This is a genomic window from Desulfobulbus alkaliphilus (genome assembly GCF_016918545.1).
GTDB classification, from domain to species: Bacteria; Desulfobacterota; Desulfobulbia; order Desulfobulbales; family Desulfobulbaceae; genus Desulfobulbus; species Desulfobulbus alkaliphilus.
Map to the genome: position 1 here is coordinate 115,087 of NZ_JAFFQC010000003.1, position 113,834 is coordinate 228,920.

Sequence of the window (113,834 nt, forward strand, 5' to 3'; positions counted from 1 at the left end):
TATCCTCGGCCAGTCGGACCGGAATATGCGCGGGAACTCCGGACATTTTGCGGACTCTTTCAAGCAGGACGGAAGCATCCTGGTTAAGGATTCTGGTCAGATTTTTCAGCCAGGCATCGTCGATCCGGTTGCTCTCACGAACCCAGGTCACATTGAAGGAAGGCCGGTTGGTAACGATTTCCCTGCCGCGGCGATCATAGATATTACCCCTGGGGGCAACAATCTCCAACGCACGAACCCGGTTAGAATCCGCCAGTTGGCTATACCTCTCTCCCTCTTGAATCTGCAGGAACCAGAGACGGGTGATCGCAATGGCGAAAAAGATAGTGAGCAGGGCCAGTGAATAAAGCGCCTTTTTTTTAAACCCGTTGAGATTGCTCTCATCCCTTTGATGCAGGGGGGTTACCCCACCGTCATGCCTTCGCCCACTGTCGAGCAAAGGTTCGGCCCGCTTTCGGTTCTGTTTATTATTTCGCTGCATTTTTTTAAAAAAAACGGGCAGCGCATCCATGATTTTTGCAGAAACTCTCTTCAACATTCTGAATCCGTGACGGCTAGACTCTTATTTTCAATATATATTTTCTGTAATCAAATAAAAAGGACGGCGGCCTATTGAAACAATCCACCTTCACCCGCTACGCGAACAGAAGCTCTCATCCAGAAGCATGTCAGGCCCGGCGCCGACGGCGGTTATCCGGCCGCAGGCGTAATCTGTTCCAGGGGACAATACTGCGTTGAGCGTTTTTTTTCACCATTTCGAAGCCAAGAAACAAGGGGTAGGTAAAGGCAACCACCAGCGCAGCCCGGACAAGCATCTGCCACCACGACCAGACAACCTGTTCTCCGGTCTCAAAAAAGCGGAGGAGAAAAAAAACGCACCAGGAGACCGCGAGGAAACTCATGCCCACCAGGGGAATCTGGTACAGCGATTCATTGACTGGCAGACGATCTACCACAGCCCGGATACTGAAGTACCCACAGAGGCAGAGAAAGGAGTACATGCCCACTACTGTTCCAGAAAGGACATCAAGAACACACCCGAGAGGCAAAAGGACAAAGAGGCTGCGTAACAGATCAAGGCGGTAGGCGAGATAGGCCACGAGAATATAATACAAATCCGGGGCAAACAGCCACACGGGCGTCGGCATGAATACGGTAGTCTGGAACAGTACCAGAAACACTCCGATGAGAATATAGTAGACAACCAGCATGACGTGTCCTTTGGCGTACCCGCTCACCGGGCACATTTGAACAAGATTGGTACCCGGGAGCGCCTGCAAGGTAATCAGTCACAGGGATTGTCCCTGTGTGGATTGTCACACGCCTGTGCTGTTCCTGTGCACAGACGTCCCCGGATTTGTCCAGACGTCGCTGCCCGTCATGGCCCTGGTCATGGGGCCAGCAGCGGTTGTGCAGAGATGGGGCACTTGGAGTAGTTTCCCTGGCAAGCTTGTATCAGCGGTTTCTCTGTGGACAAACAAGTATGGTGTGGAGAATCAGAACCTCGGGACGTTGACCATCTTGCGACTGCTCTGCATGAATCAGAACGCGTCCATCTGCTGCAGTTCGGATATATCCCGTTGTTCAATGACCAGAAGGTGTTCAAGGGTCTGGTAATCGACCGTCGGCGTTACCTCAATCTCGTGAAACATTCCTCGCGGCTTTTTTATCACTCTGGATACCACCCCCACAGGAAGGCCGGTGGGAAAGACACCACCGTAGCCGGCGGTGACTACATAATCGCCCTCTTCGACCTCCACGGTTTTCAAAATGTACTCAAGCCGATACGTCAAGGTCCCCGTCCCTTTGAGAATCCCCCGGACCCTGGATTTCTGCAGCAGGACATCAATGGCACTGGATGGAGCAATGGCCAGGAGGACCTTGGAGTAATTGGGAGAAGTGGTAAAAACCTGTCCGACGACGCCTTCGCTGTTCACCACGGGATTGCCTTTGACTATACCACTGTTGGAGCCTTGATCGATAATAATGGACCGGAACCAGACAGACGGATCCTTGCCGATGACCGAGGCCGCGATGGCAGGGCGGGAAAGTCCGTCCCGGAACCCCAGGAGCCTGCGAAAGCTGGCGTTGGTGGCCATGGCTTCACGACTTTTGTTCAACAGCTCTTCTTTTTCCTGCAGTTGGATGAGCAGCCTGTTATTTTCTTCACGCAGCCGAAGAGAGTCCTGAAAGACAACGAGATGATCGTCGACGAAGTTCTTCACCGACGAAGTGGTGAATGTTACCATTTTCTGAAGAGGACCAACCGCCTCCAGCACCAGCTTATGCATGGCACCGAATTTCTGGGTTCCCAGGGTAGAGACAAGAAAAATCAGCGTCACGGTCAACAGAAAACCGGCCAGGAAAACAATACGAAAGAGTCGAAAACGGCTGCTGCGTTTTCTGATGGTTTTTTTTCTCATTGAAAAAACATGTCAATCGCTTGTGACTCCAGGATCGGCAACACAGAAAACTGGAGGCATCAAGCCGCTCTGATCATCAATCGATGGCGATTTCCCTGAGTATTTCCAGGTTGTCCAAAGCCTGACCAGAGCCAAGCACCACGGAAGAGAGCGGATCATCGGCAACGAAAATAGGCATCCCGGTCTCGTTTTTCAGCAGCTGATCGAGATTTTTTAACAGAGCACCGCCACCGGTCAACACAATCCCCTGATCGACAATATCAGCGGACAACTCAGGGGGCGTGAGTTCCAGCGCCACTCGCACCGCATCGACAATGACGCTGACCTGTTCGGAAATCGCCGACTGAACCTCCTTGGAGGTGATGGTCACGGTTTTGGGAATACCGGACACCAGATCACGCCCCTTGACTTCCATGGTTTCGTACGGTTCCTCGGGAAGCACATCCCCCAGGGTGGTCTTGATCGACTCGGCCGTCCGCTCGCCAATGGCGAGATTATGCTTTCTTTTAATATATTGCAGGATGGATTCATCCATTTTGTCACCCGCCACCCGCACCGACTTGGCATAGACAATACCGGCCAGGGAGATGACCGCGACCTCCGTGGTCCCGCCCCCGATATCAACGACCATGTTGGCGGTGGGCTCGGTAATGGGCAGATTGGCGCCGATCGCCGCCGCCATGGGCTCTTCGATCAGATACACTTCCCGGGCGCCCGCTGATTCGGCGGTATCCCGGACCGCCCGTTTTTCCACCTGGGTGATCCCCGAAGGAACCGAGATGATGATCCGGGGGTGGACCAGGGTACGGCGATTATGGACCTTGTTGATAAAGTAGCGCAACATGGCCTCGGTGACCTCGAAATCGGCGATGACCCCATCCTTCATGGGACGGATGGCGACGATATTCCCCGGAGTCCGGCCCAGCATTTCCTTCGCCTCCCTGCCCACCGCCAACACCCGGCTGCCCCGGCTGTCTTTGCGTACCGCGACCACGGAAGGTTCACGCAGGACAATCCCCTTACCCTTTACATACAAAACCGTATTGGCGGTGCCAAGGTCAATGGCCAGATCATTGGAGAGCCAGCCGAAAAGAAAATTAAACGGAGAAAACATCCGGTATCACCTGAAGGAGTCTAAAAAGGTATCGGCTCATTGCCGGGCAAACCTGTTCATCGGGACGATGCTCTGCATAGCCCGACAAAATGAGTACATTACCAACAGAACCAGAGCTTGGCAATCTATATGGCGGAGGCTTGAAAAAGAATAGAGAAAAACTTGACAGGATCTGTGCAGGCATGGTAATTGGCTCTGCAGAAAAATAAGGGGCTATAGCTCAGCTGGGAGAGCGCTTGAATGGCATTCAAGAGGTCAGCGGTTCGATCCCGCTTAGCTCCACCATTAGACAGTCCAACGGTGTCCGACACCGTTCCTTAAACCCGCATCCTGCCAAGGATTGCGGGTTTTTTGTTGTCCGCTAACATCCGAGGTGACATGTTATTATCCATGTTTTTTGGGGGTACATTTGGGGGTGTTTCGGGGTACCTCCAAACAAAATACCCCCAAACCAGTCTTGCAAAGGCGAACTCAATGCGGGGGAGTGTTTTCGTCAATCCAAGGGCAAGCCTGGAGAGAATATAGTTATCAGTCAAGCGCATCATACAATCTCTTCAATATATCCAGAATTTTCCTTGGCAAGCAGGCTGGCAATGATGTCCATCAACATCCTTGGGACATCGACCCCGTTTGATGATAGAACCTTGCCGTTGTTCATGGCATAGACCGTCAATCCCTGGCCGAACCTGACCGGGTCGCCGTATAAATGCCAGTCCCTGTAACCCGGAGATTTGTATGAATAAACTATTTTCATAAAAATCTGAAAAAATTGAGGATGAATTCTTGAAATAGTGCTTCGCGATGACTGCCGGGCATTCAAAACCTGGCTGCGGGAGTAGGCAACGGCCAAGGCCTCTTCAATGAGGGGGTTAAACTGGCTTTGAAAAAGCTGACGAAAAACGTCGCAACAAAAATGAAACTGCTCATGCCACCAGACTTTAAGAACAATTACGTCAACAGTATTCTTCAAGTCATTTCTTGTAATCCAGATTGAAGGATAGTTGTTCAGAATTGTTGAACATGTTCGCCAAAAATATCTGCGGATATTGTCTTTCACCAATACTATCCTGCCGGGGCTGTGCATGTGCGAATAGGTGCCAAGCACATTGATAAGTTCCGCGCGGGGTTCTTCTGGAAAAGTGTCGATGGGTTGGTCCAGGAATGATTCAAGCGGACCATCCAGGCCATGGTGAGAGACGTAATACTCAACCTCCCTGAGTTCCACCTTGCCTGATGATGATTCGCAGAAGAGATCGTCCACTTCCGATTTCATCCGCTTGGACAAATCTTTCTCAATTCCCATGCCACACTCCCTGTTTTGTTGACGTAATGCCTTGGCTTCACGAGCGATTAAACCGCCCACCATTCTCCGTCCTGATGAGCCTCCACATTTGGAAAGAGGCTCGCATACTGATCCGGTAAAAAACTGTGGATGGGCACGACCTTGCCAGGGGACATTGCCTTGACGAAATCCTGGAGGTCAGCCGGGCTGGCGTGGCCTGACGTGTGGATGCTTTGTTTGGTAATGCCATTCTCCCCCAGCCACTCTTTCACCTTGTCGTAATCGCCCCGCTCCCAATACCCTTCCCATTGGGAATAAATGTAGGCGGCATCCTGGAGGCAATTCGCCCTGTTCAGGTCGTGGATATAGAGCGGCCTGAACAGCAGGGTAAATTTTTCCGGGTTCTGGCTGATCATTTCAATGAACACCCGATTTGACGAGTGCTTCTTCAAGGTGTCAAACCATTTTTTTTTCTGAATCTTGACTCGCTGTGAATGGGGAACGAACAGAGCCACTTCCTGCCAATGGGACTGAGGTATATTCACATTATCCGTGGCCGCCAGGACCACGGCGGTGTACAGATCAATGAGCAGCACACGCCCGCTTCTCTTGGCAGCGCGCATGATGCTCACGATCCGGTCGATGTTCTGGCTGGACGCATGGACCATGGCCAGTCCCTTGGTGCCGGCAAAAGCCCTGACTAGCTGCTCCTCGATCTCCTGTTCCGTGGGGAAGCGTTGATCCGGGGCAAGCCGGCCCAGGCTGGACCCTTCCATGAGCAGAGCGTCGATATTTTTGAGAGGTTTATTCAGCATTCTCTGGAAAATCGATGCCTTTCGCCCATGTGCGCGAAAGTCGCCGGTATAGAAAACACGCTTTCCATCGGCCTCCAACAAAAAGGCGTAGGCATCATAGGCGGAATGATCAACCAGGTGCGGAGTGATGGTGAACGGACCGACCTGGATGGGTTGCCAGGGCTGAAAATCCCAACCAGTCGGCGCTGAAGGAAACTTGTCGGGCAAAAAAGGCAGAGCTGCATCCATGATCCGTCGGGATGCCACACCCATTCCCACCTTGACCCTTGGGGAAATGTGTTTGAGTAGCCCCATGTGATCAAGGTGCATATGGGAAATGAAAATGCCCAGCAGGGAGGGATCGCTGCCATCCAGCCCCTTGATGGCGGGCAAGAGGTTCTTGTCGTTGGACTCGGCGTCCAGGGGCAGACCAAAATCCAGAATAATGCGCTGCCCTCCGTGTTCAACTTCAACGCAGCTCCCGCCGATCTGGTTGCTGCCTCGATGGATGCAGATTTTCACGCCTCTCACACTTGCGCCGGTTTCATGTCTTCTTGCTGTTTTGTCCCAGTCTTTTCCATGGTCCATTCATGACCGGGGTCAGGTATATATGCCAGGCTCAAACCGGTTGTTCCTTCGCCCGTGCTGACCTGTCGCGTGGTCAGGAACTCCTTCACAACCCAGCCTTGCGGTGTCTTCAGCCTGTGCAGATGACATTTGCGGTTGGGATTGCTCTCGGTTCTGATGTGCTCCCATTCAATTTCGATACCCCCTTCCTTCCAGACCGTTGCCGGATCAGGACAGAAAATGATTCCTGAACGGGTATGTCTCCGGCCCTTGATAAACAAAATCCGTACAAGCCAGCCCCCGGGGACCTTCTTCAAAAAGGTCTTTTCTTTGTAACCGAAAATCAAACCAGCGCTCTGGTGTGATATGTGATCCCAGAAGTCGTTTTTGCAGGTTACTGGTTCTTGCATTCGATTCTATTGAAACAGTGAAACGATTTTTTGAAATTCAGGTAATGTGAACATACAGTCAGAATGAAGTGCATAGCCAGAATAGCCGGAAACAAAAAACTTTAAATCAAAGTGTTGATTGCTTGCAAACGCTTGCATTTTTGGATCGGTGATGATGTCTAACAAATTTTTACTACGTGGATTGCAATTAGCAAGAATAAAAATAAATTCTGGCTTAAGATCTCTATTCAAAGAAAAATCTTCAATATCTTTATTTTGTGGTTTTTTGTAATTTATCAATCCAAGTTCGTACATATCTTTAAATTGTATCTCTATATTTTCAACGATTGAATCGTATATTTCTTTGTTAGAAACCAGAGAATCCATATCTTGAATATGCTTAAGCATACCAGATTTTCCTTTCAATGCATCAATACTATATTTCATTTCAAAAAAAACAGGTTTACAATTTTTTAATATTTTACGGTCTTTTGAAGATATTTTAACTGCAGACATATCAAATCGAGCGTTATGTGAAGACAATTCTATGTCTGTAACGAAATATTCTGTTTGATTAGAAATATTTGATCTTGTATTCTCTCTAACAACAAGTTGTTGAAATTCACGCTCTGATTTTTTATTTTTTTCAAAATATGAATCCATAACTTCTTTGATAGTTGAAAATGATTTAGACCATAATTCAGCGTCATTACTACTATCAATATCAGATGAAGGAAGATTTATACTAAATCCATTCTTGTTGTAATTAGTATCAAAAAATGCCTTATATTTTTGTGAATGTTTATTTCCTGTTATTCTAAGTAAATTTCCACCTCTATAGTAAATATTTATATAATTATCTCTGATGCAAAGAAGAAGAGTGTTGTCCCTTTGAATTCTTTCCAGTATAGGATGAAGTGCCCCATCATGATCAATCAGGCTTTTCATAAAACCAGGAGATAACTTCCTCATTTTGTACTTGCTCATTTTATACCCCTTTGTGTTTGATACTACTTGATACCAAGGGTACCGCTGGTTCGGTACATATGGGAGGGGTGAACGGTTAATCAAAATCAGCAGTTCCCGCTTTGCAGGAATAAGATTGAGATTATGATTTTCTTCAATTTCATTTAAGTCCGGCCTGTCCATGAGCTTTTTCAACAGGCAACTGGTCTGTGTCAATGTGCCTGCTACCCGTCAGTCGTACTCATATGTTGGACAGTATTGTTTTTCAGTTTTTCAAACGGGTGTTGAAGGTCTCATTCTCTATCCGCCAGCGGGCGCGATCGCAGCGCATGATCTCCATGACGTTGTCCGGGGTGATTTCACGAGCTGTGACCCAACTGAAGCGGTTGCGGGCCTTCAAATCCCCTGACACTCTCCTTCGCAGCGGGTTGACACGCATTACAGAAACCCAATTGCCTTCTTTTGCCCAGGATCCTTCATCCCGCATTCCTCTGTCAACGCCCGGATGAATGCTCCCGCGCCTTCAATGGGACGAAACCGGTGTTGACGGGCCACCACAGCAAAATCTCCGGGCGTCAACCCATGCAAACTCGCCAGGCCCCGCAACTGGTTTGCATCCGCTTTTGCAATGCCAAGATGCAGGCAATGCCTCTCAAGCAAAACACAAGATTGATCAATGGTGAGTGCATCGAATCTGATTTTCAAATCAAATCGCCGCATCGCCGCCTGGTCGAGGCTGTCGATCAGGTTGGTGGAGGCAACAAAAACTCCGGGGAACCGCTCGATCTGCACCAGCATCTCGTTAACTTCCGTAATCTCCCAGACCCGTTGAGAACGCCGGCGGTCCTGAAGAAAATTGTCCACCTCATCGATTAGCAGCAAGGCCCCTTCTTCCTGGGCCTCGGCAAATGCACTGGCAATATTCCGTTCCGTACCTCCCACGTACATATCAAGCAGGTCGGAGGCTCGCTTGACAACAAGTGGCAGACCAAGTTGTTCCGCAAGCCAGTAGCCAAAAGCGGTCTTGCCCGTTCCTGGAAGACCATGAAGGCAGAGACGCCCCGACTTCGCTCTTTTGAGTCCTTCTGCGACTGCGAGCAAGTCTGTGTCGGCATTGACCAGAGCAGGATCGTAGACAGCCGGGAGTGTTTCTTCTTTATTCGTCCCGTTCAGCTTGTGTCCCTGTGCTCGAAGGGTGCTGTGAATCAGTTGTTCAACCGCCATCGGGATATAATTCAGCGGCAGTTGCTCTCGGATGCAGTGTACTACCGACAACGCTCGACTGACCACGGCAGGCGCTAGATGTTCGTTTGTGGCCAGGTGGAGAAACTGGTCGCCGGGCAAAGATAAATTCTGACATGCCTGCAGAATGATCTGCTCACGCTGGCGTTTAGGCGGCACCGTCAATTCTATAATCATATTGAAGCGGCGGATGAAAGCGTTGTCAAGGCAATGCACTGAATTGGAGATCCAGATGGCAGGAACCGTGTTTTCTTCGAGCATCCGATTGATCCAGGCTTTGTTATGCATACCCGAATTATGATACGATACACCGTTGCCCGTGAAGACATCCTCAACTTCATCAAAACAAATCATGGTGCGCTGCCCGACAAAAAAACACTGAGCCGCCCGAAAGGCTCGCAATCTCCTGTTGCCGTTAATCGGATCACCGTCTTCATCCTCACTGCTCACCTCGAACAGGTTGGATTGCATCTCTTTTGCCAATAGCCTCGACAGCTCACTCTTTCCGGTTCCGGGAGGACCATAGAGCAAAATGTTCGTGCCTCGACGGTGGTTGGCCAAGGCATGTTGCATGAAAGGCAGCAATACCTTCAGCTCCGGTTCAATGTGGGCGAAATCCTCAAGCCTCAAGGTGGTAGGTTTCCCCGGCAAAATGATGTCGCGTAGCATGAACAAGGGGTCGACATCTGAATAGCGGAGATTGTTGACAAAATTGTCGGAAAGTACATTGAATTTATCTTTGAGGGAGCTATAGGACTCAGGGTTTATGGTCAGTAAACCTGAAGAGGCTAATGGTCCACGCGCGGACAAAGCATCGCGAACATTTTTTACTGGTATTTTCAGCAGGGAACTTAAGACCCAAGACACTCTGTCGGATGAAAACATTACGCCCAACAGGTCGCCGGCAACGTCAAGCAGATGATCGGTATGAAATAGAATGGCCAACTCCAGAATACGACTATCGGTTTCGGAAAGGCCGAGCATGGATGAAAGCCTGGTAATATTGGTGGATAATTGCTCGGGTGGCTTGGCTCCGGCGAGGGTGTTTTCATATTTCTGGTAGACTTCTCGTAAGTGAATACGGACGGCTTTGGTAGTAACATCTGCAAAATCGTCGTTGATCCATTCGGGAGCCCCGAAGAAATTAGCCCATAGATCCTCCCGAAATCCCTCGTCTTTAATGAATTTTTGCTGCCCACCCAGCGGCACGAACAATCGCACGACCCATAATTTGACAAGATCAGGAATGTCCAACGCTATACTTGCTTTGGAAGAATGACGTAATTGACGTAGGCGCATAGATAACCTCCCTGGTGGCTGTTTACTATCATACTACCACCAAGGTGCGTCATATTATGTCGCGAACAGGTGCCATCTTATAATAAAATCCGTCAGGGACATCTACTGTACTAACCAGCATGGCTGGATCAGGTTGGCCAGCCACAACGGACAATGAAAGGTCGGTACTCCGGTATGGTGCCGCCACCGGAACCAATACTTTCATATAAAAAATTAAAAGGTTGAAGCTTTTTTGTCGAACATTCAGGGAATAGAGGAGGGCGGTTCTGAGGGGAAGAAGGGAGACCAATAACCAATCGAAAGTCTCCAAATAGATTGTAAAATCATCGTAATTGTGCCTTACACCTATCAATTTCTCTGCCTAAACGCTCAAGGACTTCACCGACATTAATGTCTCCACGTCGCCGCCGGAAAGAATCTGCCAGCCGGCATGCGGCATCGATCGCGGAGTTTGCCAGTAGAGCAGGGACCCGAATATTTGTGGTACGTCCTACTGCTGGCAACGCTATATCAAACACCAGCTCATCCTGTATCTCCTGCAGGCTCGTTACGGAAAGGTTATAGACCGGTACCATGTCGCCGCTGTCAAACTGCGTCGTGAGCCCTGCAATTTTCGAGTAAAAAGGATCATCCCCGTTGATGTCACCAGAGGAAAGCAGGCGGTGGGCAATATATAGGGAAAAACGCTGTTGTGCCAGGGCTGCCCGTCTGTTGTATCGGGCCACCTGCTCAGTAGCTCTGATCGGTCCGCGTTCTTCCGCCAGTATTCGCTGGAGTGCAGGTAGTAGGTTACCGGACGCCTCATCAAGCAGAGCCGCATCATCCTCGGCCAGGACCAACGACTCCGTTTCGGCCAGGGAGCGTATCAAACGGCAGCCATGAGCATTTTTTGTTGTATCCTCCAGTACAGCATAGCCCACCATTTCACCACCGATGCCTTCGCTCTGAACTTTTAGCCGGCGAACACTGTCCGGCAGCTTAAATTGTTCCACCATCTCAAGGATAGCGTCAAAGATTGGGTCACCATAGGAAGCAAAATGGATCGACCGTGATTCCCCGGGTAACCCTTTATCGTACAGGTCCCGATCTACGGTCAGCAGCGAGTCGTCGGCAACACCAGTTATCCCTTTGATCGTCATCAACCGACCATCCGCAGAAACTTGACAACCAAGGCCACGCAAAAAGGATGATTCAGTCAACACCTGCCACATCTCCCCTAGACTGACTGGCGAGGGAACCGCTCGATGCTGCTGTCCTAAACGAAGATAGATGTCGTACAGGTCCTGGGCTGGTATCTCCATGCTCGCGGTTCGCTGTTGTTGGATGATAATGCGGTCTCTGGCCTGGGCCTCCAACTCTTGCTCGGTCAGAGTTCCGTTGGCCAGTAAACGAAAATCCTCCTCGGTAATCGGCAGCATGGAGATTTGCTGACTTCCGACCACCCCGGCAGCTTTTTGCAAGCGCTTCATCAATCGGCCATACACGGTTTCTTCGACCGAACCGGCATAGCAGAGATTAAGTACGAAAATCTGCTCAAACTTCTGCCCGATACGGTCAATACGTCCAATCCGTTGCTCCACCTTCATCGGGTTCCAGGGGAGGTCGAAATTGATCAGCATGTCAGCGGTCTGCAGATTGAGGCCTTCTGCCGCGGCATCAGTGCACACCAGCACGTCGATCTCTTCACGCATGAACCGTTGCTTGATAGCATCCCGTTCAACCGAAATCATCTTCCCTGTAGCGGGCGCGACATACGAACCGCCACGACCACTATAGGTGCCGATCAGCATGGTCGGATCAATCCGGCGCAACCGTGTAACAATATCGGTGAGGGTATCGAAGAACCTGGTGAAAACGACGGTCTGCTTTATCCGCCCACCAGGCTGCCTGCGACTGTCCATGACATCAAGAAAGGTCTGCATCTTGGAGGGCATCTCATGCAGGTCACCCAGGGTTTCCAACAATTGCTTAAGCTGACGCTGCTCCCATCTCAGGTCCTGTTCCGTTCTATTTTTCAGGAGGGTCTCAATAACTGCCCCCTCACCATCTTCATCGTCGGCATCCACATCATAATCTTCGAGCTGTATTTCGCTCGTCGGCTGTTGAAACGATGCCAGAGTGGCGGCGACCCGTTCCAGCCTTCGCCGTATGGTTTCGCGGATGGCGTACAGACTGGAGGCAAAGCGTAACCGCAAAAGACTCAACAGGAACTTCAGGTTAAACACCGACGATTGGTCTTTAGTGGCAGCCTGCATCTGCCGGGCAAGGCCCTCGCAATATTCTTCTAATTTATCGTAGGCCTGCTGCTCCAAGGTCGTGAAGACAATGCGAGGGATGGGTAGAATCTCCCGTTTGGCCAGATTGGCGTTCAGACGTCCCTGGCTTTTATAGATTTCAAGCAGGGCTCGGGTATGGCGCAACATAACCCGGGACAGGGGAGCAGCAGCGAAGATGAGTCGGCGGATATTGACCAGGTCTCGGCCTCGGGGGAGTCGCCCCTGTTCGAGCCACTGCCTGGAGCAGGCACGGATACGACCATCAATGACAGCATTCTCCATATATTTTTGGAGCAATGGATCCTGCAAGCCAACGGCATTGATCACCCGACGCAGAAACTGCCATTCTTCATCGCGCACCGGTTGATTATGCACCAGGCGGCCGAGGATATCATAATACCCCCAGGTCAAGGTCGGATCATCCTGAAAAGAACCAACCCTATCACTCAGATGGATCAAATCAAACACCTCGATCCAATCAAGCTGCATCGGGGTGGCCGTGGCCAACCACAAGGCTTCACTGCGCTTGCGAACTTCATCCCGGATAGTGGCATACAATCGACCATAACGGGGTTCCTGGCGACGGTTGTCTGCGGCGGCAGGATTCTGGCGACGAGCGTAATGGGCCTCATCAACCAGGGCGATGTCAAAGCGACGGGAGGCAGCGATGTCGTTGCGCCTGTCCTTTCTAGCCAAGAGCCCGGTGGAGACGATACAGAAGTTGGGTTGATACAGGCCGGTGGCAGCCGCCACACGCTCCGCCGGGAAAAGGTATTCATGCCGTATCGACGCCCCAGTCAAGGCACGGCCAAACGGAAGGAGAAATTTTGTAGCCATTTCCCGTTGCCACTGGATGGTCAGGCTGGCCGGCGCAGTAATGAGGACCCGCCGGGCCAAGCCGGAGAGCACCAGGGAACGGATGGCCAGACCCGCCTCAATGGTTTTGCCCAGGCCGACTTCGTCGCAGAGAAGGAAACTGTAGGGCCAACTCTCGATCAATCGCCGGGCCACCACCTCCTGGTGAGGCCAGGGGCTGACCGGAGCGGTTTCCATGCCGACATAGCGACCACCCGGTAAACGTGGGCCATCCTTGATCAGGGCGAAACGGAACCGTTCCAATGGAGGCGGTGGCAGCAACTGCGGCCGAGCCGCGCTGTTGCCGTTGATTTCCACCGGCATGTCGATGCCCTCGGCCAGTCGGATCAGTCGCCTGCGGACCGCCTCGGGCAGGGGTACTACCCGCAAATAGGGGCAACGGTCTATCCACAGCTCTGCAAAATCCTCCTCCAGCCGGTCAGTGCGTTCCCGTTCCAGATCGTTCCACCAGTCTGCATGGACCTCGATATTTTCTGCATTGAGGACCAGTGCGGTTTTCGATTCGTTCAACGAACCGGAGATAGACAGACGATTGCCGTGACCATCACGGAAGACCGCCCACTTCTCATGGACATAACCATCACTGACATCATCAAAGGACAGCGGTTTGCTGGTTTCGCAGTGGACGCGAAAAGCCACCTGCACATCCAGATATCCCTCAGCCACCATCCAGGCCAGGAGTTGCACGCCGCGGGTTTCATTTTCCGGCCACAGGTCGCTGCCCTCCAGCCGTTGACTCAACCGCTCCTCCAATCGCCGGTTGTTGCCTTCCAGGATGGCGACAACATCTTCCAGCGCAAGATCAGCGCCCACCACCAGCCGCATGCGTCCCTCCCGGCCGGTCAAGGCGGAAAACCCCTGGGAGGCAATGGCCAGCGATGAGGAACGGAAATATCCGGCAACCCGGTCGTACTCCACAGCCCGCTGAAGAACCGGGATGTAAAAATCGTTGAGGATATCGGTGGGTCGACCGTCCTGGTTGCGAGTCGAGGTGCGATAGGAGGGCTGCCAAGGGACATCCTTGAACGAGAGCCCATCTTCTCTATATTGATCCACGGCAGCTTCCTCTGTCCTCGCCACTTGTTCTGTCCTCTCAGCTCAGGCCGAAATGCAGTTCTCTGGCCTGCCGGCGCATGGTTTCGTCGCGTACTTCCTCGGCCCAAACATGGAGCAGGTCAATGAGCAGGTCCTTTTTCGTGCTGGCCTGCCGTTCCAGATAGGCCCGGGCAACCGGCAAATCCCCCCGATCGTAGGCCATCAGCAGACCATGGAGCAGGTCCCATTCAGTCTGTGGCGCCTCTCCAATGCGGCGTTCATCCCGTTCATGGGGTGCGGCCAAACGAAGCTTGGAACCCTGGCGGACAAGTGGTGCGGCAAAGCCCTGTTCCTCGGCGCGGGCTGCCAGCCGTCGGCCGGTGGCGGCACTGGTGTTGATGCCGATGAAGCGGCCGTTGGTCTGGTAGTTGCCGGGCCTGGTCTCCAAGGAGATATTGAGGGATTTGGACAGGTTGAGGGCCTCGTCATACGGGAAGGCCCCCAGACCGTAGATGCCGAACAGGGTTAAGGCCATGGCCGCCTCCGGGGCCAGGTCATCCACTTGCAGACGGCCGCCGGTGATGCGGGCGATCTGGTGGGCTGCTACCACCCGCGAAGCCTCGTTCATGGCCATGACTGGGCCGACCACCTCGTCACCATCCATAACCGGCCATTGCTCGGACAGAACTCGCAAGGCGCGACCGTAGGAAGCGACCATCTCATCCACGGGATTGAGATTGAGAGGGGCAAATTCTGTCAAGCCCTCGACAACGGCCTGGCGGATACGCTGGGCCACGCCGGTGCCGCCGAAGCCGGTCCAGAAGGCGGGTTCGGTGGAGTGGCTCAGGCGCTTGCGGCAGGTGATGAAGATCGAGCTTACAGCTGCGGCCATTTCTTTGTGATGAATGTCAACAGTAGATTCCGACTCAACCGGCATAGCGGCGGTGATATTCCAGCCGTGTTCAATAAGGGCATGGGTCAGGGTCTCCCAGGCTTCCTGGCTCTTGTGGGTGAACATCATGGTCAGTAGACCGTCCTCCTTCACCACCCGGCGGCATTCGCCGAAAATTTCACCCATGAATTGTTCATAGGCGACCTTTGCCTTGGCCGCACTGCCATCCCGGTCCGGGTTGGCCACCGCCTCTTCCTTCTTGTTGGTCAAGCGGCGGCGGAAATATTCCGGGTAAAGGTCGGCAAGGGTTCGTCGCTGCCAGACATAGAAATAGTCAGATAATTCGGCGTACTGCACGTTGTTGTAGTAAGGAGGATCCATGCAAACCAGATCCACACTGGCATCACCTACCTTATCTAAGTGTGCAGCGGTGCCGTTGTGGATGGAGACATCTGGTTTAGCTCCTTCTCTATAGATCAGCTCAGAGATTCCTTTATAAGCATCAACTATTTGTGCGATTCCCCACGCTATACCAGAATTCTGGCCGACCATAATCAACTCGCCAAAAGTCCACTTAAATGAATAATCGTGGCGTGTGAAAGTATGGGCAACAACGCCTCTACTGGCATGCCATAAAGTCTGCCGACTATTGTAGTCCAACCCCTTATCGATGGCGAACTGGAGATAGGTCACTACCGCCCGGCCTCGATCCTCGCCCAACTCCCTGAGGATTTTCGGTTTGAGCCGATTGAGTTCCTCTACCAGGGTGAGGTGCCCCAACAATTGACGCGGGGTGAACATGTCGCACCAGCGAGTCATGCCAACTCGAATGGGCTCCCTTGTTTTATGCGCAAGGGGAATACTTTCATTTGGAATCAACCCGACCGCATCCCATCGTTCCCAATTCTCCTGCAACCGCTGTTCAGCCAATTGCAGGGCCTGGAGATCGACCTCGTTGGCTGGCCGGAAATAACGCACCTTCTCAGTTTTTATCTCCCCCTTTTTGGCACCGCTCTTGTAACGCTGGGGTTGACCATCCTTATCCAGCTTGGGCTGAAAGCGGACCGCCACCACGCAGTAGAGGCGATCCTGCCATTTTCCATATTCGGATTCTCCCCGGGCCTGTCGCTTGATTTCATCGGCCTCGATGGCTTGGCGACAATGAATGCAGGAGCCAACGGCCCGGTTAACCGTGGCAAAATTAGGATCCTCACCGTTGGGACCGCGCCCCTTGTGTACCCGATACGTGGTAAACTGAACGGTGCCACCTCGTTCCTGGCCATCAGTGGTGAGACGAACACCCCAGCCTTTGCCCTCCTCCTTGGATAACCAGCAGGTGTTCAATAGCGGTGCCTGGCCGCCACAATGGGGGCATGTCACTTGGCGACAGTAGAGAAAACCATCCAGTGTTTCCTCAAGATAATTTTCCAAAACACCTGAACAAGCCGATAGGTAATCATTCAGAAAAAGTCGTTCCTGATCAGGAATTATTGATGCGGGGAAAAGGTCGATCAACTGATCAACCATTTGGTCACGGAGCCTGTTACCCCAATGTTCAATATCGTCGGCAAGCGAAGGGCCAAATCGCATTGGATATTCTAGGGTGGCATGAAGAATAACCGTGGCCACAGGATTTAACTCATTGGCAATGACTTTATGCCCCAAACGAAGTGCCTCAAAAGGTATAGATCCCCCCCCGGAAGTTGGGTCTAAAACAGTGAAGCTACTCAGAGTGGATATTGGCTGGGCATTGGCATATGCTCTCGAATATCCATACTTGTCGTCCGATGTTCGCAAGTTATGAGAGTTTTCCCACGTAATACGTTCTTTTCCCCATGCCGGATCAGCCGCCACCATCCGTATCGATAAAGTCTCTCCCTCCTCAGGCCAAGGTTGGGGAATCGGTTGCGATTCCTCCCGCCAACGCACCAGGACCGGATCGTTGAGTAGACTGATATCAGCCGTAACCAACTGCTCAATGGTGGCCCGATTTTCGGCCCGCCGGGCCTCCTCGTCGGCCAACAGCTTGAGAACCCGCTCGTCCACAGGCAAAACCTGACTACCATCTGCAGCAACCTGGATCCTGTCAAGCACCCGACCGGTCAACACCCACTGCGTACCATGAACGTCAACCAACGGTTTTTCTATCCCCAACTGGCGAAGAAACCATTGCGGATCCGTATCGGCCGGCAACAAGGAGGCGAGGATAGCAGCCCGGCTGGGGGTCAATGGTCGCCGCGCCCACCAGACATGGAGAAAATAGAGTGGTGGCAGGGCAGAGCTTGCGCCCCGCTCCCGCTGAGTTTCCGCTCCCACCTGATGGCAGGGGAAACCGGCCTCGATCAGTCGTGTATCATGCTCCATGCTCTCTGTTCTCTCGCTCTGTTATCTATTGGGTTTTCCATTGACAACGACGGTAATTGTATCGTAAAAAAAGGGAAATCATCCTGTCGGCCCTGGTCGGCAGTCCCCGGTTGCCTGCGCGCCGGGTTTTTTTCGTGAGGCATCCCGTGACCATGAAACTCGTCTCCAATCCTGGTGCCTCATTGATTGCCGAACGCCCCAAGAAGTATACCCCGGCCACTTAATATTTGTTGCGCAACTCCTCCAGCATGGCCTGCAGGGCCGGGTCGCCCCCGGTACCGCTCAGCATCACCTTCATCCCAGCCAAGGCCCAGCGATTGGCAGCCGGGGCAAAGCTGGTCATGCGTGAATACCAATAGGCCGCTTCCTCCCGGGTAAATCGGTCAATACGTCGAGCAATCAATTCCACCCGGTCCACCTCCTTGATCCGTTCCTGAAGTTTGAACAGCAGTGCCAGTTTCACCCCGGCCTCTTCATCCAAAGGGAGATTGCCACGAAATATAAGTTTGGAACCTTCCAGATAGCGGTGCAACTCCAGGGGAATGCCCTGCCGATCCTGAACCCGTGCCACCATCCTGCGCACCACCGGCAGACAGCGGCGCTGCGACTCACCGTAGAGGGTGCCTCGCTCCTTGGTGATACTGCGTGGCGCGGTCAATTGGCCGGCATCAATCCGGTCCTCAGCGGCAATCCGCTCTTTGATTACCATTACCGGCCCGGTCTTATCGCTGTGTTCCGTTATCCGTAAGACCCATGGTGCCTGCCTGAGTTCCGGCTGCACCCGGGTATGGTATTCCTGGGCGCGCTTGCCGGACCCGAATGTTGCAGTGGGTTGCTTGGTCATTGTAGTCTCTTCTTCTACGTGTATTTTCTGTACGGTCAGGTACCTTTACGGAGTTCCTGCAGAAAGGGGCAGGTGTCGTCCACGTCGTCAATTTCCAGGTAGACCGTTGTTTCAGCTGTTGCTGTAGCCACACCATCAAGCACTTCAAACAGTTCCGCCAAGGTCTTCATATCAGCAGGGGTGAGCTTCTCCAGGGAGAGACGGAGGCGGCCACCGCCGGGGAGTACAAGGTCGGCCATGTCGAGCAGGTCTATATTCGATTTTCCGCCCCGGTTGTAGAGGGAACCAAGACGCCTTAATAGAGGCAGGACCACCTGGGCACCGTGCTGGCCACTGAGGCTGAATCGTTCTTTCTCACCAGTGACCCACCCCCTGGTTGCCGCCTCAGCCGGAGTGACCAGGACGTCCTGCTCTGTTGGCGTATAAAAAACCGCTGCGGTGCCACTGTACATCTGTGCTGGCTTGGTATCCTGACCCACTTCGCCCTGGTGGGCGACCGCTTTGCTGGTTTTAATAAGCTCACTGAGGGTATCGATCACCATTTTGCGCGGAATTTCTCCGTGCCGTTCGATAACGGTGTCGATCACTTGGGCGACCTGCACATCCTTTTGTTCATTGAGCACCCCGGCTACCCAGGCTTTCACCTTGGTCAGATCCGGTCCACCATCGCCAAGCCAGTTGCGAATTTTGGCACCTTCAGTGGTGATTAGGGAGTAATCGCGCATCAAATCCAGGTTGAGCGGCAGGTCGCCGGTTTCCTGGCTGTAGAGTTCCTCCGGTTTGACATTCTCTTCGTTGCCCATCTGGAACAGGCACCAGAGACCGCGGGAAACACCGGCGCGAACGATCTGGTTGAGTAGATCGGGACTGTCGAGAATCGGCCAGGTACGAATGCAGCAGAAATTTTTGCGGAGTTTCTGCAACGAAACCGTGTCACGCTGAGCACTGAAAAAGAGCTTGGACAGGCCTTTGAGCTGGCTTTGCCCGAGATGTTCAGCGGTAATCAGCTCGCCTTCTTCAAGCAGGATCTTGCGAATCTGTTCAAAGACCGGGACACCGCCTTCGCCACCGGCGGTACGGATTTCCTTGCGGACAATCTGTCCGCTGGCTGATGGGAACCAGAGGTAACGATAACTTTGCGTGACCGCTGTTTCCAAGGCCTTCTCTCGTTCGGTAAAACGCTGGCGGAAACCATCATCGTCCAGGCTGCGGGGCGTAATGCCATGGGCATCCGGGTTGGTTTTCAGTTTGATCATAGCCAGTACGGTCCGTGCCATATCGCGCAGCTTATTTTTCGCCTGCTCGGCTTGCAGTCCAGCACCGCCAAACAGACTCATGGCCTCCACCGACGTCGATATGACCGCGGTATCCGGGACCAGCAGGAATACCAGATTTTGCTGAATGCGGGGTGCGTTGGCACCCACGGTGGTAACGCATTGTTCGACAGAGAGATTATCAGCCTGGAGGGCAATAATGGCCAGCACAGGCTTGCCTTTGTTGTCCGGGATATGCTCCGGAGCGGTCACATCATGCTCAACCACAAAGGTTTTGTTGTCCTTGGACACCACTTTGCGGGCGTAGATGTTAAGCCGTTCATCGATCTCCTGCTGTTGCAAGGATTTACGGATACGTGCCAGGACGATATTGACCGACGGATCAAGGCTGGCAAAATAGCGGCCCTGGCTGGAGCGAAGGTAATAGGCGCTGTGCTCGATCTCCTTCAGCGCTTCGGCCACCTGGGAAGGTGTCAGGCCAGGAAAGGAAGTGGCGAACATGGCATCCTGTTCAGACAGGCCAAAAAGGTTCGAGGCGATGCCCTGGTCTTGGCCAACCAGGCTATTGAGGAAAATGGTTTTCCAGGTGTATTCATACAGTGGCCAACCGTTGGGATGGGGATTTTTCAAATCGGCCAGTTCGGCATTACTCTTGCCCCCCTCCACCCCACTGGTGTCGACACCACCGACATCCGCATTGAGCACCGGATAAAGACCTGCGCTTCCAGTCCTGTTGATCAGCTCGGTGATCGTGCGCGCCTCTCGCAGATTAAAGTGGCAAGTGTGGATCATGGGTACGTCAACCTGTTTAGCCCAGAGGTTGCGCACTGCCAGGGTAAGTACACGGAGAACTCCGCGGGTCCCTTGAAAATCTTCTGATGCGGCGAGCTTGTGGTTGAGAAAGTCGATCAGTGTCGGGTGAAAGGGGTAGTGGGAAATCATTCGTTCCCGGTATTCTTCCCGCGTAGCATGGCCTGGGAGGAGGGATTGGTTTTTTGCGTACAGTTCCATGTATTCCCCAGCCGCGCTGCGGGCTACTCCGTCGTCGATCCGGGTGAAAAGACGTTTCGCCAGCACCCGGGAAATTTCCGCCGCCTGCACGGGAACAACAGCAGTCGCATCCCTGGCGATAACACTGGCAACCCCTTTAGTTGCCTTCTGGCTGATGGCCAACACGCCATCGCTGTCGATCTCCATACCGGTGACTTTGGCCAGCATTTTTCCCAGTTGGCTGGTCTGGTTGGCGAAGGCATCGGAAGCAGATGCCAGGGTGAGGAGAATGGCGATTCCGGGATTACGCCGGGCATAGCCGTGCAACCCCATGAGGAAGGCGGCCAATTGATCGGCACCATCGGGTCGAGCTGCCTCCAGGCGAGCAGCGTACTGGGCCAGTTCATCGAGCATAACCAGGACCTTCTTCTCCTGGAATACGGTGGCAAAATAGTTTTCCCCGGGGGCAGCCATGGAAGTGGCGATGTCTCCGATTTGTCGATACAGCGATTCGCCCCCAACCTGAAAGGCAATCTCGCCCCACAGGGTATAAGGTATCAGCTCGGCGCCTTGAGGCTGATGCACCGGAATACCATCGCCAGCAACGCCGACCACATGGATACTCCCCGGTGATTGCAGGTTGGCCGGGTTGACCAGGTCGCCGGCAACATCAATCAATTCGTTGCCTTTGAAGGCCAAGTGGGTGCAGGCAATGAGGGTGTGGGTTTTGCCACCACCAAAGGCCGTTTCCAAGCGATGAATGGCAGGAACGCTGTTGTCGCCGGCGATTCTGGCAAAGACATCACCAAGAACGCTTTTCATGCCATCGGTAGGATAGGTAGCCTCACCGAAAAACCGGTGGGCGTCGGTGTACAGCGAATGCAGACTCACCGTTCCCTGGCGATAAAAGGAAATAACCTCGCTTAGAGATGCGGTGAAGATCTCGGGGTTGAATGTTCCCGTAATGATATCCTGCCGCGGTTCACAAGCCGTTAACACACCCATGTGTCCCTCCAGGTTGATGCAAATGGAAAAATCAGTGTTTGATATTGATAAAAAAAGAAAACGCCTCTTATATTATTGAGTTACTTCAGCCATAAGCAGCTTGGGATCCCAAATCTGCTCCGCCAAAAGGCAATACAGGGATTGTCTGGCGTCCAGATCTTCCTTCTTGAACTTCGCATGGGAGCAAAAAGGTAACCCGGTTTTTTCTACAAACCGGCAAAAACCAGGATCGCGCTCATAAGCTGCTTCATTAAGACTTTGCGCAAGCAGATTCTGTTTCAGGTAGTGGTCTCGCTTTTCCTCGTACGGGAGATCGCCATAACTTGCATTGAATTGCTTGGGCAGAAGCAGGAGGCCGCCAATCCGGTTCCGGTACTCCATGAAATCCTGATGATGGTCAAACTCGTCGGCGTGCCGTTCAGGATGATTTGCCCAAATATGCTCCACCTCATACCCATCTTTTCCGCCGCGTCGAATGTATTCGTGGTAGCGCGAAGGTCTGCCGGAACGGGTTTCTACATAATCGGTCATGCGGGCCAACAATCGATGTATCTGTTTGCCGTTCGTCCCATGGAGGCGAAATCTTTTGCCTTATTTTGATACCATCTCGCGCCAATATTGGTAAAAATCCTCCAACTCTTTGACCCGAAGCGCTTTGTCTTCAATTCTCCGCAACACCATGCCCAGATAGACTCGCCACCCGGCATCAGGGGGCTCGTGGTGCACCGAGATGTTCATGAAAACCACGTTGATGGCGTCCATCTTTCTGAAGCCGGGCCAATACTGTGAAAACTGCCGTTTTTCCTCTTCCAGGGCAAGGTGCCAGCCAAATTCATCAAGGATGAATTTCTCCTGAGTCATCAGTCGTTCATCATCGTCAATGAAATCTTTGTAGGATTCAACATACTCATCATACGTGTACCCTCCATCCGGCACCGTCACAACGGTAAGGTCACCGATGTCAGCAAAGTTGTCAGGAAATTCATAATTGGGATGGGAAGCGGCTTCATTGTCATACCATCCCCCTCGGTCGCCAATCCAGAATCCATTCAAGCGCCTGTAGCTATCCAGATTATCGGCAATTTTCTGCTGCTCAGGTGTGAATTCCGGCAAATTGTTCGGCAGGTAATCGGCCAACCAGGAAAAATAGTCATCATCCGGGATGTCGTACCAGATGTCGCCCTCGGCGGTTCGCGGAAAATCATTCATTCGATAATCTTTGGGAAAGACGTAGCCCTGGTCTGTCAAGGGTTCCGGCCAAGGCACTTTATGCCCACCGGCTATTGTCCGCATCAGTATTCTATCTGCAAGCATGGATGTTCCTTCTGACGCCGAACATACGTTGGCCGTTGCCTGCTTTTTTCATTCTCAATGACATATCACAATACCCTGTGTTTTTGCTGATGCCGATACAGACCTCGGTCATCAGGTGGAGCAACCGTTCGTCCATGAATTTCTTCTCCCCAAAGTTAATCATCGCCAGTATTCCCATGGTCATCTTCCATGGGAAAATCTGGTCCCCAGTCATTTTCGCTGGTGTTGACAAATATTAGGAGCCTGGCTGAAGCGTAAACCAGTATCGGGTTTTGCGATGGCTGCAGCGGTTTCGAATTGAAGAAAAGAAAGATAGGCAACCGGTCAAGTGATGAAAACGGTCTGGGCAAAATCCGTCTGGTGGCTTATAAAAAAACTCTTACATCGCGCAAACAAAGAAGAAAAAATATCTTCAGACACTTGGCTTGTCTTTTCGTCGGTGATCGAAAGCAGGAATTGCCGTCCACTGAGTAGAAGCACTCCAACCGCCTTGCCCAAGAAATTCGCCGATACACTTATGAGCGCACGAATGCCAACAGCGGAACATAATCGTACCGGTCGGCGGCACGCAAGGCGTCGATATACTGCTGCCGGCAGTTCCCGGCATTGATGAGGTTACCACTTCCCCAGGAAAAACGAGGCTGTTTGAGCAGATGCACCAGCAGGATATCGGTCATCAGCCGGGCATGGCGGCCATTGCCGTTGGCAAAGGGATGGATGGCCGTCAGCCGGTGATGAAAGCGTACCGCAATTTCGTCGGGCGGATAGACTGCATGCACTATCCAGGCGGCGCAGTCATCGCAGAGGGTACGCAATTCCGTGGCTATCTGCCAGGCCGGCAGACCGATATTCTTGCCGGTTTTCCGATACGAGCCCGCCCATTGCCAGACGTTGCCAAACATCCGTTTGTGCAGCCGTCTGGCAAAACCATCAGTGAGGATGTCCGGATGAGCACGGCGGAAGGCCCAGACCTCTGCCTCGGCAATATTGTCCTGTTCCCAGCGATCCAGCTCGGCCCGTGTCGTGATATGGGAAAGCCGCAGGTCTTCCACTTCATCAGGGTCAAGCGGGGTTGCGCCCTCCGGGCTGTCCCATTTCATGGTTGCAGATCCCAAAGATCCCGGGGCGTCTCACGCACCAGTTCCTCGACAATGGTATCCAGAGAGTCCTGCTGTTCCTCGGATGAGAGGGTCTGGGCCTCAAGCAACATGGTGTGGGAAACCCTTTGCAACCGCTGGGCAGCCACCAGCCTGGCTTGTGCACGCACCGTTTCCTCCAGCGAGGAGCGGGGGACAAGGGCATAGACAAAAACACAGTCAAGGGCCTGGGCCACCTGCTGCATGGTTTTCAGCGTCGGCGCACCGGATGGTTCGCCCTGTTCCAGCTTAAAGACACGGGGCTGGGATACCTGGAGTCGTCTGGCCAGCTGCTTGCCGGACATGCCCAAAGCCTCGCGCACTGCCCGTATCCACCCTTTTGCCGGGGGGAGCACCTTCTTGACCTCGCCGAACTTTGCCAAGGTTGCATCAAGCTGCCGACGGGCAATCTGCTTGTGTTGCGGCTTCATAAAATAACCTTTTCATTATTCTTTATTGATAAACCAAAAATATATTTGTTATATAATCACAAATAAAAAATAATATCAAAGTTATTCCAATCTGAAAACTAACCCTTACAACGCACCGAACTTCAAACGAAATCCACGCAGAAATTCATTGCTCCTCTCCCTGGACCAACTGCTCAAACAGGTAAATCCGCCATGGGTGGCGGTTGCTGGGTGCGGTCCTGATCCGCACCGTGCGGACATTGCCGTCGGTCTGCAGATACTGGAACACGATCTCCCATGCCGGATCATACGCCTTGATCATCCCGGCCGTGGCCGCATCCGGTTTACCGGAAACATAGACCCCATAACCCAAGTCCACCTTGTCATGCAGGATGTCCTCTTCATGGCCCTGGCGTTCCAGAGTGACCACGCCCCGGCCGGCTTCCTTGTACTGGGTAAAGGCAAACAAGGCAATCTGCTCCCGGCAGGCACCAAGGAGGATGTCAAAATCATCTTCCGCGAAACGGCCAAGGGGTTCAGTCATCGGCATTGTCAGCCTCCTCATTTTCTTCGATGAGTGGATAGTTCGCACCCCAGTCATCGGCGCTGATGTCGGCAAAAGCCATGGTGAGAGCAGCCAGTAATTGTTCATTGGGTGGCGTTTTCTTGATGCTTCTCCGCAAAGCACGCCGGAAATTGCTCGTCATTTCCAGGTGTGCGGGAGAGGTTGACAAGCACTGCAGGAAAGTCAGCACAATCATGTCTTCGGTAGCTTCGGGAGCACTGTTTGCGGCTATTTCCTCAACTGCATCAAAAATTCGGTCGGGAAGTTGGCAATAGACAAGATCTTTATACTCTCTGATTTAGTCCACGACCAATGGCCATACGGGCCAATACACTGGGTTGGCTGGTTGCGGCGTGATTCTCCCGATGGTGGCTGGACCGGGAGTTGCCACCGTGGCCACAAGGGCTTCCTCCATCTCGGTGCCGCCCATGTCAGCCTCGATGGTGCGCAATACACGCCGCACCCTGGTGATATGTTCACTGGTCGCGGGAACCTGCCTGTCAAAGAGCTGCCTGTGGGTGGTGCCGAACAGGATGATATTGAACCAATCGTCGGCACGCAGTTGGGAGAGGATATCGCTGACCGCCTGCCGGGCCTGACTGATGGAGTCGCCGGCCATGGAGCCTGAACAATCCACCACGATCTTGATGCTTTTGGGCGGCAGGTTTTGCGGTGATGGCAGTTGCGGGATAAACGAGGCCAGGGCAACCCAGCCATCCTCAAGGTCCTGGTCGATGTGCAGGGTATCCGGCGGGGCCTGGGGCAAACGGAGGATAAGTGCAGGTATAAAGGTTCCCGACAAAGACATGGAACAACTCGCGCTCATTCGTGATGAGTTTCACGGCGAGTGGAACTACATGATTGCTCCTAAACAAAACCCATAGTGTTCAAGTTATTTTTACTAGACTCCTAAGAAACTGCGACGGATCTCTTCGCAGTTCGGATGCAAGTGCTCCCCCCTTGCTGCGCAGCTCCTGGTCCAGCTTCATTGCGCGCAAGAAGCCTTGATGATGTTCCTTACGGCTTTGATCGAGATCGCCTTTCAGGCTGTTCAGACTCAAAGCGCACAGCTGTTGCGTATATCCCTGCGGAGCCAGTTCTTCCTGCTCTACAACCACTGCGGCGATGTAGCTGGCCAGCCCTTCGAAAATCCAACCATTGTTTCGTTCGGTACTGCGGATCTGGAATCCCAGCCAATGATGTGCCCATTCATGCGCCAAAAGCCAGAGATTTTGGGGTGCCATAAGTGAAATGCCCCTGACCGGCAAAGCAACAAGGGCCGCTGCCGGCAAGGCATAGCCCGCGCCGGGTCGGTTAGGTGAAAGTTCTGCCGCGGGAAAGAAAAAAAAGGAGTACTCGGAAAAGGTTGGCGGACCGAGGTGCCTGATCAGCCCGGAACATATTCGGCGCAAAGCCTCGCCTAGAGCGTCGAAAGACCACGGCGCACCGGGCTCACAAAGGCAATGGACCATGCACTCGTCCAGAGAGTAGCTGCGCTTGTCCGTACGCCCGAGGGCAAGGTAGCCCTCCTGCATGGCGTCTCGATCCATGGCAGGCATCATCGCCGCATGCCCCCGACAAGAGAGTGCATAATCCGCGTCGCCGGCAACGACGAACAATACGACCGAAGTGTTGATGAACAGCGATCCGTTTTGTGCGAAGCCGTGCAGCATTGAGGCCGGCCCCTGCCATTCGGGTAGAATCACGCGATAGGTCAGTCTGAAACACTCCCTGCCGGGGACCAGAATTCTATCGGCAACAACCACCCCGTAGCCGTCCTGAAAGGAAACATCCTCCAGCCTGGGCACGGCAACGTCTCCGGAGGTCTGCAGAGGCGCACGGTCCAATATCGTGGGAATGCTCGAAGGACGGACATGGGCACACACCCTTACGGCGGCATCGCCTTCCGGGTAAACCTCGTACAAAACTTGCGCGCTCATGCCCACCGCCTCGATCATGTTCCGGAACTGGCGTAGTTTCTCAAACCAACGTGAAAAACCACGCTGGCGAGGACAAGCGAACATAGGCCCAACAGCGGCAGGGGCCACCAAGCGAGGTTGATCAGGGCTCCGTCCTCCTGTATCTCCAAAAAAGCCCGTGCCGGATAGTAGGTCGCCAATCCCAGCGGGATGAATAACGTCAGGAATACCTGAAGCGGCGTGGGGTAGATGGAGAGCGGGTACTGTACCAGATAGTTCATACTGAGCATGGGCCCGACCAGCGAGTTGCGTCTGCGAAACCAGAAACCAAGGGTCAGAAAGGCGACATATACGGCACAGTAGACCATCGCTCCGGATAAAGCCAGCACTGCGACGAGCAAGACGAGCGCCGTGGTCCAAACCGTTCCGCTCAGCTGCGCACCTATCAGCATAACCACGATCCCCTTGATGACCACGGCGCCCTGATTGAGATCCATGTTGCGCAGCATAAGGTTGAAGAGAATGCAAAGCGGCTGGACCAAGAGTTTGTCCAGCCCTCCATGAATGATGTAGGTTTGTTCGAAACCGACAAAAATCCGGAAGAGAAAGATCGCGCTGAGACCGAAAGCCACGTCACCAAACCCCAAAAGAAAAATAATTCGGCCGAAATCCCATCCGTTGATCACCCTTCCGCCGGCTAGAAATGCCCCGACAAAGGACAAGGACAACACCGTGTAAATGATCTGACTGGTCAGGCCGACAAAAAAATTGGTCCTGTAGAGGAGCATGGTTTTCATGTGGACACCCATAAAACGAAGAACCAAGAGGAGCGTGCGCATGATGGACATAAAATAATCGTGTCAGCTGCCGTAGATCACATGCCGCCGCAAGGCGGCTCGAAAAACGGTCCGGTTGCACAGGGCGAGCCCCAGGGTCCATAGCATACCGACGGTGAGCCCGGCCAGCATGTTCCATATCTCCGCTGGATGAAGAAAAACTTGGATCGGTTTGAAGTACAGGTATTGAAAAGGCAGGAGTTCCAGAATACGAAAGAGCGGTTCGGGGAAAAGATTCAGAGGGACGATGAGCCCGGAAATCAGGCGGATGGTCATATCCACCGTCCATGAAATTTGGTGGTTCATGGTCAAAAAAAATGCCGTCAGTCCGAGCAGCATTTGCAGTTCGAAAGCCATCCGGAAGGCCACCAGGGCATAAAGGATAAACCATCCCACGTCCCCGGAGCGCAGAGAAATATCTTCTCCAAAGAGCGTAGTCAGCATCAGGATCGCAGGCAGGGCGTAAAAGCAGAAGCGCAGGCATCCGCGTCCGACGAATCCCGCAAAAAGATAGTGCAGAAAATCCACGGGCCGCACCAGATGGGAGACCACCCCTCCGCTCTGGACAAGAGCCGCCACGTTGCCGTCCAAACGCTGGTCCACGATCATCCGGAGCACCCAGCCCAGGGAAAAGTAGGTAATCAATGTGGACAGGCCATACCCTTGAACGCTGCCACCGGAACCGAACAGCGCCGCCACAAAGAAAAAGTATCCCAGGAAGGCGAAAGGATAAGATATGAACTCGATGAAGATGTCCGCCGGATAGCAGACGGCTTGCCGAATGGCCACGCGTGCCGCCTGGACATACGCTTCCAGGCCGGCCCATCTCGCCAAGGGCAAAAAACGTCCCCGGCTAGGAAAAGACATGCAGGATGACCTCCTTGAGGGTGGGCTTTTCCATGGAGAACTCTCTGAGCCCGCTTTCATCGCGCAATCTCTGGGCCAGTTCGAGCAGGCGGGCAAAGTCCACGTCGTCGGACGCGAGGACGGTGGAGAGTTCCAGGGACTCCCGACGTGTTGCTATCCGCTGCAACATCTTCGGCATGGCCCCGGCAATCAGTTCCAGGGCCATGGCCAGATTCTGCTCATGGGTGAATTGGAAGCGCAGTTTGCGGTAGTTGCCGTACGTGTCCACAGCCTTGTTTACCGTGCCGTCAAAAATCACCCGCCCTTTGTCCAGCAAGACGACATTGGAGCACAACTCCTCAATGACGGTCAAGTCGTGACTCGTGACGACGATGGTCGTTGCGTACAGCGAATTGACCTTGCGCAAAGCGGCGATCAAACTTTTCACGGAAAGGACGTCGAGTCCGATTGTGGGTTCATCCAAGAAAAGTATCTTCGGTTGTTGCAGCAGCACTTGGGCCACGTCGGCGCGCATGGTTTGCCCCAGGCTCAGCGTTCTGGCCGGCTGCCGAAGTATCTCGTCCAGGTTGAAGAGCGCCCGGAGTTCATCGAGACGACAGAGGAAATCCCGACGGGGGATGCCGAAAACGGCCCTGTGCAGTTCAAACGAATCCTGCACGGAAAGATCCCACAGCAGGTTGGTGCGTTGGCCGAAAACCACCCCGATGTTGCGCACGTACCTCATGCGATGGTTGAAGGGATCAAGGCCCATGACGTCGAGATCGCCGGCGTCGCGGCGAAGAACCCCCACCAGCATTTTAATCAACGTGGATTTGCCGGCTCCATTTGGTCCCACGAGTGCGGCAAGGCAGCCTTCGTCCAGGGAAAAGTCGATATCGTCAACAGCCACCCGCTGTTCATAGTCCGGGAAAAAAATAGACTTCACGGCGTTCCATGCCCCGGGGTGCTGGCGTTTGATGCGATATATCTTGCGCAGGTTTTTCGCGTTGATGATCGGTGTCATGGCGGCGGCTCACGTCCGCTTGCGGGCCATGACGATGACCTGGCTGCGGGTTCGCTCCGGCGCCAGACGTTCGGACAAGCGGGTGACTGTTGCGAAAAGCAACCGGGAACGCAGCAGGGTCAGGGCGATGGAGCGCATAGCGGGTGCCAGGATCCTGTCCAAAATGAAGCGCGAGGGCAGCAGGACATTGTCCCAGAAGGGGGAATAAACCACATGTCCGGCCTTAGTGACGTGCGGGTAGAAGATCTTGACGTGCCGCAGGTAATTGAGTTCGTCGAGCAGGCGAATGAGCGGAAGCTCAAGTTTATAATACGCGATACGGTGAATTCGTTGTATCTCCAGCATTTCGAAATGGGGCTCGAGAAGCGCCGCCAGACGCTCTTCGGCATGGGATGGCGCTTGAAAAATGTTCGTGCTGATCAGCAGTCCTCCTTGCGGACGCAGGACGTCCGCAATCTTCTCCACGAACTGTCGCCGTGCGCCTTCCTCGAAATAATAGAGCATTTCCAGCGCACAGAGGCAAGTGGCTGATCCAGACTCCAAAGGAAGCTTCAGGAAATCTCCCAACAAAACATCGACGTTCGGCTTGGAGGCATTACGTTCTTTGCAGATCGACACCCGCCGGAGATCCCGCTCCACAGCGATTACCCGTTGCGCCTTGTCCGAAAGCAGACCGGCAAAGTGTCCGGTCCCTGCCCCCACATCATAGACCAGTTCCAACAGCGGAAAATGCCGTGAAAGCAGATCCAGGCAGCGTCGGTAGCGGTCCTTCTGGGATGCGCGGGAGGCGACATACCACTGTTCGTTGGCGCTGCGCTTCAGGTTGGCGTCGAGAATCCGGTCGGACATCATGCCGCGACGTCCTTGATCGCCTGATGGACGGCTGGGACAAGGCGTCCGCGAACCACGTAAGATCGTCCTTCCCGGGCCGTTTTCACCACCCGCTCGAAGAGCAAGGGCGAGATCTTGTTCGGAGTCTGGCACGCTTCCACGAAACGGCGTACAGTTTCAGTTGGCCCAAGTCGGGACAACGTTCCCGAGCCCGCGGCTTCCAAAAACATGAAGACAAATTGCTGCTGGTCGTAGCGGGCCACTTTCGGCGGCGGTTGCGGCAAGCAGTAGGCCCGGCCGTCGAAGTCCTCCAAAACGCTTGGCAGCCGGATCAAGCCGGACCTGCTGCGCAATGCGCTGCCCGGCTTGAGCAGGACTGCCCGGGGCAGTGCGAGTGGATTGGGACCCTGAAAAAACGTGACGTCTTCAGCGCCGTAGCCGCACCCGAGCAGCAACAGTTCCAGGCAAAGGGAACTCTTGCCCGAACCTCCGTCGCCGGCCAGAATCAGGATCGCATTGCCCGTGCTGACCCACGCAGCGTGCAGGGCCGCGCAGTCGGAATCCCGCAGGACGGTCCGCTTGATCATCTCATGGTCCACCACCCAGACGGCCGAAGTCGATGAGCCAGCGTAAAGCGTTTCCCGATCCGAACCGTTCGAGTCCGGATAGGAGCACCAGGCCACGACCTCGTTTCGACCCTGAAAAAATATCCCGTATTCGCTGAGTAAAGGCCCTTTCGGCCTGCCGACACAACGACATAGGGAGAAGACGGAGGAAAAATGGTCCCGCGCGGCAGGCACATCCGTGTACAGCCGAACATGTCCTTCGGCGACCCTGATCGAGAGACTGGTTGCAAAGGAGTTATGCATGCAGCAGATCGTTCTCCGCGAAAAGCTCCAGCATCGTGTCCACATCCTCCGCGGCCTGCTCCGTGGAAAGAGCGAAATATCTGGCGTATTCGGTCACCACATCATCACGATGCGTGGGCTTCAGGCACAGTTGAAAAATGACCTTGGCCGTGGTGTTCAACTCATGGACCCGACCGTTGTCCCGGTCCAGAACAAAGAGGAGCCCCTCGTTTTCAGTGAGCAACACGTTGGATTTCAGGTGGATTGTAGTTTTCATTGGTCTGCCTGGAATGCGGATTGGGTTTCCAGAGATTGACGTAGGGGGGAGCGACCAATCTTGCGATGCGTCGCATGCCGCGGGCGGCATGACGCAACCGATCAACATCGTGGGGCGTAAAGAAGCCGATGTTCTTGTTCACTAACTGGACAGCCCCGAGCGCCCTGCCAAGCAGTCCGGGAATGGGTGCGGCCAGCAGCGAAGACGTGGCATATCCGGAAAAATTGTCCCGCACACGGCACAGGGCGTCGGGGTCGTAGGGAGCATGGTTGGAAATCACCGGTGTACGCAAGGCAATGCATTTGCCCACAATGCCTTCGCCGCTTTTGACTGCAAGGGTCATATTCGTCAACCCTTCGGCATAGATGCTGACGAAGTCGCCGCGTTTTTCCCGCAGATAAATCGATACCCTGTCGCAGTCGAAGTCGCGGCGCAACGCATCGCCCAGCGCCGTAAGGCCGGCATCGGTTCCGACCGAGGTGGAAACAAGGCTGGCGTATCTGTGTTCAAGGATGGACATAGCTCAATCGATCCGCTGGAGTACAGCCGTCAGCTTACGACTGTCCCCGGAAAAAGGGATCGTCTCGTCGCATTCGCCATACAATTCGACGGGTTCGAACCCGGTCTCCCGGACCAATGCGAGAAAGTCCTCGAAAAAAATCCGCTGCATCCTGGACACCGTGATTTGACGCTCAATTCTTGCATCGGGATGCCGACGCTCGTACAGAAAGTGAAGTTCCTTGGTCGTCTCGTCGATGATGACGCTGGTGGAACTCACGACCATGATTCCTCCATCCGGCAGTGCAGTGCGTGAAATTTCGAAATGCCGGCCAGGAGGAAAGAGCCGGAGGTTGTTCTCTTCCGGCAACAATTCGATGATGAAAAGCCCTTCCGGTTTGAGCAGATTCCGGACTACTCGAAAAAAGGTTCGCTGCTGTCCGGAGTGAAAGATGACGTTTTGAAAAACATAGAACAGATTCAGTACCGCATCAAAGGTTCCATCGGCCACGAATGCTTCCATGTCGCGCATGTCGATGGGCAAGACGTTTACCTCGACGTTGCATTGCTTCGCCTTCGCTTTCGTCAGGGCCAACATCTCCGGATTGATGTCGGCTCCCGTGCATTGAAGCCCCGTTTGGGCCAATTCCACCAAGTGCGACCCGGTGCCGCAGGCAATGTCAAGCACACGGCAACCGCAGCCGAATTTGCGGACCATGGAGTGGATGAAGCGAGCTTCACGTCCATAGTTCTTGAAAGGGCCGTAGCTGCCATCGTACTCTCGAGCGTATTGAACCGCGAAGGCGGAGCGGTCTGTTCCATCACGCGCACCGGGCATGTCAGCGGCACTCCTCGGATTTGCGGCAGGCAGGCGAAGGCGAGTTCAGGTCAACGCAACCCGCCTTGTGGAGACGCATCAACTGTTCGGTGACATCCATTCGAGCCAAGCGATGGGAAATTCCCCAGCGCTCACTCAAAATCGCTGACATGGACTCCACGGAAGTGCTGCCGTCACAAAGATCGAAAAGCAGACGAGCAGTGGAATTGATGAAATAGACGCCTCCGTTGCCCGGCCTGAGGCAATATCCGCCCTGTGTCTCCTCCACGCTTATGGGCCCGGATTTGGGTTTTTCGTCACCCAGGAGGTACTCCCATCCAAACAGTTTTTTGAGCACGTGCGGGGCCTTGCACTCCAGCGAAAAGAAGAGCCAGATCGACAAACGAATCGCCTGCCGAAAAATGAAGCAGTTCTCCCGGGCCGGAGCGTAGAAATCCGCATTGATGTGATAGTTGTCGGCGACACAGCCGCCGGCGCAGATGGTCCGCGCGAAACACCCAGAGCATTCGGATCGAGTCAGAACATTGTGCTCCCACATTTCGCGCGCGTAGCCGTCGTCGTAGCCTGTGGCGACATCGCCCATACGGCAGCGCTGTACTCCCAGAAGCTTGTAACAGGGGTAAACGTCGCCATTGGAGGCAATGGTTATATAGTCTATCCCGCTGTTGCAGGCGCGATAGCGCGGCAGGCGTTTGGCCAGCACACGCATGTAGTTGACAAAAGGATTCAGGACGAAAATATCGCCAGCCATAAGGAAATCGTGATAATCTCGGGCCAGCGTCACCAACTCCGAACGTAATTTGTCAGCGTGTTTCAGGGTCACCGCATACTGGCCATCCGTGGGGACCAAGCCCCGATCCATGCGAATTTTCGACACGTTGCGGCTGCGAAAAAAACGCACGGTCTCGGCCAAATCCAGATTTTGGCGGAAAAAGGTTACATTTATGCCGATTTCCGCCTGGGGAAGGGCCTCTCGCAAGGCAAGGTAATTGGTAAAGGCCTGATCGAAAACGCTTTCAGCGTTGTTTTTAAAACATCTGAGTTGATCATGACTCTTTTTGTCTCCGTCAAGGCTGATCAAAAAGGAAAAATTGTGCCTTTTGAAGAACGAAAACATCGAAGGCCGTAACAGCGTGGCATTGGTGATCAACTGAAAAGAGAACCTGGCGGGATGACGATCTTCGGCATATTCAACGAGGGCGCGCAGCAACGCAAATTCCAGCAACGGCTCCCCTCCGAAGAAAGTGAGGCTGACATGTTCGAAATTCCTGGAAGCAAGGAGGTCGATCGCTTGTTTGCCCGTGGCCTCATCCATGGCCTTGTTGCCCAGGATATAGTGCTCACGCAGCCCGCTCAGCCCCATGATGCAGTAGACGCACGCCAAGTTGCAGTCGTGGGTCAGGTTGAAGAGCACCGAGCCTAGTTGGGTTGGTGCAAAATCCTGATCCGTGGTTTCCAGATCGGGAACTCGCAGAAAACCCAGATCAGCAAGTTCGGAGGGTTGGACTCCACAGGGGCCTGAAACGGGGAAAGCCTGTCCGGTGGCTGGATTGAGTATGAAGTCGTCGCCCAGGACAGTGAACCGGTAACCTTGGTCCGAGGAAATTTCCGCTGTATTGGTTCGGTTGCTGGTCGAGGCCAAGATGACTCTCTTTGGTTTGAAAAAAAGGAGACAATTACAACATGGCTCCCGCCATGTGGGGGGCGGGATACGGAATCATGAAGACTGCCTTTCGATGGGGAAAAAGTTTCGCGACGCGGGTCATGCACACCATCCCGCGGAAAATGTCTGAACCGCCCTTTCAGGGCTCGCCGACAAGGTGCAACGCCCCGCGACGCGACTCGTGTTGGAAGAATGATCCGCAACGTACCTTGAAGTGTCGATCCAGAAGAGGACGCCCAATTCCGTTTTCACTGCAAAAAGCCAAATCAAGCAGGCTCAGAAGTTACGGATCGCAACCAGCGGGTTTCTCCATGACTTACGAGCCTGTGCTCACTCTGTCCTCTGTTGGTTTGGGCCTCGGCTCACCGGGACCATAGAACGCGCAGGGCTGGTCTATGTCTCGTATCTCTTTTGGGGTGACGATGGTCTTCATGGTGGGCCTGACATAATTCTTTTTGTCTTCCTTCATTGCTTTACCCTCCTTAGTGGTGTTTTAAAAATGTGTAATTAAATATAACCCATGCCAAATTTGAATGTCAAATTTTTTGCTTTCCATCCGGAAACTATTTTATTTTTGCATCTTGAAACTGACAGTTTTCAATTCGGAAACGAGCATTTTTTCATGGCTCAATATGCGTTTCGGACTGCTGACCTGTCTGCCGACAGGCAGGTTGCCAGGGAACGTCAATTATGCCTTTGGTTTTATGCCCCAAGGGGGCATAGTCCCCCAGCCCAGGATTGGACAGCCAAAGGCTGGTCTACCCTGGGTCAATTGAAAGAAAGAGAAACAACCCCACCCAAAGGGGTTGCGTCAGATACAGACTTGCACGGAGCTGGCTGGGTTTACATTTCGTGGACGCACCCCCCTTGGGGTTGAAGCAAATTTATGGCGTAGGAGGAAAAAAAACAGTCCGAAACGCATAATGAGCCTTTTTCTTTTGACTAAGGAAATCAACAAATTGTGAGAAGGACAACGCAAAAAGCCTAAGAGACTAATCATCTGCCTCGAAGGCTTCTTGCAAACTTTGGCCCTGCCGTAAACCCCTTGCCACCATCGGAACATTTAGCCATCATGTTCAAAGGTTAAAAAATCGCCGCCTGCGCTCGACAATGACACGATGAGCGGCGGCAGGCTCGGTCAGCCAAGCGCTGACGCCAAAACATAGCAAAGCCGCTGCTCGAGGCAAGCGATTTCCATTTTCTGTCACTATTCATTGACATTAATGATGGCAGGCGATTAAATATATTTTTTATGAAAACTGGATCAGCTGTACTTGAACGCCCTCATTTTTTCCTTGTGCAGCCGGACAGTGATGGATGTGCGCGGAATATGCCCCATTGGGTTTTCCGCTGGCAACTCCCAAAAGAACGGGCATTGCCTATCAACTTCCAGGAGGTGGATGGGAACGAACATTCTCTTGCTGATGGCATTGGGTGAGGTCCTCACGCACCGCATTATCCGTAACCAAAAGAGGTTTTTTATGAAATGGCGAAAATTCTTGCTGGCGATGACAATTCTTTTGATCTCCTTTTTATTGTCCCCGGTTCAGTCGTTTGCTGAAACATGGGTGCTCGAATCCTCGACAGCAGGTGAATGCCCGAACTGTGAGATCGAGGTCATCAATGTAACCCCGGATATCATCCAGGTCACGGGCAACAACGGATGGGTTGGTTTCGCAGCGTACGACGCAACGGAAGGCAAATTCATCGGGGCGTCGCAGGCGAAAGAAGGGATGGGGGGCGAATACGAGCAGGTCTTGTTTACCATGGAGGTGACCGTCGAAAAAGAAAATCTGACGATCCATGCATCGTCCCCTAGTGGTAACATTTATTCGACCTACACGAAAAAATAGGTGTTTTAAGATCCATTCAGTTTCCCGAGACGCTGCTTTTTATCCGGATGATCTCCATGCCGTGATTCTGGATCATATCCCGGATGATGACGGGACAAGGGCGAATGGTCGATCGATTAGTGCTTCTCGGTTCGATGTCTACTCATCTCGCGGGGGAGTTGCGACGTGTCTGGTTTTCACCCCGCATCTCCCCCGCTACCCTAATAAACGTCGGCTGGCCCAATTTTTTCAAACTGATTTCATTCACTTGAGAGTCCAAAGTTCTCCAGTCTGTTCATGAAGGTGTCACCGCCGACCAACTTTTGACCCACCCCGCGCCGATTAGCTGACCCACCTTCGGTGGTTGTAGTGCTGCAACCTTTTCCTTCTCAAACACCCTCATCCCTTATCTGAAGGGTATTTGAGAAGGAAAAGGTTTTCATTAAATAGCCTCCCAGGCACAAAGTGGGTGGGTCCGAAAAAACACCCCAGGTGGGTCAGTTTTTAATCGGTAATGACAGATGTAGGAGCGGGCCATGCCCGCGATCTTGATAATACCCTTCACCAGCCGCCCTTCGGGGCGTCCGTTCGCACGCCATCTTCATTGCCCGTACCTTTCGATAAAGTGTCCATTCATCAAACGATCACAGACAATACAGCTGATGCATGGACGAACGCGCACGGATCCAGGCCGACCATCATGACAAAAGCCGTTTCTGTCGTCTCTTACAACGGCCAGATCCAGAGAAGCATCGGCAGCGTGATGCAGATAATCAGCACATCCATGGGCAGACCCATTCGCCAATAATCGCTGAAACGAAAGCCACCGGGACCAAGAATGAGGGTATTGTTCTGGTGGCCGATGGGAGTAAGAAAGGCACAGGATGCACCAATGGCCACAGCCATGAGAAAAGAGTCCGGATTGACCTGCAGCTGAGCGGCGGTGCTCAGGGCAATGGGACACATCACCGCAGCGGTGGCCGCGTTGTTCATGAAATCGGTCATGAGCATGGTCGCGACCAGGATGACTGCGAGACCAAGCACGGCATGGCCTTGAGCCACGGTATCAAGCAGAAAGCCGGCGATGAGATCGGCGGCGCCGGTGGACGCCATGGCACCGGCAACCGGCAACATGGCCCCAAGCAGGACGATAACCGGCCAGTCCACCGCCTGATAGACCGAGCGGAGGGAGACAATCCGCAGGGCCATCAGGGCCAGGACTTCGGTGGCAAAAGAGACAGCCACCGGCACCAGGCTCAGCGCTGCGGCGGCAACTGCAACGACCATAATCAAGGTGGCTTTCAAGGCCTCCCCTGCTTTGGGAACACGGATGTCCCGCGTGGCCAGGGGGACGCAACCGAATTCGGTGGCGAAACCGGACAGGGCCTCGATCGAACCCTGCATAAGCAGTACATCACCGGCCTCAATGGGGGTGGAGCGCAATCGTTTAATACTCCTGTGGCCTCGACGGGAAATAGCCAGCAGGTTGATACCAAAGCGGGTCCGTAATGCCATATCCCGGGCAGAACGTCCGATGAGGATCGCACTGGGCAGAGCCACCATTTCCTGGACCAGAATCTCACTGGATACAGGCTTTTCTTCCTTTTTATCTTCATTATCCGCTGGTTGTTCTTCTTCCCCCTGCTGTTCTCCCTTGTCATGCTGATCAATCTCTTCGGATGATCCTTTCTCGGCCTCGTCCTCTTCCTTATTTGTACCCTGTTCAGGAGGCACGTCTTCCTCCAGGCTCAGCCCCATTCCGGAGAGGACCGTGGCCAGAGATTTTGGTTCAGCCTGGATGATGAGAATATCACCGTCAAGGATAAGGCGCCCCGGATATGGAGCGGACAGGCGAACACCATTGCGGACCAGAGCCACAACCAGGGCTTCTCCCTCGTCCAGCATTTGTTCCACTTCCCGCAGCGTTTTACCCTCGGCTTTACTGTCCCTGGTGATACGCACTTCCGTGGTGTACACAGCAGTGTCAAAATCATCAGTATCGCTTTGTTTGCGCACCGGCACCAGATGCCAGCCAACCAGAACGATGAACACCAACCCGACCAGGGTGACGGTGAGCCCCACCGGAGTAAAATCGAACATGGCAAAATTGCCCATGCCAACCTCGGCCCTGAACCCGGAAACAATCAGATTGGGCGGGGTCCCGATCAGGGTCGTGGTTCCACCAAGAATGGAGCCAAAGGCCAGCGGCATCAAGACCTTTCCCGGGGTCAACCCTTGTTTGGCAGCCACCTTGACAGCCACCGGCATCAACAGAGCCATAGCGCCGACATTGTTCATAAAAGCAGACAAAAGCGCCCCAAGTCCGGTCAGGGCGGCAATACTCAGGGTTGGTCCCGCCGAAGCAGGAAGCACCCGTCGGGCCAGCTCATCCACCGCCCCGGTGGTCTGGAGGCCGTGGCTGAGAACAAGCACACAGACAACAGTGATTACAGCCGGATGGCCGAATCCATGGAACGCATCACCACCGGGAATCAGCCCGGCAAAGACACAGGCCAGCAAGGCGCCGACGGCTACCATGTCGTGCCGCCATTTGCCCCAGATGAACATGCCCATGGCTGCCACAAGAAGAGCGATGACAATAAACTGATCCTGGGTCATACCGTACCCTCCATAACGGGTGCAACGGATTCAGTTCAGGGCAGTAAGGCAACTTGGCAACAGCCTGAATCCGTGACGGCTGGACGATTGCCTTGGGTATATCTTACTGTAATCAGATTATAAATGCAGAGGATTCCTTGATAACAACCTTTATTAGCCGCCCTTTGGGGGTCGTCCGCACATCTTCTTCATTGCCCGTAACCGTCCGATAAAGTCTCTTTTAATCGAATGGTCCCAGACAATAAAGCTGACGCACGGACGAACGCTCACGGATCCAGGCATCAAGCAACCGGAAGAGCAATAAAGATCAGAAAGGGCCCGGGAACCGGGTTTCGAGATCAGGAAGAAAGTGTTCGCCCACCCGGCCATAGACTTTCGACCAGGAGTTGGAGGCGCATCTCGTTGATCCCGTCAAGAACAGCCTTGTCGTCGGCCGCCGGGGAGAGAGCAGCCAGCACCTTGGCAAGATTTTCCTCGCCGGCCGTTTCCTTGTCTTCCAGAATCGCCTCCACTACAAAAGCCAGGGAGGTGAGGGTTCGATAGCTCTCATCGATTTGACGGAAACGTTCCGGATGAAATTCCGGGGGATAGCGCCGAACCATGCGCTGATACGCCTTGTCAATGTCTTCCCTGGTGGCGTTGGTCTCCAGATTAAGGGCCCGCAGGGCTTGTTCTCGTGTCACCATGGCACAACCTTTTACTTTTTCCGCCCGCGGGATTGCTTTCGACGGCTACCGCGAGGGCCGACAATGAGGCGCAGTTGCCAGTCAAGTTCATCACGCAACCCTGTGTATTGTGTCTCGCCGGCCGCAATTCGATTGGAAAGCACGTTCATGGTCTTGATCAGCAAAGAAGCATAGTCGGGGAGGTTCTCCATCAGTGGATAGATCTCGTTGACGATCGTCTCGATAGACTTCTGGGGAAGGGTGCGGAAATCAACAACACGCTCTTTGAGAAAGGCAAGAATCGCCCGGGAATAATGCAATTCATGCGAAAGAGCAGCCAAAGCCCCAGCCGGGCTTAAATCAAAAATGTAATCGATCAGTTCGTCTGCTTCCTCATCACACTCAAGAAGTTCATCAACGGCGGCAATAAACAGGGTACATCCTTCTTCAGGATCCCAGATCTCCGTAAACCATTGCCGCAGCAGCTCTTCGTTGACTCGCCCTTGGGGAAAAACCGTGAGGAATCGTTCCAGCGCGCGCAGCGGTTCACCGACCTGAGCCGCAAGTTGCAACAACTCTCTGATCAGATCGGGAGGGAAGCGCATCATGTCCGTATACGAATCCCGCGTTCGCCCCGGTTTTTTTTCGGGGAAGGGTAGAAAACTGAAAAAAAGAACCCCGGACATAACTTCCTTGTAGATACTCTCCCCCACCAGGCGGGTCAAGGCATCGTTCCCTTCTATCCGCTCGAAAAGGACCTGGAGGAATGCCGGTGATTGCGCGGCCGGTCTTTTATGCATCCGCAGACACCAATGGATATCATCAAGCCCGGGTGCAGGCCCTTCCCGCAACGCCTTGATCGCGGCCGAGGTCAACCGTTTATTCCGCCTCTCCTGTGCGGCAAAGAAGGCGAGCATGGCAAGCCGGATGCCCATACATTCGCTTTCAGCGGCCTGCGACAAAACATCAATGATGGCTTGGGAGACTCTTCTTTTCCTGAAGATCCTGCTCACATCTTCAGCGACTATCGGATCGATGACGGCAACAAGAGCCCGCCCCTCGCGGGGGGAAAGGGCCGGCAAACGGCGGCCAATTTCCTTGAGCACCTGCCTGTGACAGCGGAGCAGCAGGCTTTCCACCCCATCGTCATCCTCATCCTGGTCGAAAAAAAAGTCAGGCGCAAGGGGGTCGTCGCTTTCACCCCAGGATGGCGTATCATGCCAAGCCTTGCGCAGGTCGCGGAGCACAACCAGCTTCCCCTCGAAAGAGGCTGCGGAAAAATCCGCCTCCATTTGCTTCTGATCGAACCCGGAGCCACCTCTGTCGCCTTTGTTTATAAGCTGGCCCCGCAGTTCCGGAGTGAGCAGATCGCCACATCCTTCGAAAAAGACCCCTCTGACCGCGCCTATCAGTTCCCTCACCTGATGAGGTGTTGGAGCATAGCTGCACTGTCGCAGATGGAGCACGACCTGGCAGACAAAGGGCAACAGCACCAGTCGACCCAGCTCCCGGGGGAAATACGACATGGTCATCAGGGCCTCTTGATTGGCCCCTTCAAGGTTGTCAAGCAATGACCGGGATAAGGGTTTTCGCAGGTTGGCCTTGTGATTGAGTTTTCTGAATTCCGCCATGTTCTCGCCCAAGTGGAGAAATACCCTGCTCATTGACGCTTCGGCAAGATGGCCAGCGAGTTCGTGGTAGTGTTTCCGAGTGATATTGGCGGGATCCCTTGCTATTCGCTGGAGCATGGCCTCTATCCCCTGCCAGCTTCGAGGGGGCAGCAAGACTGAGCTAAGGCTTCGCTGAGCAACCTTATAGGTACCACTTAACCCGGTCAGGGTCTTAATCGTTTCGCCGGCATCATTATCTCCTTCCACAAACCCTTTGAGTGCCTGGAGAAAATGCAGCTCCGGTGTATCGGGCAGCAGCTGTATTTGGTCCACACTGGTCCGGAATTCATGGAAGGACTGCCGGGTTCGCAGGGTGCGCCGCTGTACTTCCAGCCAGGCCTGATCAATCTTCCGCTTCAGTTCGGGCGTGACAGGTTGAGCCTGCACCGCCACCAACCATTCCATGAAACGGCCGGCTCGCCAGAGTTTGTCCTGCTCTTTTTTCGCTCGTCGCTGTTTTGCCTTACTCAAGGTTCTCCCATTGCTCCTCAATGGTATCCATCAATTCCACTAGACGATCTTCCAGATCATCCACCAGATCCTCGTCTTCGCCAGCGACAACGACCATCTCGTATCGGCTGACCAGATTCTTAAGCTCCTTCTGGTACTCGGGGGTGAGACGACTGTCCTCAAGGAGCTGCCGGGCCTTTTGTGAGATATAGTTGACCGGCTTATCGCTCAGCGTCATTTCATCCTGTTCCTCTCCGCCAGTCCCGGCCTCCTTGTGCTTGGGGTTTTTCAGATCAACCGCCACGGTTTTGATATTTTCATAACCCTTCTGGTTGACGGTGACCTGGATAATCCCCTGCAAATCATAGGAAAATTCAACGGTAATCGGAGTATGCACCGGTGCCGGTCGCAAGTCGAACATAAACGAATCCACCAGGGTATTCTCCCTGCAGGAGGGACTCTCTCCCTGGTAGACTTCTACTTCCACCTTGCTCTGCTGTGGCATCGAGGTGTAATACACTTCCGAGCGAGTCACGGGAATACGCGTGTTCCGGCGGATGATGGTGGAAAAATAATCCGGCTCCCCGGTCTCGGGGTCAATTTCGTCGATGGTTCGCGTGCCCAGCGAGTGGGCGGCAACGTCGATGAGAATATGCCTCAGGGGCTCACCGGCAATGATTCCGGCCTGGACCGCCGCTCCCAGGGCAACACACAGATCCGGATCCACGGAATGCTCCATGGGCTGGTCAAAGAGTTGGGCAAGCATATCCTGTACCGCCGGCATGCGGGTCGAACCGCCCACCAGGACGATCCGATCGATGTCCTCGAAAATGACTTTCGCTTCCTCCATGGCCTCCATGACTTTACGTCGGGTTTTTTCAACCAGATCATCGGTCATCTCTTCGAAATCGGTCCGGGCCACCTCCAGGCTCAGGTTGACCGGCTCGTTGTTGACAACCGCCACTGCAACCTCGTTGACCACCGCGTACGGTTGGGAGGAAAGTTCGATCTTGGTTCGTTCGGCAATATCCCTGAGCCGGACCTGCAGGGAAAAATCATGACTCAGGTCAGTCCCGCACTGTTGCTTGATCTGGTGGAGAAAATGGTTTTTGAGCCGTTCGTCAAAGTCGTCTCCCCCCAGAGCGGAATCGCCGCAAGAGGCCAGGACTTCCTTGATATCACCCTTGAGCTGAACAATGGACACATCAAAGGTCCCCCCGCCCAGGTCATAGACCAGGATGCATTCTTCGCGTCCTTCCGCGGTCGCTTCCGGGCTTTCATAAACGAATGCCGCCGCTGTTGGCTCGTTGATGATACGGAGAACCTCGAGGCCGGCCAGTTCGCCCGCGCGGATGGTCGCCCGGCGTTGGGCATCATCAAAATAGGCGGGGACAGTGATGACCACCTTGCGCACGGTCTGCCCGAGGACCTTCGAAGCCTCGGAGGTGAGATGTTTGAGAAGGATGGCGGAAATGTCCTCGGGGAGATAGGTAATTCCGCCCACTTCTATGGAAGTCTCCTTGCCCATAAGCCGCTTGACTGATTTAACGGTATGAGCAGGAAAAGCGACATATCGGTTAAGTGCCTGTGCACCGACAAAAATCTGATCGTTCTCGGGGTCGAAACTGACCACAGAGGGGACAATGGCCTGGCCTTCCTCGATGGTTATGGGGACAGGAACCCCTCCCTGCAGTCGGGAGATGACTGAGTTGGTGGTACCGAGATCGATGCCGCAATAGATTTCCTTCATATTTTTTTCTCAATAATTGTTTTTTGGTGGCAACGATCACAGATACCTCTCTTTGCATGATCGCCACTGCCGAGTTGGAGAGCCTACGGTGGACAATTATTCCTGAACAAACTTGAGGTACCTGCGAATGCTTACAATACAGGAACACGGTCAACCACACGGGCACAACAATTCTTGTGATTGGCGACAGGTGCTCTTTCGGCGGTCGAGTTCTTAAACTGGTCCTCTTTTTTTCCCAAGATAACCTTGGCAGGTGTACGAACCTGGCCATGTTCGATGAAACCAGGTTCCAGCACTTCAACCACCACGGAGTTTGGGGCATCTGGATCACGTACCAGCACCGCCCGATGCAACCGGGGATCAAAATCTACTTCCAGTTCGCGAATGATGCAAATATCCTCCGTGTCCAGAAGTTGTTCAATCTGAAGCCAGAACAGGGCAACGGCCTGCCGTCGCGGGGCCGAGTCGATAGTTTGCACCAGCAAGGACTGTTCAAGATGAAAAAAAGTCGAAGCAAGCCGCATCAACCCCGCACCAGCACTTTCCCTGGATGCTGTCGGGACTGGTTCAGGCAATTTGGACCGTGTTTCTTCGAGCAGAAGCGTCTGTTTGCGCAGAGTTTTTCTCAAAACACGAAACTCCTCGGTCAAGGAGATCTGTATTTCCGCCAGAGTCGGTTGGCGATCCTCTGCCGACCCTGCCCGGGAATCACTTTTTCCGGAAAAAAACCCGGTGATACGATGCCAGAATAAAAACGACATGGACCTTTTTGCAGGCTGAAATGGACCGGATCCGGCTCGTACTCGAGAAATGTTGACGGCTCCGGAGTTTAATCGACTTAAGGAGGAGTACCTGCCCTTATGCCAATTTTCAATTCTTCAAATAACCCTCAAAACTACCTCATGTTCCGCAAGATCGCACCCTGTTTACGGTATCCGGCAAAAATTTCCGCAAACGGTTTCAAGAGCGCGCTGAGAATCGAACGATCAGTCTGCCCTGCAGAAGGGGGTTAAATCAATCAGGTACAAAACCATTATCGGAACCAGAGCATCGAATCACCTGTTCACAGGCAACAGCAATCCCTGGGAAACCAGGCGGTGGATCAATTGCACATGTTCCTCCCAGTCAATCGCCTGCCCTGAAGCCATCAAGCGATTGCGATAGGCCGCCAGGGTGGACGGACGCTCAAAATATCTGAGCGTGTTTCGATAGCTGGCATGGGACATGGCAAGGATCCCCGTGGGCAGAAACAGGCAGACGGTCCGCTCATAAGGAAAAGGCTTGTCATGCTGATGCTGCTGGAACCGATGGATGAGCGGTAACGGATCGAGGTAATCCTGCTCATGGATAGAGACCTGCGCCTTGTTCAGGACCATTTGGCAGGCATCGGAATCAAGCTGGTGCTCTTCACCTGCCATGCCCCTTGCATGGCTGTTGATTTTGTTGCGGGTGAAGCGAAGCAGATCGATAAAAAACGGCAGAGCGGCGCGGACAGGGCCACCAGGCCCCCATCGCTGTTCAAGAACGGCCAGCACTGCATCCACGGGCAAGGAGGAAAAAAACGCTCCTGGAGCTTTCTCCACCATCGGTTCAAGCACATCTGTCAGGTCCCACACCCACTGCTCGCCCACCCCGGCGCAGAGCAGGTGAAACAATTCGTGGCAGTGCTGTTCCAGATGCTCCAGTACCGCAAACAACGCCTCCATCCGCAACAGGAAAGGAGCAGGAAGCTGTTCCGGGATATACAGGCAGAGATTGTCCACCGGAAAGAGGTACCTGGTCCCCTCATCGATCTGCTCTTTGCGGCGCAGCAGGGTGGCAAAACGCTGGTGACCGTCGATGTGGCTTTCCCAGTACCGGCTGCCGACATCCGTGGAAAGGTGATCGAAACACACCCGCACCGGCGGGTTCTGGCAAAGAAACAGACGATGCTTGAGCAGGACAATCTGACCTATTTCCCGTTGCAGCGATTGGATGGTTGTCCCAGGATGATAGCGACTGAAAAAAACTTCGATCCGCGCCTGGCGGCCAAGAGTTTGGCCAATGAAGGCGATGTTTTCTTCCAGTTCCGCCAAACTATAGGTCGCATTCCCTTTGATCCACACCCGATCGGCGTCATCACAGACCTCCGGAGAAAACTCGAAAACTGGTGTCACCTGGCTGCAGGTAAACGCCCGCTGGTACAGATCCAAAAATTCCTGACCAGGCAAGTGCCAGGCGCCATAATGCAGGGTGAAATGCCCGCGCAATTCCGGGTCGGCAGCAATTGCCCGGAACAGGGTTTTAATCCAGGCCGGATTGTTTTCGTAACAGATATAGAGAACAGCAGTCCAGTTCTTGAGATGATGAAGATCGGCAAGAACGGCGGCCACCGTCCGGGTGACCGGGTGAAAGCGCTGGGAATGGCGTTTGAAGGCATGCCGACTGCCGCCGCAGTAGCGGCAATCAAACACGCATCCCCTGCCGAGAAAGACTGGAAATCCCAGTTTGGTCTCGATTTTCTCGACATAGCGGTCGGCATCGATCAGGTACTCGAGACCGGCAAAGGAAAGGGAGGTGAGCAGCGGTCCGTCGGCCAGCCAGCTGGTTGTGCTGGGTACGATTACGTCACCCTCCCGACGGATCAGATTGGCGATCTCGGCCGGGTTGACCTTTTCAAGGAGCTGTCGGACCGGCTCCTCGGGATCGCCGACCACAACATAATCCAGATCTTCCACAGTCCGCAGCAGGTCCTCGGCAAAATACGAGGCCGTGAACCCGCCACACAAGGTGATCACCTCGGGGCTCCAGGCCTTGACATCAGCCAGAGCTGCCAGCAGGCCATGAGCGGTTTCCTGCCAGTGGAGCACAAAACCGACATGGGTGGGCCGGAAGGTGTCTAAAACCTGACGCAACCGGTTGCCTGCCTGATTTTCCCGATAGAGCGAGGGGCTGAAAATCCGGGCAGCGATTCCCCTCTGCTCTAAAAAATCGCAGAGACCGAAGCTGCCCATGGGGATATAAAAAAAGAAGGGGCTGGCGCAATTTATGATCAGCAGACGTGGTTCCATGGACAGATGGAGCAGAGACCGAAATAGTTGTCGGACCGATGGTGGCTCGGTACGGGAGGGGGCGAACGGGATTCAGAACCGGCAGGCTGCCTTGTCTCCGACGGGCATCCGATCCTCACAAATGGCCCAGAGCTGATCACACAGCAGGCTCTGCACCCTCTCGGAAGCGGCTTCGATCTCAACGGGCGTTCCCTTGCGGAGAGCGTGAAAATACAGATCGCAGATCTTTCTCTGCTCACGGTCCCAACCGGAGGTATATCCGCTTTTACCGCTGACCGCCGGTACCAGGACATCAACTCGTTCATAATCACGGCGGCCATGAGCCCAGTTGATGACATGGGCATAAAACAGCAATCCCCGATCCAGAAGGATATACAGGAGTTGCACATTACTCACCGGCCCGACCTGCAACAGTTCTCCGCCCATCTTCATCCCGAGAAGACGAACGCCGGTGAGCAACTCTTTGCCCTTGAAGGCGGTGGCCCCGGCTCCAATCAATCCGCCCACCGCCGAGAAAATCCCGAAGGACGACCCGATAGTGGCGGCATCGATGCCCAAACCCAGGGCTGCTCCGCCCACAGCCCCGGCAGCAATGATCTGTCGATTGGTCAGGCCGAGAAACTCCCAGGTCCTCCTGCTGAAAAGGTCCTCCGCCAGGATCGATTGCGGCGGTAGTTCGAGATTAAAAATATTGTGCTTGAACAGCCGACGGATCGCTTCATGCCCCCGACGCTCCTCGGTGGTCACGTAGGCCAGATACTCCCGATGCAGCTGTTCTCGCAGTTGCCTTTCTTCCGCCTTGCTGCACGCCACCGTCCGTCGATAGGCGAGGATGTCTTTCAACATATCCGCCAGAATGGCAGCCGTCCTGGTGATTCTTGCCTCCCAGTCAGTCCGGAAAGCGGTAACCACGGTCCTCAGCGCCGGTTCCCATTGCTGATCAATGGCTTTGAGGCTTTCCAGCAGTTCGATCCGCTGCCGATAGTTGGCCTGACAGGAATTAAAGATCCGCACCGCGTTGAAATGCTTACGGAAGGTGCTTTGCCATTGGTCAAGATACCCGCAATCTTCCTCCTTACAGTTGATCACCGCCATGCGGGGAGCACCGGTAAGCCGGAGAATCTCCATTTCCGCCCGATCCACATGCCGCAACGGCCGTGAACCGTCGACCACGAAGATCACACCGGCCCCGGCCGCTACCGGACCAAGCAGTTCACAATCATCATGAAAGGCGGGGTGGTGACGATGAGCGGCGATGAAAGCGGGCAGCATTTCTTCTTCTGAACCTGAAAAATTCTGCAGCCACTCCAGAGTCTGACGAGGATTCTGAAAGCCGGGGGTATCGATGAAGCGGAGAATCTCGCGACCGTCAATACGGACCGGAAAGGTCTGGCAGACAACGGTCTCTCCGGGAATAGCGCTGACCCGTACAGAATCGTCTTCCGCCAGGGTGGAGAGCACAGAGGACTTACCCTCGTTGGGATGACCGATAATAGCGAATTCGGGGATATTGTCGGATCTCATGCCTGCACCAGGGGGAGAATATCCAGATTGGGATCGCCGTCCATGTGCATTTTTTTCTTCCAGATGTCCAGGTGTTCAGCGTTCACCGGGGTGAAAATGTTCCGGGCCGACGGCTTGCCGATCAGCAGAATAAGGATCGGAACATCATCACCGCCGATCCGCCGCAGATGACGAAACAGGGTGACGGTTTCCCGCAGAGGTGGTTGCCAGGCCTCCTGCAGAAACAAAATTCCCTCGAGTTGGGCCTTGCCGGCGGACTCGGCCAGGGGAATCAGACTGGTTTCATCGGCAACACCCGGGACCCCATAGCGCAGCGAACGGATAGCCGGAGTTCCGGTATGGCGTTGGAGCAACGCGGCGAGGGTCGCCGGAGGACAGTCCGCATACAATTCATCGGGTATAAGAATAAACCAACGGCGACCTTCCTCTGTCCCCTCGCCCGGATCAGACCAGGAAGCGGCAGCATTCCATGTGCCCTGATCCATGGTCCGATCAGGGGCACTGACAATGGCGGGAGTCTGACGACCGGTTTCCAGCCCGCCGGCATCGACCAGCGGTGTCAGCATCCGCCGCGCCAGCCGCCGTAACCAGGTGGCGGTCAATGGTACCCGTTCCAGGGCGCGGCGGCTCTTTGCGACACCCAGCCCCAGAAGCGCCACCCGAGGCATGAGGCCGTAGGCAACCACGGCGCAACAGAGAAACGGCCACCAGGAAACCAGGTCACCGGTCGCCAAATGATACATCCCTTCCTTCAAAACCATCTGACTGCCGCGAATCTGCTCCAGACCGGGAGAGGCTGCCGGCAACAACCAGGACCAGGGCAGGGCAATGACCTGGACCAGGCGGACCACGGCCTCGGCGGAAAGCTGCAGGCTCGACTGCCAGCCAAAGGCGATATCGGAAAACACCACCCGACTGAGGGTGGCGACAAGGACACCCAGATTGAACCCGATGCCTCCCAATTGGGCAAAAATGAAGGCCGGCCAAACCAGCAGGGCCGTATACTCTCGACGCTGGCCACCTGCGGCAAAAAAACTGGCGAGTTCAAGCCGCTGACGACCACTCATTTTCCGTTGCAGCCGGTGCCGCAACCAGTCCACGCCCTGGATGAGCAAGCGGCCGAGCAAAGAATACACGGCTGAGGATTCCAGGCTCGTGCGCCGCACCTTTCTCAGCAGGAAAAACAGGCCCTGCAGTCCCAGCACCAGCAACTGAAGAAGAACAAACAAACCGATAAACGCGGAAACATTGACCGGCGCAGTGCCGGAATAAAACAGCAGCGAGCCGGCCAGACCGCCGCCGACCAACAGACCGACGAAGAAAATCAGCCATTGACAGACAACGGCGAATTCACCCCACACGCTCCCTGGCAACGGTTCGCCAGCCTGACTTTTTTCCCGGGCGTATTGCAGACGCCGGACAGCCAGCCAATGCCGCGCCAACTGGTGGGCGGGCATATCATCGGTCGTATCCAGTCGAGGTTTGATCTTGGCAAGATAGATGCGGCGATCTCGCTTGACAAGCGTATCCTCTCCCTCCCGTCGCCGCTGGTCTTCATCGATCTGCATAAAAAAATGCAAATCCATAATATCTTTAATATTCCAAGTCTTTTTCACGGAATCGACTCCGTAAAACAAATCCAGACAGGACAGTGAGAAGAGAGATTGCAGAGGAAAATCATTCTGTTCTATATAAGGGCAAACGGTCCGTCATGTTGAGCCGGAAAAAGACCCGGAGGATATGGCCGGATCGACCTTTGAAAACACCGGCCCGGATCCATGAGCATTCGTCCGCGCGTCAGCTTTATGGTTCGTGGCCATGCGATTAAAGTACCCTTTATCAAAAGGTTACGAGCAATGAAAATGGCGTGCCAACGGACGCCACGAAGGACGGTAGGTGACGGCATGGTACAAGAAAATCGCCGCATTTATAACCTAGTTACAATAAAATAAACTCCAAACAAGATTCCTGCCGTCACGGATTCAGCAACGGTACATAGCGAAAAAAATGAATCAGGACAAGGCAAACCAGCACAAATGAGCAATCCAACCCCTTGACGGTGTATTCCGTCGGGGGCGGAAGCAGCCTGGCCGATCTGCCTGGGGTATTTCCCCATTGGTTTTGCCCAGGGTGTTCTTGCCCAGCAAGCCAGCCTACCGGCCTGGGCGGCACGATCATCGTCGGCATGCTTTTGTACTGGCTGGCCGGATACCTTTTCACCTGAATCCTTGACAGCTGGATACTTGTTTTGGATAACGCTCACGGATCCAGGTTTTCTGAGAATATGCTCAATCCTTGCGCCAACCTTCGAGAAACCAGGTCGATTGCACCCCCTTGCCTTTCATTGTCATCTGCATCGGAGAGGAAAAAACAAATTCGGCATGCAACAGTCGGTGCACCTCCGCCGAGACATGAATACGCATCGGTTGGGAGAGCGCTTCCATCCGGGCGGCAATATTGACGGTATCGCCAAAAATGTCAAAAAGATACTTGCGGGTACCGACAATGCCGCCCACCACCGACCCGGAGTGCATACCGACCCGAACCTGCCAGGACTGGGACACGTTCTGGTTACGCTCACGCAGACAGGCGACCATTTCCAGAGCGGCGGTGGCCACTGAGCGGGCATGATATCGATTGGCCTCGGAAATGCCGGAAACAAAAAGATAAGCATCACCGATGGTTTTCATACGCTCGCAGCTATTGATCTCAACAATCCGGTCAAAAGCAGTGAACACTTCATTCAGTTCATTGATAAGCGTTTCCGGGGACAGGGTCGCCGCTGTCGTCGTGAACTGAACGATATCAACGAAACAGACGGTAACCGCATCGTAGAGTTGCGGAGCGCAATACCCTGTTTCCATCAGCGCCCGGGCCACCCGAACCGGCAGGACATTGAGAAGGAGAGCCTCGGACTTCTGTTTTTCCGCCTCCAGCAGGCGGTTTTTCTCCTCGAGTTGCCGTTGCAAACGACAAAGCTGGAGGTGGGTATGCACCCGCGCCAGTACCTCCCCGGGCTGAAACGGCTTGGTGATATAATCAACCCCCCCGACTGCAAAGCCCTTGAGTATATCGTCGGTATGGTCCAGAGAGGAGATGAATATCACCGGGATATCCCGGGTTGCCCCATTCTGCTTCAACAGACGGCACAGTTCCAGACCGTCCATTTCCGGCATGAGGATATCAAGCAGGATCAGATCCGGACGTTCATGGGCCAGCAACGATAAGGCCTCCTTACCGTGGTGGGCGACACAAACCTCATACCCCTGCTTTGCAAGCAGAGTATGCAGGATTTTTCGATTGATGGCCGAATCTTCAACCAACAGGATGGTGCCCGAGCTGCGCTGCATACGGGAAAGGCCAGCGCCAACCACTCAAACCGGCCTGATGTCGCGGTGAACCCGCTGACACAGGGTCAAATCCATGAGCACCAATGCAGCCATGGATTCGACTATGGGCACCGCCCGCGGCGCCACGCAGGGATCATGTCGCCCCTTGGCTGCCAGGGTCACCTCCATGCCATCGACGTCAGCGGTTTTCTGTTCCAGGCCGATGGTGGCCACCGGCTTGAAGGCTACCCGGAAAACTATGGCTTCCCCATTGCTGATGCCACCCTGGACACCACCGCTGAAATTTGTCCGGGTACCGAGCACATCCCCTTTGCCGACAAAAGGGTCATTGTGCTGACTGCCGAGCATGCGGGTACCGGCAAAACCGGACCCGATATCAAAACCCTTACTGGCGGGCAGGGACAGCATAGCCTGGGCCAGCCTGGCCTCGATTTTATCGAAAACAGGCTCGCCCAGGCCGATGGGAACTCCGCGGCAGACACAGGTGAGTATACCGCCGGTGGAATCCTTGGCGGCCTGAACTTCACGGATCAAGGTCTGCATCCGGACAGCGGTGTCTGCATCCGGGCAGCGAACCGCTGTGGCATCCACCGCGGTCCTGCTGACTTTGCCGACGTCAATCTCCGGGGCCTCAACGTCGCCGACGGCGCTCACCCAGGCCACGATTTCAGTCCCATAGGTCTGCCGCAACCATTTTTCCGCGATGGCCCCGGCAGCCACACGGCCGATGGTCTCGCGGGCGCTGGACCGTCCGCCACCGCTCGAGGCCCGGATACCGTATTTCATCTGGTAGGTGTAATCGGCGTGGGAGGGCCGCGGCACCCGGCTCATTTCCCCGTAATCCTGGGGCCGTTGATCTTTATTGTTGACCAGCAGCATGATCGGTGTGCCCAGTGTACGGCCGAACTCGGTCCCGGAATAAATGATCACCTGATCCGATTCCTGCCTGGGGGTGGTCAGTTCACTTTGTCCCGGCCGCCGCCGTGACAATTGAGGCTGGATATCGGCCTCGGTGAGTTCAAGTCCCGGTGGGCACCCGTCGACAATGGCCCCGACGCCCTTGCAATGTGATTCTCCAAATGTCGTCACCCGATACAGGGTCCCAAGCGTACTGGACATGACCGCCCTCCTCAATGCATTCCCGGTTTCCAGGCTATTCCAGGCTATGTAAATGTTTCCTTGCACTTCGTGACAGGCGCCTTCCCTGGCTGGCCCCGTCATCAACGATCACAGGCACTCCATCGTGACCCGGTCGCGGCGGCCCGCCCAAAGGGCTGCAGCGGCCAACCACCGCTCAACAACCCCGAAGCGTCCGAGACTTCTTACACCCAGGGTTCAGTCACGCACAGCCAGCAGACGTCACGAGCTGAACCGGTGCATATACCAGGCAGCGGCCTGGTCGAGTCCGGATCGCAGCGAATACCGGGGCTTATACCCGAGGAGCTGCTCGGCTTTGCCGATATCGGCCAGGGAGTGACGGACATCGCCGGCGCGAAAATCACGATAGACCGGCTGCACTTCCCTGGCGGCCGGAACCCGCTCAGCCACCCGATCCCGGATCAGGGTGAAAAGTTCATTGAGGCTGGACCGCTCGCCAAAGGCCACATTGTAGACCTGATCGGCAGCAGCATCACCAGCGGTGGCAGCAAGGATGTTGGCCTGCACACAGTTATCGACAAAACAGAAATCACGGCTGGTTTCACCGTCGCCATTGATAAAGACCGGCTCGCCCTTGAGCAGGCCGGCAAACCACCTGGGAATCACCGCGGCATAAGCCCCTTCCGGGTCCTGCCGCTGCCCGAAGATATTGAAATACCGCAGACCAACGCTTTTGAATCCATAAGTTCGGGCGAACACCGCGGCGTACAGTTCGTTGACCAGTTTAGTCACCGCATAGGGAGACAGCGGATGACCGATCTTTTCCTCGACCTTGGGCAGACCGGGATGATCGCCGTAGGTGGAACTGGAGGCGGCATAAACAAACCGGTGTACCCGAGCGTCTCGCGCAGCCACGAGTATGTGGAGAAAACCGGTGCTGTTGTTTTCATTGGTATTGATCGGGTCTTCAATGGAGCGAGGTACCGAGCCGAGGGCCGCCTGATGGAGAACATAGTCCACCCCCTGGCAGGCCTGGTGACAAACAGTCAACTCACGGATATCCCCCTTGATACAGTGAAACTTCTTCCAGGCCTCCATCCCGACCCGATGCCGGACTTCATCGAGATTATGCTGATACCCGGTGGAAAAATTATCCAGCCCCACGACCCGCTGCCCCAACTGCAGCAGGGTTTCCAGCAGATTGGAGCCGATAAAACCGGCTACACCGGTAACCAGCCAGGTGCAGGGATTGCGCAGAAGCTGCTCTTGCCGTTGTTCATATGCATCATCCATTTTTACCGTTCCCCCACCCTTTGCTTTATTGTACACTGCGCAGTACTTTTTCTCAGTCCAACTGGCCGGATAATAGCCGCCCCAGCCGCCGGCGTCAATGTCCAACACCTATACGCAAACGCCTGCCAACGCGTTGAGCTCCCATGCCTCAATCCCGGAAAATCATCCACATCGACATGGACGCATTTTTTGCGTCGATCGAACAACTCGACCACCCGGAACTACGGCGGCGGCCCCTGATCGTTGGCGGCGATCCCGACGGGCGGGGTGTGGTGGCTGCCTGCTCCTACGAGGCTCGAACCTTCGGTATCCATTCCGCCATGCCCTGCAGCCGAGCCCGGCGTCTCTGCCCGCAGGCGGTTTTTGTCAGACCGCGGATGGCGCGCTATCAAGAAATCTCCCGGAGAATCATGACCCTTTTCCGGGAATACACCGATCTGGTGGAACCCCTCTCCGTTGATGAAGCCTTTCTTGATGTCACCGTTAATCCGCGCGCAGAACCCTCAGCCACCCGAATTGCCGAAAGCCTGCGCCACACGATCCGCGCCACTACCGGATTGACTGCCTCAGCCGGTGTTTCCTACAACAAGTTTCTCGCTAAAATCGCCTCCGGCCAAAACAAGCCGGACGGGCTCACCGTCATTCCACCCGACCGGGCCCAGGCCTTCATTGCTACCCTGCCGATTGGCAATTTTTACGGTGTGGGCAAGGTCACGGAAAAAAAAATGCGGCGTCTGGGGATTCATACAGGCCGTGACCTTCTCCGTTTTTCCCGCCAGCAACTGATCGAACTGTTCGGCAAGATTGGGTCGTTTTATTACCATATCGCTCGTGGTTTGGATACCCGCCCGGTGGAACCGGTTCGCGTGCGCAAATCCATTGGCGCGGAAACCACCCTGGCTGAGGATCTGCTTGTTTTCGAGCAGATCCTGGCCGTTGTTGTTGACCAGGTCCATCGAGTGGCCACGGTCCTGAAGGAAAAACAGATCGGGGCCCGTACTCTGACGCTCAAGATCCGCTACAGCGATTTCACCACCATTACCCGCTCCAGCACTGTGCTCACAGGATTCTTCACCGCCGAAGACATGCTGGCCCGGCTGCCGCGGCTCCTGGCCGCCACCGAGGCCGGACACCGGCGGATCCGCCTGCTGGGGATCAGCGTCTCTCAGCTGTTGGGAATGCAGGAGGGTCGAAGAAAAAGGCCTGTCCAACTCTCACTGCCCTTCTCAACCGGCTGACCATGTTTCGAAGGAAAGAAGGACATCCTGAAAACAAGGATCTTGATGTGTTTTCTTTTTGCCTGGTGTACTGTTGAGTCCATGTACCTCCAATCTTTCCTCCGGCAAGGAGTATATGGGCGTGCGCATGCCTGAGTCATCTGCACAGGCACCCCTGGTGGTAGCGGGTGGGGGTGCTGCCGGTCAGGCAGCTTTCCGTGGAGCAGAGGTTATCCTCCTGGAAAAAAAGCGCTGCCCTGGTCGCAAACTTCGCATCACCGGCAAAGGGCGCCGCAACCTGAGCAATGTGCTCTCTTTGCCTGATTTTACTGAGCATTTCGGCACAACCGGCCCTTTTTTCCACCACGCTTTCCATTACTTTTCCACCCCGGATCTGCTCGAGTTTTTTCGCACCCGAGGGCTGGATGTGATCAGCGAACGTGGCGGCAGGAACTTCCCCGCATCAGGCAAAGCCACAGACGTGCAGACGGTTTTCGAATCCGCCGCCCGCCACGCAGCCCAACAACACAGCTGATATGTTTCTTCCTGCCACCCGAGAGGAGATGGACCGCCTGGCCTGGCCGCGGCTCGACGTCATCCTGGTCACCGGCGATGCCTATATCGACTCACCCTTCATTGGGGTGGCGATGATCGGAAAAATTCTCCTCCATCAAGGTTTTCGGGTCGGAATCATCGCCCAGCCGAACCCACAAACACCAGCTGATATTACCCGTCTCGGTGAACCACGGCTGTTCTGGGGTATTACCAGCGGCTCCATTGATTCCATGGTCGCCAACCGCACTGCGTCCGGCCGCCGCCGTAAAAGTGATGATTATACTCCAGGCGGCTTCAACAACCGTCGTCCGGATCGGGCCGTGATCGCCTACGCCAACCTGATCCGCCGACACTTCAAGCAGACTGTTCCCCTGGTTCTCGGCGGCCTTGAGGCCAGCCTGCGACGTCTCGCCCATTACGACTATTGGCAAAACCGGGTGCGGCGCTCAATTCTCTTTGACGCCAAGGCCGATTATCTGCTCTACGGCATGGCCGACCGGTCGGTGGTCGAACTGGCGCGGTCCCTGGCTGCAGGACAATCTCCCAACCGAATCCGTGGACTCTGCTATGCGGCATCGGAACCGCCGGCAGAAGCACTGCTGCTTCCAGCCGCAACACAAACTGCGGCCGACAAGGCAGCCTTCATAACTATGTTTCGGACCTTTTACGAAAACAACGATCCTGTCACCGCCAGAACACTGGTGCAACAGCAGGACAGCCGCTTTCTGGTCCACAATCCGCCCCAGCCGCCTCTGTCCACCGAAGAACTCGACACTGTACACGGGCTTGTGTTCACCCGGGATCTTCACCCCCGCGACCGGCTCCTGGGGCAGGTTCGCGCACTCGATACCATTCGTTTTGCCCTGACCACCCATCGCGGTTGTTACGGCGAATGTGCCTTCTGCGCCATTGCAGTCCATCAAGGGCGAACCATTCAGCAGCGCAGTGTGGCATCGCTCGTGGCAGAGGCGGAGACACTCACCCAGCATGCCGCTTTTAAAGGGACCATTGTCGATGTCGGTGGGCCGACCGCGAACATGTATGGATTTGAATGTGCCAGAAAAGAACACCATGGCGCCTGCCGGGACAAACGCTGCCTTTTTCCGGAGGTCTGCCCGGGACTCAAGGTCAACCACGCGCCCCTGACGACCCTGCTGAGACGATTACGCGCGCTTCCCAAGGTCAAAAAAATCGCTGTGGCCTCTGGGATCCGTTACGACCTGATCCTCGCCGACAGAAAAAACGGCCGCTCCTACCTGCGTGAACTCGTCCGCCATCATATCTCCGGACAAATGAAGATCGCCCCGGAACACTGCACTGCCTCGGTCCTGACGGTCATGGGCAAGCCGGGCACGGACAGCCTGCTTCAGTTTCGAAAATTATTCAACCAGTTGAATAAGGAAGAAGGCCTGGAGCAATTTCTGACCTATTACCTGATCGCCGCTCATCCAGGCTGCACCCTGGAGGCCATGCGGGAGCTGCGTGCCTTTTGCCGCCGCGAACTTCATCACCAGCCCCGCCAGGTCCAATTGTTTACTCCCACGCCCTGCACCTGGTCCACCCTGATGTACTGGACAGAGGTTGATCCCCGTAATGGACAACCCTGTTTTGTGGAAAAAACAGTCCAGGGAAGGGAGCAGCAAAAGGCTGTGCTCGCTCCGGCTGTTGCTGGAAAATCAGGTCGGCCATCCAGCATCTCAGCCGGTGGCCCCAAGGGAAAAGGACGGTGAACATCGCCTCTTCTCCTGGATCCATGAACGTTCGTCCGTGCTTCAGTTTTATTGTCTTTACCCGTTCGATGAAAGGAGACTTTATTGAACGGTACGGGCAATGAAGATGGCGTGGGAACGGACGCCCCGAAGGGCGGCTGGTGAAGTTTATCATCAAGGATGATACTGCAATTATAACCCTATTAAAGCAAGATATACCCAAAGCAAGCATCCAGCCGTTACGGATTCAGCTCTTCTTTCCGCGCAACCGGCTTAAGGAGCGGGAATTTCTGCCACAACCTCGGCAGAAAAGAGAATCTGCCATCGTTCCGCCCCACTTTTTTAGATACTTCATGCATTCTTTGCCTGTTTATCGTATATAATCGGTCACAAACAAGCTTACCCGTGACCGCTTACACGAAGGAGCGTGATGCAGTATACGGGTACAAAATCCGGTCGGTTACGATCACCAGGCGCCTTCGTTCCCTCGATCCGGAAGAATCTTTGCGCGAACCACTCAACATGAAACCACGACAGAACGAGATGCACCGGCAGCCAGCCGATTCCATCAGCGAACCACGTAACTGGCACCCGGGCAATCTCTCCACGATTCGCGGCACCATTCAGGAACATATTCTCGGCAGCGGCCGGCAGGAAGCCGTCGCCGTGTTTGACTTCGACAATACCTGTATTTTCCGTGATGTCGGTCAGGCCGTGTTTCGCTACCAGATGCTCCATCTGCGCTACCGGATTCCTCCCGGCGCCTTCGCCGCCCTGCTCCCTGATCGGGAAATCCACCTGACAGGGCGACCTCTGGCGGTCATCACCACCGCCCTGATCGATGCCTATGAGTACCTCTGGGCGTTCATAGGCTCCGGGGAGCAGGACAAAGCCCGATTGACAACCGAATACCGGCTGTTCACCACCCTGTTGCTCTGGTTCGCCGATCAGGCTCGCCGCGATGAACGTCTGGGGCCTTCGTATGTGTTGCCGTTTATGGGCAAAATGCTGGCCGGACACAGCCTGACCGATCTGCGTGCCCTGGCAAGGGAAGTCCTGACCGCGACCACGGCAGAGCCCTTGACCAAGCAGACTCTCACCATGGATCTGCCGGCTCCGCTGGGTCACATCGCAGCCAGCTATTCCCAGGGGTTGCACGCCCACCGGGAAATGGACGACCTGATGCGCATGCTCGCCCAGGCAGGTATTGACAGTTACGTCATCTCAGCCAGCACCGAATGGCTGGTCGCGGAGGCAATACAGCAGCTCGGCTTTCCGGTACCCGAAGAACGTATCTTCGGCATCCGAGTCCGCATCGATGACCAGGGCCTGCTCACCGCTGACAACGTTGCCGATTACCCCGTCACCTTCCGTGAAGGCAAGGCGGAAATTATCCGTCGCTTCATCGCCAGGCCACTGATTCTGGTCGCCGGTGACGCCGATACCGACTATGAGATGCTCACCCTGCCGGATGTTCCGGTCCGCATTCTCATCAACCGCAATCAACCTGGCCTGATCAGCTCCTTGTATCAGGATCCCCGCATACTACTGCAGGGACTGGATCTGCGCAGTGGTCGTTTCCGACCCCATCGGGAATCCATCCCCGCCTGATTTGCCCCGCTTTATATCCACGGTGACCTGCCATGCGGGAAAAGCGTTTTCTGGATTCCTGGATCCGTCAGCGTTTGTCCATGTTTCAGGGTTATTGCCCATAATCTTTCGAATAAAATACACTTTATCGGACGGTTACGGGCAGTGAAAATTGCGTGCGGGCCAATGCCCCGAAGGACAGCGGGTGAAGACGTCTTGGACCAAATGCTGCCGGATTTATCACCTGACCACCGCAGGATACATCCAATACATGCGCCCGACCGTCACGGATTCAAGGAAGGTTGAAAATTGACCCTTATCGCAGAGAGGGAGGCTGGATGGTCATTTCGGCATGAGAGCAACTTAAGTGAGTGTACATCCCGCTTATTTCTTCAAAGTACGGGCGAAATCAAGCATCCGCTGAATGGGGATGCGGGCCCTGGTTGCCAGTTGCGGTGAAACCTCGACTTCGTTGTGACCGTTTTCCAGGGTACGGGCCAACTTCTCCAGGGTATTCATTTCCATCCAGGGACAACGGGCGCAGCTCTCGCAACTTGCCCCTTCCCCGGCAGTCGGTGCCCCCAGCAGGATCTTGTCTGGGGCCGCCTGCCGCATTTTATTGAAGATACCAGCGTCGGTGGCAATGATGAATTCCGGATGCGGGAGGGTGCGGACCGCCTCGATCAGGGCTGTGGTGGACCCAATCACATCCGCCTGTGCCACCACCTCCCGGGGTGATTCCGGGTGGACGAGTACAGCCGCCCGTGGATGCCGTCTGCACATTTCTTCCAATGCCCCGGCCTTGAACTCCTCATGAACCACGCAGGAGCCCGGCCACAAAATCATTTCAACCCCAGTCAACTGCTGTACATACCTGCCCAGGTGACGATCCGGTCCCCAGAGAATTTTTTCTCCCCGGGCAGCCAGATGCCTGATGACCGGTAAGGCAATGCCGGAAGTGACTACCCAGTCGGAACGGGCCTTGACTTCGGCGCTGGTGTTGGCATACACAACCACCGTATGGTCGGGGTGACGGTCGCAAAATGCAGCGAACAGATCAATGGGGCATCCCTCGTCCAGGGAACAGGTGGCATTGAGATCGGGCATGAGGACCCGTTTTTCATTATTGAGGATTTTCGCGGTCTCACCCATGAACCGAACCCCGGCGACCACCAGGGTCCGGGCCGGGTGCGTGGTGCCGAAACGGGCCATCTCCAGAGAATCGGCAACACAGCCACCGGTTTCATCCGCCAGGTCCTGAAGCAGGGCATCGGTATAGTAATGCGCCACCAACACCGCATCCTGTCGGCGCAGCATAGTTTTGATATGTTCCTTAAGCTGAGCCAATTCCCGGGTTGACATGGCCAGGTGAACCGGGTGGGGCGGGACATTGACATCGGGAATGGTGACATCGGCCAGGTTTTCTTGCAGGTTTTTTTTCATTGCACTATCGGTGTAAGCCACAAGCCTGAATCCGTGACGGCTGGACGCATGTTTTGCAGATATCTGCTGTACTCTGATTATTATAATGGCAGTTGAATCCTTGACAACAACCTTCATCAGCCGCCCTTCCAGGCATCCATCCGCACGCCATCTTTATCGCCCGCAACCGTCCGATAAAGTGTCCTTTAATCGAACGGTCACAGACAACAAAGCGGACGAACGTCCCCGGATCCAGGGCAAGGGCAACTGCTAAACAGAATAATCCTGAATTGATCAGGGACTAAAAGAATAACCAATTTAACTACCGCATATCCGGCTTCAAGACAATACTTTTTCCTGACACGGGGACCACCTTGTCGTACTCGGGCAGAGAACACCCTTGAATCCGTGACGGCTGCACACTTGTTTTGGATATTTCTTGCTCTAATCAAGTTATAATTGCAGCAATGTCCATGACAACAACCTTCACCAGCCGCCCTTCGGGGCGTGCGGACGAAAGCCCACGGGTCCAGGAATTCACTTGACCAACACTCATAGCCAGAACCTGGTGCTATGTTCATGTTGACCAGGTAACCCAGGTGACGAAATCATTCAGCTTCGAACCTGAAGACCGTCGCTTTCCACATATCTTGGTTTCATCTCTGGTCAACCTGCGCTATAGTATCTTTTACAAAAAGCAACTCTCACCCCCTGATGCATACATGCACGTTTATCCAACTGAACTTGTCGACCTGATCAATAAGAGGTGGTCTGATCCACCACCGGACAGCGAAAAGACTGACCAGCCTCAGGATGCTGACAGCACCCTGCCCGGTAAAAAATCCCTGGTCCAGCTCATCTCCACCTGTTATCAGGTCAGCATGATGCGGGAAGAGGACAGGCCCGTGACCTTGCGACTCATTCTGGCCTCGCCGGCGCTTTTCCCTCCCGACCAGGGGCCTCCGGAAGGATTTCTTCGCCTGCTCTTCTCCTCACCCCGCCCTTTCAACGAATACGAACTGCGACGCCTCTCCCCGGCAGTGGATTTCGAACGTTCAATGATCGGCATCGAAATGCATCCGGAAAAAGGATTCCAGGTCTGGGGGCTGATTAACTCCGGTATCCGCTGGCTGCAGGAGGAACGGGGCGGCAGCAAAAAGACCAACCAGTTACCAAAAGCCTTTGTCCTCCATGTTACCGGGCCGGGCATGTTGACCATCTGCAAGGGCATCAAGATTATCGCCACCCTCAGCAATGGTCGACTGCTTGATTCCAAGGCCAACGTCTTTCAAGCAAACTGGATGAACAAACTCTTTGCCCCGGAGCGGGAAATCCTCCTCCGAATACACGAGAACTTCCGCTCCTCGGTTCTCTATCCAGTGGCCAGAATAGAGGAAGAATTTATCAAAAGTCTCCAGTTTCAGTTATTGAAACGGGTCATCAGCGTTACCCGCATGTCCCGTCATGGTGGCACCTTTATCATCTTTCGTAGTGACGATCCTCCGGAAATCAGTGGCGACAACCCGCATATTCACCTCAAGTACACCTTTCAGAATGACGAGGCCATTGAACGGCAACAGTACTTGATGATCCGCACCATTCGCCTGGCAGCCACCACACTTGGTGATATTCATCAACCGGACCGGATCATCACCTGGCGTGATTATGTCGATCTTCGTCACGAATCCTCGGTCTATGATCTGGAAGAGGCCCTGTACGAACAGGCCCAGTTTGTTGCCGGCCTGGCAGCAGTCGACGGAGCTGTGGTGACCAGCAGTCGCGGGGCCCTTGGCTTCGGTGGCATGATTGTCGGATCTCTGGATAAGCTGACCGAAGTGGCCATTGCCAACGATGCCGAGGGAAAAATGGTCACCCTGGCCAAGGTCGAAGGGTACGGCTCGAGGCACCGCTCCGTGTACCATCTCTGCAACGCTCTCCATCAGGTGATGGCCATTGTTGTTTCCCAGGATGGCAATGTCCAATTGGCCAAGTGGCGCAATGGCATTGTCACCTGCTGGGACCTGACCACACAGATGCTCATCGGTGACAACTGAGCTTCAACTTTTCTCCTCAGGCTGTAAAAATCTTCCTTCCCTCCACCGCTCAGGCCCCGGTGCGGAGCCGCCCCTTGATCACCTGCCAGAGTACCAGGGTACAGGTTACCGAAGCAGCGCCCATCTGTCCCAGCAGGATAATCTTGTCACGCCCGCCCCATTCCAGGGAGAAAGACCACATGGACAACGCACCGATGGAAAAAAAGACAAACACCATCAGCGAGGAAGCTGCCCCGCTGTCCCGGTTCACCTGTTCAAGGATCAGATTGTTGCCTGCCGGACGGCAGAAAGAAAAGGAAAACGTGAGCAGAAACATCGGCAGGGTCAACCCCCACGGCGAAGGCAGTATGGGCACAAGCAGTAACAATGAAGAACACAGCATTCCCATGAAGCCGAAGGGCAGAAGTCGCATGGTTGCAAACCGGCGAACCAGCCTGGAAAAAGTAAGGGGTGCAAGGACAAAAGCCAGGGCATTGAATCCGAAAAAATACCCGAACTGCCGTTCGTCATAGCCGAACCGGGTGATATACAGATCAGCAGAACCACCGATAAAGGCAAAAACAGGGATACCGGTAAGCGACAAAGTCAGCATCAGCGAAATGTACCGCCGGTTTCGCAGCAGACGCAGATAACTCATCCCCACCTCTCGGCATCCGGAAGGACTCCTTTCCCGCAAAGATTCCTCCATCCGCCAGACCCCGATCAGGGCACAAAAGGCCAACAGCGCCTGAAGCAGAAAAATCCAGCGCCAGGACAACAGTTGAATGATCCATCCGCCCAGTACAGGAGCGATCATCGGTGCCGCGGCGACAATGACCCCTATCTGAATGAAAATCCGTTGCCGCTGCGGCCCGCTGAACCGGTCCTTACAGATGGCAAGGACAATGGCCGAGGCGGCGGCGGCACCTGCTCCCTGAAGAAAACGTCCCCACACCATCATCCCGGCATTTTGTGCCAACGCGCAGCCCAGACAGGCAAAAATAAACACACTGACGCCGATGAGCAAAGGAGGCCGGCGGCCATAACGGTCGGAGAGCGGGCCGTAGACAAGAAGAAAGACACAGTAGGTCATAAAAAAGATGACCAGGGTCAGATTAATGGTCACCAGGGGCACCTGCCATTCCCGTTGCAGCAACGGCAGGGCCGGCAGGTACATGTCGGTGGCCAAGGGCGGGAAGGCTGCCAGCAGCGCCATCAGCAGGATGAACGGTGGGAAGCGGCTGCTGATCTGATCGATAATGCGCATCCGGCTACTCTCCCTGAAAAAACTCTTGATCCTGGATCCGTGAGTGTTCGTCCGTGTGTCAGCTGTATTGTCGGTGACCGTTCAATTTATGGAGACTTTTATCGGACGGGTACGGGCAATGAAGATGGTGTGCGGATGGATACCCCGAAGAGCGGCTGGTGAAAGGTATTGTCAAGGATACCGCTGCAATTTCAATATGCTTAAAGCAAGATATCAAGCGTCCAGCCGTCACGGATTCAGGCTTGATGCCAAGGGGAGATAATCGATTCCGACTCTGGACAGAAAATCCGCACCTCCAGGGCAAAGCTTTGCCCCTCGGCCAAACGAGGCAGTACGGTGTTCCTGTTATCGCTGCCCCAGGAAAAAACATCAAAGTTGTTACCGCAATCAAAGGCTCAAGTATCCTGCAGGTATCAAGGCAGGTCATCTTGATATGCAGATTGCGGCCGAGGTCAGCGGAAAACAGGATGAGGAGAAAAATTCATCTTCCTGCCTCCGATGTCGGCCGCTCACGAGACGTCAGGTTTTCCAGACGCAGGCGATGCCGATGATCAAACAGCTGCCGCTCCAGCCACCTGATGGCGACCAAGGTGCCAAACCCGGTACCGGCACAGATCAGGAACATGATCAGGATTTGATACTGCACCGCATCAAGGGGGTTGGACCCGCCAAGGATCTGGCCGGTCATCATCCCTGGCAGACTGACCAATCCGGCGGTGGCCATGGCATTAATGATCGGCATCATGCCGCTGCGGATCGCCTGCCTTCGTATCTCGGCAACAGCCTGCGTGGCGGTCTGACCCAGTATCAGGCGCTGTTCGATCACCTGCCGCTGCTGCCACAGAGCCTCGGTCATTCTGTCCATGGCCAGGGCCACACCAGTCATGGTATTGCCAAGCAGCATGCCCAATATAGGTATGGAATAGCGGGGTTCATACCAGGGTGTATTGCCGATAATAACCAGTAAAGCCAGAAGAGTCACCGAGAAGGAAGAGACAAACATCGCCCCGGTACCGATCAGCCAACCGTGTATGCCACGGAGGAATCGCTGCTGCCGGACCATGACCTCCCGGCCGGCGACCAGCAACATGATCATCGCCAGGAGGAGCAGGGGGCCTGGGTGAACGTGAGCGAAAAGCAGACGAAGAACATGCCCGATGAGCAGCAATTGCACCGTGGTTCGAGCCGCGGCAATAAAAATCTGCCGTCCCAGCCCCAGACGCAGTCGCCAGGACAACAGGCCCAGCAGAAGCAACAGAGAGGCTGCCAGGGCCAGATCAGTGGGAGAAAGCGGTTTAACATCCATTCTGCAACACTCCGGCGCCGACAAGCAATCCCTTGTTTTCCATGAGAAAACGCCGGTGACAGACTCTGCCCAGCTGCGCGGGATCGTGACTGACCCAGAGCATCGGCACCTCGTTGTCCCGACAGTATCGTATCAGCAATTCTTCGACCTGACTCACCGAACACTGATCAAGACTGGCCGTGGGTTCATCCAGCAGCAGACATCGGGGTTGATTGGCAAGGAGACGGATGATGGCCAGCCGCTGTTTTTCACCGGTTGACAAACGGCTGACATGCCAGTTACCCACCGAACGGTCAAAACCCAGGGCTACCAGAACATCCTCTTTGACCTTGCTAAAATCAGCGAAATGTTCCCCAACAGATTCCAGCCACCAGTAACTCTCCGCCGGCAGCAGGCCAACCATCCGCCGCCAGAGGGGAGCGGCCACCTCATCGGCCTGGATTGCGCCCAAGCGCATGGTACCGGTTCGCTGGTCGAGATCGACCATGGCCCGGAGGAGAAGACTTTTTCCCGTTCCTGAAGCCCCCCGAAGGCCGACGCATTCTCCACCCGCAATGTGGAAAGAATAGGGGCCACGGTCGCGAAAACAGAGATTTCTTACTTCCAGATCCGGCATGGGACCCCACTGGATCGACTCCCTGCACCCTGCCCTGCTGTACCGATACCGCCACCCCTTTTCCGCGGGGAGCATTCTTTGTGCAATTGGTCCATGTACTCAATTTTTTTCAGAAAAGAGGGCCGTCGTCCCTGACCGGCAAGGTTAATGTGAAGGTACTGCCCTCGCCAAGTCTGCTGCTGACCTCAATCGTGCCCCGATGTTTTTCCACGATATTTCTGGCGATAGCCAGTCCCAATCCAGTGCCGCGATTTTTATCGGTGTAGAAGGGGCTGAAAATCTGTTCGATTTTTTCCGGGGCGATGCCAATCCCGGTGTCGGAAATCTCCAGGAAAACGGTCAGAGGTTCACGACCCGGGCCGGTACGCAGCCGCATTTCACCGCCATCCGGCATCGCCTGGATCGCGTTGAACACGATGTTGAACACTACCTGATAGATCTGTTCACTGTCCATGGGAATTTCAGCCAGATCAGGGTCCAGGACGGCATGGACCTGAACCGCTTTCTGCTTCAATTCCGGCTCCATGAAACGAAGCACCCGATCAACCAGTTCATTGAGCGAAGACAGCACCCGCCGTGACTCTCGTGGGCGGGCAAAATCGAGGAACTCGCGGACGATGCGATCGAGTCGCGCGGTCTCCTCAACAATGATTCCGGCCAGATGTTCATTGCCGGGAGCTACCTTGCTGATCCGGTTACCAAGAATCTCGGCGGTTGAGCGGACAATCCCCAAGGGATTCTTGATCTCATGGGACACCGCCGCCACCATTTTTCCCAGAGAGGCAAGCCGCTGTGCTTCGTTGAGCTGTTCCTCCAACCGTAATCGTTCTTCGGCTCTCTGCGCCATGATACGGTTGGCTCTGACCACGATCAGACTGAGAATGGTGAAGAGGATGGCCATGATGGTCAGGGAAAGTACTATAACCCGGGCCTGCAGCCTGATAATAGCGCTGAGATCCTCGGAAAGATCCTGGACCACCTCGATCACCCCCATGATCTCTCCGGTGTGCTCCCCGAACCTGTTTTCCTGGCGGAAAGGGACATAGGTCTTCAAGGTACCGTAGACAGCATCGGTACCAGGAAGCAGACTGAACAGGGAACCGCCGGTAATGAGGACCGAGTTACTTTCACCTTTCAGTGCCTTCTGATATTCAAGTCCGCCCATATCAGGTTTTCCCATCAGCTCGACATTGGTCGAGTAGGCGATCATGTTCTGGCGGGAATCGAAAATGGTGACCGAATCAATGCGCATCCCACGGGTGATATTGCGGACGATCTGGTCGAGACGTTCAAACTGTGCCTGCTCCGACAAGGCAATGCGGCCGTAGCGGACCACAGTGGGCAGCACGAACTGCAGAAACACCTGCCGATTGAGATTGTCGGCAAACAGTCGTGAGTAGGCCTCGCTGCGTTGCAGCAGGACGGTCTTGGCGTTGACCGAAATCATCCAGGCAAGGAGGAAGGAGGCAATCAGAATGAGCAGGAGCGAAGTGAAGGCAAAGTATTTAACCAGTTCAAACGGCAGCAGTGTGCCTCTGTTGTTCCCTCGGCCTGTTTTTTTCCACAGGCGGAAGCGCTCAGGTCGGATCATCTGCATGACAAACACCACAGCGCCGACAGGAGAGCGGTTCGCAGGGTCGGGTGACGGCCCCGGCCAACGCCTTCTGATATTCCTCCCACAGATACCCGTCACGGAGACCATGATCGACCAGATCCCAACACATCCGCTCATCCCGGAGGCGTTGCCGGATCGCATACTGCCAAGCATCGAGCCGCCGGTGCCGCAGGGCTTGTTTAAATGAAAAACGGCCGGTGCCGATGTCCAGCAGGGCCGGAGCAATGCGCCGGTCCGCCCTGGAAAAGACCGCTTGCTGCAATGCCTGGTCAGGATAATCGAATTTGAGTCGCAAATTGGCCTTTGTGTTCAGCATACGACGAAGATAGCGGATTTTGGTCTTCATCGCCATAACCGCGAAAGCCGTGTCTTCGGGTCCGGTCTCGGCGGTCATGCCGCCAAAAGAGCAATATTGGAACGGTGTGCAGGGCTTGGGGATAAAACAGTTGATAGAGAGAGTCAGCTCCGTCACCCTGCCCCTTGCTCTGCCCACGGGAAGAATCATGGTCTGCAGGCGGCCGACCAGTTGAATCAGTTCATCCAGGTCAGCTTCGGTTTCGGTGGGCAGACCGATCATCACATACAGCTTGAGATGCACGATACCGGCTTCGACCAGGCGAACAGCCGCTGTCAGCAGGGTTTCCTCGTCCAGCCCCTTATTAATCAGCCGACGCAACCGCTCCGAACAGCCGTCCGCGGCAATGGCCGCGCTTTTCAACCGGGATCCGGCGAGCAGAGACAAGGTTTGCGTCGTGATACGATCCGCCCGCAGCGAGGAAAAAGAAAGGGAGCAATCGCCCCGCTCCAGACAGGCGGCAATCCGATCGATCGTGTCAGTCTGGGCCATTTCCATTCCCAGCAGACCGATGCGGTCCACAGCGGCTGGACGATCTTCCAGGCTCTGCATAATGGCCTCACTGGACCACATCCTGGGGGGACGATAAATGAAACCGGCGGCGCAGAAACGGCAGCCCCGACCACATCCCCGGCCAAGCTCCACCATGAACATATCCAATTCGGCTTCAGGGGAATGGAGACTTGAGTGAGCGGCCCGCTGCTCCACCCCGGCGGTGTAGACCCGTCTGACTCGCTCCGGTATTCCGGGTGCGGCCTGGATGCTCTGCACGGATCCATTACCGGCATACGAAAAAGCATAAAAGATCGGAGCATAGCAACCCGGAAGTGATGTGACGACCTGTCTGAGCAATTCCTGCCGTGGGGTTGTATTCCAATTAAGTAAGGCTTCAATCAATGGTGACAGCACCGGTTCGGCCTCGCCCAGGACCATGAGATCGGCAAAGGCTGCCAATGGCTCCGGATTGATGAAAACCCCAACACCACCCAGAACCACCAGCGGCGATCCAGGAGCAATGCATTTCGGCCTCGATTCGGCAAAAGGCTCGATTCCCCCTGCTGCCAGCATTGCGGCCAGACGGGGGTAATCATGTTCAAAACTGATCGACCCGAAGACTAGAGGGAAATCGGTCATTGGCCTGGAGGATTCCAGCGAACGTAAAGAACGGCGCTGATCAGGGTAGACAAAACGTTCGCAAACAAGACCGTCCATCAGATTCAACAGAGAATAGACCAGCTGAAAACCGAGATTGGACACAGCAAGGGCGTAGGTGTTGGGATACAGCAACGCCACAGGGACCCGGCCCTTCCATCTTTTCCGGACAGTGCCGGTCTCAGCGGCTAAAGAAGTGGACAACTAGGCAGACCAAAAAAGAGGGAACCAGAAGAGATACAATTGAAAAACTCGTCGCGCTCAGCCATGGAGAGAATCGAGGGATAAATGGCGACTCCATTGCCGCCGATTGTTGTCCGCCGAAAAAGAAGCAGGTGCAACCCCGGAAAATCGTTTACGTTCCACCTTGGCGGTGAAATGGGCACCCCCGACCATCTTGCAAAAGAGATCGGGGAGAGGAACGGAAGGAGGTGCCCCGGATGCACCTGGTGCACCCGTTTTTCCAGGTTGGCCCGGATGCCGCCGCCACCGACCGACAATCGAGCAGCGGTTGCAACCCGTGGTGTAACAAGCTCGTGAACGGGCCGCGGCTTTGATACCAAAGCCTTCGCGGGCCTCCACAAGGGCCCCACTCAGTTTGCTTTCTTGCGCAGATAGGCCGGTTCGTCGAATTCGCTGACTTCGTGATCATCGAAAACCGGTCTGGGCATGCGTGGTAATCCTTTAGGCAGCAGATTTGGCTTGGCGACGCTCACTGGCGTATTTTCAGAAACGGTGATATCTTCTTCGTCCAGGTGCCTGGAAACCCGCGAACGCTGTGATGTTGCCGTTTGTTGAGGGGTTTTACGGTTGCGCACCACTTCGAGTTGGGAAATCTCCGGCTCCTCGATACTGGCGATGCCGGTGGCGATCACTGTGACCCGCAGTTCCTCCCCGAGTGATTCGTCAAACAGGGCGCCAATAATGATATTGGCCTCATCATGCGCTTTTTCCTGGATAAGGGCCGAAGCTTCCATGAATTCATTCATGGTCAGGGTCGCTTCGGCAGCGGAGATGTTAATCAGGATACCTCGGGCACCATCAATGCCGACATCCTCGAGAAGCTGGTTATCGATAGCCCGCTTGGCCGCTTCCGTGGCCCGGTTTTCTCCCACCGCGGACCCCGATCCCATAATGGCCGGACCAACCTCCTTCATGACAGTTTTCAGATCAGCGAAATCAACGTTGATATGACCGGGCAGATTGATCAGATCGGTAATCCCCTTGACGGCATGGAGGAGAACATTATCCACCATTCGCATCATATCGACCAGGGTGGAATTTTTATTCATCAGGCTGAGGAGTCGATCATTGGGCACGGTGATGATGGTGTCGGCATATTCCTTGAGTTTTTCCCAACCTTCCTCGGCATTACGCATCCGCTGTTTCGCTTCGAAATAAAAGGGTTTGGTGACAACCGCCACCGTAAGAGCACCGGACTCCTTACTCAGCTTGGCGATCACCGGCGCGGAGCCAGTCCCGGTTCCACCACCGAGACCCGCGGTGATAAACACCATATCCGCACCCTTGATCACATCCTTGAGATCTTCAGCACTCTCCAGAGCAGCTTCCCGGCCCGTCTCGGGATCAGCTCCGGCCCCCATGCCCTTGGTGATACCCGGCCCCAACTGCAGGCAGGTATCAGCCCGGGATTTTTCCAGGGCCTGCATATCCGTATTGGCGGAAATAAACTGCACCCCGGCCAAACGGTTCTCCACCATGGTATTGATGGCGTTTCCGCCGCCGCCACCAACTCCGATTACCTTGATAACTGCAACAGATTCTTCTTCGGCCATTCTAAACGGCATAACACTCTCCACAAAAAGTTCCCCGTTGACATTCTCTTCTCTTTACCATTGACTTCGGTAGCACTAAAGAAAAAAATCCAACTCCTCAAACGATACTTCTCAACCAGTCTTTCACTCTGCCAACTATCCCCACACGCTCCTTTGGTGCATAGGATTTCATTTTACTGCCGTACATCACCAGGCCGACACCGGTGGTGCAACGCGGCGATTGGATATCTTCGATCCGCCCCCCGACCCCCGTCGGGTACCCAATGCGCACCGGCAGATCAAAGACCTGCTCAGCCATCTCAACAATATTTGCCAGCAGAGCAGTGCCGCCAGTGATAACAATACCGGCGTTGATTCGATTACGGTATCCGGAGACGCTGATGTTTTTATTGACCATCTGGAGGATTTCCTCTATCCGCGCTTCAAGGATCTCAACCATGACCCGCTGCGAAACCTTGCGGGGTTTGCGATCTCCGACCGTGGGCACCTCGATGATGTGGTTATCCTTGATCATCGACGACAAAGCACCGCCGTAGAGATATTTTAATTCCTCGGCTTCCTGCAGAGGAGTGCGCAACCCCACGGATAAATCACTGGTCAGGTTGTTGCCGCCCAGAGGCAATTCCCAAGTGTGCTTGATGGTCCCGTTGCAGAAAATTGCCAGATCAGTGGTGCCGCCGCCGATGTCGATCAAGGCCACACCGAGTTCCATTTCATCCTTGCCGAGCACGGTCAGGGAGGAAGCGACCGATTCAAGAACGATTTCCGCCACTCCAAGACCGGCACGGTTGCAACTGGTCACCACATTATGCAGGGCCGTGACATCAGCAGTGACTATATGCACATTGGTGACCAAACGAACTCCGGTCATCCCCAGCGGGTTCTGGATACCGGTGTGGTCGTCGACCATGTATTCCTGGGGCAGGACATGGACGATCTGCTGGTTATCGGATATTTTGACGGTCTGGGCCGCCTGGATAACGGCTTCTATGTCCCGTTCCCTGATCTCCTGGTTGTTGATGGCGATGATACCAGGGGAATTGAATCCCTTGATATGGTTGCCGGCGATACCCACATACACGTTTTCGATATCGCAACCAGCCATGTCGGATGCTGTCTCCACGGCCTGCCGTATCGAACGGACCGTGGATTCTATATTGACAACCACCCCTTTTTTCATGCCCGAGGAGGCAGCGGTACCGACCCCGATTATTTCGATCCGGTCATCAAAAACTTCGCCGATCATGGCACAGACCTTGGTCGTGCCAATATCAAGGCCGGCGACAAGTTCCCCGGGTTCACGGGGTTCTCTTTCCTCAAATTCCTCGTCCGCCGACTTCCGCTCCGGTAACCAAGACCTTATCATCTGTATAATCCATTCGAATTTCTTTGACGGCATCAATCTGTTTCCTGGCATACAAATGCTCAAGAATTTTGACCAGCCGGTAGTATTTCGTCTGCAACCGATCCCAGCCCAAATAGACGGGAAAAGGCTGATCGACCAGGTACATAATCAATCCCTGCTCTGGATCGAGGTGCACCTCGGAAACCATCTGCACGGGAAGAACGGCATTGCCCCGGGCAGCCAGCAGCAATAGTCTGAAAGCCGAATCGGCCAGGCTGCCGTGGACCAGAGCGTCGGTTTCAATATCCTGATGCCTCAACACCCCGGTTATCACCGGATAATCCAACTCCTGTCCTTGCCCGACCCTGGCAAAGACCCGGCCCCCGCGGTTGAGATAATGCAGTCGTTTTTCCTGCCCTTCTTCGATGTTCACCAGGGCAAAAGGCTTTTGTTCCGCCACTGTGATCGTGACAGTCGAAGGCCACTGACGCTTCACGGACACATGCTCGATCCAGGGATGCGTGGCTATGCGGGTTTCGGCGGCGCGGACATCGAATTGAAAGAGACTGACCCCCTGGCGCAATTGAGCAAGGTCGAGAATTGTTCGCTCGGTGATCATCCCGACTCCGGTAATCCGGATCTCGGTCAAGCGAAAAACAGGAGACTTGATCAACCAGTGGCGCGACATCCAGGTCCCTGCCGCCAGCAGACAGACAACAGCAACCATCACCAGAGTGGCCACAACCAATCGTTTCCACTTCAAGGCGCGCTGGGCACCATTCACTACAGCCTGGGTCTGAAAACAGGTCGCGCTTCTTTTCCATGGTGATGCCGCCAGAACAGACTCGAACATTCTTCGCCATTTCGACCACCTGCGCTGCAGTCGAGGCGGCAGGTGACGTGAACTGTACACAACCATCAGACCACCCTATCACACCTCTAGAAAATATGCACCTCAGGTTCCAACAGAACACCCAGCCTCTGCTGAACTCTGCTGCGAACCTCATGCATCAGCCTGATGATATCCTCAGGCACGGCGCCACCGGTATTGACGATGAAGTTAGCATGCACAGGAGAAACCATGGCCTTGCCCATAGTCAAACCCTTCAGGCCAGCCTGTTCGATGAGACGTCCTGCAAAATCACCGGCGGGATTTTTAAAAAAAGAGCCGGCCGAACCGTAGCCGCGAGGCTGTTTGTGGCGACGCTTGCCAAGGATCTCCCGATAGCGGGCGGCCAGAGTAACCTGATCGGCGCGTGGACAACGAAACACACCACCGGTGATCACCAGCCTTGATGCCGACTCGCCGGGAATAAGGGTTTGGCGATATCCGAACTCCACCTCCTCACCGGCCACTTCCTTTATCTCACCTGCCTCGGTGACAAACCGCACCGTGGTCAGGACTTCGCTGATGGCATGGCCAAACGCACCGGCATTCATGCGAATGGCACCACCGACCGTGCCCGGAATACCAGCCATGAACTCCAGGCCGGATAACCCGTTTCGCACGCACCAGGCAACCAGGGCAGGTAAGCTGCAACCAGCGCTGATCGCTACTTCGCAGTTCTCGCCCTCGGCGCCGGCTGTCACCGGCTCAATATTGTTCATGGAGCCAGATAACCTGATGAAGACTCCCTGATGATATTTGCCGGTTACGAGAATATTGGAGCCACCGCCAATCACCCGCCACGGTATCCGGTTATTCCGCAGCCATTGCAACAACTCGGAAAGTTCTTCAATATCGGACAGTTCCACCATGGCTTCGACCTGACCACCGGTGCGGAATGTTGAATGGGAGGCCATATTGACATTCCATTGAACCGAAGGGCACAAAGCCGAGAGTTGTTCGCGTTGGCGATTGTCCATGTTCATGTTCCTCTCGCCGCCATCACCGGCGGCTCAACTCGATACTCCGGCAGCATGGCCGCAGCTTGCTCTTATGCCCTATCCGTTTCACCGGTTGTTCAATTTCACCTTTGCCGAAACAGATCCTGAACCGGTTCAATGCTTTTTGGCGGCGAGCAGGTCCAATAGCTGCTCACCGGTCCTGACGATATCACCTGCCCCAAGAGTCAAGACCAGGTCCCCGGGCTGCAGATACGGCAGAAGGGTCGCCGGCTCTTGCACCAGGCGGGGAAGAAAATACGTCTGCCGTTGCCCGTGCTGCTTGATTGCCTCCTGAAGACGCTCGGAATCGACATTGGCAATGGCCTGTTCTCCGGCAGCATAAATATCAGTCAGCACCAGCACATCAGCCCGGCGAAAGGCTGTGGTGAATTCAGCAAATAAACCGGCGGTGCGGGTATAACGATGGGGTTGAAAGACCACGACAATCCGTCGGTCGATCCAGCCCTCCCGCACGGCATCCAGGGTCGCTCTGATTTCAGTGGGGTGATGCCCGTAATCATCGACGACCAGAATGCCACCAACCTCTCCTTTCACCTGCAGTCGCCGCTGCACGCCCTGAAAATTTCCCAGAGCCCTGGCGATCACCGCAAATTCAATATCCAGTTCAATGGCCACTCCGATTGCGGCCAGACTATTATAAACCACGTGGCGGCCGGGCAAATGCAAACGGATTTCACCAAGCTCCACATCACGACGACGAACCGTGAACTGACTGCCCCCGTTGCCTGAGCAGACCCGAACAGCCTGCAGTTCCGCCTGTTCGGTCAACCCATACGACAGAATCCGCTTTTTAATACGAGGCAGCAACTGCACGATGTTGTCATTGTCGAAGCAGACCACTGCCACCCCGTAAAAGGGAAGCCGGTCGATGAACTCCAAAAAAACTTCCTTAATATGCTCGATATCGCGATAATAATCGAGATGTTCCAGATCAATGTTGGTGATCACCTCGATGACCGGCGACAGTTTGAGGAAGGATCCGTCACTTTCATCGGCTTCGGCAACCAGAAACTCTCCCGCACCCAACCTGGCGTTGCTGCCGAGTGCATGGACCTTGCCACCAACCACCACGGTCGGATCGAGCCCGGCCTCAGCCAGAATAGCGGCAACCATGGAAGTGGTGGATGTTTTCCCATGGCTACCGGCCACGGCAATGCCGTATCTTTTCAGCCGCATGAGTTCTGCCAGCATTTCAGCGCGCTGAATGACCGGAATATGGTCTTCCATCGCTGCCAGAATCTCCGGGTTATCGGCGGGAATGGCGGTGGAAGTCACCACCACATCGGCACCGGCTACCCATGCAGCCTGATGTCCCTCGTACATTTCCCCCCCGAGTTGGGCCAGTCTTTGCGTGATCTCCGAGGATCGCAGGTCCGAACCGCTGACCCGGTAGCCGAGGTTGAGCAGCAGTTGGGCTATACCCGACATGCCGATGCCGCCGACGCCGACAAAATGAATTCGTTTGTTTTTTGTATACACCCGATGCGTCCGTTGCCCCTCCGGGCTATGATGAGATGGATCGGCCACGCCGGTGGACCAGTGCCAGGCACTCATCCACGATCCGCTCGGAAGCGTCCGGCACGGCCATCGCTTTCATGTTGGCGGCCATTGTATGTAACTCTTCCTGGTTCTGCAAGTGCCGGCTGATGCTCCGCGCAAGAATTCCGCCGGTCAAGCCGGATTCCGTCAGCACCAGCCCCCCCCCGCCTTGCGCATAATAGGCGGCATTTGTTGCCTGGTGGTTGTCAGCGGCGTAAGGATATGGGATGAGCAGGGCCGGGACTCCCATGACCGCCAGTTCAGCCAGGGTCGTGGCGCCGGCCCGGGACACCGCCAGACTGGCCTTTGCATAGACACCAGCCATATCCTGGATAAAGGAAACGACCTCAGCTTCGACCCCAAGGCTTTGATAACACTGGGCAACCATCTCTTCATCAGCGGTTCCTGTCTGATGAATCACCCGCAGGCTTTCAGTCTCCCTGGCCAGCGTCTCCATGGCCTCCATCATGAGCATATTGACCCGATGAGCCCCCTGGCTCCCGCCGAGAACAAGCAGGGTCGGCCTGTTCTCCACCTGCACTCCCTGCTCGCCCGCCAGCAGGATTTCGTGCCGCACCGGGTTACCGGTCTGCACAGTTTTCCTGACAGGAAAGGAGGGGGTACAGGGCAGGGAAATACAAATCCGATCAGCCAATCTTGCCGCCCATCTGTTGGCCATGCCCGGTACCGAGTTCTGTTCATGGAGACAAATGGGTATACCCAGCGTGCGGGCGGCGAGCACAACCGGACCGGTCACGTAACCGCCAACACTGAACACCAGATCCGGCCGGAAGTCGCGGAGAAGCCGCCGTGCCGCCAGGACAGCGCCGGGAATCTGCAAAAAACTCTGCACTCTGGCGCCCAAGGACATTCCTTTCAGGCCGCCACAGGCCAGAGCAGCCAGTTCAAAACCACGATCAGTGAGAGTCCGCTGATCCAGAAGACGGGAGGTGCCAACAAACAGAACCCGCGCATCCGCGATCCGCTGCATCAGTGCCATTGCCACGGCAATGCCTGGGAACAGATGCCCCCCGGTGCCGCCGCCGGCCACTATCAGGCGCATGACCTCCTCCCATTGCAGGGAGCAGAGCGAGATATTGAGCCGAAGGATTGAAAAGGACCAGCCTCGATGTACCTTTGGACCTCTGCCATAGTCACAGCGAAACAATCAGGGCAGTAGCCATGGGTAACAGATTCCTCTTCAGTGGCTTTTGTCAGCCGATGCCACCGGCCCCTGTCTTCAATTCTTCTGCATACACAACACATCTTGGTCATATTTCCCCCTCAACCATCTGATCCTGTTGCAGACGGTGAACGCTCTCACAAAAAGCTTGGCCACGTTCCATGTATCCCGAAAACATGTCAAAACTGGCACATCCCGGTGCCAGCAGGACGATATCGCCGTCCTCAGCCACGGTCATCGATGCACGAACGGCCTCGTCCATGGAGACAACCGATTGCGTTGGTACAATCTCACCTAAGGCGGCTGTCATCAGGGGAGCCGCTTCCCCCAGCAGCACCAGATGTTTGACCCGTTGGGCCACCACATCCCGGAGCAGCAAATAATCACCGCCTTTGTCCCGGCCGCCGGCGATCAGAATGACCGGCGCCGAACAACTGGACAAGGCTGCCCGCAGGGCACCGACATTGGTCGCCTTGGAGTCATTGATGAAGCGGACGCCTGCAATCACCGCCACCTCATTCATGCGATGCGGCGGCGGTGTAAAGGCAGCCAGTCCCCTATTGATGGCCTCCCGGCTGGACCCATGCAGGACAGCGACCAGAAGAGCAGCAGCGGCATTGAGTCGGTTGACCAGGGAGTGGAGTTTCGTCTCCCGAAGATCATAGCGTTCCCTTCTCACCTGTCCTTGATGCTGAACATGAAGTTGAATGCTCCCGCCTTCAATCCTCGCGGTACAGAGAGGACCGACACCAAAGCGGAAACTCAATACACCGGAATTGGGCACAATGCCGGCAACAACCGGATCATCATCACCGAGGACGGCGATATCTCCCGCCTGCTGTTTGCTGAACATGTGCAGTTTGGCCGCCGTGTAGGCCTCCAGGGATCCATGACGATCAAGATGATCCGGAGAAATGTTGAGGAGCACACCGGTATCAGGCCGAAACGATCCGGCCAGATCCAACTGAAAACTCGATAACTCGAGAACCACGACATCATATTGATCGGGATTGATGAAGTACTCCAATAACGGGGTACCGATGTTGCCGCCAATAAAGGGAGTTGCACCGGCAGCCTGGAGCAAGGTGCCGATGAGACTGGTCACGGTGGTCTTGCCGTTGGAACCGGTGACAGCGATAACCGGCGCCCGAAAACGACCGGCAGCCAGGGCCAGCTCTCCCACAACAGGCAACCCCTGTTCCCTGGCAGCCCTGAGCACCGGCAGATCAAGGGGCACTCCGGGACCAGGGACAAGCAGATCGGCGTCGGCACAGAAGGCCGCGGTATGCCCCCCTGTCTCCAACGGTACGTCCATCTCCTCTAAATAGGCCAAAACCTTTGCATCGATCTGCTCCCGATGGCGCAGATCCGAGACCGCAACCCGCAGGTTCCGGTGGAGAAGAAAATCGACGGTGGCAAGTCCTGCCGTGCCGAGCCCCAGGACCACTGCCCGCATGCCGCTTTGCAACTGCATATCTATCTCAGCTTCAAGGTTGCCAGGGCAACGAGCCCCAGGATGATGGACACAATCCAGAAGCGGACAACCACCTTGGTTTCCGGCCAGCCTTTTTTCTCGAAATGATGGTGAAATGGCGCCATGAGAAAAATCCTCTTGCCGCCGCTCACCTTGAAATAGCCAACCTGGATAATCACGGACAGGGCCTCCATGACAAAAATACCGCCGACAATAACCAGCAGAAATTCCTGCTTGGTGATAATGGCCACTGTTCCCAGGGTGCCGCCCAGGGCCAGCGATCCCACATCGCCCATGAAAATCTGCGCGGGGTAACAATTGAACCAGAGAAAGCCGAGACAGGCCCCGACAATGGCACCACAGAAGACCGTGACCTCACCGGCCCCCTGGACAAAAGGAATCTGCAGATAACTGGCCACCAGGGCATTCCCGGCCACATAGGAAAAAATCAGGTAGGTGGAAGCGGTCACCACGACCGGTCCCGTTGCCAGGCCATCAAGCCCATCCGTGAGATTGACGGCGTTGGAAGCCCCGACAATCACCAGGACTGCAAAGGGCAGATACCACCAGCCCAGATCCGGCTGCAGGGTCTTGAAAAAAGGAAAACTAAGGATACCATCGTAGTTCGGACTGAGCAGCAGGTATAAACCCACCAGGGATGCGCCCCCTATCTGCAGAACCAGTTTCCCGCGGGCGCTCAAACCACGCGAATTGCCCTTGCGGATTTTCCTCAGGTCATCCCAGAAACCAATGGCACCGAAAAGCAGACTGATACCGATCAACAGCCAGACCAGATCACTGCGCAGGTCAGTCCACAGCAGGGCGGAGCAGGTCATGGCAAAAAGAATCAGCACCCCGCCCATGGTCGGGACACCCTGCTTGGAGAAATGACTTTGCGGCCCGTCATCGCGAATAACCTGACCGATCTGTTTTTTCCGCAGCCAGGCAATGAACCACGGCCCGATGACAACCAGAACAAGGAAGGCGGTCACTGCGGCGCCGATGGATCGGAACGTGATATACCGGAACACATTGAGCCAGCTCAACTCCGTATACAGGGGATACAGCAGATTATAAAACATGATTCATTCTGTCCGTTGCGTGCTGTTGAGCTGCTGTGTCAGTTCCTCGATGAATCGTTCCATGCGCATACCCCGTGACCCCTTGACCAGCAGCCAGTCGCCCGGCGTTAAGCGTTCCTCGGTCAGCAATTGCAGGACCCGGGAGGCGATGGCCCGTGGCTCGGGAAACACCTGCACATCCGCCGGCTTCATCCCCCCCGCCACGGCGGCCTCAGCCACCTGGGACGCTTGGTTTCCGGTTATCGCCAGAAAGGTGTAGCCAAGTTGCGCCACCAGGGTCCCGATCCCGCGATGCAGATCTTCCGCGGCCGGCCCGAGTTCAAGCATGTCGCCCAGGACAGCCATATGGCGGCAGCCGGAGCCAAAAGCAGCCACTGTCCGCAGTCCCGCCGCCATGGACCCCGGATTGGCATTATAAACATCGTTGGCCAGCCGCAGCCCACCGGGCAAATCGATGGTCACCAGACGTCTGTCCACTGTCCTGTAGCGTTCAAGGCCCCGGGCTATGGACTCTGGAGCAATGCCGGCGGCATGGGCGATGGCGGCGGCGGCGGCACAATTGGCAACGTTATGCTCCCCGACGACCGCCACTGTGAGACGGGTTTTCCAGGCATCAATGTGGAGGGTGAAACGCATGCCCCGCTCGCCCAGGTTCTGCTGACGGGTGACACGAACAAGCGGGCGATGGCGGCGGCCGGAATCGGTGGTTGCAAAACCGATCTGATTTCCCGATGTCCGGGCGGCCAACCGGCGGACATGGGGATCATCGTAATTGACCACCCGCACTGCCTCGGGCCGCATGCCGGCGAACAGTTCCCCCTTGGCCCGTGCTACCCCTTCAATGCTGCCCAGCCCAAGGAGATGAGCAGGATGGACATTATTGATGCAACCTACATCAGGATCGGCAATGGCAACAAGACGGGCAATCTCCCCGGGGGCATTCATTCCCATTTCGACAATGGCCAGCCGGTGGCCGGCTTCGAGAGGAAGAAGCGAGAGGGGCAGCCCCACAAGATTATTAAAATTCCCCAGCGTTTTCAGCACAGGATCGACGCCGGTGGCCGCACCTGCCATGGCTTCAGCAAAAACAGCCGCGGTCATTTCCTTGACAGTGGTCTTGCCGGAGCTGCCGGTGACAGCAGCCACCTTGACCCGGTCGCCGACAAGGCGCCGCCGATACGCGGCCAGTCGACCGAGGGCCTGGAGGGTATCAGGCACCTGAACATAGAGGATCTCCGAAGACAGGTTCGCCGGTATCCTGGAGGCGATCACCGCCAGCGCTCCGGCTGCTATTGCCGCCTCAATGTAGGCATGGCCATCAAAAGTTTCTCCGTCCAGGGCGATAAAAATATCACCCGGGACAAGCGTCCGGGAATCAGTAGAGATAGTGCCGAACAGTTCCTGCTGCTTTCCGGCGACAACCTTTCCACCGGTTGCGGCCAGCAGGTGTTGTGCATTCCAGTGCAACAATCCGTTCATGGCTGTGATACGATCGTCAAAGAAATGTTTGCTCGCTCCGATGACCTGGTACTGTTCGTGGCCTTTGCCGGCAATGAGGATGGTGTCTTCATCCGTGGCCAGGCTGCAGGCCATGATAATGGCACGGCGGCGATCACTGATCACGGCATAGCCGTCCCTCAGCGGGACGGCAGTGAACAGCTCCCGCGGCGAGCAGAGCTGTCGGCCAACAGCGGCAACCCCTTGAGCAACTGCATTGATAATGGCTTCTGGATCCTCGGTTCTTGGATTATCAGAGGTCAGCAGGACCGCGTCGGCCAGTCGCCCTGCCGCCATACCCATCATCGATCGTTTGCCGGGGTCACGGTCGCCGCCGCAGCCGAAGACACAGACTAGACGTCCCGTGGCCAGCTGCCGCAGGGTCTGCAGAACATTCTCCAGAGCATCAGGAGTATGGGCGTAATCGACAAAGACCGCCGGCCCCTTGTGTCCTTCCAGACCGGGCAGGACCACCCGCTCCAGACGCCCGGGAATCCGCTCCACCTGTGCCAACCCCCCACAGATCCGGGCAACGGGAAGTTTGAGACTCAAGCCGACACCCGCGGCGGCCAGTACATTGAGAAGATTATGCCTGCCGGTCAGCGAGGAGGTAAATGGCAGGCTCTCGCCCTTGAGGTGCAGGGTACAGGTACAGCCGCGAATGTTCTGCTCGATCTCGCTGGCGCGCACTTCGCATCCATGCGTCAGGCCGCAGAAGATACGAGGTGTTCGTGCTGGCAATGACGCTGCCAACCGTTCACCCCAGGACGCTTGTTGCCCGTCGACCCCATCGACAACAAGGACTGCCACCCCATTTTTTTTAAGATAGCGCCGGAACAACTGTTCCTTGACGACAAAATATCCTTCCATGGTCCCATGGTAGTCAAGATGATCACGGCTGAGGTTGGTGAACAGGGCGACGTCGAAGCCTATGGCCCCCAATCGTTGCTGAACCAGGGCATGGGAGGAAACTTCGATGATGACATGCGTGACCTGGTTGTCGACCATGGTTCGCAGCAATCCCTGCAGAGTTTCGGGACCAGGGGTGGTCAGGGTGGCCTCGCCGAGGATATGAACATTCGTACCGTCATGATAACGGTAATTGACCGTACCGATCACGCCAGGACGGTACCCGGCAGCCAGCAGCATGCCTTCAATCAACCAACTGCAGGTGGTTTTGCCGTTGGTCCCCGTGATCGCTATCAGCTGCATCTGCTCACCGGGATGACCGTGCCAGGCCGCAACCAGACGGGCCAGGGCATCGTGACTGTCGGTTACCAGGACCAAAGGAACCCTCCCGGCCGGTTCCGGCACTTCCGTATCGGCCTCCATCACCACAGCCAGACAGCCGCGACCAATCGCCTCCGGGATAAAGGCATGGCCATCAACCTTTGCGCCGCGAATGGCGACAAAGATGCTTCCCGGGAGGACTTTTCTTGAATCGCAGGTCACGGCAATGACCGGCTGCATCATGATCGACTCCGGCGCCTGTACCGGTTTGACCGGGTCAAGCACTTTGATGAGAGAGGTCAAGCTGTTCATGGCTGCACTCCATTCGAGTCGAGAGTGAGGATACATTCATCGACACCTGCCAGCGACACCCCTGGGAGGGGATACTGGGCGATGATCCTGCCGTTGCCATGCACCCGGACCTTGATATTGTAGGGAGCGAGAATCTGCAAGCCCCTGCGAAGGCTCAGGCCTGTTACCGTGGGCATGACCGCGGCCTGTTCCTGAATTGTTTCCGGCTCCTGAAAGCTATCGAGCCGCTTGCCGATGAAAAATTGCCGCAGATTTTCCTCACTTTTCTCCGGTGGTTCCTCCAGCAGGGTATCAGTGAATTCATGTTGGGTAAACGAGGTCAACAGCTCCCTGCCCATGGCCTTGAGCGCATCGGTGCCCGGGCGATTTTGCGCCGGTGCAGGCAGGAGGTGATCCCGTTCCACGGCCATAAGCAGCAACAAGCGCGGCTGTCTTGCCGGAGCCAGGCCGACAAACAGCTCTTGCATGGAATAACGGGAGTGCATCGTTCTCTTATGCACCTGTTCATGAGCAGCGGTAAACAGCACCATATCCTCCTCTTCCACCAACCATGGAGTAAATAACTCCCGTCGAATTCTGACGCCGAGCACGGGATTGAGTACATGATGTCTTTCCGTGGCCTCACTGTGGCGGCGATAGCGGGTTCTGGTGGCATGATCATAGACTGAATCGACCACATAAGGCGTTATCCGCCACCCCCCGTTGACCAGACTCGCCAGGGTAACCCCGACCTGGACGCCGGTCACAAAAGCATCGGCTCCGGCTTGTTCCTTCATACCCGATCCGATCTCCCAGTTGCCGAAGACCGAGCCGTACAACTGGATTCGACGCGCAAAGGCATCAAGCACCGCCGGGAGAAAACCCTGATCCGGCGCCGCGACCGTCATCGGCAGCAATGCTTCATGGCCAAGGCCCTGGAGCTCAATGGCCGCCGCCCTGGCAAGAATGGAACCAATAAGCTCCTTCTCGAGAACATGGTGATATATCCGGTTGATCCTGCTGTTCTCACTGGCCTTCCAGAAATAATTGGGATTAAAGGATGGTTGATTGACCAGGGCCAGTATGCGCCCTGTGCTCGGTTCAAGCAATAGTCCCATGCCCTTACCTGTCCCCTGGGCGCCAAGGTACTCACGAAACCGGTTCTCCAGCTGTCTCTGCAGGGCAAGGTCCAGTGTCAACACCAGATCCGTGGTGCCCTCTCCCAGCACTTCCCGTCCCTGGAAATCTATGTCGGGAATATTGATCGTGCGGAACACGCCCGGGCTCAGGACCGCGTCATACCGCCCTTCAACTCCTGCCAGGCCAATGCCATCCCCCATAAAACCAAGTACGTGGGAGGCTGCCGTATGTGCTGGATAGAAGCGCACTTCGCTTGCCCTGCAGGATACTCCAGCCAGTTGCAGGGCACTGATCTGCTCCGCTTGCTGTTCATCGAGGCCATCGGCCAGTTCAAGAGGACGCTGTGAACCCATGAGCTGCGCTTCAATTGCACTGGGCTCCCGACCGACAATCGGTGCTAGAACATGGGCGGTTGCATGTATATCGTCTATTTCAGCCGGGTACACATGCAGGGAATATAACCGGTAGGAGACCGCAAGTTCGTTGAATGACCGATCATACACCGTCCCCCTTAAAACAAGTTCAGCGGGCGATTGGCCCGCTGAGTTAAAGAGAATTTTGCCGACAGCAGACTGGATGATCCTGCCGATAACCTGGAGGGAGGGGGGGCATCTATACAGAACGGCCCCAGCCGCTGTCAGCAAAATGATCAGAAAAAGAGTAAGAGCGAACCATCTTTTTTTTTTCTTTTTGAAACGCAGGGTACCAGCCATTATCAAGCTACATCCGGCGCACCTGCGTGGCATCGGGCTCAAACAGCTCAAACTTGGTCCCGGCCAGGGCCAGTATGTGCGCCTTCGACATCAACTGAGCACGAGCAGCAAGCAAATGAACCTGTTCGTCGCCCAGGGATGCATGCATGGCCTGCAGACGTTCGACTTCCATCGTGGCCGCCTGCGAACGGTGATGCATGATCTGGGTGATCAGCAATCCCAGAACCAGGGCCGCAGCCACAAGGATGCCCAGGACTTTGTACTGCTCTCTGGAGAAAGCCAGATCAAGGCGAGCCGCTTGCTTCCGTCCCGGATTGAATATCACCTGCCGCGGTCGGTATCTCCTGACCTGTACATTGGTTACCATACCCTGCTCTCCTTTTCCCGGTTGTTGCCTACCGAACCACCTGTATCGAGAAGAACTCAATCTCGCGCGGCCACTCTGAGTTTCGCACTTCTGGCCCTGGGGTTACGGGTCACTTCCGCCCTGGTTGGTTCGATCGGTCCCCTTGTCAGCACCGTATAGGCCGGATTGTCCCTGAAGGCCTGTTTCACCATCCGATCCTCGAGGGAGTGAAAGGTGATGACGCAGATTCTGGCTCCTGGAGCCAATACCTTTGGGGCATCGGTCAATACCTGCATCAGGTTGTCCAGTTCACCGTTCACGGCAATCCGTAACGCCTGAAAGGTTCTGGTAGCGACATGTAATCTGGGTGGGTGATATTTTGCCGGAACCGCCGCGGCCACCACAGCCGCCAATCTACCGGTCGTCACCACCGGCTCCTCTTCCCTGGCTTTGACAAGAAAACGGGCGATCCTTCTTGCCTGGCGCTCCTCACCGTAATAATAGAGAATATCGGCGAGCTGCTCTTCGGAGAGGCGGGCGACCAGATCAGCCGCGGAAACAGGAGTACGCTGATCCATTCGCATATCAAGAGCATTGTCCGTCCTGAAGCTGAATCCCCGTTCTTCCTGGTCAAGCTGCAGCGAAGAAACCCCAAGATCCACCAGCAGCCCATCGATGCGGACAACTCCAAGCTTGGCGAGCTCGGACAGAAGCGATGCATACGACGTCGGGATGATGCGCAACCTGTCACCGTATCGAGACAGACTGATTTTTGCTTTGGCCGCTGCCTCTTCATCCCATTCAAACCCGAGGACCTGTCCATCGGGCGCCGATTCCTCAAGCAAAGCCCGGGTATGACCACCCAGACCAAGCGTCCCGTCCACATACACACCTTTGCTGACCGGCCGCAGCCAATCAACGACCTCTGCAAGTAATACCGGGATATGGAGAGCATTGCCCTCTTCCGGGGTCTGCTTCACTAAAATATTCCCAGTGCGGAAAGGCCGTTATTAAATTCCTCAAATGTTTCTCTGGTGTGGCGGGCTTCCTCATCCCAGGCAGCTTTATCCCAGATCTCGAAGTGCTCGAGCATGCCAACCAGCACAACATCCTTATCTATACCCAGATCAGCTCTAAGTGTGGGCGGCAACAGGATACGTCCCTGTTTGTCCAGTGGACATTCAGTAACGCCGGCAATCACATAACGGACAAACTTGCCCATATTTGCCTGCGTTTTCCCCTCGTTCAGCAACTTTTCTTCCAAAGCTTCCCATTCGGGTACCGGGTAAGCACGCAGGCAATTTTTCCAATTGGTCACAATGAGATTTTCAGAGTACCGTTCCCGAAGGACATCACGAAACCGGGCAGGGATATTCAGGCGGCCCTTTGGATCAAGAGTATGTTCCGAGCGACTTCGAAACCGTTGCACCGTATTCCTCATCCCAGACCCGGGCCGCGCCTGGCGTTAACTCCACTATAATCCCCTCTGAACCACTTTGCACCACTCTGCGCCCTTCTTTTGTAAACGAACCCGACTCCGGAGTCAAGAAAAAAGACAGGGAGGAACGTGACTTGAGCTCTCTTTGAACCAAGGAAGATTACTTCGATATTTCAAGAAGATAAAAAATGAAGAAAATGAGATCAACCGACTGTATCGGCAGGAAGGGCACGATGAGCGGAGGGAAAAATCATATTGTCAAAGGATATGAAAAGGGCTGGAGCCTGATTCCGTGAGCGTTCGTCCGTGCGTCAGCTTCGTTGTTCGTGGCCGTTCGATTAAAGTCTACTTTACGGACGGTTACGGGCAATGAAGATGGCGTGCGGACGGATGCCCCGAAGGGCGGCTGGTGAAAGGTATTGTCAAGTGTTACGCTGCATTTATAAAATGATTACAGAAAGACACAACCGAAACAAGAGTCCAGCCGTCACGGATTCAGGTGGAGGTAAGCATCGAACAAAAGCAAGCAACAGGTCTGGTAAAGAACTTTGAGAAGCGGTGAAAGTGCAGTGCCCGAAGCAGATTTCCCGGGGGAAGGGTTACTCAAATAAACCGGGCTGTTGCGGACCAGGTCGCAGGGGTATGCGGAAGTGTTCATACGCAGCCTGCGTGGCAATCCGTCCCCGTGGCGTGCGCATCAGAAATCCCGATTGGATGAGAAACGGCTCATAGACATCCTCCAAGGTGGTTTTTTCCTCGCACACCGCGGTGGACAGAGTATCGAGCCCAACGGGACCTCCTTGAAATTTCTCGATTAAAGTCAGCATGATACGCCTGTCCATCTCATCGAGTCCAATGTGATCGACATTGAGCATGGTCAGGGCGGCGTCGGCCACCGTGCGAGAGATGAAGGTATGACCGCCCACTTCGGAAAAATCGCGTACCCGTCGCAGCAGTCGATTGGCAATGCGGGGAGTCCCGCGAGAACGCCGTCCCAGCTCCAGGGCGCCTTCCGCGTCGATACCGATATTGAGCAACCTGGCTGATCGCTGAATAATGATGACCAGTTCTTCGGGGCTGTAATACTCAAGCCGCAAAACCACTCCAAAACGATCACGCAGGGGCGGGGTCAGCAAACCACTTCTGGTGGTGGCCCCCACCAGGGTAAAGGGAGGCAGATCCATCTTCACCGACCGGGCTCCAGGCCCCTGGCCAATGATGAGGTCGAGCTGAAAATCCTCCATGGCCGGGTAGAGGATTTCCTCGACCACATGGTTCAAGCGGTGAATTTCATCGATAAAGAGTACATCGCCCGCCCGCAGGCCCGTGAGCAGGGCGGCCAGGTCACCGGGACGCTCAATCACCGGCCCGGACGTCACCTTGATACCGGCCCCCATTTCATTGGCAATGATATAGGCCAATGTTGTTTTGCCCAGGCCGGGGAAGCCGTGAAAGAGGACATGGTCAAGGGGTTCGCCCCGCTGAAGAGCGGCCTGGATAAAAATACGCAGCCCCTGCTTGACCTGTTCCTGACCGATGTATTCATCCAGTCTCCGGGGACGGATATCGACCCCTGGCTGCAGGTCGTCCAGCCGCTCACTGCCGGTTACCAGCCGCTTTCCAGTCAATTCTTCCTCGAATTTCATTGCCGCGGATTACCTCCGCTTCCCTTTGTATGCCATGGCCTCATAAACATCATATATCCTGAATACTTTTCTTTTTTCAGTGCCTGGCCAACCGCTGCAATGCCTGACGGATCAACTCCTCCACTCCGGGCACATCAGGTTCATCCTGGCCCTGTCTCCGGACGGTATGGAGCGCTTCCCAGGCGGTGGCGGAGGCATACCCGAGATTAACCAGGGCCGATGCTGCGTCGGTCATGGCCTGGTATCCCTCATCCCCTGCCGATGGCAGGGGTCTGCCGACCTTTTCGATCTCGCCACCAAAAACTCCGACCTTTTCCCCCAACTCCATGCAGAGCCGCTGAGCTGTTTTTTTGCCAATCCCAGGCAGGGCGGTCAACCGGGCATGGTCCCTGGCTTGTAGGGCCTGGCACAGCTCCCGGACCCCTATCCCGGAAAGGATCATGATGGCAAGCCTGGGGCCAACCCCGGAAACCGTGATGAGCAGCAAAAAGAGTTCTTTTTCCTCTCTTGTACTGAAACCGAACAGGGTGATGGCATCCTCGCGAACCACGGTCTGCACATACAAAAACGCCGTGCCGCCGGCGTCCGGAAGATTCTCGTAACTCCTGGCAGATACAAAAACTTCGTATCCAACCCCATGGACATCGAGGACAACCAGGGTTGATGTCTTGACTAAAATCTGACCTTTGAGGGTAGCAATCATCGCTGCAACAGGAATGGAAACAGGTTCAAGGCGGCCCGACGCGGGCGTGACCACGAGATACCAACATCACAACCGATGCCGATGATGCATGGCGATATGATGCGCGTGGCAGATGGCCACGGCCAGTGCGTCGGCAGCATCGCTGGAAGGAACCGCATCCAGCTCCAGCAGAGCGCGGACCATGTGCTGCACCTGACTCTTCTCCGCCTGTCCGTATCCGGCCACCGCCTGCTTGACCTTTCGAGGCGTGTAATCAAAAACTTCCAGGCCGTTATGCAAGGCTGCGACAACGGCTGCACCGCGAGCGTGGCCAAGTTTAAGGGCTGCCCGGGGGTTTCGGTCAAGAAAGACCTCTTCCACCGCGGCGGCGTGCGGCCCATGCGTGCTGATGACTTCTCCCAGATCGCGGAAGATTGTCAACAGTCGCCCAGAGAAATCCGGGGAGGTGGCCATGCGAATAGTGCCGCAGGCAACAAAACCATGATCCTGGCCGTTGGTGACAATAACACCGTATCCGGTCACCCGCGATCCTGGATCTATGCCAAGTATACGCATTCGGCCCCCCCGTTGCCCCATGCCCTTGTTTGGGTTGTATTGAGCTGTAATCAGACTCCTGGATCCATGAGCGTTCGTCCCTGCGTCAGTTGTATTGTCCGTGACCGTTCGATTAAAACAGACTTTATCGGATGGGTACGGGCAATGAAGATGGCGTGCGGACGGACGCCCACAAATCCAGGCCAGGTTCAGGAGAGGGTCTCCATAAGGTTATCGTCGATGTCGAAATTGGCGTGCACTTTCTGGACATCGTCATGGTCCTCGAGGTTTTCCAGCAAACGCAGCAGGGAACGAGCCGCTTTTTCTTCGGTTACCTCAACAGAATTTTTCGGGATCATCGAAAGGCCGGCATCATAAAACGGAACCTGGCTTTGCTCCAGTCCCTCGACAACCTCATTGAAACTCTCCGGGGCCGTAATGATCCGGAAGGTATCATCTTCCTCAACCACATCCTCCGCTCCCGCTTCCAGGGCCAGATCCATCAGCTCCTCTTCATTGGCCTTATTTTTGTCCACCGACAAAGTTCCCTTGTGGTCGAACATCCAGGCCACACAACCCGATTCCCCCAGGTTACCGCCGCTCTTGGTAAAAAAATGTCGAATATCGGCGACCGTTCTGTTTTTGTTATCGGTCATGGTCTCAACCAGAACCGCAACCCCCCCGGGTCCGTACCCTTCATAGAGGATCTCCTCGTACGCCGCACCGTCAAGATCACCGGTCCCCTTTTTGATGGCCCGATCGATATTTTCCTTGGGCATGTTTTCACCCTTGGCCGCGGTGATAGCACTGCGCAGGCGGGGATTGCCTTCCGGGTCGCCACCGCCCATCCTGGCTGCTATAGTGATCTCCTTGATCAATTTCGTGAAAATCTTGCCGCGCTTGGCGTCATTGGCCCCTTTTTTTCGTTTGATTGTACTCCATTTTGAATGTCCCGACACAGCCCGACTCCTTTTTTAGAAAATATCGCCCAATTCGTTAGTGCCCACCCAGAAACGCATTATTTCCCTGACTCTTTGTCACCATCCTGAATCCGTGAGCATTCGTCCGTGCGTCAGCTTCGTTGTTCGTGACCGTTCGATTAATGGACACTTTATCGGACGGTTACGGGCAATGAAGATGGCGTGCGGACGGATGTCCCGAAAGGTGGCTGGTGAAAGGCATTTTCAACGGTGTAGCTTAAATTATAATATGATTACAGTGAAATATATCAAAATCAAGCGTCCAGCCGTCACGGATTCAGGACCCTGTCAAATGTACTTTTCGGAACATTATCGTTTCCCTGCTCCTGATGAACGGACAGGACCATTCACCTCTGCGGATGAAAACCCCGGCCCAACAGAAAGACCTCCCGGCTTTCCTGCCGCGAGCTTCTGGGTTTCACCACCTTGACGGAAGTAAACAAGGCTCTGCATTTTTTCAAAAATTGAGGAAAATCCTCACCTTGGAAAACCTTACAATACACTGTGCCGTTTTTGTGCAGAAACAATCGTGCCATTTGCAGAACACGTTCCGCCAGACGCAGTGAATGTTGGTGGTCGGCATATTGACTACCCGTGGTGCGAGGGGCCATATCACTGAGGACCACATGAAACCCGGGCCAGTTTTGTTTCAGATACACGACAAGATCTTCAGAGTAGACATCATAACAGAGCCAATGTATTTCAGCATGGGGTTTTTGCACCGCCAGATCGGTGTGTTGCAGGTCAACACCGACCACTACCCCTTTCTCACCGATCACCTCGGCGGCGTACAAACTCCAGCTGCCGGGATGACACCCAAGATCAAGCACCCTCTGACCGAATTTCAAAAAGCGGTGCTTCAGCTGGGCCTCCTCCAGTTTAAAAACAGATCGGGCCGGATACTTCTCTTTCTTCGCCTTATGGAAATAATAGTCCTGCTCTTTACGCATCCCCTTCTCTCCCTCCTGAATCCGTGAGCGTTCGTCCGTGCGTCAGCTTCGTTGCCCGTGGCCGTTCGATTAATGGACACTTTATCGGACGGTTACGGGCAATGAAGTTGGCGTGCGGACGGATGCCCCGAAGGGCGGCTGGTGAATTTTTTTGCCAAGGATTTTGTTACAATTAAAAAATGATTACAACAAGATATATCGAATACAAGCGTCCAGTCGTCACGGATTCAGATCCCTTTCCCCACCGGCTGGCCGGCTCCTGCCGCATACTTTGCCGCCAAGCGCAATGCGTCGTTATAATCGCGAACAGTCCCTTCCATTCTTCCCTCCTCAACCGCAATGAGAATCTTTTTGAACAGAGGTCCGGGGCAAAGGTGCAGGACGTTGATCAGATCTTTACCGGTGAGCAGAGGCGGATTGGAACGAACCGGCTCCACATGGGTCAAGCGGACCTGTTCCAGGTGCCGATACAATTCGATCAGTTCCGTCTCCATTCCCTTGACCCGCTCTACCCCCTGGCCGGCAAGGGCATCCGCCATGGCGAGCAGAAAAAGGCCGGGCAGTTCGACTCCGCATTTCTTAATCATCCTGATCGCAGCACGTAAGGTCAGCGGATGGGTTCGAGCCACGTTGGCCAGATGGAAGGGCCGCATATGCCAGGAAATCAGGCTGGCCACATGCTCTGTGTCATCCCTGCTCCAGCGCAGGCGGTGGGCAATGGACCGGAAGAGTTGAGCACCGACGCGGTCATGGTTATGAAAGGTAATGCGGCTGCCGCGAAGCGTATCAACGGCACGGGTCTCCGGTTTGCCGAGATCGTGGAGCAGGGCAGCCCATTTCAGACGCAGTCGGTTCCTGTCGATGTCCAGATAGGCGAAGATTGCTGGCGAACAACCGGGGAAAAAAGAGACAGGATCGACAAGAATCCGCTCCACCTGCCGGAGAGCCTCCAGGCTGTGGGCAAAAACATCGAGATGATGACTCTTGGGTTGCTCCATGCCGGTTCCAGCGGTCAACTCTGGAAAGATTTCCTCCAGCACTCCGGTTGAAGCCATACCCGTCCAAAAGGAATGGCTGCCAGGGGACACCATGAGCAGGTGCAACTCGTGGGTCACCCGCTCCGGCGCCACGGTCCGCAGCAGTCGACGTTGCCGATGAACCAGGGTCAGGGTGTGGTCATCAATGGTAAACCCAAGCGTGGCGGCAAAACGAAAGACCCGCAATAGACGGAGCGGATCGACGGTAAACGTGTCCGCAGCCACGGCACGTATTCGCTGGTCGGCCAGATCCGTCAAACCACCGGTGGGATCCAGGACAGGGACCGCCTGCTTATTTCCAGCCTGTTCAGCCAGAGAACCAAGCAGGGGATCGATGCGCACGGCCAGGGCATTGACAGTCAGATCACGCCGGGTCAGTTCTTCTTCAATGGTGCGCGTTCCTTGCCGGAAAGAAGAGATATCAATGATCCATTCCCCGCGGACCACCCGGGCCGCTTCCTCCTCCCGGCCAAGGATGATGCAGGTTCCGCCAATGGACGCGGCAAGCTCTTTTGCCCACCACCTCGCTGCAACGGGCACGGTGATGTCGATGTCCACCGGCCTGCCCCCGAGGAGCAGATCACGGACCGCCCCACCAGTGAGATAGACAGCCTGGCCCTGCCTCCGGGCACAATCGGCCAGCGCAGACCACAGCCAGGGCGGCAGGCTCTGTTCCAGCCGGCACCAGTCAAGGGAGATGGGCACACCATGTCGCACCTTTAGATCTGCCATGGGGTCATTTCCCTGAATCCGTGACGGCTGGACTCTTGTTTTGGGTATATCCTGCTGTAATCATTTTATAATTGCAGAGGAATATTTGACAATATCTTCCATTAGCCGCCCTTTGGGGCGTTCACGGATTCAGGATTTCGTCATCAGTAAGCGGGGCAAAACGACGGGTGAGGGTTTTGCTGCCCTTATCGATGGTCACTTCGGCTTCGGGTAGTTTTCCCTCGATCTTTTTCCCGTACCGGATGATGATTCCGGCCAAGAGGGGCAGAATTTCCTCTTCCCGAGCTGCATCGGCCAGCAGCTTTTCACCCTGCCGCACCAGTCCCAGTGGCCCTGGTCGTCGCGTCATGCGCAGCAGCCAGTCCTCCGGCTGCCGCATCGCTTCCAGCTGGTTGTTTTCCCGTTCGTCACGACCGATAACAAACCAGATGTCCTCTTGGAGGCGAAACTGGCGCCCCGTGACCAGCAATCGGATATCCTCCACTGCCTGCGCTTCGTTGCTCTCACTGTCCCTGTCCTTTATATACTTCCTGATCCGGGGCGCCAGGTTAGGATCGGTGAGCATGCAGCCGCCCGCCGGGGCAGGATACCCGGTGATCCCTAATTTCGCGGCCAACTCGTGTTGCTCCCGCCGGCCTCTTCCGGAAAAGGTATACAGCCGATCTCGGTCAACCAGGCCATTCTGCTCCGCCAGAGTAGGCGGTAGCAGACCGGCACTCAGGGGCCGGAGCAGCAGACCTGTGCAACCGGAATCACGTTCGATCACCTGCAGAGTATCCCGCCGCTGTGACATCGGCCGCTGCCCCAGGACTTCTCCTGTTATCAGGAAGGATGCCCCGTACGACTCAAGGAGTTCACGGGCCCGAACCAGCATAAGTATCTTGCAGTCAATGCAGGGGTTGAAGTGCTTGCCAAAACCATGCGCAGGTTGGGCGAGCATGCGCAAATAGGGTTCGCTCAGGTCGATAACCTCAACCTCGATGCTATATTGTTGCTGCATGGCCCGCGTATACTCCTGCCGACGGTCAAGCAGCTCATAATCGAAAAAGGGGGTGACGAATTTGAGACCAATGACCCGAATTCCCTGGTCGGCAATCACCCGGCAGGCCAGGATGGAATCCAGCCCGCCGGAGAACAGGGCCAGTGCCGTACATGGCTTCACGACCGGCCTCCTCTGGCCTTACGTGTCATCAACTCTTGAGCATACTTCAGCGTTTGTGCTGTTGGCGTCGCTCCACCCAGCATCCGGGCCAACTCTTCCACTCGCTGCCGTGACTCCAGGGCATGGATCATCGTCTGGGTGAGACCATGTTCGACCCTTTTTTCGACCTTGAAATGCAGATCGGCGCAGGCGGCTATCTGAGGTAAATGGGTAATGCACAGCACCTGATGATGGCCGGCCAGTTCACTGATTTTTTCCGCCACAGCCTCCGCGGCCTGGCCACCGATTCCGGCATCGACCTCGTCAAAAATCACCGTGTCCACCTGATCCTTCCGTGCCAGCAGACATTTCATCGCCAGCATCAACCGCGACAGCTCGCCACCGGAAACAATCCTGGCCAGTGGTTGTGGCGGGATACCAGGGTTGGCGGAAAAGAAAAACTCGACAATGTCCCGCCCGGTACTCTGCATCCCTTCCATACCCAGTTCCTCTGGCTCCGAGACCCGAACCTGAAAAACCGCCTGGGAAAAACTGAGCGACACCAGCTCTCTTTCCATGGCCGCCGCCATTCTGGTTGCGGTCTCCCGACGCGCCTGGGTCAGTTCCGCCGCTCTGAGCACGGCCTCGGTGGAAATCTCCTCTGCCTTGCGTTCCACCCGACCAATTTCTTCCTCAAGACTATCCAGGCGGGCGAGATCCGTTTCCGCTGCTCTGGCGAAAGCAAGCACATCTTCCAGAGTAGCGCCGTATTTTCTTCGCAGCTGTTTCAGTTCAGCCAGGCGACCTGAAATGATCTCAAGACGGGCAGGATCCACTGGGACGGCGTCGAGGTATCTGCGGAGCAGCGAATCCAGATCCTCCAATTCAAACCCGACGGAACCAATTCTCTCCGCCAGTGGCAACAGTTCCGCATCATGAACTGCAGCCTGCTCCATATTTTTCCTGATTTCCACCAGAGATCCTGTCACTGCCTCGGCAAGCATCCGCCTGGAAGCACCCACCAGCCGAATGAGGGTATCCGAAGCTTTCAATCGATCACGCTCCTGAGACAACTGCTCCTCTTCCCCCACGGTGATATTGGCCCTGTTGATTTCATCAAGCTGAAAGCGAAGATAGTCCCGCTGCTGTTCCTTGTCCTGTTCCTTCTCACGCAAATCCCGCAATTGCGAGGAGGTCTGCTGCCAGCGGCGGAACAAGCGGGTAAACCGCTGCCGAAGCTCATGCAGCTCGCCATAATCATCAAGATAGTCGAGGTGATGCCGGGGGCTCAGTAACTGCTGATGATCGTGCTGGCTGGCAACATTGATCAGCCCGGCCGTCACTGCACCGGCCAGACGGGTGGTCACCGACTGATCGTTGATAAACAACCGCGATCGCCCTTCCCGGCTGAGGATGCGACGGACAAGGCAATGCGAGCCGTTGATCAGGGCGTGATCATTGAGCAGGGCCTGCATCTCCGCGTGATCCGGACGAACCGAAAAAAGTGCCTCAATACCGGCCTGCCCGCAATCTCCGCGGATCCATGCGGCTGTTCCCCTGCCGCCGGTGAGCAGGTTGATTGATTGGAGGATGATGGATTTTCCCGCGCCGGTCTCTCCGGTGAAGACGATCAACCCGGTTTTCATGTCGGCTAGATCGAGATGCAGGCTGTCGATCAGCGCGAGGTTGTGTACACGAAGTTCCTGCAGCATAGCTCTCCTGGCTGGAAAGGATGGGGGAAAAGATCCTCAATCCGTAACGACTGGACGCTTGTTTTGAATATATCTTGCTGTAAGCAGATTATAATTGCAGTGGAATCCTTGAGAATACCCTTCACCAGCCGCCTTTCGAGACGTTCGCTCAAGGATTCAGGAAGATGCGACATTCTCCTTGACGCCCAAGGTTTCAAGTTGTATCATATTGAAGATACATGCAAAAATTAAACATATGCACCAATGCTCCACCCGGTCATCTGCAGGCATCACCGCAGACAAGGCAGAACCGTCCCGACCATTGGCACCTCATCCGGACCACCCCATGCCTGGCGCAACCCGTAAGAGGCAGGGGAGGGACCTATTAAGGAAATAAAGAGGACATATCAGCATCCTGGAGAAACGACGTGACCGAATCACCTCAGCTCAGTGCCAGTCTTGAAGATTACATCGAGGCAATTTACCATATTATTACCGTGAAACAGGTGGCCAGAGGCAAAGATATCTCGGCCCGCCTCAACGTCAGTGGCGCCTCGGTGACAGAGGCGCTGCGTGCCCTGTCCAAACGAGGGCTGATCAATTATGCGCCCTATGAAGTCATCACCATGACCGATGTAGGGCGTGAGGTTGCGGAAGATGTGATTCGCCGCCATAATGCACTCAAAAAATTTTTCACCGATGTCCTCGCCATTGATGATGCTGTTGCCGAAGATGGCGCCTGCAAAATAGAGCATACAGCCCCCCCGGAAATCATCGACCGGATGGTTCATTTCATCAAATTTCTGGAAATCTGTCCCCGTGGCGGCAAGGACCTGATCAGTGGGTTTGCGAACTACTGCACCCGGGGCACAACCCGCTCCAACTGTGCCTCCTGTATTTCTCAATGCCTGGACGAACAAGAGAAAAAAAACAGCGCCTGACTGCAGGCCGAGTGGACAAAGGACGGACCTCCGCCCGGATCGGCCGCTTATCTTAGCACACCATATGGCCACCGCAATGGATACGACATTTTTTTTTCCTCAACCGCCCATCCATGGCCTTCCCTTTTTCCATGCCGGTCTATGAATTCACAGCCTTGAACAAGGCAGGAAAGAAACTCAAAGGGATCATCGACGCTGATTCGCTGAGCGCGGCACGACAGAAAATCCGCGGCCAGGGCAACTACCCGGTGACGATCAGCGAAACTTCGGCCAGAGCGGCCCGCGCCGCCAAGACCCCGTTTTTCTCGATGCAACTGGGCAAACGGGTCAAACCCCAGGATATCCATGTCGCCACCCGACAACTGGCGACCCTGCTCGGTGCCGGTATTCCACTGGTGCCGGCACTCAATGGCTTGATCGAACAGACCACCAACCGCTCTTTCAAAACCATCCTCGCTCAGATCAAGGATACCGTCAACGAAGGGAATTCTCTCACCGCGGCCCTGTCGGATCATCCCGACCTTTTTTCCAGAATCTATGTCAATATGGTCCGGGCCGGAGAGGCCTCCGGCTCCCTGGACGTGGTCCTTGAACGACTGGCCGAGTTCGGCGAAAATGAACACGCCCTGTTCGCTCGCATCAGGGCAGCCATGCTCTATCCCCTGTTCATGGCTGTGATCTCCCTTGCCGTCCTCTTCCTGCTCATTACTTTCATCGTCCCCAGCATCACCTCGGTCTTTGCCGGCAGCCAGCAGATTCTTCCGCTGCCGACCCGCATGTTGATCACAGCCAGTTCTTTTTTCAAACAATTCTGGTGGGCACTGCTCCTCATCCTGGGGGCCGCGGCAATAGCAACCCGCTGGCATATCGGCACCGCCACCGGTAAAAGGCGCTGGGATCAGATCAAACTGACGCTTCCGGGTTTCAGGGACCTCACCATCAAAACCGCCTCCGCCCGTTTCGGTCGTACCCTGGCCAGCCTGCTCCAGTCCGGGGTTCCCCTGATCACCGCACTGCACATCGTTAAAAATATCGTCGACAATGTTGTCCTTGCTGAACTTATTGAAGAAGCCTGCGGCGAATTGGAAAAAGGTAAGAGTCTGTCCAATTTTCTTCAAGGAAACTTATGGTTTCCGCCCATGTTGGTGCAAATGATCGCCGTGGGAGAGCAGAGTGGTTCCCTGGACAAAATGCTGGCCAAGGCCGCTGACAGCTATGAGAAGGAAGTGGAGTCAAAAATTCTGGCCATGACCTCCATGATCGAACCGGTCATGATTCTCTCCATGGGCCTGGTGGTCAGCTTCATCGTCATTTCCATTCTGCTGCCCATTTTCGAGATGAACCAGCTGATCAGGTAGTAAACGATCACAGGCACCCCATCTTTGCACAGACGCGGCTGCACGCATAGAAGGGCTATAGCGGACAACCTTCTCTGCACAAACCTGGGGCACCTGTGACCGTTTACAGCACAGGAGCGTGATCAACCAGACAGTTACCTGAATCCGTGACGGCTGGAATCTTTTTTCGGATATATCTCGTTGTAATTATATTATAATTGCAGCTGAGCCCTTGACAACACCTTTCACCAGCCGCCCTTCGGGGCATCCGTCCGTACGCCATCTTCATTGCCCGTAACCGTCCGATAAAGTTTACTTTAATCGAACGGCCACGAACAACGAAGCTGACGCACGGACGTACGCTCACGGATTCAGGAGTTACAAACCCCATGATCGGTTACGATCAGGTAACCCGGAACACTTCTTCCAGGGTAGTCAGCCCGGCCAGCACCTTGCGCAGTCCGTCCTGGCGCAGGGTTATCATGCCGGTGGCCAGGGAGGAGAGTGCCTGTTTCTTGATCTGACCAGCGTCGGAAGTGGTCAGAATGAGACTCTTCATCGCCGGAGTGAGCGTCATCAGCTCAAAAATGCCGATCCGACCCTTGTACCCGGTGTGCAGGCAATCGGGACATCCGACACCGCGAAACAGATTGCGGTCAGCGAATTTAACCGGCGATATCCCCACCTGCTTGAGGTACTCCATCGAAGGAACATACGACTCCCGGCAGTGCGGACAGATCTTGCGGACCAGCCTTTGTGCCATGATGGCGTTGACTGAAGAAGAGACCAGAAATGGCTCCACCCCCATATCTATCAATCGGGTAATGGCACTGGCCGCATCATTGGTATGCAGGGTGGAAAACACCAGGTGACCGGTCAAGGCTGATTGAATGGCTATTTCAGCGGTTTCCATGTCCCGGATCTCACCGACCAGGATCACGTCCGGATCCTGGCGGACAATGGTGCGCAAGCCGTTGGCAAAATTCAGGCCGATTTTGGGATTGACCTGCATCTGACTGATACCATTCATTTGATATTCAATCGGGTCTTCGATGGTGATGATATTGATATCAGGACTGTTGAGCACACCCAAGGCCGAATAGAGGGTGGTTGTTTTCCCGCTTCCGGTCGGTCCGGTCACCAGAATAATCCCATGGGGCGCCTTGATGATGCGCATGAAGTGCTGCAGGTCCTCTCTGGAAAGACCCAGATCCTCAAGGCGAACCAGACTGCTGGATTTATCAAGCAGGCGCATGACCACCCGTTCGCCAAAGGAGGTCGGCAGTGTTGACACCCGGATATCAATGTTTCTATCGGCAATACGGATTTCGATCCTGCCATCCTGGGGGAGTCTCTTTTCGGCGATATCCATTTTCGCCATGATCTTGACCCTGGACACCAGTTTTCCCTGGACATGCCGGGGGGGCGAGTACATGTCGTAGAGAATTCCGTCGACCCTTTTGCGGATTTTGACCCGATCCTTGTAGGATTCAATATGGATGTCACTGGCATTGTCGCGTACCGCCTGGGAAAGGACCAGGTTGACCAGCTTGATCACCGGGGCGTCACTGGTGTCGTCGAGTAAATCAGCGGTTTCCTCGATTTCGGAAAGAATGCTTTCCGGATCCTCTTCGCCCACATCCTGCATAACCTGATCCGCAACATCCTGCCGGGTCATGTCATAGGCCGCATTGATGGCCACAAAGATTTCATTCTGTGGTGCCAGCATGACTCTGATCCCGTCCCAATGAAGACGACGTTGCAGATCATCGGCCTGCTGAAAATACATCGGTTCGGCCAGAGCGATATAGGACTCCCTGGGAGTAGCCACCGGAATCATCTTGAATTTTTTAAGAAAACCGATGGAAACATGCTGAACAAAAAAAGGATCGATATCCGTGGGCAGGCTGTGGACAATCTCCAAGCCGCATTGCAGACTACGGGCCCCGAGCAGATCGTGCTCGTTGATCTTGCGCTGCTGCACCAGGATCTCGCCGATCCGCCCTCCTTTTTCCTGCTGGACGACCAGGGCGGCATCAATAGCCGCTTCCGAAACCCCATAGGATTCGCGAAGTATCTCACCCAGTGAACGCATCCTGCCACCTGGAATTCGCAAAGGACCTGCTGTTGGTATTCAGTCTCTGTACCACCACGGGCTCACTCACTGTGATTCCATCTGCTGCCGCAGGCGGTGAAGGTTGTCCCGGGCGGCCTCGATTGACGGGTCCACGACCACCTCTCCGTTTTCTGCTTCGGTCGCAAGCGTGGACAGAGCCTCAACCCGGCGATACAACACCTCGGCTTCGCGGACATTTCCCTCCCGTTCATAAAGAAGACCCATGTTGATTAAAGCCGCACTGTTGTCCGGATCAATCGTCAGGGCCTGCTGAAAATATTCCCTGGCCCGGATAAGGTCGTTCTGTTGCAGCCTGGCAAAACCGATATCAGAAAGGGCGATACTATGTGCCGGGTTGGCGACAGGGTAAAAAAACTGATCGGCAATATCTCCTGGCTCCCTGTGCACGCGTTCCATCACGTCGCGTTTCCTGTAATACAATTCAGCCAGTTCAGCTGGATTTTCAACAATATGCGGGGTGATAAAAATAAAAAGATTGGTTTTCTGCTGATTGTTGCTCCGTGATTTAAACAGCCAGCCCAACAGGGGAATATCCCCCAGCAAAGGGACCTTGTATTCACCGCTGGTGGTATCCTCGCCGATCATGCCGCCGATGACCACGGTGTTCTTGTTATGGACCACCACCGTGGTGTCGGCGGTCCTGGTGAAGGTGGTAGGATTTCCTTCGTTGAAATCCTTGAGCTTGATGACCTCAACGCCAATTTCCAGCCGGATCACTTCCGCCTGGTTGATCTGCGGAGTAATGGTCAGGGTGGTGGCCACATCTTTGTATTCAAAGTTCGTATAATCCTGGAGGGCATCGGTGGTATGCCTGCTGGTGATGTAGGGTACGTTCTCACCAACTTTGATGAAAGCCTGTTTATTGTCCGTGGTCAGGATCTGAGGCGTGGCAATGACATTGACGTCACTATCGAACTTGAAGGCATTGACCACGGCGCCCAGATTGGGAAAATACACGCCACCGATTTCAATGCCTTGGCGCAGCACCCCCATGGTGAATCCGCCGGGCAGAATCGGTGGGTCCGCCGTCATCCCCTGGAGGACATTATACGGTGTGGCGGCGCTGCCGCTGAAACCACCCACCAAGGTCCCGGTCTCATCGGCAAAGGAACCGCCGCCTCCCCACTGGACACCGATGTTAAAGTCCTTGTTGACCTGCACCTCCATGATCAGGGCTTCCAGGTAGACCATCCGTCGGGGAATATCCAGCATCCTGATCACTTCTTCCACCAATATGTATTCATCCCGCGGACCGGTGAGGATCAAGGAGTTGGTCTCCACATCGGCAAGAATCTTCACAGCTCGGCTGATGGCCGGTGCGGCGGAAGCCACATTGGTCCCGGCGGCATGGCTCTGATCATCGGGAAGATCCATCAACACCTTGACCATTTCCTCGGCATTGGCATGCTGCAGATAGATTACCCGCAGATTGCCCTCTCCCCTGGGCACCTCGGTGTCCAGCTCAGCAGTCAACTCACGGATCTGTTCGATCGTCGCCCTGGAGGCAAAGACAATCAGGTCGTTGGTACGTTCAAATGGGATGATCCGGATCGTCTCCGGCCGGCGGCCGGGAACCTGGGGTGAGGCAACAAACAGCTGACCAATAGCTTGCGACACACTTTCCACCGAGGCATGCTGAAGGGAGATCAGCGCCAGTTCCTCTTCCTCATGGGGGATGTCAACAGCTCTGATAATCTCCATCAGGCGCAGGATATTCGAGTGGAAGTCAGTAATAATGAGGATATCCGATCGGGCGTGGGTGACCATGACCGCGGTTCTCGAAACCAGCGGTGTCAGCATATTCCTCACCTCTTCGGCACCCGCATATCGAAGGGTGATGACCTGGGTGACAACCTGATCTTGCGGCAACATTCTGTCATCTTCCAGGAGGGTGGCAATACTTTTTGTCCGGGCATGGACCGCGGGGACGATTTTAATCACCGAACCACTGGGCACGGTGGCAAAACCGTGCACCTCAAGAACCGACTCAAAGACCCGATAGGCTTCATCCTCGGATATACGGGTGGGTGAAATGATGGTCACTTTCCCCTGAACTTCCCGGTCGACAATAAAGTTCTTCCTGGTCAATTCGCTGATATATTTGATAAACAGGTTGATATCGACATCATTGAAATCGATGGTGACGTATCGCTGGACCATCCCTTCCGGCCGGACGATCGAGAGGTTGTTCTCAGCCGCCGATAACGTTGCCCTGTTACCAGGAAGAACCAACACCGCGAACAACAGGATGATCGTACCGTAGACAAAACCTTTCATACCCTTGTCCACATCAGGAGGATTTGTTTCTATTACCATGTGACCTCTCTTTTTCCGTATGTGCTCATCAGCACGCGCGGGCTCCGCGATAGCAACCAATCACGGGGTGGTTGGAACCGGGTGGTTTGCCCTTCTCCTGCATTGCCCGCGGTCCTCTGCGGCCGGTGCATGGTTACTGCATGGAACCATCCTCCTGCAGCGATCTTTCTCCATCCGGATCCGTGCCGGGCAGGGCAACGTCGACATCGACCTGCTCGGGCATGGCCGCGGCGTCGGCACGAAATTGAATACGGCGACGGGGCAGGGCCTCCGGAACCTGCCGTTCAACCATCTGCTCCTGCTCAAGCCCGGGATAACGCCTGTCAACTGATCTTGATGGTGAGGTGGTTTGATCTCGTTGCGGATCCTTGATATTGAGAATCTCTTCATTGCCGTCGACCAGAAGAACCACCCTGCCCCGCTCGATCCTGGTAATGACCGCTCCCTGGAGCGTTCCACCGACCCGATACATGTTTTCCTGCCGGGTTAATTCGTCACGGATAATGGCGCGCGCATCTTCAACACTACCGGAAACCGTGCCCAGCAGGGATAACTGCATCGATGTCTCCTCGAGTGCGTCCAGCGCGGACAACATCTGGGTGGCAACGGGTTGCTCGCCCGCCTCCAATGCAGCCTTGAAAATATTCCGCTCGAAAATGACCTGGTAGTCAGTAATCGCCGCCACCGGCTCATCCGGGGTCCGGATTGGCACGGACGTGGCCTGCCGCACTGTGGTTGCAGGAATCATTCCATCCAGCCTCTCGATGACCCGCCCATACCAGATGTTGACTCCAACATAAACCAGGAGGGCAATGAGTGCCATGCGACCAAGAACGTACACCACAATCGTTTACAACTCCTGTTCCAGTGCTTCGAAAAGCATGGAAAATTCATGGAAATGGATTCCGGGATCGCCAACTTCTCCGGAAAGCAGAAACGGCAGTTCCCGGTCTCTAAGCCGGTTGCGGACGGCTTCCAGTACAACAGCATTGTTCACCCTGCTGAAAAAACCGGGCCGCGGCTGCAGGGTGCCGTGAAAATCCAGCTGACTTTGTTGCAAAGGAGAGCGGATTCTTGCCTCACCCGTGAAGTGACCGCTGAAAAAGACTGAATCAATTTGCCCGGCTTCGATCCGGATCCCGTCGCCATGGGACTCCACTTCCATGGTGACCCGGTCGAAAGGGAACCATTGATGCTTGAGAATGGGCCGCTTCAACTCGACTTGACCGTTCTCCAGTCGCAGGTTGCCGCGCATTTCCTGGATATCCGCCCCTTGAGTTCGTAGTCTGCCGGTAAAAGATCCGGAAAGCTCTCCCTCCACTGTCCGCTGCAGGGAGGGCTCCCAGACCTTGATATCCGCAAGCTGCACCTTTTCGACGGTTCCTGTTAAGCGGAGCCAACCGTCTCTCTCCAGGATCAGGGTTCCGGATACTGTTCCTCCAGCCAGGTGAAGATGGTAGGCTGCCTGCGGTTCTCCGGTGCGCAGGCTCATGAGCGGTTTAGGTTGAAGTTGCAAGGTATCAACTCGAACCAGGGTTTGCCGAGCCTCATCAGCATTATATCCCGTCATCGCAGCAAAAATCAGTGTACCTGGCAGACGCAGAGCCGCTGAGTCCATTTGCCAGGTCATGTTTGGCGACAGGGTGTTTAAAGCACGTACAGACAAACGCTGTACAGAAGCCTCCGGAAACAACAGCCATAAAAACAGCACCAGCAGCAGCAACGTGTACAGAAGATAACTGATCCGACCCGCCAGCCAGATACACGCTTTTTTCACCATCAGCACGCCGCCTCTACCGGGACTCGATTCCGGCAACATGGTCGATGCTCACCACCCGCAGGGTCACATCCAGGGTGGCATCTTCCTGGGTGTTTTCCTGTATTGTGATCCTGTCGACCCCTACCAGTTGCTCGGGGGACTCGGTTCTTTCCAGAAACCGGACCAGTTGCCCGAGACTGACAGCCTGCAGCCTCATCTCGATCATACTTTGTTGATACAATTCATTCGCAGCGGATTGGGATGGTCTCATGTAGGCGACATGTTCCTTGACCTCACTATCCGTGGCGTTTTTCTCCAGAAAAGAAAACAGGCTGAATCCCTGGTCCCGCTGGAGAAGAACAGCGGCCAGAGAATCACTCTGCTGATTGAGTTCTCCGTACCGCTGCTGCATGAGTCGCATTTCAAGCAGGGACCTTTCTCGCTCAGCCAGGCTCTGGGTCAGCCGGGCTCGATTATCCAGAAAAGGAAAAACCATGAATTGCAAGCCGACAAAAAGCAGCAGGCAAATCGCGGCAATGCGTACTGCTATCTTTTCCCGTTGACTTAACTGCATCATCCCTCGACAAGCCGTAATCGGAGTTCAAACCGGATAATACTCGTATTCCTTGCCATGTCCGCTGTTGCCGATACAATCTCTACCTCTCTGTATCGAGGGGAAGCGATCAGACTGTTTTTCATCGTATCAACGGCCTGGAAGGTGTCGGTAATCCCTCGGACAAGAACAGACTCCCGGTCGATAACCAGCCGGCTGACCCGCAGGTCCACGGACTCGGGAATGCGGGCGGAGATATCGGCCAGCAGGGCCAGCACCCTTTTATCCTTGGCAAAGAGCGGGGCCGGAGGTTCCGAACCTTCGATGTTTCTCAATGCCACCTGCATTTCTCTATACGGTTCATGCACGGTGGTGACGGCAGGGAAAGTCTGGCGAAAAACAGCCGTCATTTCATCTCTGAGAACACGGTCAGAATGCTGCAGTTGGCGGTAATCGTACCAGACATAACCAAGCAGGGAGAGCACCACGGCTACAGTGGCCATCCCGGCCGTGACCATCTGCCTTCTGTTGGAAAAAAGCTTGCGCTTGACGGCAAATTCGTCTTTACGGAAATTCAAGGCGGATTTTCGCCGCAACCCCTGCAGCGCCAGAGACAAAGCACTGTCAAAACGACGAGTACGCCAAGTGCCGCCGGCTTGACCGGCCGTCTCTCCCTCTGGATCAGGAAGCAGTACAAGGACTTCCACCGGCAGATTGAGGGCTTCGGCAATCATAGGATGCAGCTCTTCTACTTCTGCCAGAGGACCGGTGAGGATGACCCGTTCTGGACGTCGTTTGGATCCGCTTTCAAGAAAGTAATAACTCAGGCTCCGTTCCAGGGAGGCGCAGAAAAGACGAACACATTGCTCCGCCATGGACCGATCCCCCATCACCACTTGATCCTCGGTAACAAAAAAAGGGGGATGGAGAATCATTTCCTCGGGGTGGGAAAGCCTCCGGTAAAAAACCGGTGTATCGCCACGGACGAGGGCCAGGGATATGGAGAAAAAATCAGCGTGGACCAGGAGAAACTCCGAATGAGAGCGAAGCGTACGGGCCACCTGCTCGGCAAGGGCTGCCATCGAGGGGATGATACGCTGCAGATCCACCGTATCCTGTACTTCGGTCAGTAAATCGGCGAGCACTGCTTTTTCCAGCGCGAAGGCCACAATCCTGCCGCCGGATTCACTGCTGTCAACCAGTGAAAAATCGACCATCAGGCTATCAATGGGGGCGAGCAGCTGCTCTTCCAGTTCAAAAGGCAGAGCCTGAGCGATCTTATGTGCTTCCCGGAAAGGAAGAATCAGATTGCGAACGCTGAGCAAGGAAAGCGGCAGGCCGCAAACACTGTTACCGTCATGCCGACCTATCCGCTGACAGAGCCGGTGGACATGCTGTGCGGTATCACCGCCATCAGGAAGAGGAATTCCATGGGCAGCGATGATGGCCAGCTTTTTTCGCCGCTGTTCAACCACCACCCCGGTGATCCAACTATCCCCTATGTCTATACCCAGCGATTTTCTACCCATGCAACGTTTTGCACCTTTTGCCTGCAGTTCAGTGTACCTGCCAATGCAACATGGTCTGCTCCCGGTTCTCGGCTCTGAGCAAAACCCCTTTTCCTGTCCGACGATATTGGTCCAGGCGCGCCTGCACGGTGATGCCGAAATATTGCCCGGTCACTGTCCAGAGAAGGTCATCTGGCCCGGTTCCGGCAAAGCCGTCTATCTGCCTGTACCAATCCATTGTCCCAAGAAGTTCTCTGTGTCTCGGATCCTCACGAAACTGCATCAATTCTTGTGCCATTTCAACAGAAACATCAGGAAAAACAGCCAGGATAACCGGTAATGGCGCTGTATTGAGGTTGATCCTGCCATCATCACCGGCAACGGTGATGTACTCGGCAATACCCTCGTGCTCATCATCGCCGTACAGTATTTTCGGTGTCATTCCTTTGACCAGAAGTAACTCTTGCAAAAAGAGTACAGGGGCGTTCCTACTCCCATAGGGCGGTGTTTGGGCTCGATAATAGCCTTCCTCAGCCCCCTGAGGGCGTTCATCATCATCCTGGTCGATCCAATCCATAAGTGCATCCAGCAATGCCTCGGCCTGATCTTCATTGTCAATGGCAAACCGCCCCGAGGTGAGAAAACGCTTCCAGATTTCCCGATACTGCTGCCCTGCCTGCCTTCCGCCCTGATCGGCCGCGGAAGGACCTGGAGAATCTTGAGGGACCAATGCATTGACCTGCAGGCGTCCGGATAGATCGGTGACCGTGATCTCCAATTCAATATCACCAGTCAAATCGGCAAGCATTTCCTGATCAAAAGCGGCCCAGTTGTCTAAAAGAGAATCAAAGTCATTTTCCTGCTGATCTGCCAGCAGCGCCGCCCGGGCAAGGTGCACCCCGGCAAGGATCATGGCATCAAGTCGCACCTGTTCGCGTTGCGTAGCGGAAAAGGACACCTGCCGGTTGATGGTCACCATGAGCTGAATGGTGGCCGCAACCAGAAAGCTGATGATCAAAAGGGTCAGGACCAGGGCCAACCCGGACTGGTTGCCGACCAACGGTTTAGTCTTCATCGGCTGCTGTCGCCGTGATGATTCCGGCTGGAATCAGCACTGTGGTGGTAAAGGTTTGTGCGCTTTGCCGATCAGGGTCCAGCCAGAACTCCAGGGTACAGGACACAGCCGCCGGCACAGGCAGGGGCAGCTGCTCCTCATCCAATCGTCCCTCTCCATTCCAGCTGTCAAATTCCTGACCCTGACGATCAAAGTATCTAAAGCGCACTGCCCGCAGGTTATCAGCAAGAAGATACATCCCCTGCTCCCCTGTTCCGGTATGCACGTCGCTTCCGGGCAGCAAAATGGTGTCGCCGCGCAGCAGCTGTAATCGTCGGCTGTCCCCTTCTCCGGTCCTGACTGAATAGATTATGGCCGCTGGTCCCCCTTTATGGGTGTCGGGGTTGAAAATCAGATGGGCGGTGGAAACAAAGGCCAGGGTATCGGCACTGTGACCGTTTTTGTCCGAGAGCATGCCGGAAAACCCCATATCAGGGTGCGGAGCGGCACCAGCCAGATCCTCGGACAGTCTGCGCAGGGCTGTCTGCGCCTGGTGAAAGACCTCTTCCTGCTGTTCGGTGCCATCGATCACGCGCAGCGTTGCCGTCAGAGAAAGCGAGAGCATGGTCACAACCATCCCCAGCACAGCTATGGCCAGCAGGATTTCCAGGATGGTAAAGCCGCTGTTACGCACGGTTATGATTCCGGCTCGATGGTCTGCAGGACCATGGTCCGCAGAGTATAGGTCCGGGCCGGGTCATCTCGCAAGGAAACAGTCAAGTCTATGACTTTCAGCATGCCGCCAATACCCGTGATCCCGATATCCCCATCGGTTAACTCTCTGACCTCTGTTTTCCAGGTGAATCCGGAAAAGGTATCGTCGAAGTCACCCTCGCCACCGATCAACCAATTGAATTCGGCCAGATTGAGCTCAGCAACTTTCCGCTGCGCCAACAGGGAGGCCACGGTGTCAAATCTGGCCCCGGTGGCAAGACTGACGCTTTGCGACTGCGCTCCAATCAAAGTGACCAGAGCCACGGCAATAACGCTGACAGCGATCATCACCTCAAGCAGGGTAAATCCGGAACTCTCCCGGAGGCATGGTTGCAATTTATTGAAATATGGTGGTTGATTCCGGATCGACATACCCGTCCAACACCTGTATGGTCCCGAGAAAGGGTGAGAGTGCCATTGATATTTCCCTGCCGCCGGCACTGCGCAGATAGATAATGGCAGGTTCTACATATCCGTTTGCTGTGAACCGGACGAGCAGGTCATCAGCTGGACCGGTCCCACCGGAGAGGGACCAGTGCCCCCTGACAGCAACCGTTGCGCCAAGCCGCACCTCACCCTGTATTTTCCCTCTTTCCTGATCATCGTCAGGGTCTTCGGCCTCGAGGATGAATCGGTGCTCGACCGGCACATAGCGCAGCAGGTACGGAGACTGACGACGCTGGGCCAGAATCGAGGCCTGACCGATCAACCCCGTCAACCGGCGTGCTGTCACATTGAGTTGATCTGTCACCAGAAAACCGGCGACATTGGGTAAGGCAAGTGACACGACCAAGCTGACAAGAACCATAACTATAATCAGCTCGAGCAGGGTGAACCCTGCCGATCTGCAGCTATACCGTCCATTGCGGTCTGCCTGCCTGGAAAGAGGAAACTTATTCCAACTCCCAGTTATTGATATCCGCATTGATTCCCTCGCCGCCGGCCTGACGATTTGGTCCATAGGAAATCAAATCGAAATCACCATGCAGGCCGGGGCTGATATAGACAAAATCATTATCCCAGGGATCCTTGGGGACCCTGCCCCGTTCGAGATAGCCACCAGGGCGCCAATTTCTGGGCAGGGCACCCACTGTAGGCGGTTCGACCAGGGCACGCAGCCCCTGTTCCGTTGTCGGATACTGGCCGTTGTCGAGTTTGTAGAGTTTAAGGGCCTGCTCAATGGACTGGATTTGAATAGCAGCCTTGGTCCGTCGTGCTTCTTCGGGTCTATCCATGATTCTCGGCACAATGAGCCCGGCTAGAATGCCGAGAATCACCATCACCACCATGAGTTCTATCAGGGTAAAACCTTGCGCGCTGGTCAGTGCGGGTGCTTTTTCTTCAGGTGTTGCGGTCATTGATTTACTCCGATGCAAAATAATTACTTTTCAATAGTATGCTCACGCTGCCACCCTTTTTCAAGCCGCATGCCGAAATTCACAATGCAGCGCATCCTCGATGCCAACCACCCTTGAACACGGACCTGTCGCCATACCTTTTCTCTTTTCTGAAACCGTGACGGCTAGACGCTTGTGTTGGCTATATCTTGCTGTCATCAGATTATAATTACATTGGAATCCTTGATAATACCCTTCACCAGCCGCCCTTTGAAACGTCCGTCGCACGCTCACGATTCCAGGTAATACTAAAAAAAACCATGAACACAGCGCCAAACCTCTGCCACGAAGACCTTCCCCCTGCAAATGGCTTACCGGCTCATGCTGTCGCACGAATCGGAAAAACAACACGACCGACCAGAACAGCAACACCAGCAAGAATCAAAAACACCGATCCGGGCCCTGTCTGCAACAGCAGCCAGGACAATCCGATCCAGGGCAGCAGCATCAGGCGAACAAGGGACCGCAACGAGGTATTGGCGGCAATACGTTCAGCCAGAGACGGGGAAACCGCATAATACTGATCCATCATCCATCGGCCAACGGCATGGTCGATGAGAAAACGATCACGAAAATCGCGCAGGATGACAACCCCGGGGTGCAACGCCGTACCGAAGGAGGCCGTGGCCACAAAACAGGCGTCCGCGGTTCGGAACGATTCCTGGTTGCCATAATACACCGTACCTGCAGCGGTCTGAGCATAGGCACGGACATAATAGATGGTGCCGGGTTGCAGATTTTCCACCCGGACACCGAACCTGCCGTATCCGGAACCGTTTTCGGTCTCTCCATCCTTAACGAAGTCGTCCTTTGGAGAAGAATCATTTGTCCCGGCAAATATGGAGCGGGTACCTGATGTACTCGAGGCGGCGGCGACGGCATCAGCAACCAGAAAACCTCCGATGCGATCAAGGAAGTGGGCGGGCGCAAAGGTGGCGCCATTGTCCTCCGGCTCATTGGTGTCCTGATCGTTCGATCCTTCATCGCTGCCATTGCTGCCATCGTTGCCATTACTGCCATTGTTGCCAGTGCCGCCGGTGCCGCCACTGTAGACTGGATCAGGAGCGGTACTGAAGACTACACCACGCCTGGTCACTACGCTGCCGAAGGCTGGGCTGATCTCACCTCCCGTGACCACTGATGTCCTGGACACATCCGTGGGTGGCCTTGTTGTGATGGCGGTATTGGTATACCCGGGCTGATTGCTGAAAGCAGTGGATTCAAGCGGCGCTTCATACCTGGCGGCGACCAACAGGCTCGTCTCGGTGCCATCGGCGGTTCCGACAACAATGATTTGCCCGTTCTCATCGGTGGTGACCGCATAACTGACCGCCTCGCCGTCACTGAAGGTGGTGGTGAGGATCCTGGAAACAACGGTTCCTGTCTCGCCGGATACACCGTTGTCACCATCGGCGGCAAAGGCTTCGGACAGCAAGAACCTACTGAATTGAAGGCCAATATTGGACCAAACCCGCTGCAACCCATTGACGGAACCTGCAATCGGCACATCCAAGGTTCCATGTTGCGCCGAAGAGCCGAAAAAGAAGGGATACACCTGTAACTCACGGATCTGCATCCTGGTATTGCCGTTGACACGAACCTCCTGAATCCGAGCAGGAGCTGGCGTCGGCTCATCCAACTCCGCGGGCACCGTCTCGGAATCGAAGGTCGTTATGGAGGGGCTGGGGGAGAGCCCGGTCTCTTCGTAGGTGATCAACAGAAAGCGGCGCAGGCCGCCATCCGTGGTGAAACCACTGGCCACCGCGCCGCCCGGGCCGATGCTGACGTCGTAGAGAACATCATCCTCCTCGCTGACCTGGGTAATTACCGCCCCCTGATCACCAAAGCCGAGGTCGGGTTCGCCACTGGAGGTGAAACGAAACAAGGCGGCATCACGTTCACCCATCACACCGGTCGAGCCGGCGAGATACAAGCGTCCCTGGTCGTCCACCGCCATCCCGTACCCTTCGGTGGCAGAAAAGGCCCCCCCGGCAACCGCCACACCATTACTGCCGAAGCCTGAATCGATGGTCCCGTTGGCTGTCAAGCCCACCAGCATCAGGGTTGTCAAGCCATCGGCCTCGCATGAGCCGGAGACAATCAGACCACCATCCACCCCCTCGACCAGGCCCTCGGCAGTGGCGTCCACTCCTATGCCGATCAGGCTCACACCACCTTCACCAAATGCGCCATCAGGTGTTCCATCCGGATAATAGCGTGCCACTGCCAGGACCCTGCCGGTGGTCCCCGCCACCGAACCGGCTGCATTGATCATTCCTTTCGAATCGATCAGAAGTGCGGTGATTTCTTCATGACTATTGCCGATTGGATCGATCACCATGCCGTTTTCACCGAAACTCAAATCCAGGGAACCATCGGCAAAATAACAGACGAGGGCGAAATCCCGCCCCATCCCGTTATCCGCGTACCCGGCGGCAATGAGACGGCCATCCGCAAGCAGCCCGAGAGCCAGAGCCTCGCTGTCTCCACTGGCAACCGGGGTGATCACCGCTCCCTCTCCATTGAACGTGGTGTCCAGGGAGCCATCGCGGTTGAACCGAACCAGGGAAAAATGACGAGTTGCTCCCATCATGGTCGATCCCGCAACCACAATTCTACCATCCGGCTGAACAACAACCGCATGGCCACTGTTGCCGGCACCGATTTCGACCGCTACCCGTCCATCGATCCCAAAAGCAGTATCGAGTCTGGTGGTCGCCTGCGCGACTTCACCCTTGGCACAGGATAAAAGGAGCCCAACCACAATAAACCATAAAGACCGCTTCCACATAATCACACCTCTCAACAGGGTCTCACAGGATACGGACAGAATATTCCCGCGGATAAGAATCGGTACATCGACAACCTGGCCATGGCCTGAATCCATAACAAACGGACTCTTGCTTTGGGTATATCTTTCTGTAATACCATTATAATTGAAGTGAAATCCTTGACAATAACCTTTCACCAGCCGCCTTTCGGGGCATCCGTCCGCACGCTCACGGATCCACGCATGGGTAAGCGATCACGCTTTGCCGAATGAACAGACCGGATATCGGCATGGTGTACAGTTCCGACAAAGTCCGCCATGTCCCAGGGCCGCCAGTTCGGCACGATCGATGGACTCTCCGGTCAGAATACGCGGAAGAACAAGATCAAACACAGTAATTTTATGAAACATTCCACATGCGGGCAAGCCAAAAACCGGCACCGTGCCTAGCTGGCCCACCAGAAACATAGCCCCCGGCAGAACCGGTGTTCCATAGACTATGGCTTCAACGCCGGCCTCCCTGATTCCCTGCCGGGTTACATCATCCGGATCCACGGACATGCCACCGGAGGTAACAATCAGCTCCGCCCCGCAATCAAGACAATTCCGGATTGCCGCGGCAATGCGGCGGGGGTCATCAGGGGCAAACTCAACCACGCTGACTTCGGAGCCCAAAAGAGACAATTTGTCACGCAGGACCTGCTCAAACCGGTCCTCAATACGACCATGGAAAATTTCATTGCCGGTGATGACCAGACCTGCTCTGACCCTGCGCAAGGGGACGACACTGAGAATTGGTTCACCAGCGGATCCCGCGACAGCCACTGCCCGCTCGACCAGTTGCCGGGTGGCAACCAGAGGAATCAGCCGGGTCGCTGCCACCTGTTCGCCCCGTTGTACCGGGGTATTGTTCTGCAAGGTCGCGCACATGACCTCTCCCAGGAGATTGAAACGCAACAACAACTCCTGATTGATTTTCAACAGACCATCCACCGCAGCCCTGATGGCAACTTTGCCCTCCATGACTTGAGGAGAAAACTCGGTCCCCGGACCGGCCAGGGCATTGGCCATGAGCAGGGCAGCCTCGTTTTCATGGATCTCCTCCCCGCTTAACTGCAGGACAAAAATATGCTCTTTACCCAGCCTACGGAGGTGTTCCACATCCTCACATTTGATGACATGTCCTTTCTTAAAGGCACACCCTTTAAATTCATCTTTAATGATTTCGGTGATATCATGAGGCAGGACCATGCCCACTGCCTCTTCCACCGCAACGACTCTTTTCAACGATTGTTCCATGTTTGTGAAGGTTTACGCTCTCTGAACGACAAAAAACAAGGGTTACGGGTACGGATGAACGACAGGCATGCATGACACCGGGAACCGCCACCATGATACGCGGTATTCTGTCTGCCATTATTATCGAAAAATACCTCTGCCAATAACTCCTGGATAAGTGAGCATTCGGCCGGGCGTCAGCATCGTTGTCCGTGGTCGTTCGGTTAAAGTACACTTTATCGGACGGGTACGGGCAGTGAGGCTGGGGTGTGGACGGACGCTCCGAAGGACAGCTGGTGAAGGTGAATTGGCAAAAAATCGCCGCAGTTTACAACCTGATTACAGCACAACAGACCCAAAATGTGAGTCCAGCCGTCATGGATTCAGGATAGAGTTAAAATCCCGTGGAGTTCACTTGACAGCGCACCAGCGTGACAGGATAAAGCCGTTTCTAGCGGGACGCGAACGAACAGTGCACCACCAAGAACCTTTACCCCACTGGCTCAATCCGGTAGAATACAAGTCCACCGGATGCGGTCCGATCACAGGTCGAACATAAAAAGATAATGCATCAACCATACCACAAACAACACTAAAAAGGCACGGTCGCCACTCGTTATGATCAAAAAAGAACTGCTGGAAATCCTGGCCTGCCCGCAATGCAAGGGATCGGTAACATTGAACAAAGAGTTGAGCGGTATCGTCTGCTCGGACTGCCGGCTGCTTTACGAAATTCGTGACGGGATCCCGATCATGCTGATCGACGAAGCCAAACCCCTGGACGATACCTGATCCCGGCAACCTCACTGGGCCGGGCCGGCGGTGCCTCTGGCACCGCC

Annotated in this window: 90 protein-coding genes and 1 tRNA gene (1 of these 91 running past the window's edge); 10 read left to right on the plus strand and 81 right to left on the minus strand. The window is 55.0% G+C overall.

Features of this window, described 5'->3' with window-relative positions; all coding sequences use genetic code 11:
- From mrdA to JWG43_RS02680, 4 genes are all read right to left on the minus strand, one after another.
- Positions 1–538: the start of a penicillin-binding protein 2 gene (gene mrdA / locus JWG43_RS02665; RefSeq protein WP_240193331.1), read on the minus strand. Its footprint begins 1,577 nt before the window's first position; 538 of the gene's 2,115 nt are visible here — the first part of the coding sequence; it begins with the start codon at positions 536–538; its stop codon lies beyond the left edge, outside the window.
- 130 nt (positions 539–668) lie between these two features.
- Complete coding sequence (locus JWG43_RS02670) at positions 669–1,211, minus strand: hypothetical protein (RefSeq protein ID WP_205241264.1); 543 nt, start codon at positions 1,209–1,211, stop codon at positions 669–671.
- Between the two features lie 330 nt (positions 1,212–1,541).
- Entirely contained in the window at positions 1,542–2,423 is an 882-nt protein-coding gene (gene mreC, locus JWG43_RS02675) for a rod shape-determining protein MreC (protein WP_205241265.1), read from the minus strand.
- Positions 2,424–2,499: 76 nt separating this feature from the next.
- Positions 2,500–3,537, minus strand: coding sequence for a rod shape-determining protein (locus JWG43_RS02680; RefSeq protein WP_205241266.1), 1,038 nt, complete (start codon positions 3,535–3,537; stop codon positions 2,500–2,502).
- Positions 3,538–3,746: 209 nt separating this feature from the next.
- Here JWG43_RS02680 and JWG43_RS02685 point away from each other — a divergent pair.
- Positions 3,747–3,822, plus strand: a tRNA-Ala gene (locus JWG43_RS02685).
- Between the two features lie 256 nt (positions 3,823–4,078).
- Here the strand turns inward: JWG43_RS02685 and JWG43_RS02690 are convergent.
- The 26 genes from JWG43_RS02690 to JWG43_RS02820 all read right to left on the minus strand — a co-directional run bounded on the left by JWG43_RS02690 (position 4,079) and on the right by JWG43_RS02820 (position 34,616).
- On the minus strand, positions 4,079–4,903 hold the full coding sequence (locus tag JWG43_RS02690; RefSeq protein ID WP_205241267.1) for a hypothetical protein: 825 nt from the start codon (positions 4,901–4,903) through the stop codon (positions 4,079–4,081).
- A complete protein-coding gene (locus tag JWG43_RS02695) occupies positions 4,888–6,135 on the minus strand; it encodes an MBL fold metallo-hydrolase (RefSeq protein ID WP_205241268.1) in 1,248 nt (415 codons plus the stop codon). Before JWG43_RS02695 ends, JWG43_RS02690 begins: the two co-directional genes overlap by 16 nt.
- A gap of 461 nt (positions 6,136–6,596) precedes the next feature.
- Positions 6,597–7,718: a hypothetical protein gene (locus JWG43_RS02700; RefSeq protein WP_205241269.1), complete on the minus strand. Its 1,122-nt coding sequence runs from the start codon at positions 7,716–7,718 to the stop codon at positions 6,597–6,599.
- A gap of 82 nt (positions 7,719–7,800) precedes the next feature.
- A complete protein-coding gene (locus JWG43_RS02705; protein WP_205241359.1) occupies positions 7,801–7,947 on the minus strand; it encodes a hypothetical protein in 147 nt (48 codons plus the stop codon).
- Positions 7,948–7,973: 26 nt separating this feature from the next.
- On the minus strand, positions 7,974–10,031 hold the full coding sequence (locus JWG43_RS02710; protein ID WP_205241270.1) for an AAA family ATPase: 2,058 nt from the start codon (positions 10,029–10,031) through the stop codon (positions 7,974–7,976).
- A gap of 368 nt (positions 10,032–10,399) precedes the next feature.
- A complete protein-coding gene (locus JWG43_RS02715; RefSeq protein ID WP_205241271.1) occupies positions 10,400–14,284 on the minus strand; it encodes a helicase-related protein in 3,885 nt (1,294 codons plus the stop codon).
- Between the two features lie 37 nt (positions 14,285–14,321).
- A complete protein-coding gene (locus JWG43_RS02720) occupies positions 14,322–17,519 on the minus strand; it encodes a DUF1156 domain-containing protein (protein WP_205241272.1) in 3,198 nt (1,065 codons plus the stop codon).
- A 220-nt stretch (positions 17,520–17,739) separates the two neighbouring features.
- Positions 17,740–18,363: a DUF7680 family protein gene (locus JWG43_RS02725; protein WP_205241273.1), complete on the minus strand. Its 624-nt coding sequence runs from the start codon at positions 18,361–18,363 to the stop codon at positions 17,740–17,742.
- A gap of 35 nt (positions 18,364–18,398) precedes the next feature.
- Positions 18,399–21,632 (minus strand): ATP-binding protein, encoded by a 3,234-nt coding sequence (locus tag JWG43_RS02730; protein ID WP_205241274.1) that lies wholly within the window; start codon positions 21,630–21,632, stop codon positions 18,399–18,401.
- A gap of 72 nt (positions 21,633–21,704) precedes the next feature.
- Positions 21,705–22,175 carry a GmrSD restriction endonuclease domain-containing protein gene (locus JWG43_RS02735; protein WP_205241275.1) on the minus strand — a complete coding sequence of 157 codons (471 nt, stop codon included), beginning with the start codon at positions 22,173–22,175 and terminating at the stop codon, positions 21,705–21,707.
- Positions 22,176–22,223: 48 nt separating this feature from the next.
- Positions 22,224–22,946, minus strand: coding sequence for a hypothetical protein (locus tag JWG43_RS02740; RefSeq protein ID WP_205241276.1), 723 nt, complete (start codon positions 22,944–22,946; stop codon positions 22,224–22,226).
- Positions 22,947–23,461: 515 nt separating this feature from the next.
- On the minus strand, positions 23,462–24,046 hold the full coding sequence (locus tag JWG43_RS02745) for a mobile mystery protein B (RefSeq protein ID WP_205241277.1): 585 nt from the start codon (positions 24,044–24,046) through the stop codon (positions 23,462–23,464).
- Positions 24,043–24,513 (minus strand): mobile mystery protein A, encoded by a 471-nt coding sequence (locus tag JWG43_RS02750; protein WP_205241278.1) that lies wholly within the window; start codon positions 24,511–24,513, stop codon positions 24,043–24,045. The genes JWG43_RS02745 and JWG43_RS02750 overlap by 4 nt, the downstream gene beginning before the upstream one ends.
- A gap of 145 nt (positions 24,514–24,658) precedes the next feature.
- Positions 24,659–25,042, minus strand: coding sequence for a hypothetical protein (locus JWG43_RS02755; RefSeq protein ID WP_205241279.1), 384 nt, complete (start codon positions 25,040–25,042; stop codon positions 24,659–24,661).
- Complete coding sequence (locus JWG43_RS02760; protein ID WP_205241280.1) at positions 25,029–25,199, minus strand: hypothetical protein; 171 nt, start codon at positions 25,197–25,199, stop codon at positions 25,029–25,031. Before JWG43_RS02760 ends, JWG43_RS02755 begins: the two co-directional genes overlap by 14 nt.
- 156 nt (positions 25,200–25,355) lie before the next feature.
- Positions 25,356–25,883: a vWA domain-containing protein gene (locus JWG43_RS19865; RefSeq protein WP_338033220.1), complete on the minus strand. Its 528-nt coding sequence runs from the start codon at positions 25,881–25,883 to the stop codon at positions 25,356–25,358.
- A gap of 61 nt (positions 25,884–25,944) precedes the next feature.
- A complete protein-coding gene (locus JWG43_RS02775) occupies positions 25,945–26,997 on the minus strand; it encodes a hypothetical protein (protein ID WP_205241282.1) in 1,053 nt (350 codons plus the stop codon).
- Positions 26,998–27,011: 14 nt separating this feature from the next.
- Positions 27,012–27,824: an ABC transporter permease gene (locus tag JWG43_RS02780; protein WP_205241283.1), complete on the minus strand. Its 813-nt coding sequence runs from the start codon at positions 27,822–27,824 to the stop codon at positions 27,012–27,014.
- 12 nt (positions 27,825–27,836) lie between these two features.
- Positions 27,837–28,679 carry an ABC transporter permease gene (locus JWG43_RS02785; RefSeq protein ID WP_205241284.1) on the minus strand — a complete coding sequence of 281 codons (843 nt, stop codon included), beginning with the start codon at positions 28,677–28,679 and terminating at the stop codon, positions 27,837–27,839.
- On the minus strand, positions 28,666–29,682 hold the full coding sequence (locus JWG43_RS02790) for an ABC transporter ATP-binding protein (protein ID WP_205241285.1): 1,017 nt from the start codon (positions 29,680–29,682) through the stop codon (positions 28,666–28,668). The genes JWG43_RS02785 and JWG43_RS02790 overlap by 14 nt, the downstream gene beginning before the upstream one ends.
- Before the next feature lie 9 nt (positions 29,683–29,691).
- Positions 29,692–30,534 (minus strand): class I SAM-dependent methyltransferase, encoded by an 843-nt coding sequence (locus tag JWG43_RS02795; RefSeq protein WP_205241286.1) that lies wholly within the window; start codon positions 30,532–30,534, stop codon positions 29,692–29,694.
- A complete protein-coding gene (locus JWG43_RS02800) occupies positions 30,531–31,382 on the minus strand; it encodes a hypothetical protein (RefSeq protein ID WP_205241287.1) in 852 nt (283 codons plus the stop codon). Before JWG43_RS02800 ends, JWG43_RS02795 begins: the two co-directional genes overlap by 4 nt.
- Entirely contained in the window at positions 31,375–31,638 is a 264-nt protein-coding gene (locus tag JWG43_RS02805; RefSeq protein WP_205241288.1) for a PqqD family protein, read from the minus strand. The genes JWG43_RS02800 and JWG43_RS02805 overlap by 8 nt, the downstream gene beginning before the upstream one ends.
- Complete coding sequence (locus JWG43_RS02810; protein WP_205241289.1) at positions 31,595–32,158, minus strand: GAF domain-containing protein; 564 nt, start codon at positions 32,156–32,158, stop codon at positions 31,595–31,597. Before JWG43_RS02810 ends, JWG43_RS02805 begins: the two co-directional genes overlap by 44 nt.
- Before the next feature lie 3 nt (positions 32,159–32,161).
- Positions 32,162–32,974, minus strand: coding sequence for a class I SAM-dependent methyltransferase (locus tag JWG43_RS02815; protein ID WP_205241290.1), 813 nt, complete (start codon positions 32,972–32,974; stop codon positions 32,162–32,164).
- Between the two features lies 1 nt (position 32,975).
- Positions 32,976–34,616 (minus strand): PqqD family peptide modification chaperone, encoded by a 1,641-nt coding sequence (locus tag JWG43_RS02820; RefSeq protein ID WP_205241291.1) that lies wholly within the window; start codon positions 34,614–34,616, stop codon positions 32,976–32,978.
- Between the two features lie 1,421 nt (positions 34,617–36,037).
- Here JWG43_RS02820 and JWG43_RS02825 point away from each other — a divergent pair.
- On the plus strand, positions 36,038–36,490 hold the full coding sequence (locus JWG43_RS02825) for a hypothetical protein (RefSeq protein ID WP_205241292.1): 453 nt from the start codon (positions 36,038–36,040) through the stop codon (positions 36,488–36,490).
- Between the two features lie 705 nt (positions 36,491–37,195).
- On the opposite strand, the gene JWG43_RS02830 is transcribed toward JWG43_RS02825, so the two are convergent.
- From JWG43_RS02830 to JWG43_RS02880, 11 genes are all read right to left on the minus strand, one after another.
- Complete coding sequence (locus tag JWG43_RS02830) at positions 37,196–39,088, minus strand: SLC13 family permease (RefSeq protein ID WP_205241293.1); 1,893 nt, start codon at positions 39,086–39,088, stop codon at positions 37,196–37,198.
- Between the two features lie 338 nt (positions 39,089–39,426).
- Positions 39,427–39,774 carry a hypothetical protein gene (locus JWG43_RS02835; RefSeq protein WP_205241294.1) on the minus strand — a complete coding sequence of 116 codons (348 nt, stop codon included), beginning with the start codon at positions 39,772–39,774 and terminating at the stop codon, positions 39,427–39,429.
- 11 nt (positions 39,775–39,785) lie between these two features.
- A complete protein-coding gene (locus tag JWG43_RS02840; RefSeq protein ID WP_205241295.1) occupies positions 39,786–41,894 on the minus strand; it encodes a hypothetical protein in 2,109 nt (702 codons plus the stop codon).
- The gene (locus JWG43_RS02845) at positions 41,887–43,623 is read right to left on the minus strand and encodes an Hsp70 family protein (RefSeq protein WP_205241296.1); all 1,737 of its coding nucleotides are present in this window, start codon (positions 43,621–43,623) and stop codon (positions 41,887–41,889) included. Before JWG43_RS02845 ends, JWG43_RS02840 begins: the two co-directional genes overlap by 8 nt.
- Positions 43,624–43,754: 131 nt before the next feature.
- Positions 43,755–44,384 carry a nucleotide exchange factor GrpE gene (gene grpE, locus JWG43_RS02850; RefSeq protein ID WP_205241297.1) on the minus strand — a complete coding sequence of 210 codons (630 nt, stop codon included), beginning with the start codon at positions 44,382–44,384 and terminating at the stop codon, positions 43,755–43,757.
- Between the two features lie 294 nt (positions 44,385–44,678).
- Positions 44,679–46,673 (minus strand): radical SAM protein, encoded by a 1,995-nt coding sequence (locus tag JWG43_RS02855; protein ID WP_205241298.1) that lies wholly within the window; start codon positions 46,671–46,673, stop codon positions 44,679–44,681.
- 72 nt (positions 46,674–46,745) lie between these two features.
- Entirely contained in the window at positions 46,746–48,197 is a 1,452-nt protein-coding gene (locus JWG43_RS02860) for a GTPase/DUF3482 domain-containing protein (protein WP_205241299.1), read from the minus strand.
- Positions 48,194–49,813 carry a DUF2868 domain-containing protein gene (locus tag JWG43_RS02865; protein ID WP_205241300.1) on the minus strand — a complete coding sequence of 540 codons (1,620 nt, stop codon included), beginning with the start codon at positions 49,811–49,813 and terminating at the stop codon, positions 48,194–48,196. The genes JWG43_RS02860 and JWG43_RS02865 overlap by 4 nt, the downstream gene beginning before the upstream one ends.
- Before the next feature lie 672 nt (positions 49,814–50,485).
- Positions 50,486–51,547: an adenylate/guanylate cyclase domain-containing protein gene (locus JWG43_RS02870; RefSeq protein WP_205241301.1), complete on the minus strand. Its 1,062-nt coding sequence runs from the start codon at positions 51,545–51,547 to the stop codon at positions 50,486–50,488.
- A 24-nt stretch (positions 51,548–51,571) separates the two neighbouring features.
- Positions 51,572–52,666 carry a chorismate synthase gene (gene aroC / locus JWG43_RS02875; RefSeq protein ID WP_205241302.1) on the minus strand — a complete coding sequence of 365 codons (1,095 nt, stop codon included), beginning with the start codon at positions 52,664–52,666 and terminating at the stop codon, positions 51,572–51,574.
- Positions 52,667–52,906: 240 nt separating this feature from the next.
- Positions 52,907–53,938 (minus strand): NAD-dependent epimerase/dehydratase family protein, encoded by a 1,032-nt coding sequence (locus JWG43_RS02880; protein ID WP_205241303.1) that lies wholly within the window; start codon positions 53,936–53,938, stop codon positions 52,907–52,909.
- Positions 53,939–54,081: 143 nt separating this feature from the next.
- On the opposite strand from JWG43_RS02880, the gene dinB reads away from it, so the two are divergent.
- From dinB to JWG43_RS20015, 4 genes are all read left to right on the plus strand, one after another.
- Positions 54,082–55,176: a DNA polymerase IV gene (gene dinB / locus JWG43_RS02885; protein ID WP_205241304.1), complete on the plus strand. Its 1,095-nt coding sequence runs from the start codon at positions 54,082–54,084 to the stop codon at positions 55,174–55,176.
- A 73-nt stretch (positions 55,177–55,249) separates the two neighbouring features.
- A complete protein-coding gene (locus JWG43_RS02890; RefSeq protein WP_240193333.1) occupies positions 55,250–55,690 on the plus strand; it encodes an NAD(P)/FAD-dependent oxidoreductase in 441 nt (146 codons plus the stop codon).
- Between the two features lies 1 nt (position 55,691).
- Positions 55,692–57,440, plus strand: a complete 1,749-nt coding sequence (locus tag JWG43_RS02895) for a YgiQ family radical SAM protein (RefSeq protein ID WP_205241305.1) — start codon at positions 55,692–55,694, stop codon at positions 57,438–57,440.
- Between the two features lie 384 nt (positions 57,441–57,824).
- Positions 57,825–59,030 carry an HAD family hydrolase gene (locus JWG43_RS20015; protein ID WP_205241306.1) on the plus strand — a complete coding sequence of 402 codons (1,206 nt, stop codon included), beginning with the start codon at positions 57,825–57,827 and terminating at the stop codon, positions 59,028–59,030.
- Positions 59,031–59,393: 363 nt separating this feature from the next.
- Here JWG43_RS20015 and nadA read toward each other — a convergent pair whose 3' ends face one another.
- Entirely contained in the window at positions 59,394–60,452 is a 1,059-nt protein-coding gene (gene nadA, locus JWG43_RS02905) for a quinolinate synthase NadA (RefSeq protein ID WP_205241307.1), read from the minus strand.
- Between the two features lie 701 nt (positions 60,453–61,153).
- Here nadA and JWG43_RS02910 point away from each other — a divergent pair.
- Positions 61,154–62,485, plus strand: coding sequence for a putative sensor domain DACNV-containing protein (locus tag JWG43_RS02910; RefSeq protein ID WP_205241308.1), 1,332 nt, complete (start codon positions 61,154–61,156; stop codon positions 62,483–62,485).
- Between the two features lie 49 nt (positions 62,486–62,534).
- Here the strand turns inward: JWG43_RS02910 and JWG43_RS02915 are convergent, their stop codons facing one another.
- The 26 genes from JWG43_RS02915 to recN form a co-directional block, all read right to left on the minus strand.
- Positions 62,535–63,731 (minus strand): multidrug effflux MFS transporter, encoded by a 1,197-nt coding sequence (locus JWG43_RS02915; protein WP_205241309.1) that lies wholly within the window; start codon positions 63,729–63,731, stop codon positions 62,535–62,537.
- Between the two features lie 481 nt (positions 63,732–64,212).
- Positions 64,213–65,037 carry an ABC transporter permease gene (locus tag JWG43_RS02920; protein ID WP_205241310.1) on the minus strand — a complete coding sequence of 275 codons (825 nt, stop codon included), beginning with the start codon at positions 65,035–65,037 and terminating at the stop codon, positions 64,213–64,215.
- Complete coding sequence (locus tag JWG43_RS02925; protein ID WP_240193334.1) at positions 65,027–65,728, minus strand: ABC transporter ATP-binding protein; 702 nt, start codon at positions 65,726–65,728, stop codon at positions 65,027–65,029. Before JWG43_RS02925 ends, JWG43_RS02920 begins: the two co-directional genes overlap by 11 nt.
- A 34-nt stretch (positions 65,729–65,762) precedes the next feature.
- Positions 65,763–67,250, minus strand: coding sequence for a two-component system sensor histidine kinase NtrB (locus tag JWG43_RS02930; RefSeq protein ID WP_205241360.1), 1,488 nt, complete (start codon positions 67,248–67,250; stop codon positions 65,763–65,765).
- On the minus strand, positions 67,231–68,979 hold the full coding sequence (locus tag JWG43_RS02935) for a radical SAM protein (RefSeq protein WP_205241311.1): 1,749 nt from the start codon (positions 68,977–68,979) through the stop codon (positions 67,231–67,233). The genes JWG43_RS02930 and JWG43_RS02935 overlap by 20 nt, the downstream gene beginning before the upstream one ends.
- Positions 68,980–69,368: 389 nt before the next feature.
- On the minus strand, positions 69,369–70,583 hold the full coding sequence (gene ftsZ / locus JWG43_RS02940) for a cell division protein FtsZ (RefSeq protein WP_205241312.1): 1,215 nt from the start codon (positions 70,581–70,583) through the stop codon (positions 69,369–69,371).
- A gap of 85 nt (positions 70,584–70,668) precedes the next feature.
- Positions 70,669–71,937 (minus strand): cell division protein FtsA, encoded by a 1,269-nt coding sequence (gene ftsA / locus JWG43_RS02945; protein ID WP_205241313.1) that lies wholly within the window; start codon positions 71,935–71,937, stop codon positions 70,669–70,671.
- Positions 71,888–72,769 (minus strand): cell division protein FtsQ/DivIB, encoded by an 882-nt coding sequence (locus JWG43_RS02950; RefSeq protein ID WP_205241314.1) that lies wholly within the window; start codon positions 72,767–72,769, stop codon positions 71,888–71,890. Before JWG43_RS02950 ends, ftsA begins: the two co-directional genes overlap by 50 nt.
- 86 nt (positions 72,770–72,855) lie before the next feature.
- Positions 72,856–73,782: a UDP-N-acetylmuramate dehydrogenase gene (gene murB / locus JWG43_RS02955; protein WP_205241315.1), complete on the minus strand. Its 927-nt coding sequence runs from the start codon at positions 73,780–73,782 to the stop codon at positions 72,856–72,858.
- A gap of 135 nt (positions 73,783–73,917) precedes the next feature.
- Positions 73,918–75,303 carry a UDP-N-acetylmuramate--L-alanine ligase gene (murC, locus tag JWG43_RS02960; protein WP_205241357.1) on the minus strand — a complete coding sequence of 462 codons (1,386 nt, stop codon included), beginning with the start codon at positions 75,301–75,303 and terminating at the stop codon, positions 73,918–73,920.
- Between the two features lie 25 nt (positions 75,304–75,328).
- On the minus strand, positions 75,329–76,426 hold the full coding sequence (murG, locus tag JWG43_RS02965; protein ID WP_205241316.1) for an undecaprenyldiphospho-muramoylpentapeptide beta-N-acetylglucosaminyltransferase: 1,098 nt from the start codon (positions 76,424–76,426) through the stop codon (positions 75,329–75,331).
- 208 nt (positions 76,427–76,634) lie between these two features.
- Positions 76,635–78,020: a UDP-N-acetylmuramoyl-L-alanine--D-glutamate ligase gene (gene murD, locus JWG43_RS02970; RefSeq protein ID WP_205241317.1), complete on the minus strand. Its 1,386-nt coding sequence runs from the start codon at positions 78,018–78,020 to the stop codon at positions 76,635–76,637.
- A 2-nt stretch (positions 78,021–78,022) separates the two neighbouring features.
- Positions 78,023–79,102: a phospho-N-acetylmuramoyl-pentapeptide-transferase gene (mraY, locus tag JWG43_RS02975; RefSeq protein WP_205241318.1), complete on the minus strand. Its 1,080-nt coding sequence runs from the start codon at positions 79,100–79,102 to the stop codon at positions 78,023–78,025.
- 3 nt (positions 79,103–79,105) lie between these two features.
- The gene (locus JWG43_RS02980) at positions 79,106–82,141 is read right to left on the minus strand and encodes a UDP-N-acetylmuramoyl-L-alanyl-D-glutamate--2,6-diaminopimelate ligase (protein ID WP_205241319.1); all 3,036 of its coding nucleotides are present in this window, start codon (positions 82,139–82,141) and stop codon (positions 79,106–79,108) included.
- On the minus strand, positions 82,138–83,973 hold the full coding sequence (locus JWG43_RS02985; RefSeq protein ID WP_205241320.1) for a hypothetical protein: 1,836 nt from the start codon (positions 83,971–83,973) through the stop codon (positions 82,138–82,140). The genes JWG43_RS02980 and JWG43_RS02985 overlap by 4 nt, the downstream gene beginning before the upstream one ends.
- 7 nt (positions 83,974–83,980) lie before the next feature.
- Complete coding sequence (locus JWG43_RS02990) at positions 83,981–84,340, minus strand: hypothetical protein (protein WP_205241321.1); 360 nt, start codon at positions 84,338–84,340, stop codon at positions 83,981–83,983.
- A gap of 56 nt (positions 84,341–84,396) precedes the next feature.
- The gene (gene rsmH / locus JWG43_RS02995) at positions 84,397–85,299 is read right to left on the minus strand and encodes a 16S rRNA (cytosine(1402)-N(4))-methyltransferase RsmH (protein ID WP_205241322.1); all 903 of its coding nucleotides are present in this window, start codon (positions 85,297–85,299) and stop codon (positions 84,397–84,399) included.
- On the minus strand, positions 85,299–85,760 hold the full coding sequence (gene mraZ / locus JWG43_RS03000; protein WP_240193335.1) for a division/cell wall cluster transcriptional repressor MraZ: 462 nt from the start codon (positions 85,758–85,760) through the stop codon (positions 85,299–85,301). The genes rsmH and mraZ overlap by 1 nt, the downstream gene beginning before the upstream one ends.
- Before the next feature lie 596 nt (positions 85,761–86,356).
- A complete protein-coding gene (gene ruvB / locus JWG43_RS03005; protein WP_205241324.1) occupies positions 86,357–87,403 on the minus strand; it encodes a Holliday junction branch migration DNA helicase RuvB in 1,047 nt (348 codons plus the stop codon).
- 76 nt (positions 87,404–87,479) lie between these two features.
- On the minus strand, positions 87,480–88,160 hold the full coding sequence (gene ruvA / locus JWG43_RS03010) for a Holliday junction branch migration protein RuvA (RefSeq protein WP_205241325.1): 681 nt from the start codon (positions 88,158–88,160) through the stop codon (positions 87,480–87,482).
- Between the two features lie 12 nt (positions 88,161–88,172).
- Positions 88,173–88,661 (minus strand): crossover junction endodeoxyribonuclease RuvC, encoded by a 489-nt coding sequence (gene ruvC, locus JWG43_RS03015; protein WP_205241326.1) that lies wholly within the window; start codon positions 88,659–88,661, stop codon positions 88,173–88,175.
- A 188-nt stretch (positions 88,662–88,849) separates the two neighbouring features.
- Positions 88,850–89,599, minus strand: coding sequence for a YebC/PmpR family DNA-binding transcriptional regulator (locus JWG43_RS03020; protein ID WP_205241327.1), 750 nt, complete (start codon positions 89,597–89,599; stop codon positions 88,850–88,852).
- A 368-nt stretch (positions 89,600–89,967) separates the two neighbouring features.
- Entirely contained in the window at positions 89,968–90,570 is a 603-nt protein-coding gene (locus JWG43_RS03025) for an SAM-dependent methyltransferase (RefSeq protein WP_205241328.1), read from the minus strand.
- A 227-nt stretch (positions 90,571–90,797) separates the two neighbouring features.
- A complete protein-coding gene (locus tag JWG43_RS03030) occupies positions 90,798–92,339 on the minus strand; it encodes a CCA tRNA nucleotidyltransferase (RefSeq protein ID WP_205241329.1) in 1,542 nt (513 codons plus the stop codon).
- Positions 92,340–92,460: 121 nt separating this feature from the next.
- Positions 92,461–93,501: a thiamine biosynthesis protein gene (locus JWG43_RS03035; protein ID WP_205241330.1), complete on the minus strand. Its 1,041-nt coding sequence runs from the start codon at positions 93,499–93,501 to the stop codon at positions 92,461–92,463.
- A complete protein-coding gene (recN, locus tag JWG43_RS03040; RefSeq protein ID WP_205241331.1) occupies positions 93,498–95,192 on the minus strand; it encodes a DNA repair protein RecN in 1,695 nt (564 codons plus the stop codon). Before recN ends, JWG43_RS03035 begins: the two co-directional genes overlap by 4 nt.
- Before the next feature lie 407 nt (positions 95,193–95,599).
- Between recN and JWG43_RS20020 the strand changes: the two genes are divergently transcribed.
- Together JWG43_RS20020 and gspF are read left to right on the plus strand one after the other, a co-directional pair.
- Entirely contained in the window at positions 95,600–96,112 is a 513-nt protein-coding gene (locus JWG43_RS20020; RefSeq protein WP_205241332.1) for an iron dependent repressor, metal binding and dimerization domain protein, read from the plus strand.
- 113 nt (positions 96,113–96,225) lie between these two features.
- Positions 96,226–97,470, plus strand: coding sequence for a type II secretion system inner membrane protein GspF (gene gspF / locus JWG43_RS03050; RefSeq protein WP_240193336.1), 1,245 nt, complete (start codon positions 96,226–96,228; stop codon positions 97,468–97,470).
- Between the two features lie 382 nt (positions 97,471–97,852).
- On the opposite strand, the gene gspE is transcribed toward gspF, so the two are convergent.
- The 13 genes from gspE to JWG43_RS03115 all read right to left on the minus strand — a co-directional run bounded on the left by gspE (position 97,853) and on the right by JWG43_RS03115 (position 113,004).
- Positions 97,853–99,544 carry a type II secretion system ATPase GspE gene (gspE, locus tag JWG43_RS03055; RefSeq protein WP_205241333.1) on the minus strand — a complete coding sequence of 564 codons (1,692 nt, stop codon included), beginning with the start codon at positions 99,542–99,544 and terminating at the stop codon, positions 97,853–97,855.
- 66 nt (positions 99,545–99,610) lie between these two features.
- The gene (gene gspD / locus JWG43_RS03060; RefSeq protein WP_205241334.1) at positions 99,611–101,902 is read right to left on the minus strand and encodes a type II secretion system secretin GspD; all 2,292 of its coding nucleotides are present in this window, start codon (positions 101,900–101,902) and stop codon (positions 99,611–99,613) included.
- Between the two features lie 133 nt (positions 101,903–102,035).
- On the minus strand, positions 102,036–102,746 hold the full coding sequence (locus JWG43_RS03065) for a type II secretion system protein N (protein ID WP_205241335.1): 711 nt from the start codon (positions 102,744–102,746) through the stop codon (positions 102,036–102,038).
- A gap of 6 nt (positions 102,747–102,752) precedes the next feature.
- On the minus strand, positions 102,753–103,682 hold the full coding sequence (gspN, locus tag JWG43_RS03070; protein ID WP_205241336.1) for a type II secretion system protein GspN: 930 nt from the start codon (positions 103,680–103,682) through the stop codon (positions 102,753–102,755).
- Between the two features lie 13 nt (positions 103,683–103,695).
- The gene (locus JWG43_RS03075; RefSeq protein WP_205241337.1) at positions 103,696–104,238 is read right to left on the minus strand and encodes a type II secretion system protein M; all 543 of its coding nucleotides are present in this window, start codon (positions 104,236–104,238) and stop codon (positions 103,696–103,698) included.
- The gene (gene gspL / locus JWG43_RS03080; RefSeq protein WP_205241338.1) at positions 104,235–105,743 is read right to left on the minus strand and encodes a type II secretion system protein GspL; all 1,509 of its coding nucleotides are present in this window, start codon (positions 105,741–105,743) and stop codon (positions 104,235–104,237) included. The genes JWG43_RS03075 and gspL overlap by 4 nt, the downstream gene beginning before the upstream one ends.
- 28 nt (positions 105,744–105,771) lie before the next feature.
- Complete coding sequence (gene gspK, locus JWG43_RS03085; RefSeq protein WP_205241339.1) at positions 105,772–106,797, minus strand: type II secretion system minor pseudopilin GspK; 1,026 nt, start codon at positions 106,795–106,797, stop codon at positions 105,772–105,774.
- Positions 106,787–107,470: a prepilin-type N-terminal cleavage/methylation domain-containing protein gene (locus tag JWG43_RS03090; protein ID WP_205241340.1), complete on the minus strand. Its 684-nt coding sequence runs from the start codon at positions 107,468–107,470 to the stop codon at positions 106,787–106,789. The genes gspK and JWG43_RS03090 overlap by 11 nt, the downstream gene beginning before the upstream one ends.
- A gap of 2 nt (positions 107,471–107,472) precedes the next feature.
- Complete coding sequence (locus tag JWG43_RS03095; protein ID WP_205241341.1) at positions 107,473–107,922, minus strand: type IV pilus modification PilV family protein; 450 nt, start codon at positions 107,920–107,922, stop codon at positions 107,473–107,475.
- Positions 107,888–108,511, minus strand: coding sequence for a prepilin-type N-terminal cleavage/methylation domain-containing protein (locus JWG43_RS03100; RefSeq protein WP_371925143.1), 624 nt, complete (start codon positions 108,509–108,511; stop codon positions 107,888–107,890). The genes JWG43_RS03095 and JWG43_RS03100 overlap by 35 nt, the downstream gene beginning before the upstream one ends.
- Positions 108,444–108,908, minus strand: a complete 465-nt coding sequence (gene gspG, locus JWG43_RS03105) for a type II secretion system major pseudopilin GspG (RefSeq protein WP_205241343.1) — start codon at positions 108,906–108,908, stop codon at positions 108,444–108,446. Before gspG ends, JWG43_RS03100 begins: the two co-directional genes overlap by 68 nt.
- Before the next feature lie 358 nt (positions 108,909–109,266).
- Positions 109,267–111,834 (minus strand): delta-60 repeat domain-containing protein, encoded by a 2,568-nt coding sequence (locus tag JWG43_RS03110; RefSeq protein ID WP_205241344.1) that lies wholly within the window; start codon positions 111,832–111,834, stop codon positions 109,267–109,269.
- A gap of 138 nt (positions 111,835–111,972) precedes the next feature.
- A complete protein-coding gene (locus tag JWG43_RS03115) occupies positions 111,973–113,004 on the minus strand; it encodes a molybdopterin-binding protein (RefSeq protein WP_205241345.1) in 1,032 nt (343 codons plus the stop codon).
- Between the two features lie 609 nt (positions 113,005–113,613).
- On the opposite strand from JWG43_RS03115, the gene JWG43_RS03120 reads away from it, so the two are divergent.
- Positions 113,614–113,787, plus strand: a complete 174-nt coding sequence (locus JWG43_RS03120; protein ID WP_205241346.1) for a Trm112 family protein — start codon at positions 113,614–113,616, stop codon at positions 113,785–113,787.
- Positions 113,788–113,834 lie beyond the last annotated feature (47 nt).

Coding starts and splice junctions, on each gene's coding strand:
- JWG43_RS03110 (WP_205241344.1), bottom strand. CDS start 111,834: ATGGATTCAGGCCATGGCCAGGTTGTCGATGTACCGATTCTTATCCGC.
- gspE (WP_205241333.1), bottom strand. CDS start 99,544: ATGCGTTCACTGGGTGAGATACTTCGCGAATCCTATGGGGTTTCGGAA.
- JWG43_RS02775 (WP_205241282.1), bottom strand. CDS start 26,997: ATGAGCGCGCAAGTTTTGTACGAGGTTTACCCGGAAGGCGATGCCGCC.
- mraZ (WP_240193335.1), bottom strand. CDS start 85,760: ATGAGGAATACGGTGCAACGGTTTCGAAGTCGCTCGGAACATACTCTT.
- mraY (WP_205241318.1), bottom strand. CDS start 79,102: ATGTTTTATAATCTGCTGTATCCCCTGTATACGGAGTTGAGCTGGCTC.
- gspG (WP_205241343.1), bottom strand. CDS start 108,908: ATGACCGCAACACCTGAAGAAAAAGCACCCGCACTGACCAGCGCGCAA.
- JWG43_RS02730 (WP_205241274.1), bottom strand. CDS start 21,632: ATGGGTGTGTTAACGGCTTGTGAACCGCGGCAGGATATCATTACGGGA.
- JWG43_RS02815 (WP_205241290.1), bottom strand. CDS start 32,974: ATGCCCGGTGCGCGTGATGGAACAGACCGCTCCGCCTTCGCGGTTCAA.
- JWG43_RS02790 (WP_205241285.1), bottom strand. CDS start 29,682: ATGACACCGATCATCAACGCGAAAAACCTGCGCAAGATATATCGCATC.
- JWG43_RS02750 (WP_205241278.1), bottom strand. CDS start 24,513: ATGAAGCCGCAACACAAGCAGATTGCCCGTCGGCAGCTTGATGCAACC.
- JWG43_RS02725 (WP_205241273.1), bottom strand. CDS start 18,363: ATGACCAAGCAACCCACTGCAACATTCGGGTCCGGCAAGCGCGCCCAG.
- JWG43_RS02755 (WP_205241279.1), bottom strand. CDS start 25,042: ATGCCGATGACTGAACCCCTTGGCCGTTTCGCGGAAGATGATTTTGAC.
- JWG43_RS02830 (WP_205241293.1), bottom strand. CDS start 39,088: ATGACCCAGGATCAGTTTATTGTCATCGCTCTTCTTGTGGCAGCCATG.
- JWG43_RS02980 (WP_205241319.1), bottom strand. CDS start 82,141: ATGAACAGCTTGACCTCTCTCATCAAAGTGCTTGACCCGGTCAAACCG.
- ftsZ (WP_205241312.1), bottom strand. CDS start 70,583: ATGCCGTTTAGAATGGCCGAAGAAGAATCTGTTGCAGTTATCAAGGTA.
- JWG43_RS02930 (WP_205241360.1), bottom strand. CDS start 67,250: ATGCAGATGATCCGACCTGAGCGCTTCCGCCTGTGGAAAAAAACAGGC.
- JWG43_RS02920 (WP_205241310.1), bottom strand. CDS start 65,037: ATGGATGTTAAACCGCTTTCTCCCACTGATCTGGCCCTGGCAGCCTCT.
- JWG43_RS03120 (WP_205241346.1), top strand. CDS start 113,614: ATGATCAAAAAAGAACTGCTGGAAATCCTGGCCTGCCCGCAATGCAAG.
- murG (WP_205241316.1), bottom strand. CDS start 76,426: ATGCGCCTGATAGTGGCCGGCGGCGGCACCGGGGGGCATCTGTTCCCA.
- JWG43_RS02700 (WP_205241269.1), bottom strand. CDS start 7,718: ATGGACAGGCCGGACTTAAATGAAATTGAAGAAAATCATAATCTCAAT.
- JWG43_RS02740 (WP_205241276.1), bottom strand. CDS start 22,946: ATGCTTGCAGATAGAATACTGATGCGGACAATAGCCGGTGGGCATAAA.
- dinB (WP_205241304.1), top strand. CDS start 54,082: ATGCCTCAATCCCGGAAAATCATCCACATCGACATGGACGCATTTTTT.
- JWG43_RS02870 (WP_205241301.1), bottom strand. CDS start 51,547: ATGCAGCGCAGCTCGGGCACCATCCTGTTGGTTGAAGATTCGGCCATC.
- JWG43_RS02785 (WP_205241284.1), bottom strand. CDS start 28,679: ATGTCTTTTCCTAGCCGGGGACGTTTTTTGCCCTTGGCGAGATGGGCC.
- JWG43_RS03030 (WP_205241329.1), bottom strand. CDS start 92,339: ATGGCAGATCTAAAGGTGCGACATGGTGTGCCCATCTCCCTTGACTGG.
- JWG43_RS02855 (WP_205241298.1), bottom strand. CDS start 46,673: ATGGAACCACGTCTGCTGATCATAAATTGCGCCAGCCCCTTCTTTTTT.
- JWG43_RS02800 (WP_205241287.1), bottom strand. CDS start 31,382: ATGCATAACTCCTTTGCAACCAGTCTCTCGATCAGGGTCGCCGAAGGA.
- JWG43_RS02670 (WP_205241264.1), bottom strand. CDS start 1,211: ATGCTGGTTGTCTACTATATTCTCATCGGAGTGTTTCTGGTACTGTTC.
- nadA (WP_205241307.1), bottom strand. CDS start 60,452: ATGAAAAAAAACCTGCAAGAAAACCTGGCCGATGTCACCATTCCCGAT.
- aroC (WP_205241302.1), bottom strand. CDS start 52,666: ATGTCCAGTACGCTTGGGACCCTGTATCGGGTGACGACATTTGGAGAA.
- JWG43_RS02780 (WP_205241283.1), bottom strand. CDS start 27,824: ATGTCCATCATGCGCACGCTCCTCTTGGTTCTTCGTTTTATGGGTGTC.
- grpE (WP_205241297.1), bottom strand. CDS start 44,384: ATGTCGTTTTTATTCTGGCATCGTATCACCGGGTTTTTTTCCGGAAAA.
- JWG43_RS02760 (WP_205241280.1), bottom strand. CDS start 25,199: ATGACGAGCAATTTCCGGCGTGCTTTGCGGAGAAGCATCAAGAAAACG.
- JWG43_RS02895 (WP_205241305.1), top strand. CDS start 55,692: ATGTTTCTTCCTGCCACCCGAGAGGAGATGGACCGCCTGGCCTGGCCG.
- JWG43_RS02880 (WP_205241303.1), bottom strand. CDS start 53,938: ATGGATGATGCATATGAACAACGGCAAGAGCAGCTTCTGCGCAATCCC.
- ruvB (WP_205241324.1), bottom strand. CDS start 87,403: ATGAAATTCGAGGAAGAATTGACTGGAAAGCGGCTGGTAACCGGCAGT.
- JWG43_RS02950 (WP_205241314.1), bottom strand. CDS start 72,769: ATGTTCGAGTCTGTTCTGGCGGCATCACCATGGAAAAGAAGCGCGACC.
- JWG43_RS19865 (WP_338033220.1), bottom strand. CDS start 25,883: ATGAGCGCGAGTTGTTCCATGTCTTTGTCGGGAACCTTTATACCTGCA.
- gspN (WP_205241336.1), bottom strand. CDS start 103,682: ATGGTGAAAAAAGCGTGTATCTGGCTGGCGGGTCGGATCAGTTATCTT.
- JWG43_RS02805 (WP_205241288.1), bottom strand. CDS start 31,638: ATGAAAACTACAATCCACCTGAAATCCAACGTGTTGCTCACTGAAAAC.
- JWG43_RS02810 (WP_205241289.1), bottom strand. CDS start 32,158: ATGTCCATCCTTGAACACAGATACGCCAGCCTTGTTTCCACCTCGGTC.
- JWG43_RS02825 (WP_205241292.1), top strand. CDS start 36,038: ATGGGAACGAACATTCTCTTGCTGATGGCATTGGGTGAGGTCCTCACG.
- recN (WP_205241331.1), bottom strand. CDS start 95,192: ATGCTGCAGGAACTTCGTGTACACAACCTCGCGCTGATCGACAGCCTG.
- JWG43_RS03075 (WP_205241337.1), bottom strand. CDS start 104,238: ATGATGCAGTTAAGTCAACGGGAAAAGATAGCAGTACGCATTGCCGCG.
- gspL (WP_205241338.1), bottom strand. CDS start 105,743: ATGGGTAGAAAATCGCTGGGTATAGACATAGGGGATAGTTGGATCACC.
- JWG43_RS02835 (WP_205241294.1), bottom strand. CDS start 39,774: ATGGTGACACGAGAACAAGCCCTGCGGGCCCTTAATCTGGAGACCAAC.
- JWG43_RS02910 (WP_205241308.1), top strand. CDS start 61,154: ATGCACGTTTATCCAACTGAACTTGTCGACCTGATCAATAAGAGGTGG.
- JWG43_RS02690 (WP_205241267.1), bottom strand. CDS start 4,903: ATGGTGGGCGGTTTAATCGCTCGTGAAGCCAAGGCATTACGTCAACAA.
- JWG43_RS03100 (WP_371925143.1), bottom strand. CDS start 108,511: ATGGACCAAATCGTCAGGCCGGCGGCGAGGGAATCAATGCGGATATCA.
- ruvC (WP_205241326.1), bottom strand. CDS start 88,661: ATGCGTATACTTGGCATAGATCCAGGATCGCGGGTGACCGGATACGGT.
- gspD (WP_205241334.1), bottom strand. CDS start 101,902: ATGGTAATAGAAACAAATCCTCCTGATGTGGACAAGGGTATGAAAGGT.
- gspK (WP_205241339.1), bottom strand. CDS start 106,797: ATGAAGACTAAACCGTTGGTCGGCAACCAGTCCGGGTTGGCCCTGGTC.
- gspF (WP_240193336.1), top strand. CDS start 96,226: ATGGCCTTCCCTTTTTCCATGCCGGTCTATGAATTCACAGCCTTGAAC.
- mreC (WP_205241265.1), bottom strand. CDS start 2,423: ATGAGAAAAAAAACCATCAGAAAACGCAGCAGCCGTTTTCGACTCTTT.
- JWG43_RS02990 (WP_205241321.1), bottom strand. CDS start 84,340: ATGGTAACCAATGTACAGGTCAGGAGATACCGACCGCGGCAGGTGATA.
- JWG43_RS02720 (WP_205241272.1), bottom strand. CDS start 17,519: ATGGAGCATGATACACGACTGATCGAGGCCGGTTTCCCCTGCCATCAG.
- JWG43_RS02845 (WP_205241296.1), bottom strand. CDS start 43,623: ATGAAGGAAATCTATTGCGGCATCGATCTCGGTACCACCAACTCAGTC.
- murB (WP_205241315.1), bottom strand. CDS start 73,782: ATGGACAATCGCCAACGCGAACAACTCTCGGCTTTGTGCCCTTCGGTT.
- JWG43_RS02680 (WP_205241266.1), bottom strand. CDS start 3,537: ATGTTTTCTCCGTTTAATTTTCTTTTCGGCTGGCTCTCCAATGATCTG.
- ftsA (WP_205241313.1), bottom strand. CDS start 71,937: ATGATAAGGTCTTGGTTACCGGAGCGGAAGTCGGCGGACGAGGAATTT.
- JWG43_RS02860 (WP_205241299.1), bottom strand. CDS start 48,197: ATGAGATCCGACAATATCCCCGAATTCGCTATTATCGGTCATCCCAAC.
- JWG43_RS02915 (WP_205241309.1), bottom strand. CDS start 63,731: ATGCGCATTATCGATCAGATCAGCAGCCGCTTCCCACCGTTCATCCTG.
- murD (WP_205241317.1), bottom strand. CDS start 78,020: ATGCAGTTGCAAAGCGGCATGCGGGCAGTGGTCCTGGGGCTCGGCACG.
- JWG43_RS02985 (WP_205241320.1), bottom strand. CDS start 83,973: ATGGCTGGTACCCTGCGTTTCAAAAAGAAAAAAAAAAGATGGTTCGCT.
- JWG43_RS03025 (WP_205241328.1), bottom strand. CDS start 90,570: ATGCGTAAAGAGCAGGACTATTATTTCCATAAGGCGAAGAAAGAGAAG.
- JWG43_RS02795 (WP_205241286.1), bottom strand. CDS start 30,534: ATGATGTCCGACCGGATTCTCGACGCCAACCTGAAGCGCAGCGCCAAC.
- JWG43_RS03095 (WP_205241341.1), bottom strand. CDS start 107,922: ATGTCGATCCGGAATCAACCACCATATTTCAATAAATTGCAACCATGC.
- JWG43_RS02925 (WP_240193334.1), bottom strand. CDS start 65,728: ATGCTCCCCGCGGAAAAGGGGTGGCGGTATCGGTACAGCAGGGCAGGG.
- JWG43_RS02745 (WP_205241277.1), bottom strand. CDS start 24,046: ATGAAATGGGACAGCCCGGAGGGCGCAACCCCGCTTGACCCTGATGAA.